Annotated in this window: 106 protein-coding genes (2 of these 106 only partly in view); 41 read left to right on the top strand and 65 right to left on the bottom strand. The window is 61.7% G+C overall.

Annotated elements, in window-relative coordinates; translation table 11 throughout:
* Together RWJ89_RS20400 and RWJ89_RS20395 are read right to left on the bottom strand one after the other, a co-directional pair.
* Positions 1-236, bottom strand: the beginning of a protein-coding gene (locus RWJ89_RS20400; RefSeq protein ID WP_077976567.1) for a crotonase/enoyl-CoA hydratase family protein. Its footprint begins 520 nt before the window's first position; 236 of the gene's 756 nt are visible here — the first part of the coding sequence; its start codon is at positions 234-236; its stop codon lies off the left edge, out of view.
* Positions 237-245: 9 nt separating this feature from the next.
* Positions 246-2,024, bottom strand: a complete 1,779-nt coding sequence (locus RWJ89_RS20395) for an acyl-CoA dehydrogenase (protein WP_316031342.1) — start codon at positions 2,022-2,024, stop codon at positions 246-248.
* Between the two features lie 209 nt (positions 2,025-2,233).
* On the opposite strand from RWJ89_RS20395, the gene RWJ89_RS20390 reads away from it, so the two are divergent.
* Positions 2,234-3,229, top strand: coding sequence for a transporter (locus tag RWJ89_RS20390; protein WP_017959220.1), 996 nt, complete (start codon positions 2,234-2,236; stop codon positions 3,227-3,229).
* 285 nt (positions 3,230-3,514) lie between these two features.
* On the opposite strand, the gene RWJ89_RS20385 is transcribed toward RWJ89_RS20390, so the two are convergent.
* Positions 3,515-3,994: a BA14K family protein gene (locus tag RWJ89_RS20385; protein ID WP_168284047.1), complete on the bottom strand. Its 480-nt coding sequence runs from the start codon at positions 3,992-3,994 to the stop codon at positions 3,515-3,517.
* 147 nt (positions 3,995-4,141) lie between these two features.
* Entirely contained in the window at positions 4,142-5,386 is a 1,245-nt protein-coding gene (locus RWJ89_RS20380) for an aromatic ring-hydroxylating oxygenase subunit alpha (RefSeq protein ID WP_077976694.1), read from the bottom strand.
* A 414-nt stretch (positions 5,387-5,800) separates the two neighbouring features.
* On the opposite strand from RWJ89_RS20380, the gene RWJ89_RS20375 reads away from it, so the two are divergent.
* From RWJ89_RS20375 to RWJ89_RS20365, 3 genes are read left to right on the top strand one after another with little or no spacing between them, the layout of a single operon-like run.
* Complete coding sequence (locus RWJ89_RS20375; protein ID WP_131642439.1) at positions 5,801-6,409, top strand: DUF6656 family protein; 609 nt, start codon at positions 5,801-5,803, stop codon at positions 6,407-6,409.
* 58 nt (positions 6,410-6,467) lie between these two features.
* Positions 6,468-7,442 carry an L-threonylcarbamoyladenylate synthase gene (locus RWJ89_RS20370; RefSeq protein WP_316029437.1) on the top strand — a complete coding sequence of 325 codons (975 nt, stop codon included), beginning with the start codon at positions 6,468-6,470 and terminating at the stop codon, positions 7,440-7,442.
* A 32-nt stretch (positions 7,443-7,474) separates the two neighbouring features.
* Positions 7,475-8,911 carry an FAD-binding oxidoreductase gene (locus tag RWJ89_RS20365; protein ID WP_316029436.1) on the top strand — a complete coding sequence of 479 codons (1,437 nt, stop codon included), beginning with the start codon at positions 7,475-7,477 and terminating at the stop codon, positions 8,909-8,911.
* 316 nt (positions 8,912-9,227) lie between these two features.
* Here the strand turns inward: RWJ89_RS20365 and RWJ89_RS20360 are convergent, their stop codons facing one another.
* On the bottom strand, positions 9,228-12,557 hold the full coding sequence (locus RWJ89_RS20360) for a DUF1217 domain-containing protein (RefSeq protein ID WP_316031341.1): 3,330 nt from the start codon (positions 12,555-12,557) through the stop codon (positions 9,228-9,230).
* A 300-nt stretch (positions 12,558-12,857) separates the two neighbouring features.
* Between RWJ89_RS20360 and RWJ89_RS20355 the strand changes: the two genes are divergently transcribed.
* Positions 12,858-13,424 (top strand): DUF6101 family protein, encoded by a 567-nt coding sequence (locus RWJ89_RS20355; protein ID WP_027666623.1) that lies wholly within the window; start codon positions 12,858-12,860, stop codon positions 13,422-13,424.
* An 85-nt stretch (positions 13,425-13,509) separates the two neighbouring features.
* Here RWJ89_RS20355 and ubiA read toward each other — a convergent pair whose 3' ends face one another.
* The 5 genes from ubiA to RWJ89_RS20330 form a co-directional block, all read right to left on the bottom strand.
* On the bottom strand, positions 13,510-14,469 hold the full coding sequence (gene ubiA / locus RWJ89_RS20350) for a 4-hydroxybenzoate octaprenyltransferase (protein ID WP_170268267.1): 960 nt from the start codon (positions 14,467-14,469) through the stop codon (positions 13,510-13,512).
* Between the two features lie 160 nt (positions 14,470-14,629).
* Positions 14,630-15,442: a MipA/OmpV family protein gene (locus tag RWJ89_RS20345; protein WP_017959210.1), complete on the bottom strand. Its 813-nt coding sequence runs from the start codon at positions 15,440-15,442 to the stop codon at positions 14,630-14,632.
* A gap of 127 nt (positions 15,443-15,569) precedes the next feature.
* Positions 15,570-16,151, bottom strand: coding sequence for a histidine phosphatase family protein (locus RWJ89_RS20340; protein WP_077976573.1), 582 nt, complete (start codon positions 16,149-16,151; stop codon positions 15,570-15,572).
* Positions 16,152-16,218: 67 nt separating this feature from the next.
* Positions 16,219-17,478, bottom strand: a complete 1,260-nt coding sequence (locus RWJ89_RS20335) for a cyclopropane-fatty-acyl-phospholipid synthase family protein (RefSeq protein ID WP_316031340.1) — start codon at positions 17,476-17,478, stop codon at positions 16,219-16,221.
* A 133-nt stretch (positions 17,479-17,611) separates the two neighbouring features.
* Entirely contained in the window at positions 17,612-19,921 is a 2,310-nt protein-coding gene (locus RWJ89_RS20330; protein WP_168287448.1) for a Tex family protein, read from the bottom strand.
* Between the two features lie 219 nt (positions 19,922-20,140).
* Here RWJ89_RS20330 and glyS point away from each other — a divergent pair, with 219 nt between their 5' ends.
* Positions 20,141-22,255 carry a glycine--tRNA ligase subunit beta gene (gene glyS, locus RWJ89_RS20325; protein ID WP_316031339.1) on the top strand — a complete coding sequence of 705 codons (2,115 nt, stop codon included), beginning with the start codon at positions 20,141-20,143 and terminating at the stop codon, positions 22,253-22,255.
* Between the two features lie 299 nt (positions 22,256-22,554).
* A complete protein-coding gene (locus RWJ89_RS20320) occupies positions 22,555-23,043 on the top strand; it encodes a DUF523 domain-containing protein (protein ID WP_168257660.1) in 489 nt (162 codons plus the stop codon).
* An 80-nt stretch (positions 23,044-23,123) separates the two neighbouring features.
* On the opposite strand, the gene RWJ89_RS20315 is transcribed toward RWJ89_RS20320, so the two are convergent.
* From RWJ89_RS20315 to RWJ89_RS20280, 8 genes are all read right to left on the bottom strand, one after another.
* Positions 23,124-24,947, bottom strand: coding sequence for a methyl-accepting chemotaxis protein (locus RWJ89_RS20315; protein ID WP_221952009.1), 1,824 nt, complete (start codon positions 24,945-24,947; stop codon positions 23,124-23,126).
* 372 nt (positions 24,948-25,319) lie between these two features.
* Positions 25,320-25,781 (bottom strand): plant virulence effector HPE1-like domain-containing protein, encoded by a 462-nt coding sequence (locus tag RWJ89_RS20310; RefSeq protein ID WP_168341436.1) that lies wholly within the window; start codon positions 25,779-25,781, stop codon positions 25,320-25,322.
* Between the two features lie 99 nt (positions 25,782-25,880).
* Complete coding sequence (purD, locus tag RWJ89_RS20305; protein ID WP_316031338.1) at positions 25,881-27,158, bottom strand: phosphoribosylamine--glycine ligase; 1,278 nt, start codon at positions 27,156-27,158, stop codon at positions 25,881-25,883.
* A gap of 65 nt (positions 27,159-27,223) precedes the next feature.
* The gene (locus tag RWJ89_RS20300; protein WP_316031337.1) at positions 27,224-29,158 is read right to left on the bottom strand and encodes a DUF2207 domain-containing protein; all 1,935 of its coding nucleotides are present in this window, start codon (positions 29,156-29,158) and stop codon (positions 27,224-27,226) included.
* 38 nt (positions 29,159-29,196) lie between these two features.
* Positions 29,197-30,459 carry a 3-phosphoshikimate 1-carboxyvinyltransferase gene (gene aroA / locus RWJ89_RS20295; RefSeq protein WP_316031336.1) on the bottom strand — a complete coding sequence of 421 codons (1,263 nt, stop codon included), beginning with the start codon at positions 30,457-30,459 and terminating at the stop codon, positions 29,197-29,199.
* 173 nt (positions 30,460-30,632) lie between these two features.
* Positions 30,633-31,184 (bottom strand): LemA family protein, encoded by a 552-nt coding sequence (locus tag RWJ89_RS20290; RefSeq protein WP_025393391.1) that lies wholly within the window; start codon positions 31,182-31,184, stop codon positions 30,633-30,635.
* 113 nt (positions 31,185-31,297) lie between these two features.
* A complete protein-coding gene (locus RWJ89_RS20285) occupies positions 31,298-33,121 on the bottom strand; it encodes a DUF2207 family protein (protein WP_410056112.1) in 1,824 nt (607 codons plus the stop codon).
* Positions 33,122-33,203: 82 nt separating this feature from the next.
* A complete protein-coding gene (locus tag RWJ89_RS20280; RefSeq protein ID WP_017959197.1) occupies positions 33,204-34,160 on the bottom strand; it encodes a glycine--tRNA ligase subunit alpha in 957 nt (318 codons plus the stop codon).
* 383 nt (positions 34,161-34,543) lie between these two features.
* On the opposite strand from RWJ89_RS20280, the gene RWJ89_RS20275 reads away from it, so the two are divergent.
* The 3 genes from RWJ89_RS20275 to RWJ89_RS20265 are packed head-to-tail and all read left to right on the top strand — an operon-like array spanning position 34,544 to position 36,089.
* Positions 34,544-35,152: a TetR/AcrR family transcriptional regulator gene (locus RWJ89_RS20275; RefSeq protein ID WP_316031335.1), complete on the top strand. Its 609-nt coding sequence runs from the start codon at positions 34,544-34,546 to the stop codon at positions 35,150-35,152.
* Positions 35,153-35,164: 12 nt separating this feature from the next.
* The gene (locus tag RWJ89_RS20270) at positions 35,165-35,452 is read left to right on the top strand and encodes a YciI family protein (protein WP_131666216.1); all 288 of its coding nucleotides are present in this window, start codon (positions 35,165-35,167) and stop codon (positions 35,450-35,452) included.
* A 4-nt stretch (positions 35,453-35,456) separates the two neighbouring features.
* Positions 35,457-36,089 carry a DNA-3-methyladenine glycosylase I gene (locus RWJ89_RS20265; RefSeq protein WP_316031334.1) on the top strand — a complete coding sequence of 211 codons (633 nt, stop codon included), beginning with the start codon at positions 35,457-35,459 and terminating at the stop codon, positions 36,087-36,089.
* A 36-nt stretch (positions 36,090-36,125) separates the two neighbouring features.
* Here RWJ89_RS20265 and RWJ89_RS20260 read toward each other — a convergent pair whose 3' ends face one another.
* Positions 36,126-36,662, bottom strand: coding sequence for a peroxiredoxin-like family protein (locus tag RWJ89_RS20260; RefSeq protein ID WP_316031333.1), 537 nt, complete (start codon positions 36,660-36,662; stop codon positions 36,126-36,128).
* Between the two features lie 47 nt (positions 36,663-36,709).
* Between RWJ89_RS20260 and RWJ89_RS20255 the strand changes: the two genes are divergently transcribed.
* Entirely contained in the window at positions 36,710-37,543 is an 834-nt protein-coding gene (locus RWJ89_RS20255; protein WP_316031373.1) for an AraC family transcriptional regulator, read from the top strand.
* Positions 37,544-37,910: 367 nt separating this feature from the next.
* Here the strand turns inward: RWJ89_RS20255 and RWJ89_RS20250 are convergent, their stop codons facing one another.
* Both RWJ89_RS20250 and RWJ89_RS20245 read right to left on the bottom strand, forming a co-directional pair.
* Entirely contained in the window at positions 37,911-38,102 is a 192-nt protein-coding gene (locus tag RWJ89_RS20250) for a membrane protein (protein WP_020048688.1), read from the bottom strand.
* 18 nt (positions 38,103-38,120) lie between these two features.
* Entirely contained in the window at positions 38,121-38,981 is an 861-nt protein-coding gene (locus tag RWJ89_RS20245; RefSeq protein WP_316031332.1) for a S49 family peptidase, read from the bottom strand.
* 185 nt (positions 38,982-39,166) lie between these two features.
* Between RWJ89_RS20245 and RWJ89_RS20240 the strand changes: the two genes are divergently transcribed.
* Complete coding sequence (locus RWJ89_RS20240) at positions 39,167-40,507, top strand: Nramp family divalent metal transporter (protein ID WP_316031331.1); 1,341 nt, start codon at positions 39,167-39,169, stop codon at positions 40,505-40,507.
* A gap of 29 nt (positions 40,508-40,536) precedes the next feature.
* Here RWJ89_RS20240 and RWJ89_RS20235 read toward each other — a convergent pair whose 3' ends face one another.
* Complete coding sequence (locus tag RWJ89_RS20235; RefSeq protein ID WP_316031330.1) at positions 40,537-41,307, bottom strand: tRNA1(Val) (adenine(37)-N6)-methyltransferase; 771 nt, start codon at positions 41,305-41,307, stop codon at positions 40,537-40,539.
* A gap of 6 nt (positions 41,308-41,313) precedes the next feature.
* Positions 41,314-41,541, bottom strand: coding sequence for a putative signal transducing protein (locus RWJ89_RS20230; RefSeq protein ID WP_003545870.1), 228 nt, complete (start codon positions 41,539-41,541; stop codon positions 41,314-41,316).
* A gap of 107 nt (positions 41,542-41,648) precedes the next feature.
* On the opposite strand from RWJ89_RS20230, the gene RWJ89_RS20225 reads away from it, so the two are divergent.
* The 4 genes from RWJ89_RS20225 to moaB all read left to right on the top strand — a co-directional run bounded on the left by RWJ89_RS20225 (position 41,649) and on the right by moaB (position 46,151).
* Positions 41,649-42,665, top strand: a complete 1,017-nt coding sequence (locus RWJ89_RS20225) for a polyprenyl synthetase family protein (RefSeq protein WP_168271490.1) — start codon at positions 41,649-41,651, stop codon at positions 42,663-42,665.
* A 134-nt stretch (positions 42,666-42,799) separates the two neighbouring features.
* Positions 42,800-44,632, top strand: a complete 1,833-nt coding sequence (locus RWJ89_RS20220) for a tetratricopeptide repeat protein (protein WP_131642886.1) — start codon at positions 42,800-42,802, stop codon at positions 44,630-44,632.
* A gap of 56 nt (positions 44,633-44,688) precedes the next feature.
* Positions 44,689-45,600, top strand: coding sequence for a 4-(cytidine 5'-diphospho)-2-C-methyl-D-erythritol kinase (locus RWJ89_RS20215; RefSeq protein WP_168286904.1), 912 nt, complete (start codon positions 44,689-44,691; stop codon positions 45,598-45,600).
* Entirely contained in the window at positions 45,600-46,151 is a 552-nt protein-coding gene (moaB, locus tag RWJ89_RS20210; protein ID WP_131642884.1) for a molybdenum cofactor biosynthesis protein B, read from the top strand. The genes RWJ89_RS20215 and moaB overlap by 1 nt, the downstream gene beginning before the upstream one ends.
* Positions 46,152-46,166: 15 nt before the next feature.
* On the opposite strand, the gene RWJ89_RS20205 is transcribed toward moaB, so the two are convergent.
* Both RWJ89_RS20205 and RWJ89_RS20200 read right to left on the bottom strand, forming a co-directional pair.
* Positions 46,167-46,502 (bottom strand): hypothetical protein, encoded by a 336-nt coding sequence (locus tag RWJ89_RS20205; RefSeq protein WP_077976594.1) that lies wholly within the window; start codon positions 46,500-46,502, stop codon positions 46,167-46,169.
* Between the two features lie 181 nt (positions 46,503-46,683).
* Positions 46,684-47,202 carry a glycosyltransferase family 2 protein gene (locus RWJ89_RS20200; protein WP_017959187.1) on the bottom strand — a complete coding sequence of 173 codons (519 nt, stop codon included), beginning with the start codon at positions 47,200-47,202 and terminating at the stop codon, positions 46,684-46,686.
* 139 nt (positions 47,203-47,341) lie between these two features.
* Between RWJ89_RS20200 and RWJ89_RS20195 the strand changes: the two genes are divergently transcribed.
* Positions 47,342-48,499: a PA0069 family radical SAM protein gene (locus tag RWJ89_RS20195; RefSeq protein ID WP_077976595.1), complete on the top strand. Its 1,158-nt coding sequence runs from the start codon at positions 47,342-47,344 to the stop codon at positions 48,497-48,499.
* Positions 48,500-48,666: 167 nt separating this feature from the next.
* The gene (locus RWJ89_RS20190; protein WP_316031329.1) at positions 48,667-49,356 is read left to right on the top strand and encodes a ribonuclease HII; all 690 of its coding nucleotides are present in this window, start codon (positions 48,667-48,669) and stop codon (positions 49,354-49,356) included.
* 90 nt (positions 49,357-49,446) lie between these two features.
* Here the strand turns inward: RWJ89_RS20190 and RWJ89_RS20185 are convergent, their stop codons facing one another.
* The 12 genes from RWJ89_RS20185 to RWJ89_RS20130 form a co-directional block, all read right to left on the bottom strand.
* Positions 49,447-49,938, bottom strand: coding sequence for a F0F1 ATP synthase subunit B (locus RWJ89_RS20185; RefSeq protein ID WP_012756242.1), 492 nt, complete (start codon positions 49,936-49,938; stop codon positions 49,447-49,449).
* Positions 49,939-49,941: 3 nt separating this feature from the next.
* A complete protein-coding gene (locus tag RWJ89_RS20180; protein ID WP_077976597.1) occupies positions 49,942-50,565 on the bottom strand; it encodes a F0F1 ATP synthase subunit B in 624 nt (207 codons plus the stop codon).
* 77 nt (positions 50,566-50,642) lie between these two features.
* Positions 50,643-50,870: a F0F1 ATP synthase subunit C gene (locus RWJ89_RS20175; protein WP_003545854.1), complete on the bottom strand. Its 228-nt coding sequence runs from the start codon at positions 50,868-50,870 to the stop codon at positions 50,643-50,645.
* A gap of 67 nt (positions 50,871-50,937) precedes the next feature.
* Positions 50,938-51,690: a F0F1 ATP synthase subunit A gene (locus RWJ89_RS20170; RefSeq protein WP_077976598.1), complete on the bottom strand. Its 753-nt coding sequence runs from the start codon at positions 51,688-51,690 to the stop codon at positions 50,938-50,940.
* A 62-nt stretch (positions 51,691-51,752) separates the two neighbouring features.
* Positions 51,753-52,091, bottom strand: a complete 339-nt coding sequence (locus RWJ89_RS20165; protein WP_077976599.1) for an AtpZ/AtpI family protein — start codon at positions 52,089-52,091, stop codon at positions 51,753-51,755.
* Between the two features lie 271 nt (positions 52,092-52,362).
* On the bottom strand, positions 52,363-53,556 hold the full coding sequence (locus tag RWJ89_RS20160; protein ID WP_077976600.1) for a cell wall hydrolase: 1,194 nt from the start codon (positions 53,554-53,556) through the stop codon (positions 52,363-52,365).
* A gap of 432 nt (positions 53,557-53,988) precedes the next feature.
* Positions 53,989-55,887, bottom strand: a complete 1,899-nt coding sequence (locus RWJ89_RS20155; protein WP_131666226.1) for a potassium transporter Kup — start codon at positions 55,885-55,887, stop codon at positions 53,989-53,991.
* A gap of 18 nt (positions 55,888-55,905) precedes the next feature.
* Complete coding sequence (locus RWJ89_RS20150) at positions 55,906-56,883, bottom strand: magnesium transporter CorA family protein (RefSeq protein WP_072639508.1); 978 nt, start codon at positions 56,881-56,883, stop codon at positions 55,906-55,908.
* Between the two features lie 386 nt (positions 56,884-57,269).
* Positions 57,270-58,448: an Mrp/NBP35 family ATP-binding protein gene (locus tag RWJ89_RS20145; RefSeq protein ID WP_131666227.1), complete on the bottom strand. Its 1,179-nt coding sequence runs from the start codon at positions 58,446-58,448 to the stop codon at positions 57,270-57,272.
* A 541-nt stretch (positions 58,449-58,989) separates the two neighbouring features.
* Complete coding sequence (locus RWJ89_RS20140) at positions 58,990-59,724, bottom strand: helix-turn-helix transcriptional regulator (RefSeq protein ID WP_032999143.1); 735 nt, start codon at positions 59,722-59,724, stop codon at positions 58,990-58,992.
* Positions 59,724-59,981, bottom strand: a complete 258-nt coding sequence (locus RWJ89_RS20135; protein ID WP_020048669.1) for a hypothetical protein — start codon at positions 59,979-59,981, stop codon at positions 59,724-59,726. Before RWJ89_RS20135 ends, RWJ89_RS20140 begins: the two co-directional genes overlap by 1 nt.
* Positions 59,978-60,775 carry an IclR family transcriptional regulator gene (locus RWJ89_RS20130; protein ID WP_222062561.1) on the bottom strand — a complete coding sequence of 266 codons (798 nt, stop codon included), beginning with the start codon at positions 60,773-60,775 and terminating at the stop codon, positions 59,978-59,980. Before RWJ89_RS20130 ends, RWJ89_RS20135 begins: the two co-directional genes overlap by 4 nt.
* Before the next feature lie 106 nt (positions 60,776-60,881).
* Between RWJ89_RS20130 and RWJ89_RS20125 the strand changes: the two genes are divergently transcribed.
* The 5 genes from RWJ89_RS20125 to RWJ89_RS20105 all read left to right on the top strand — a co-directional run bounded on the left by RWJ89_RS20125 (position 60,882) and on the right by RWJ89_RS20105 (position 64,934).
* The gene (locus RWJ89_RS20125) at positions 60,882-61,646 is read left to right on the top strand and encodes an SDR family NAD(P)-dependent oxidoreductase (protein ID WP_376774619.1); all 765 of its coding nucleotides are present in this window, start codon (positions 60,882-60,884) and stop codon (positions 61,644-61,646) included.
* Positions 61,646-62,563 carry a 2-dehydro-3-deoxygalactonokinase gene (locus tag RWJ89_RS20120; RefSeq protein ID WP_132613321.1) on the top strand — a complete coding sequence of 306 codons (918 nt, stop codon included), beginning with the start codon at positions 61,646-61,648 and terminating at the stop codon, positions 62,561-62,563. Before RWJ89_RS20125 ends, RWJ89_RS20120 begins: the two co-directional genes overlap by 1 nt.
* Before the next feature lie 13 nt (positions 62,564-62,576).
* Positions 62,577-63,218: a 2-dehydro-3-deoxy-6-phosphogalactonate aldolase gene (locus tag RWJ89_RS20115; RefSeq protein WP_131642876.1), complete on the top strand. Its 642-nt coding sequence runs from the start codon at positions 62,577-62,579 to the stop codon at positions 63,216-63,218.
* Positions 63,215-64,102, top strand: coding sequence for an SMP-30/gluconolactonase/LRE family protein (locus RWJ89_RS20110; protein WP_168341468.1), 888 nt, complete (start codon positions 63,215-63,217; stop codon positions 64,100-64,102). The genes RWJ89_RS20115 and RWJ89_RS20110 overlap by 4 nt, the downstream gene beginning before the upstream one ends.
* A 220-nt stretch (positions 64,103-64,322) precedes the next feature.
* Positions 64,323-64,934 (top strand): PRC-barrel domain-containing protein, encoded by a 612-nt coding sequence (locus tag RWJ89_RS20105; protein ID WP_077976608.1) that lies wholly within the window; start codon positions 64,323-64,325, stop codon positions 64,932-64,934.
* Between the two features lie 53 nt (positions 64,935-64,987).
* Here the strand turns inward: RWJ89_RS20105 and RWJ89_RS20100 are convergent, their stop codons facing one another.
* Together RWJ89_RS20100 and RWJ89_RS20095 are read right to left on the bottom strand one after the other, a co-directional pair.
* Positions 64,988-66,352: a putative bifunctional diguanylate cyclase/phosphodiesterase gene (locus tag RWJ89_RS20100; RefSeq protein WP_072639516.1), complete on the bottom strand. Its 1,365-nt coding sequence runs from the start codon at positions 66,350-66,352 to the stop codon at positions 64,988-64,990.
* A gap of 155 nt (positions 66,353-66,507) precedes the next feature.
* Positions 66,508-68,226, bottom strand: a complete 1,719-nt coding sequence (locus RWJ89_RS20095) for a response regulator (RefSeq protein WP_132613325.1) — start codon at positions 68,224-68,226, stop codon at positions 66,508-66,510.
* Positions 68,227-68,409: 183 nt separating this feature from the next.
* Here RWJ89_RS20095 and mutL point away from each other — a divergent pair, with 183 nt between their 5' ends.
* Positions 68,410-70,212 (top strand): DNA mismatch repair endonuclease MutL, encoded by a 1,803-nt coding sequence (gene mutL, locus RWJ89_RS20090; protein ID WP_316031328.1) that lies wholly within the window; start codon positions 68,410-68,412, stop codon positions 70,210-70,212.
* Between the two features lie 171 nt (positions 70,213-70,383).
* Positions 70,384-70,614, top strand: a complete 231-nt coding sequence (locus RWJ89_RS20085; RefSeq protein WP_003545832.1) for a DUF2093 domain-containing protein — start codon at positions 70,384-70,386, stop codon at positions 70,612-70,614.
* 132 nt (positions 70,615-70,746) lie between these two features.
* Here RWJ89_RS20085 and RWJ89_RS20080 read toward each other — a convergent pair whose 3' ends face one another.
* The 3 genes from RWJ89_RS20080 to RWJ89_RS20070 form a co-directional block, all read right to left on the bottom strand.
* On the bottom strand, positions 70,747-71,664 hold the full coding sequence (locus tag RWJ89_RS20080; protein ID WP_316031327.1) for a sugar ABC transporter substrate-binding protein: 918 nt from the start codon (positions 71,662-71,664) through the stop codon (positions 70,747-70,749).
* A gap of 78 nt (positions 71,665-71,742) precedes the next feature.
* Positions 71,743-72,507 carry an ATP-binding cassette domain-containing protein gene (locus tag RWJ89_RS20075; protein WP_316031326.1) on the bottom strand — a complete coding sequence of 255 codons (765 nt, stop codon included), beginning with the start codon at positions 72,505-72,507 and terminating at the stop codon, positions 71,743-71,745.
* Positions 72,504-73,562: an ABC transporter permease gene (locus RWJ89_RS20070; RefSeq protein WP_206105934.1), complete on the bottom strand. Its 1,059-nt coding sequence runs from the start codon at positions 73,560-73,562 to the stop codon at positions 72,504-72,506. The genes RWJ89_RS20075 and RWJ89_RS20070 overlap by 4 nt, the downstream gene beginning before the upstream one ends.
* 99 nt (positions 73,563-73,661) lie before the next feature.
* On the opposite strand from RWJ89_RS20070, the gene RWJ89_RS20065 reads away from it, so the two are divergent.
* On the top strand, positions 73,662-74,546 hold the full coding sequence (locus tag RWJ89_RS20065; protein WP_316031325.1) for a GntR family transcriptional regulator: 885 nt from the start codon (positions 73,662-73,664) through the stop codon (positions 74,544-74,546).
* Between the two features lie 55 nt (positions 74,547-74,601).
* Here RWJ89_RS20065 and lpxK read toward each other — a convergent pair whose 3' ends face one another.
* The 6 genes from lpxK to RWJ89_RS20035 all read right to left on the bottom strand — a co-directional run bounded on the left by lpxK (position 74,602) and on the right by RWJ89_RS20035 (position 80,569).
* Complete coding sequence (gene lpxK / locus RWJ89_RS20060; RefSeq protein WP_168256738.1) at positions 74,602-75,675, bottom strand: tetraacyldisaccharide 4'-kinase; 1,074 nt, start codon at positions 75,673-75,675, stop codon at positions 74,602-74,604.
* A 184-nt stretch (positions 75,676-75,859) separates the two neighbouring features.
* Positions 75,860-76,582, bottom strand: coding sequence for an HAD family hydrolase (locus RWJ89_RS20055; protein WP_170268250.1), 723 nt, complete (start codon positions 76,580-76,582; stop codon positions 75,860-75,862).
* Positions 76,583-76,591: 9 nt separating this feature from the next.
* Entirely contained in the window at positions 76,592-77,911 is a 1,320-nt protein-coding gene (waaA, locus tag RWJ89_RS20050) for a lipid IV(A) 3-deoxy-D-manno-octulosonic acid transferase (protein ID WP_316031324.1), read from the bottom strand.
* A gap of 173 nt (positions 77,912-78,084) precedes the next feature.
* On the bottom strand, positions 78,085-78,333 hold the full coding sequence (locus tag RWJ89_RS20045; protein ID WP_020048652.1) for a DUF4170 domain-containing protein: 249 nt from the start codon (positions 78,331-78,333) through the stop codon (positions 78,085-78,087).
* A gap of 62 nt (positions 78,334-78,395) precedes the next feature.
* On the bottom strand, positions 78,396-79,205 hold the full coding sequence (locus RWJ89_RS20040; RefSeq protein WP_131666241.1) for a 3'(2'),5'-bisphosphate nucleotidase CysQ: 810 nt from the start codon (positions 79,203-79,205) through the stop codon (positions 78,396-78,398).
* Between the two features lie 17 nt (positions 79,206-79,222).
* Positions 79,223-80,569 carry a TldD/PmbA family protein gene (locus RWJ89_RS20035; protein ID WP_168306395.1) on the bottom strand — a complete coding sequence of 449 codons (1,347 nt, stop codon included), beginning with the start codon at positions 80,567-80,569 and terminating at the stop codon, positions 79,223-79,225.
* 119 nt (positions 80,570-80,688) lie between these two features.
* Here RWJ89_RS20035 and RWJ89_RS20030 point away from each other — a divergent pair, with 119 nt between their 5' ends.
* From RWJ89_RS20030 to RWJ89_RS20015, 4 genes are all read left to right on the top strand, one after another.
* Positions 80,689-82,503, top strand: coding sequence for a monovalent cation:proton antiporter-2 (CPA2) family protein (locus tag RWJ89_RS20030; protein ID WP_131666243.1), 1,815 nt, complete (start codon positions 80,689-80,691; stop codon positions 82,501-82,503).
* Between the two features lie 91 nt (positions 82,504-82,594).
* Complete coding sequence (locus tag RWJ89_RS20025; RefSeq protein ID WP_221946972.1) at positions 82,595-83,002, top strand: hypothetical protein; 408 nt, start codon at positions 82,595-82,597, stop codon at positions 83,000-83,002.
* An 89-nt stretch (positions 83,003-83,091) separates the two neighbouring features.
* Positions 83,092-84,465: a PepSY-associated TM helix domain-containing protein gene (locus RWJ89_RS20020; RefSeq protein ID WP_316031323.1), complete on the top strand. Its 1,374-nt coding sequence runs from the start codon at positions 83,092-83,094 to the stop codon at positions 84,463-84,465.
* Positions 84,466-84,478: 13 nt separating this feature from the next.
* Positions 84,479-84,949 carry a copper uptake system-associated protein gene (locus RWJ89_RS20015; RefSeq protein ID WP_131666246.1) on the top strand — a complete coding sequence of 157 codons (471 nt, stop codon included), beginning with the start codon at positions 84,479-84,481 and terminating at the stop codon, positions 84,947-84,949.
* On the opposite strand, the gene RWJ89_RS20010 is transcribed toward RWJ89_RS20015, so the two are convergent.
* The 3 genes from RWJ89_RS20010 to RWJ89_RS20000 are packed head-to-tail and all read right to left on the bottom strand — an operon-like array spanning position 84,946 to position 88,489.
* Complete coding sequence (locus tag RWJ89_RS20010) at positions 84,946-85,827, bottom strand: patatin-like phospholipase family protein (RefSeq protein ID WP_003556842.1); 882 nt, start codon at positions 85,825-85,827, stop codon at positions 84,946-84,948. The genes RWJ89_RS20015 and RWJ89_RS20010 overlap by 4 nt on opposite strands.
* A 12-nt stretch (positions 85,828-85,839) precedes the next feature.
* Complete coding sequence (rsmD, locus tag RWJ89_RS20005) at positions 85,840-86,400, bottom strand: 16S rRNA (guanine(966)-N(2))-methyltransferase RsmD (RefSeq protein ID WP_131666247.1); 561 nt, start codon at positions 86,398-86,400, stop codon at positions 85,840-85,842.
* On the bottom strand, positions 86,381-88,489 hold the full coding sequence (locus RWJ89_RS20000; RefSeq protein ID WP_316031322.1) for a pseudouridine synthase: 2,109 nt from the start codon (positions 88,487-88,489) through the stop codon (positions 86,381-86,383). The genes rsmD and RWJ89_RS20000 overlap by 20 nt, the downstream gene beginning before the upstream one ends.
* A 90-nt stretch (positions 88,490-88,579) precedes the next feature.
* Here RWJ89_RS20000 and RWJ89_RS19995 point away from each other — a divergent pair, with 90 nt between their 5' ends.
* Entirely contained in the window at positions 88,580-89,017 is a 438-nt protein-coding gene (locus RWJ89_RS19995) for a nucleoside deaminase (protein WP_032999138.1), read from the top strand.
* A gap of 51 nt (positions 89,018-89,068) precedes the next feature.
* Here the strand turns inward: RWJ89_RS19995 and RWJ89_RS19990 are convergent, their stop codons facing one another.
* The 4 genes from RWJ89_RS19990 to RWJ89_RS19975 form a co-directional block, all read right to left on the bottom strand.
* The gene (locus RWJ89_RS19990) at positions 89,069-89,698 is read right to left on the bottom strand and encodes a hypothetical protein (RefSeq protein ID WP_316029410.1); all 630 of its coding nucleotides are present in this window, start codon (positions 89,696-89,698) and stop codon (positions 89,069-89,071) included.
* A 133-nt stretch (positions 89,699-89,831) separates the two neighbouring features.
* Positions 89,832-92,780: an isoleucine--tRNA ligase gene (gene ileS, locus RWJ89_RS19985; protein WP_316031321.1), complete on the bottom strand. Its 2,949-nt coding sequence runs from the start codon at positions 92,778-92,780 to the stop codon at positions 89,832-89,834.
* A gap of 287 nt (positions 92,781-93,067) precedes the next feature.
* Positions 93,068-94,051 (bottom strand): bifunctional riboflavin kinase/FAD synthetase, encoded by a 984-nt coding sequence (locus RWJ89_RS19980; RefSeq protein WP_316031372.1) that lies wholly within the window; start codon positions 94,049-94,051, stop codon positions 93,068-93,070.
* Positions 94,052-94,082: 31 nt separating this feature from the next.
* Complete coding sequence (locus RWJ89_RS19975) at positions 94,083-94,931, bottom strand: TIGR01459 family HAD-type hydrolase (protein WP_316031320.1); 849 nt, start codon at positions 94,929-94,931, stop codon at positions 94,083-94,085.
* Here RWJ89_RS19975 and RWJ89_RS19970 point away from each other — a divergent pair.
* From RWJ89_RS19970 to RWJ89_RS19955, 4 genes are all read left to right on the top strand, one after another.
* Positions 94,924-95,220 (top strand): hypothetical protein, encoded by a 297-nt coding sequence (locus RWJ89_RS19970; protein WP_316031319.1) that lies wholly within the window; start codon positions 94,924-94,926, stop codon positions 95,218-95,220. The two genes, RWJ89_RS19975 and RWJ89_RS19970, sit on opposite strands and share 8 nt — an antisense overlap.
* Positions 95,221-95,315: 95 nt before the next feature.
* On the top strand, positions 95,316-95,612 hold the full coding sequence (gene groES, locus RWJ89_RS19965; protein ID WP_003545797.1) for a co-chaperone GroES: 297 nt from the start codon (positions 95,316-95,318) through the stop codon (positions 95,610-95,612).
* 72 nt (positions 95,613-95,684) lie between these two features.
* Complete coding sequence (gene groL / locus RWJ89_RS19960) at positions 95,685-97,328, top strand: chaperonin GroEL (protein ID WP_003545786.1); 1,644 nt, start codon at positions 95,685-95,687, stop codon at positions 97,326-97,328.
* 635 nt (positions 97,329-97,963) lie between these two features.
* A complete protein-coding gene (locus RWJ89_RS19955) occupies positions 97,964-98,410 on the top strand; it encodes a hypothetical protein (protein ID WP_316031318.1) in 447 nt (148 codons plus the stop codon).
* Between the two features lie 176 nt (positions 98,411-98,586).
* On the opposite strand, the gene RWJ89_RS19950 is transcribed toward RWJ89_RS19955, so the two are convergent.
* Entirely contained in the window at positions 98,587-99,297 is a 711-nt protein-coding gene (locus tag RWJ89_RS19950) for a glutathione binding-like protein (RefSeq protein ID WP_168284082.1), read from the bottom strand.
* A gap of 213 nt (positions 99,298-99,510) precedes the next feature.
* On the opposite strand from RWJ89_RS19950, the gene RWJ89_RS19945 reads away from it, so the two are divergent.
* Entirely contained in the window at positions 99,511-99,927 is a 417-nt protein-coding gene (locus RWJ89_RS19945) for a DoxX family protein (protein WP_131642848.1), read from the top strand.
* A gap of 78 nt (positions 99,928-100,005) precedes the next feature.
* Here the strand turns inward: RWJ89_RS19945 and hisG are convergent, their stop codons facing one another.
* The 3 genes from hisG to hisS form a co-directional block, all read right to left on the bottom strand.
* The gene (hisG, locus tag RWJ89_RS19940; RefSeq protein WP_020048629.1) at positions 100,006-100,701 is read right to left on the bottom strand and encodes an ATP phosphoribosyltransferase; all 696 of its coding nucleotides are present in this window, start codon (positions 100,699-100,701) and stop codon (positions 100,006-100,008) included.
* Complete coding sequence (locus RWJ89_RS19935) at positions 100,698-101,819, bottom strand: ATP phosphoribosyltransferase regulatory subunit (protein ID WP_131666254.1); 1,122 nt, start codon at positions 101,817-101,819, stop codon at positions 100,698-100,700. Before RWJ89_RS19935 ends, hisG begins: the two co-directional genes overlap by 4 nt.
* Positions 101,820-101,996: 177 nt before the next feature.
* Positions 101,997-103,517, bottom strand: a complete 1,521-nt coding sequence (hisS, locus tag RWJ89_RS19930) for a histidine--tRNA ligase (protein ID WP_316031317.1) — start codon at positions 103,515-103,517, stop codon at positions 101,997-101,999.
* A gap of 130 nt (positions 103,518-103,647) precedes the next feature.
* On the opposite strand from hisS, the gene RWJ89_RS19925 reads away from it, so the two are divergent.
* Complete coding sequence (locus RWJ89_RS19925) at positions 103,648-104,409, top strand: hypothetical protein (protein ID WP_316031316.1); 762 nt, start codon at positions 103,648-103,650, stop codon at positions 104,407-104,409.
* Between the two features lie 161 nt (positions 104,410-104,570).
* Here the strand turns inward: RWJ89_RS19925 and RWJ89_RS19920 are convergent, their stop codons facing one another.
* A complete protein-coding gene (locus tag RWJ89_RS19920; protein WP_168285257.1) occupies positions 104,571-105,620 on the bottom strand; it encodes an aldo/keto reductase in 1,050 nt (349 codons plus the stop codon).
* Between the two features lie 236 nt (positions 105,621-105,856).
* Between RWJ89_RS19920 and RWJ89_RS19915 the strand changes: the two genes are divergently transcribed.
* Entirely contained in the window at positions 105,857-106,561 is a 705-nt protein-coding gene (locus RWJ89_RS19915; RefSeq protein ID WP_025393321.1) for an HAD family hydrolase, read from the top strand.
* 19 nt (positions 106,562-106,580) lie between these two features.
* On the opposite strand, the gene RWJ89_RS19910 is transcribed toward RWJ89_RS19915, so the two are convergent.
* Positions 106,581-107,084, bottom strand: a complete 504-nt coding sequence (locus RWJ89_RS19910) for a hypothetical protein (RefSeq protein ID WP_131666259.1) — start codon at positions 107,082-107,084, stop codon at positions 106,581-106,583.
* On the bottom strand, positions 107,081-107,710 hold the full coding sequence (locus tag RWJ89_RS19905; RefSeq protein ID WP_168285258.1) for a DNA-3-methyladenine glycosylase I: 630 nt from the start codon (positions 107,708-107,710) through the stop codon (positions 107,081-107,083). The genes RWJ89_RS19910 and RWJ89_RS19905 overlap by 4 nt, the downstream gene beginning before the upstream one ends.
* A gap of 249 nt (positions 107,711-107,959) precedes the next feature.
* On the opposite strand from RWJ89_RS19905, the gene RWJ89_RS19900 reads away from it, so the two are divergent.
* The 3 genes from RWJ89_RS19900 to RWJ89_RS19890 all read left to right on the top strand — a co-directional run bounded on the left by RWJ89_RS19900 (position 107,960) and on the right by RWJ89_RS19890 (position 110,437).
* A complete protein-coding gene (locus RWJ89_RS19900; protein ID WP_025393318.1) occupies positions 107,960-108,709 on the top strand; it encodes a L,D-transpeptidase in 750 nt (249 codons plus the stop codon).
* Positions 108,710-108,949: 240 nt separating this feature from the next.
* Positions 108,950-109,642 (top strand): L,D-transpeptidase, encoded by a 693-nt coding sequence (locus tag RWJ89_RS19895; RefSeq protein ID WP_017959135.1) that lies wholly within the window; start codon positions 108,950-108,952, stop codon positions 109,640-109,642.
* A gap of 120 nt (positions 109,643-109,762) precedes the next feature.
* The gene (locus RWJ89_RS19890; RefSeq protein ID WP_316031315.1) at positions 109,763-110,437 is read left to right on the top strand and encodes an outer membrane protein; all 675 of its coding nucleotides are present in this window, start codon (positions 109,763-109,765) and stop codon (positions 110,435-110,437) included.
* A gap of 140 nt (positions 110,438-110,577) precedes the next feature.
* Here RWJ89_RS19890 and RWJ89_RS19885 read toward each other — a convergent pair whose 3' ends face one another.
* The 3 genes from RWJ89_RS19885 to glcE form a co-directional block, all read right to left on the bottom strand.
* Entirely contained in the window at positions 110,578-111,018 is a 441-nt protein-coding gene (locus RWJ89_RS19885; RefSeq protein ID WP_131666261.1) for a hypothetical protein, read from the bottom strand.
* Positions 111,019-111,082: 64 nt separating this feature from the next.
* Positions 111,083-112,393, bottom strand: a complete 1,311-nt coding sequence (gene glcF, locus RWJ89_RS19880; RefSeq protein WP_131666262.1) for a glycolate oxidase subunit GlcF — start codon at positions 112,391-112,393, stop codon at positions 111,083-111,085.
* A gap of 251 nt (positions 112,394-112,644) precedes the next feature.
* Positions 112,645-113,200: the 3' portion of a glycolate oxidase subunit GlcE gene (gene glcE, locus RWJ89_RS19875; RefSeq protein ID WP_316031314.1), read on the bottom strand. Its footprint extends 644 nt past the window's final position; 556 of the gene's 1,200 nt are visible here — the last part of the coding sequence; the start codon falls outside the window, past its right edge; its stop codon occupies positions 112,645-112,647.

The raw sequence follows: 113,200 nt of genomic DNA, 5'->3' as shown, positions 1-113,200 counted from the left end.
CCGCCCATTGCGGCAGCGAGAAAATCGTTGAGGTCGTTGCCGGCCGAGAAGCAGCCTTCGGTGCCGAGGAAGGCGGTTGCGCGGATGCCAGGATTCGTGTTGGCCGCATTCAGCGCATCGGCCATTGTCCGGTACATGGCGCGGTTGATGGCGTTCTTCTTCTCCGGCCGATTGAAGCGGATCAACTGGACGCCGGGATGGGCGGAAGGCTGCTCGACGATGATGTGATCGGTCATAAGGTCTCCTCAGGCAAGCAGGATACGGGCGGCTGCAAGGCTTGCCGCCCCATTGACGACCCGGTCGCGAAGGGCTGCGGTCTCGGCAAGCAGGTTTTCGGCGGCGAAGCGGCAGAGCGCGATGCGGTTTTCGGCCGCACCATCGGCACTCTCGGCGAGACCGCCCTTGGCAAGATAACAGCCGGTGAGCACCAGCCCGAACAGGCGCTGATAGGGCGTAGCACCCGAGAGCGCCTCGGCGGTCTGGTCATCGGCAAGCGTCTTTATCAGCCAGGCGGTCGCCTGCTCGAGGTCGGCGATCGCCGCGTCGAGCCTCACAGCGGTCTCGCCGAAACCATTAAGATTGGAGCGGCGGACGTCGTCGGCGATCTCTCTAAGCTCGGCGATGAAGCCCTTCACCTGATCGCCGCCGGAGAGCGGCAGCTTGCGGGTGACGAGGTCGATCGCCTGGATGCCATTGGTGCCCTCGTAGATCGGGGCGATGCGGGCATCGCGGAGATAACGCGCCGCACCCGTCTCCTCGATGAAGCCCATGCCGCCATGCACCTGAATGCCGAGCGAGGCGACGTCGACGCCGGCATCGGTTGAAAAGGATTTGGCGACCGGCGTCAGCAGGGCGGCGCGTTCCTGCCAGTGACGGCTGGTGTCAGCTGCCCGGTGCGACATGTCGATCGCGTGGGCGCAGGCATAGGAGATGGCGCGCGCGCCTTGGGTCAGAGCCTTCATGGTGAGCAGCATGCGGGCGACGTCGGGATGGTCGACGATCGGGCTCATGCCGACGCCGGTCCAGCCCGGCGCCCTGCCCTGGGTGCGCTCCCGGGCATAGGCGAGCGCCTTCTGGGTGGCGGCCTCGGCGATCGCCACGCCCTGCATGCCGACGGCAAGGCGGGCATTGTTCATCATCGTGAACATGCAGGCGAGCCCCTTGTTCTCCTCGCCGAGCAGCCAGCCCACAGCGCCCTTTTCATCGCCGAATTTGCCGTCGCCGTAGATCATCGTGCAGGTCGGCGAACCATGGATGCCGAGCTTGTGCTCCAGCGAGTGACAGAACAGATCGTTGCGGGCGCCAAGCGAGCCATCGTCGTTCACCAGAAATTTCGGCACCAGGAAGAGCGAGATGCCGCGTGTGCCGGCCGGCGCATCCGGCAGACGGGCCAGCACCAGATGAATGATGTTGTCGGCCGCGTCATGTTCGCCCCAGGTGATGAAGATCTTCTGGCCGAAGAGGCGGTAGCTGCCGTCGTCGCGGCGCTCGGCGCGGGCTTTCAGCACGCCGAGATCGGAGCCGGCATGCGGCTCAGTCAGGTTCATGGTGCCGGTCCATTCGCCGGAGACCATCTTTTTCAGATATTTGTCTTTCAGCGCAGCACTGCCATGGGTGCTGACCGCCTCGATGGCGCCCATCGTCAGCGTCGGAGCGAGCGCGAAGGCCATGGAACCGGAATTCCACATTTCGAGGGCTGCGACATTCAGCATATGCGGCAAGGCCTGGCCACCGAAAGTCTCGGGCGCCGTCAGTCCGTTCCAGCCGCCGGCAATCCAATGGCGGTAGAGATCGCGCCAGCCATCCGGCAGCCGGACCTCGCCACCCTCCAGACGAGCGCCCTGGCGATCGCCGATTTCGGCAAGCGGGGCCACTTCCTCTGTGGCAAAACGCCCCGCCTCGGCGAGGATGGCGTCGACGAGATCCTCGCCGAGATCGCCGAGAAGCCCCTTTGAGATCGCCTCGCCCATGCCGGCGACATGCTTCAGCGTGAATGCGATTTCCTCGACGGGCGCCTTGTACATGGTTTTTCCTCCGCAGACCGGCCTCGCGCACGGCAAAGCCCCTCCGAGGCAAGGGCTAATTGATTTTTACGTAAACGTCAATTTCGATTTCTTTAGTGGTCATGCGATAGTTTGGCTGAAATGACGCTTTGCGCTTGCACCGTCGGCCAAATGGACGTCATGAACAAACTCTAAGGAAAGACATCGCCTTCGCAAAGGACCGGCGAACAGTGGACACATTGCCCGTCAACATACCCGGTTTTGTCTGGGCCTATCGCTTCTCGCCGGATGAAAAGGCCGCGGTGCGGCTGAACAACAGTGCGACGGTGGCGGAACTGACCGCGGATAACTGTTTCTACTGGCTGCACCTCAACCTTGTCGACGCCCGCGTGCCGGCCTTGCTCGATACGCTGGAGGGGCTGACGGAGGACGCGAAGTCGGCGCTGACGACGCGGGATACGCATGCGGCCATCACCGTCGACGAGCAGATGCTCTATGGCACGCTCGTCGACTGTCAGCGCGAGTTCGCCGAGGATACCAACAATCTGGGCTGGCTGCATTTCGCCATGTCCGACCGCTTCATCATCACCACAAGGCTGCAGCCGCTGCGCAGCGTCGAACGGGCGCGGGCGCTGATCGATAAGAATCCGGGCAAATTCTCGCGGCCGGTCGATCTGTTCGAACTGCTGGTGACCGAATTCCAGCGGACGCTGATTGCGATCGTCATCGAACTCACCGAAGAGCTGAACCAGATCGAGGATATCGTCTACGACAGTGCGCAACGCGACGAGCGCCGGCGCCTGGCGCCGGTGCGGCGAACCGTGGTCAGGCTGCATCGGCATCTGCGCACGGTGCTGGCGCTGATGCGCCGGGCGGCGGCAGCCGACGAGGACGAGATGCCCTTCGGCTTCGACGATGTAGCGCGGCGGCTGACCGGCCGACTGGAAACGGTCGACCACGATATCTATGCGCTGCAGGATCGGGCACGCCTGCTGCACGAAGAAATCGATTCGAAACAATCCTCCGAGACCAACCGTCACCTCTATCTGCTGTCGATCATGACGGCCTTCCTGCTGCCGCCGACCCTGGTGACGGGCTTCTTCGGCATGAACACGGCAAACCTGCCCTTCTCCGTCGGCGACTACGGCACGGAATACGCCGTCGTCCTCATCCTCGCCTCCGTTGCCCTTGCCTGGTGGTTGCTGAGGCGGGTGGATATTCTTTGAGGGGAGACGTGCAGGCGTGACTGTCGGAGAGGCGCATTCCCCACACGTCGCGGTACTTTCCAGAAGCTCTCCCCACTCTCCGTCATCCTCCGGCCTGACCCGAGGATCCTGTTGGCCTCCATCACCACGGGCATGGATCCTCGGCTCAAGGCCGAGGATGACGGAGGGTGGGGTTACGTTCCGGCCGAACTCACCGCCGACGCAACGAATGACGGCGCTGCGCCTATGGCATCACGCTGCGTTGACACTTAGCGATTGGAAGCGCAGCGCGCTTCCTACGCCTTATCAATACGGCGAATAGCACTGCTGGCGCGGGCCGTTATAGGGTTGGAACGTGTTGTCGTAGGCGCGATAGGACCGGTAGCGGTTGGCGCACCAGGCGACGTGGCTCGAACCCATGCGCGGAGCTGGCGCGACGTAACGCGGCTGCGCGGCAATGGCGCCGCCGATGACCGCGCCGGCGCCGAAGGCGGCGAGCGGATACCAGTAGCCGTTATACCGGCGATATCCCGGGCGATAATAGGAATAGCCGCGATAGCCACCGTAATAGCCGGGCCGGTAGTAGGCGCCGGGACGATATCCCGGCCGGTAGCCCGGACGGTAACCGGGGCGATAGTAGCGGCGGTACTGGACGTTTTCGACGTCGGAGGATTTTTCCACCTGCGGGGCGGTGGGCATCTGGATTGCCTTCGACGGTACAAAACCCGTCAGCACCACGGCCGCAGCCAGAACTGCAGTCGCGATCTTATTTCTCAGCCCGATCATTGCTCATCTCCCATTCGACAGCTATCACCGCCTGCCAAGCAACGCCTTCGCGCCCGAATGGTTCCGAAGCGGCCAGGGCCGGCTGCTTCCCTTTTAACGAGTCTGAACTGAACCGGAGATTAACCGCCCGGCTCAGACAGTCTCAGATCAGGCCACGGCGGAAATTTTCGCCTGGTCACCCTGCAGACGGTTCACCATGAAGTTCGAATACCATTCGAGGAACTGCATGACGCCGCCTTCATGCAGGGAAGAATAGGGGCCCGGCTCATAGGCGGGCGAGTGAATGCCGAAGGCGTTTTCCTCGACGATGCGGCGATCCTGATCGTTGGTTTCGGTCCAGACGTGGGTCAGTTCCTCGAGATTATAATCCACGCCTTCGACGGCGTCCTTGTGGACGAGCCACTTGGTCGTCACCGCCGTCTCATTGGCGCTGAGCGGCAGCACCCGGAAGGAGATGGCGTGGTCGCCGAGCAGATGGTTCCACGTCGTCGGGTAATGGAAGAGCAGCATGGTGCCGATGTGGCTGATCGAGATATCGTCGGAGAGCGGGCGCTTGACGGCACTCTTGCCCGACATGGTGTAGCTCTCGGCATCTTCGATCAGCGGCATGCGGGCGGTGCGGAACTGACCGTCCGGCGAAATCTGGAACTTGCTCGGCAGGCCAGCGGCCTCGCAACGCGCCCAATGGCCGGCGATCTCCGGATCGTCGGCACCGCCATCCGTGCCGGTGACACTCGGGGCTTCGGGATAGGTGCGGCAGAGCTCGGGGTGATTGGCGGCGCAGTGATAGCACTCGCGGTTGTTTTCCCAGACAAGCTTCCAGTTGCCCTTCTCGATGATCGTGCTCTGGAAGGCGACCTTGCTCTCGCTGATCCGGTGCGGCGCGACATAGGGTTCGATCTTGTCGCGCACCGGCTGGAAATCGGGGGCAGTGTTGGCAAGGCAAATGAACACATAGCCTGCGACGATTTCGCAATGGACGGGCTTCAGATTGAACCCGGTCTTGTCGAAATCATCGCCCATGTGGCGGGCGAAGGCGAGCTTGCCTTCGAGATCATAGGTCCACTGATGGTAGGGGCAGACGAGACGCACGGAGGAGCCATGCTCCTTGGTGCAGACGCGCGAGCCGCGATGACGACAGCTATTGTGGAAGGCGCGGATGACATTGTCGCGGCCGCGGACGATGACGACGGGATAGCTGCCGATCTGAACTGTGAAATAGGCCCCCGGCTTCGGCAGTTCGCAATCATGGCCGATGAACAGCCAGTCGCGATAATAGATCATCTCCATGTCGAGCTGGAAATAATCCTCGTCGATATAGAACGGCTGCTCGAGGCTGAAGCCCTCACGGCGGCTCTTGAGCTGACGCAAAACGTTGCTGCGAATATCCATCTTCATGTCCTCGTGCACCCGGCTGCCGCCTTCCGGCAAGAAGGCCGGCGAAAGCGCGCCCGCTTCCTTCTCCTTCGGGAGAGTTGTTCATGCATTTAATCACCGAGCTTGCCTGCCGCTTGGTTGTAATGCGACATCGGCTTCGAAATTGACGACAGGATGCGGCAAGCCGCAAGCTGCCGATCCCAGTCGATGACATCGCCCGACTCTCCGGGCAATTATCGTCAATTGCGACATGGCGTAAAGACCCGCTCCGCAAAGAGGTCTGCTGCCGAGATCGACCGCCGTCTCGTTTGCGACATCTGCCGGAATTTGCCCTTCCGCCGGCCGGCTGCGAGACTATTTTTTTAACATCGCCTTAAGCATACGGTCCTATCCTCCTGGTGATCACCGACCGACCGAAGAACGCGAACCATGGCCAAACTCCGTTATTTCGACGCGAAAGATGCGAGCAGATCGCAAGAGCCGCAGCTGATTGCCGCTCATTCCGAATTCTTGCGCACCGGCCGCATTCCCCGCGAGCGGCGGCATTGGCTGGCAGAGGAAAAGCGGTATTTCACCCATGACGAGGTCGCCGCAAAGACCGGCCGCAAGCTGCAGGTGGCCGGCGAAAAAACGCATCAGAACATCAACGGTTTCCACCATTCGATCCAGTTTCCGAAGATGATCTTCCACCGGACGCTGCAGGATAGCCCGCATCTCGGCTATTGCCACGTCACCGCCGCACGGACGAAGTTCGCCCGCTACGAGGAGGTGAGCTGGGCTTTCTATATCGCCAATTTCTACTCCGACATCGGCGACAACGACAATTTCTTCGAGCGCATCGACGTCGGTTATTCCCGCATGTATTTCGCCGTCGCCATAAAGCCAGGCGAAGAGTCCGCGGAAAAGATGACCATCGACCGGTCGGTGCGCGGCAACGGCCTGCTTTTCCGCACCCACGATCCGCAGGCGGCGATCCGCAACATCCTGCTGCTCGGCGCCCGCAACGAACAGCTGCGCGAAATCATCCGGCAGCTTTAAGCGATTGATCGCGGGCGGCGGAAAGCCTAATGACTGCCGGGAGGAACACGGGCAGGACATGGCACGCACGATCGATATCACGGCAGACAGGCAGGCAGCGCTGGAGGCGGCCTCAGCCGCTCTTGCCGACGGCTTTGCCATCGCCATCCCGACGGAGACCGTCTACGGCCTTGCCGCCGACGCCACCAATCCTTTGGCCATTGCCCGCATCTACGAGACAAAGGGACGGCCGCGCTTCAACCCGCTGATCTGTCATATGGCCGACCTCGCAATGGCTCAAGAACATGCCGAGTTCGACCCGGTCTCGCGAGCGCTCGCTGAAGCCTTCTGGCCCGGCCCGCTCACCCTCGTGCTGCCGCTAAAGCCTCAGAGCTCGATCCATTCGCTGGCGACCGCGGGGCTCGACAGCGTCGGCATCCGCGTGCCGAAGGGGTTCGCTGGCGCTTTGATCGGCGCCTTCGGACGGCCGCTCGCGGCCCCCAGTGCCAATACCTCAGGCGGGGTCAGCGCCACGAGTGCTGCCCATGTCGAAGCCGATCTCGGAGCGAAAATCCCGTTGATCCTCGATGCCGGTTCAAGTGCTGTCGGCGTCGAATCGACGATCGTCAAGGCAGAGGGCGGCCAACTCAGGCTGCTTCGGCCGGGTGGACTGGCGGCGCGCGAGATCGAGCGTGTTGCAGGCCAACCGCTGCTGCGGGCGAAGACGGCATCGGCGGCCATCGAGGCACCGGGCATGCTTGCCTCGCATTACGCGCCGGGTGCTTCCGTGCGCCTCAATGCAACGGCAGTCGAACCCGGCGAAGCGCTGATCGCCTTCGGCAGCGCTGCGGTCTCCGGCGCGGACAGTGCGCGGATCGTCCTCGATCTCAGCCCGCGAGGCGACCTGGCAGAGGCTGCCGCCAATCTTTTCGACTATATGAAGCGGGCCGATGCCAGCGGCGCTCAGAGCATCGCCTTTTCGCCGATTCCCAAGGAGGGGCTCGGCGAGGCGATCAACGACCGCCTGCAGCGGGCAGCCGCGCCCCGCGACTGAAGGACCGGAAACAGGATGGAGAATCGAGCCCGATGAGCAGCATTTCCAACGAGGATCTCGACCGCTTCGTGGCGATCGTCGGCGAAAAATACGCGCTTCGCAGCGAGGCCGATCTTGCGCCGCATCTGATCGAAAACCGCGGGCTCTATCACGGCTCCTCCCCTCTCCTCTTGAAACCCGGCTCGGTTGAGGAAGTCTCGGATATCATGAAGCTTGCAACGGAGACCGGAACGGCGATCGTGCCGCAGACCGGCAATACCGGCCTCGTCGGCGGCCAGACACCGCGTCAGGGCAAGTCCGATATCATCCTGTCGCTCGAACGCATGAACAGAATTCGCGATGTTGATCCGGTGGCGAATGTGCTGGTGGCCGATGGCGGCGCTATCCTGGCCGAGGTGCAGAAGGCAGCTGAGGCGCATGGGCGGCTGTTTCCGCTGTCTCTCGGCTCGGAGGGCTCCTGCCGCATCGGCGGCAACCTTTCCACCAATGCCGGCGGCACGGCCGTGCTTGCCTATGGCAATATACGTCAGCTCTGCCTCGGCCTTGAAGTGGTGCTGCCGACCGGGGAGATCTGGGACGGTTTACGCCGCCTGAAGAAGGACAATACCGGCTACGACCTGCGCGATCTCTTCATCGGCGCCGAAGGCACGCTCGGCATCATCACCGGCGCGGTGCTGAAGCTCTTTCCCCAGCCGCTCGGCCACCAAGTGGCCTTCGCCGGCCTGAATTCGGTGACGGACGCCCTTGCCCTCTTCAACCTCGCCTCCAGCCTCTGCGGCGCCTCGCTCACCGGTTTCGAGCTGATGCCGCGTTTCGGCGTCGAGATCACCACGCGCCATATCGACGGCGTGCGCGATCCGCTCGAGGCCGCCTATCCCTGGTATGTGCTGATCGACATTTCGACGTCGGATTCGGCCGAGACGGCGGAACGGATGATGAGTGGCGTGCTGGAACAGGGCTTCGAGGCCGGGCTGGTGCTCGACGCCGCAATCGCCTCATCGGTAGCCCAGCAGAAGGCGCTCTGGCACATGCGCGAGAGCATGTCGGACGCGCAGAAGCCGGAAGGCGGATCGATCAAGCACGATGTTTCCGTGCCCGTGTCGAAGATCCCGCATTTCATGGCCGAGGCCGAAGAAGCGGTGATGGCGGCGATGCCCGGCGCCCGCATCTGCGCCTTCGGCCATATGGGCGACGGCAACATCCATTACAATATTTCCCAGCCGCTCGGCGCCGACAAGGACGCCTTCATTGCCCGCTGGCATGAGATGAACCAAATCGTGCATGGACTGGTGCTTGCGCATGGCGGCTCGATTTCGGCCGAGCACGGCATCGGTCAGCTGAAGCGCGACGAACTGGCGGCGATCCGGCCAGCGATCGAAATCGAGCTGATGCGCCGCATCAAGCGCGCCTTCGACCCAGCCGATATCATGAACCCGGGAAAGGTTGTCAGCCTCGATCCGCGAGGTTAACGATCAGGGCATTTCCCCATGGTTGAGAGCGCGAGTTCAATGTCATCTCCTGCTACTCGGCCCAAGAGATCGCCGATGCCGGCCCCTCATCCGGCTGCCGCCACCTTCTCCCCGTAAACGGGGCGAAGGGGATATGCCGCAACCTCTCCGTCCCCCGCTCACCTCTCGCAGGGCACGTCCCCTCGCCCCGTTTTTACGGGGAGAGGGTTAGGGTGAGGGGCAGTCATTGACGCCAACCGGACAGCTGTAGCTCAAGCCTGGGACGACGAAGCGCGGGGGAAACCCGCTGCGTACTTTGCCGGGAATCGCCTTAGGCCTACTGCGTGCCGCCGTTGGTCAGGATCATCAGCGCCGGCGACTGCTGGGTGGCGTTCTGGACGTCGTACATCGCGGTGAACCGCCGCAGCAGCTTATCGACCTTCTTCGGATCCTGGAGATCCTCGAGCTTGACGAAGCGGTTGATGAGATCGGCCTGCTTGGCGACATCCATGCCGGAGATCTGCGACGGCAGGCTGTAGGCTGTGGTGATGACCTGATAAAGCGCCCTGTCGCCGAGGATCCCATAGATCGAGGTGATGCTCGAGGCCTTGCGGCTGAAATAGAGCGCCAGGCGGACGCCGTCGTTGCTTTCGCCCTCCTGGTTCTCCATCGTTTGCTGAACGTAGAGCTCCTGGGTGTGTTCCTCGGCCGCCTTGTTCTGGATGGTGCCGATCTTGGCACGGGTCAGGTTGCCGTCCTTGTCGAAATTGAAGGCGGCGACGATGTCCTTGAATCGCGCGTCGGCGGTGGCGTTGAGATAGCTCTTCTTGTCGTCGGGATCGGAGGTGAAGATCTTCTTCAGCGTTGCCTTGTCGTAATCCTCGGGGTCAAGGTTATTCGCCTTCAGCACCAGGTCGGTCAGCCGACTGTCGTCGAGGAAATCGTCGAGCGACTTTACCTTTGCCATGCCCTTGGCGAAATAATCGACTTCGGCCGTCGCGTCTTTCGCCGCCTTGTCCTTTACCGGACCGTCCTTCATCAGCATGGTGATATGCGATCTATAATCGGTGGCGTATTTGGCCATGGTCGCGTCTGGCAGCGCCTGGAAGGGTGATGCCGCCTTGCCGTCGGGGCCGAAGTTGAAGGCGCGCGCAAGGTTGGTGATGCGTTCATCCTTGAGCGAAGCGACATAGCCGTTCGGATCATAGGCATCGCTGGTCAGGATCTTGCGCATCATCGAACGCGATACGTCCTGGTCGGTCAGGCCGAAAGCCTGCAGCGCCACATGGAAGAGATCCGGTAGATTGTCGTTGCTCTTGCTGAAATCGGCCGCCGAATTGCTGCGCAGGAAATCATTGACGCTGTTGACGTCGGAGAAATTCAGCAGGCTACTGCTGTCGGCCATAAGCTTCTGGTAGTTGGATGCGACCTCGTCGATCGCCTCGTCGCGCTCGTCGTCATAGCGCGCCGCGTAATTGTCGTTGGTGGTCTGTGCCTGATCGGCAGTCTGGACCGAGCTGACGACAGGAAGCGATCCATCGGCGGCGAAGTTGAAGTCGGCATTGAGATCGGCGTGACCGGCTGCGGCAGCCGCCGTCGCATCGGTCAGGATGCTCTTCAGGTCGGCATCCGAGATATCGAACGGCAGATTGTAAGTGCTCTTCAGGAAATTGGTGATGGCGTCATCGGCGATGAGATCATCGACATTGGCGATCGCCCCCATCCGTGCGGAATAGTCGTTGGTCCGCGCTGTCGCACTAATTTTCGTATTGCTGATCTGGGCGGCCGTCTGCGCCTGCATACCATCTTCAAGCGTGCCGTCCGCCTTGAAGTTGAAGGCAGCAGCAACGTCGGCATAAGTGCCGGTGCCGCTCTGGTCGGTCAGGATATTCCTGAGATCGAGATCACTGACCGTCGACGGGATGCCGAAGGCGTTGCGGACGAAATTGTTCAGTTTCTGGTCCGCCAGCAACTGATCGACGTCCGAGATGCCGGCGATGGTCGCCTGATAGTAGACGGCCGCATCATTGGCCTTGCTGGTGGTGCTCGCGCTCTGCGAGGCACTTTGCGAGGCGTAAAGGGTGGCGACAGAACCATCCGTCTTGAAATTGAAAAGATCGTGGACGTCGCTATAGCCCTGGGCGCTGGCAGCCGTGGGATCGACCAGGAAGGTCCTCAAGGTCGCATCTGAGACGCTGTCTGCGATCTGCATGCTGTTTCTGATGTAGCTGACGGCAACGGCATCGGACATGATGTCATCGACATTGGTGACATTGCCGATCATGCCGTTGAAATGCGCGGCGTTCGCCGCCGACTTATCGGTGGTCGACTTTCGTTGCGCTTCCGTCTGAATTACCGAACCGTTGATCGAACCGTCCGCCTGGAAATTGAAGTCGGCATTGATGTCGGCATGGCCCTGAGCCGCGGCATAGGCCGGATCCGTCAGAATGCTCTTGAGGTCGGCATTGCTGAAATTCGTGCCGAGACCATAGGCATCCTTGATATAGCGCGCCAGCACGTCATCGGCGAGCAGGTCGTCGACATTGGTGATGCTGCTCGATTGCGAGGACAAGGTATAATAACTGCCGGTGTTCGACGCAGCCGACTGCAGGTTGTTCGCCTGGGCGATAGACTGGGCGCGCGCCGTGCTCGACGTCGAACCGTCCGCCTTGAAATTGAAAGCATTGTAGACATTCGTAAAGCCCATCAGCTGGGCATAGCCGGGGTCGGTCAGCACGGTACGCAGCGCTGCGGCGGTAAAGTCGGCACCCATGCTGTAGGCTGTCTTGATATACGAGGTCAGCCGGTTGTCGGCGACCAGGTCATCGACATTGGTGATCGTGCCGATCTTGGCGGTGTAATAGGCCTTGTTGTATTCGGCCGCCGTCTTGCCGACGTAATAGACGTCGGAGCCGACCGAATTGTCGATGATGACCGATTGGGAATTCAGTGTGTAGGACTCGATGACCGAGGCCTTTTGCGCGGCGGTCTGGGCCGTGCCGGTGACGGTGCCGTCGGCGTTGAAGCTGAACTGGGCGACAAGCGCTTTATACTTGTCGCCGCCCTGCGTATTGACGACGCTCGTGGGGTCGCTGAGATCGCTGGTCAGCACCTGCCGCAGAAAATCCTTCGACGCATAGGTGGGATCGATCTTGAAGGTCTTCAGCACATAGGTGCGCAACCGGGTGTTGTTGACCAGATCGTCGACGCTCTGCACGCTATCGATATTGTTGCTGTAATAGGTGCTCTCGGCGTTCGCGGCCTTTTCGGCGTCGGCGAAGGATTGCTTGTAAAGGCCGATGAGCTCGTCCTCCTGCGCATCCGTCTGCACGTCCTTCTCCGGCGCGTTGAAATTGAAGGCGGCGGCGAATTCGCGGTAGCGCGTATCGGAGAGCTTGTTGGCGTAGCTGTCGGGATCGGTGAGATCGCTTTCCAGCACCTTCTTCATGAAGGCCTTGGCGTAGGTCATGTCCTCGAGGCCATAGGCCTTCATCGCATAGCTGTAGAGCTTGTAGTCGCCGAGGAAGTCGTCGACATTGGTGACCTTGTTGATATGGTCGGCGTAATATTGGGCATCCTTCTTGACCGTCGTCTGCGACGCGACCCTGTTGAGGCTCGACGTCATGTCCCGCGACAGGATCGTGTAAGCGAGGGAAGCCGTGATCATGGAAAGCGCCCTTTTCGGCAAAATCTCTAAAAGAACGACGAAATGCTGGTGAGCACATTTTGCCATGGAAAGCTTACCTGAGGCTTACCTCCGGATGCGTCATTCCAGGACACCACATCGTTCACCTTCCGGAAACCCTGCCGGATTCGGTTTTGATAACCATCAGAGGAGGCAAAGTTTTCTTAACCGCAATTTTTAAGCTGTACGGAACGGCGGCTGCCTATTGTCGGCCATAGAGGACGAAAAGTCCCAAGGAGAAGACCGGAAATCGGCTCTCAGGTAAGACAAGGGTAGAATGAAATGAACAATCCCGTTATGAAGCCCGCCTGGGCTGGCACGACGTTACGCCTCGATCCGTCCCGCTTTCCCCAGCAGGTCAGCTACGCCATCCACGATTGTTCGGATGACGTCAATATCACGATAGACGAACGCGGTGCGGTCCTGCGCAAGGTCCTCCCCTCCAGCGGCCTGCCGCTCTCGATTGCGCTGCCGAAGCGCGTTTTCAAGGGCGTCGCCGCCCGCGCCATCGACCATGGCGACGGCGATGTCACTGTCACTCTCGAACTCCATCACACCGATCCGGAGCTCTGCATTCCGCTGCTCGTCGCCCATGATCTCAGCGACATCGCCGCCGACTGGCGCAGTTGGTCCGAAGCCTTCCGCATTCCGATGCTGATGGTCGAGGCCGACGGCGTCGCCCGGCCGCTCGAAGATCACATCGGCGCCTTGCGCACCAGCGACCTCAAGCCGCGCCGCCGCCATTCCTACTTCGCCAACCGCCGTCCGCGCTTCCTGGTGCGACGCACCACCGGCCGGCTGGGCGTCGCCATGAAGATCGAAGGTAAGGAAATCATCGCCCGGACTTAAGCGAAAACCGCGAAAGTCCCGATTTGGCAATAGCATTTTGAACCCGGCGCCGGCGCCGGGTTTATCGTTTCATTCATCGTCCCAATCAGGGAATGGCAAACAGCAGCGAAACGAAGAGGCCGAAGAAGATGATCAGGCCGACGCGGTTGTTCGATTTGAAAAGCGCCAGGCACTGGTCGGGATCGTTGATATCGAGCCGGACGATCTGCCAGGCGAACATGCCGGCGGCGCCGAGCAGGGCCAGGAAAGCGATGAGATTGGCGCCGGCAAGAGCGAAAGCGATGAACATCAGCACCAGCGTCAGCCCATAAAGGCCGATCAGCCATAACCGTGTCCTGTCGCCGAACAAGCGCGCGGTGGAGCGGACGCCGATCAGCTCGTCATCCTCCTTGTCCTGATGCGCATAGATCGTATCATAACCGATCGTCCAGGCGACGGAGGCGGCGTAGAGCAGGATAGCGGCGAAGGAGAGGCCGCCCATAATCCCGGCCCAGCCCATCAGCGCGCCCCAGGAGAAGGCAAGTCCGAGGTAGAATTGCGGCCAGTCGGTGAAACGTTTGGCATAGGGATAGAACGCCACGATCCCGAGCGAGAGCACGCCGAGGAAGACGTTGAGCCAGTTGAACTGCAACAGCACGATGAGGCCGACCAGCGCCTGCAGGCCGATGAAGATTTTCGCGTGGGCGCGCGTGACGCGGCCGGAGGGCAGCGGACGCGACCGCGTGCGCGCCACTTCCATGTCAATCTCGTGGTCGACGAGATCATTATAGGTGCAGCCGGCGCCGCGCATGGCGACCGCGCCGATGAAATAAAGGAACAAATGAGACACCAGCAAGCTGCCGGAATAGATCCCCTCGCCGATCGCCGCATTGGCCGCAAGTGTCGCCGACCAGAAGCACGGCCACATCAAGAGCTGCCAGCCGATGGGGCGGTCCCAGCGTGCGAGCTGTGCATAAGGCCAAAGCCATGGCGGCAGGATCCGGTAGACCCAGTTATCGGAAGGTGCGTCGGAGACGCGATCGTTGAAGTCGCCGGTATCGTGCATGCCGCTCATCTAGCGGCGGGCCGTCGATGCGGTCAAGAAGCGATCATTGCACTGCCATTTGCATCACCGTTGGATCGATTCTGATCCAACGGTGAAATTATAGGGCAATTCAAAGCATTACAGCGCTGCGCATCTGAGATGGGATGCGCAGCCGCGTCAATCACTGCAGTGAGAAATTGAACTTGTAGGTCGCCGAGACGCCGATCAGGACCTGGTTCTTCGAGCCGCGGTCACGCACGAGGCTGCTGTCGGCGGCAGGGCCTGCCAGCCGCTTATATTCGAGGAAGGAACTTGCCGAGAGGTTTTCCGTCGCCTTCCAGGTCAGCGCCGCGCCTGCGCCATAGGATTGGATGCCAGACGACGGCTTATAGGGATCAAGGCCGCTTGCCGCCGCCTGCTTGGCGTTGACGCCATAATAGGCGTCGTAATAGCCGCTGGTGGCGAAGGTCGCACGCGGGCCGCCTGATAGCTGGAGGTCGGGGGCGATATCGGTGAAGGCATCGACCGCGAGATCGGCGACGATGCCGTCATGCGAGCGGATGCCCTGGCGGACTTCGGCGCGGGCACGAAGGAAATCTGTCGGGTAGACCTCGACGAAACCGCCGGCTTCCGCCCCCCATTTGACCTTCTTCAAGCCCTTCAGCTCGCTGCCGTCGCCGTCATCGCGCGACGGCACGAACCTGCCGACGATGCCGGCGCGGAAAGCGCCCTTGTCGATGAGGGCGAAGGACGGATTGTCGTTGCGCGAGGAAAAACGCGGGCCGGCGCCTTGGCGACCGACCGAGATCAACGGGCTGAACTTGAATTCATTGTGCGACGAGCCCTCGAATTTCGGGGCGGAGAAGCCAGCGACGCCGACGCTCAAATACCAGTCGCCGGACCAGAAGTGCTGGCCGCTTTCCTGGGCGGCCGCCGAGCCAGCAGATAAAAGGGCAATAGCCAAAGAGATCGATACGACTGATCGATGAGACACGTCCACACTCCAGAAAACGCAAAAACAAAGCCGCGGAGGGCGGCGCTCGCTACATCTATCCCGATGTCGTTACCCCAATGTTAACCACGGCGGCGAGATTGAGCAGGCAGACGACTGCGTCTGGTTTTTACCGCTGGTTCCAGCGGCGGATGACCGGCTCGGTCAGATCGTGCTCGTAGCCGAGCACGCTGATGCTGGCCGTATCGAGTACGAAACGGGAGCCGTCTTCCGGCGGCAGGCCGAGCCAGCGGGCGGCGAGGACGCGCAGGAAATGCGAGCTCGAAAAGACCAGGATGGTGCCGGCCGTTTGACGAAGTCCGCTAATCACGGCGTCGGCGCGATCGCCGACATCGGCGGCGAATTCGCCCTTCGGGCAGCCGTCGCGAAAGAGCTGCCAGCCGGGGCGGTTGGCAAGGATCGCCTTGGTGGTGATGCCTTCATAAGAGCCGTAGTCCCATTCGGCGAGATCGTCCTTGATCACCGCGCCCGATCCGAACCCGGCGAGCGCGCAGGTCTTGCGGGCCCGCTCGGACGGGCTCGACCAGACGGCGGAGAAGCTAAGGCCCGCCAGCCGGTCGGCGAGTTTGCGGGCGGCGGCCTCGCCGTTCGCCGTCAAGGGAATATCGCTGCGTCCGGTATGCCGCCCCGACAGGCTCCATTCGGTTTCACCGTGGCGGACCAGGTAGATCTCGGGAAACGCACTGCTCATCGGCACAACCTTTCATGAGAATTGGCTCCTCGGCAAAATCGCCAGCGGAAGCGGCATTTCCGGGGGATCAGAATGTCACCTTTTCGAGCGGGGCGCGCCTCGCCTCGAATTCCTTCAACTTCGCTTCATTCCGCGCAATGTAACTGCGATTGTCGGGAACGGCGAACTGGTTCTTGGCGATCTGGATCTGCAGGATGAAAAGCTCGTCCCAGCGGAAGCCCATTTCGGAACCCGCCAGATAGAATTCCCACATGCGGAAGAACTGCTCGTCGTAAAGTGCCACCGCTTCGGCCTTGCGCGCCACGAAACGCTCGCGCCAATGACGCAGCGTATAGGCATAATGCAGCGGCAGGATTTCGATATCCTTGACCAGCAGCCCGGCCTTTTCAAGCGGCGGCACGACCTCGCCGACGGAAGGGATGTAGCCGCCCGGGAAAATGTATTTCTCGATGAAGGCATTGGTGCCGAAGCTCGGCTTGGGGCGGCCGATCGAATGCAGCACCATGACGCCGTTGTCGTCGAGCAGATCCGATACCTTGCGGAAGAAATTGCCGTAGTGGCCGATGCCGACATGTTCGAACATGCCGACCGAGACGATACGGTCGAACTTCCTGCCCGTCATGGTGCGGTAGTCCTGCAGTTCGAAACGCACACGGTCGGCAAGGCCGCGCTTTTCGGCACGCGCACGCGAGACCTTGAGCTGCTCCTCGCTCAGCGTGATGCCGGTGAACTCGGCACCTTCCGTCGCCTCCGTCAGGTACATGCCCATGCCGCCCCAGCCGGAGCCGATCTCCAGGATGCGCTGGTTCGGCTCGAGCAGAAGCTTGGCGGCGATATGGCGCTTCTTGGCGAGCTGCGCCTCGTCGAGACCAATGCCCGGCGGCTCGAAATAGGCGCAGGAATATTGCCAGTCCTCGTCGAGGAAAAGATCGAAGAGCTTGGCCGACAGGTCGTAATGATGGGCGACATTGTGCTTGTTGCGATTGACCGGCACGCGGCTCTTCAGCTGCTGCCAGGCAATGCGGCCGAGGAGCAGTGCCGCCATCTTGAAATCGAAGATCTCGTTGGTGGTGTTCTGCTTCACCAGCGACAGGAAATCATAGATGTTGCCCTGTTCGAGAATGAACCGGCCTTGCATGTACATTTCGCCGAGCTTCAAGGTCGGGTCGCGCCGGATGGCGTCCTCGGCCTCCTGATCGGCAAGGCGGGCGACAACGGTTTCACCGGTGCCGTCGCCGATAATGTGGGTTTCGCCATTGGCAAGGGTAAGTTTCAACGAACCCTTGCGGACGATTTGCTGGACGATCGATAAGAATGCCGACGCCATGGACGCCTCGCAAATGTGACAGGATGGTCACATCAACTTAATCGCTCTCTTTCGCCTTACAAGCGCCGGATTTAGCACTCCGCTCAGAACGCTGCCAAACTGTTGCATTTTTGCCGAAATTCCGGCTAAACCCTTATTTTCGCTTCATGGCTTCGGCAAGTGCTGCACCGAATGCACCCTGGTTTTCGGCTTTCTGCGCCGCCGGCCGGCGCTCGTTCTGCGGCCGGGAACCCTGACTTCCGCGAGAATCACCACGCGGCGGCGGCGCTGAAGAGCCGTCATCACGTTTCATCGAGAGAGCGATGCGCTTGCGCTTGGCATCGACTTCAACAACACGCACCTTGACGACATCGCCGGCCTTGACGACCTCGTGAGGGTCCTTGACGAAACGATCGGCAAGCTGGGACACGTGCACCAGACCATCCTGGTGCACGCCGATATCGACGAAGGCGCCGAAGGCGGCGACGTTGGTCACCGTGCCTTCCAGCACCATGCCGGGCTTCAGGTCGGAAATTTCGTTGACTCCCTCGGCAAAGGTCGCGGTCTTGAAGCTCGGACGCGGGTCGCGGCCGGGCTTTTCCAGCTCTGCGATAATGTCCCTGACCGTCGGCAGACCGAATTTCTCGTCGATAAACTGGCGCGGATCGACCGATTTCAACACGGCGCTATCGCCCATCAGCGCGCGCAGATCACGGCCGCAGGCGGCAACGATCTTCTTGGCGACGCCATAGGCCTCCGGGTGGACCGAGGAGGAGTCGAGCGGCTCCTTGCCGTTGGGGATGCGCAGGAAGCCGGCGCATTGCTCGAAGGTGCGGCCGCCGAGGCGTGCGACCTTCAGCAGATCCTTTCGCGTCTCGAAACGGCCCTCGCTGTCGCGATGGCGGACGATGGCATCGGCGATCGACGGGCCGAGGCCGGAGACGCGCGAGAGCAACGGCGCTGACGCCGTGTTGAGATCGACACCGACGGCATTCACCGCATCTTCCACCACGGCATCGAGCGAACGCGACAGCTTCTGCTGGTCGACGTCATGCTGATACTGGCCGACGCCGATCGACTTCGGCTCGATCTTGACCAGTTCGGCCAGCGGGTCCTGCAGGCGCCGCGCGATGGAGACGGCGCCGCGCAGCGACACGTCGAGATCGGGAAACTCAGCCGCTGCCGTCGCCGAGGCGGAATAGACCGAGGCGCCGGCTTCCGAGACGATGACCTTGGTCGGCTTCGGCGCCGGCAACTCGGCCAGCATGTCGGCCACCAGCTTTTCGGTTTCGCGGCTGCCGGTGCCGTTGCCGATCGAGATCAGCTCGACATTATGCTTGCGGATCAGCGATGCGAGTTCGACCTGGGCGCCACGCACGTCGTTCCTCGGCTGGAAGGGATAGACGGTCGATGTCGCCACCACCTTACCGGTGCCGTCGACGACGGCGACCTTGACGCCGGTGCGGATGCCGGGATCGAGACCCATCGTCGCGCGCGAGCCGGCGGGCGCTGCCAAAAGCAGGTCCTTGAGATTGCGGGCGAAGACATGGATCGCCTCCTCTTCTGCCCTTTCGCGCAGTTCCCGCATCAGGTCGAGCGAGAGCGACATGGAAAGCTTGACGCGCCAGGTCCAGCTTGCGACCTCCATCAGCCAGCGGTCGCCGGGACGGCTCGTACCGATCTCGTAGGCCGCCACGATCATGCGTTCGACCGGCTTGTTCGGAGAAGTCGTCTCGGCGTCGGCCTCGATCGTCAGCGTCAGCACCTCCTCGTTCCAGCCGCGCAGCATGGCGAGCGCGCGGTGGCCGGGGGCGGTCGCCCAGCGTTCGGAATGGTCGAAATAGTCGGAAAACTTCTCGCCCGTCGCCTGCTTGCCGTCGACGACTTTCGCCTTCAGCAGCGAGGCCTGGCGCATATGGGCGCGCAGCTTGCCGAGCAGGTCGGCATTTTCGGCAATGCCTTCGGCGATGATGTCGCGCGCGCCCTCGAGCGCCGTCTTCACATCGGGCACATCCGCTGTGATGAAGCCTTCGGCCAGGACGGCGGGTTCCCTGGCTCTGTCGGCAAGGATCGTCTCGGCGAGCGGGCCGAGGCCGCGTTCGCGGGCGATTTCCGCCCGTGTGCGGCGCTTCGGCTTGTAGGGCAGATAGAGATCTTCCAGCTCGGCCTTGGTTTCGGCGCCTGCGACCTTCACCATCAGCTCCTCGGTCATCTTGCCCTGGCCGGTGATCGATTCGACGATCGCGTCGCGCCGGGCTTCGAGTTCGCGCAGATACACCAGCCGCTCGGCGAGATTGCGCAGCTGCGTATCGTCCAGCCCACCCGTCACTTCCTTGCGGTAACGGGCGATGAAGGGCACGGTTGCGCCCTCGTCGAGCAGCTCGATGGCGGCTTTGGCCTGTTCGGGCCGGGCGTTGATTTCGGCGGAGATGCGGGCTGCGAGAAAACGGAGGTCTGCGGCCATGAGATTTCCTGTTTCGTCAGAGGTGGCGGGACCATAGCGGCGAAAAGCGGCAAGGCAATGTTGGAGTTTACGGCCGAGCGCCGATCCACAGGATAAGCAGGCCGGAAAGACGGCGATTTTGCGGTTGTGCAGATGCGCCATTCTTTGCTAGCAGAAGCAACGTTTTGACCCGGCGCCTATGCCATCCCTCCCCTGTCGCGGGAGGCAAGGAAATTCGACATGCCAAACCTTCTTCTCGAACTCCGCTCCGAAGAGATTCCGGCCCGCATGCAGCGCAAGGCTGCCGGCGACCTGAAGAAGCTCGTCACCGATGCGCTTGTCGAAGCGGGTCTGTCCTACGAGGGCGCACGCGAATACTGGACGCCGCGGCGGCTTGCGCTCGACATCCATGGCCTGACGGCACGCTCCGCCGATGTGCGCGAGGAACGCAAGGGACCGCGCACCGACGCCAACGAGAAGGCGATTGAAGGCTTTTTGCGCGGCGCCGGGCTTTCCTCGGTTTCCGAGGCGCAGGTGGTGAGCGATCCGAAGAAGGGCGATTTCTACGTCGCGGTCATCTCCAAGCCCGGCCGCGCGACGGAAGAGATTGTCAGCGATATTATGCCCGGCATCATCCGCGATTTTCCCTGGCCGAAATCGATGCGCTGGGGCAAGGCCTCGTCGAAGCCCGGCGCCCTGCGCTGGGTGCGGCCGCTGCAGTCGATCGTCTGTACCTTCGGCCCGGAGCATGAAGAGACTACCGTCATCCCCTTCGAGATCGACGGCATCACCGCTTCCAACATCACCTACGGCCATCGCTTCCATGCGCCCGAGGCGATCACCGTGCGGCGCTTCGACGATTACGCGGCGAACCTGGAAAAGGCGAAGGTCATCCTCGACGCCGAGCGACGCAAGGACATCATCCTGCACGATGCCCGCGACATCGCCTTTGCCAACGGGCTGGAGCTGGTGGAAGACGAAGGTCTGCTGGAAGAAGTCTCCGGCCTCGTCGAATTGCCGCAGGTGCTGATGGGCAGTTTCGAGGAGGATTATCTCTCGATCCCCTCCGAAATCATCCGGCTGACGATCAAGACCAACCAGAAATGTTTCGTGACGCGCGCGAGCGGCAGCGAGACGCTGTCGAACAAGTTCATCCTCGTCTCCAACATCCAGGCAAGCGACGGCGGCAAGGAAATCGTCCACGGCAACGGCAAGGTGGTGCGGGCAAGGCTTTCCGATGCGCTGCATTTCTGGAAGCGCGACCAGGGCAATCTGCCGGATCTCGATACGCTCACGGCTTCGGCGGCAAAGTTCGGCCTCGACATCAACAAGCCGCTCGACCAGCGGATGGCCAAGCTCGATGCGCTCAATGTGACCTTCCATGCCAAGCTCGGCACGCAGGGCGCACGCGTCGCCCGCATCCGCACGCTGGCCAAGGAATTGGCTGATATCACCGGCGCCGACGCGGCTCTCATCGATCGCGCCGCCGTGCTCGCCAAGGCCGATCTGCGCACCGAGGCCGTCGGGGAATTTCCGGAACTGCAGGGATTAATGGGTCGCAAATATGCGGTGCTGCAGGGCGAGAATGCGTCCGTTGCCGCAGCGATCGAGGATCACTACAAGCCGCAGGGTCCGTCGGACCGCGTGCCGGAGGATAGAGTGGCGATCACGATCGCCCTTGCCGACAAGCTCGATACGCTGATCGGTTTCTGGGCGATCGACGAAAAGCCGACCGGGTCGAAGGATCCGTTTGCGCTGCGGCGTGCGGCCCTCGGTGTCGTCAGGATCCTGCTGGAGCGAAGGATCCGCCTGCCGCTGCTGGCAACGACCGGGGATGGCGACCTGCTCTCCTTCTTCCACGACCGTCTCAAGGTCTATCTGCGCGACCAGGGCGCCCGCCACGATCTGATCGACGCCGTGCTGACGCCTGATGCCGACGACCTGTTGATGGTGGCGCGCCGCGTCGAAGCGCTGACGGCCTTCATCACCTCGGAAGACGGCAAGAACCTGCTTGCCGGCACCAAACGCGCGACGCAGCTGCTCGCCGCCGAGGAAAAGAAGGGCACCGTGATCGCCGACGGCGTTTCGCAAGCGCTTCTGAAGCTCGATGCCGAGAAGGAGCTCTTCACCGCAATCTCCAGCGCCTCGAAGGATGCCTCGGACGCCGTTGCGGGCGAGGATTTCCGCTCGGCGATGGAAGCGCTCTCCAAGCTGCGCGGCCCGGTCGACCGCTTCTTCGAAGAGGTACTCGTCAACGACGAGGACGCCGCCATCCGCGCCAACCGTCTCGCCCTGCTGCGACTGATCCGCGAGGCGACGGGAACGGTTGCGGACTTCTCGAAGATTTCGGGGTGATGTTGCCAGTACGCACGCGGCGCTTGCCACGTGGGTGCTGGGATTAAATACGTTTGGCGCCGATGTTGCGCCATCTCAAAAACATCTGCCCCTCACCCTAACCCTCTCCCCGTAAACGGGGCGAGGGGACGTGCCCTACGAGAGGTGGGCGAGGAACGGAGAGGTTGCGGCTGTCCCCTTCGCCCCGCGAGCGGGGAGAAGGTGCCGGCAGGCGGATGAGGGGCTGGTGCAGTCGTTACCCCTTGAAGAACGGCTATCCAACGCTGGCATTGCCGCCGCCGCGGCGCTATTCAAGAGACATGCAGAGCAAGATTCTCGTCAGCGCCTGTCTCATGGGCCACGCCGTTCGGTATGACGGGCGAGCGAAGCCGTTGCTTCATCCGGCGATCGAGACATGGCGGGCCGAGGGCCGGCTGGTGACGATCTGTCCGGAGATGTCGGCGGGCATGACGGTGCCGCGGCCGCCGGCGGAGATCGCAGAGGCGGCAAGCGGCGAAGAGGTGCTGGCCGGCAAGGCGCGGGTTGTCGAGCTGACGGGCGCCGACGTAACGGAAGAGTTCCTGCGGGCAGCAAAGAATGCCGTGGCGCTCGCGAGGCAGACCGGCTGCCACTATGCGCTGCTCATCGACGGCAGCCCGTCCTGCGGATCCGGTTTCATTTATGACGGCACGTTTTCCGGCCGCAAGCAGGCCGGTAATGGCGTGACGGCGGCGGCGCTGAAAGCAGCCGGTGTCGAAGTGTTTTCCGATCGCGAAATCGAACTGTTGATCGAACGTATCGCGCAATGAGCTTCAAAATGGCACGGCCGCCGGAGAACCGACGGCCGCTAAGAATTTGGTGATAAAATTTCTTATTGTTCCCGCGCCGTTTATGCGGCGCGGCGACCCTGATGTGCAGCGGTAGCTGTGTTGGCCCCACTGACGCGGAAGCCGCGGATGAGGTCGATCAACTCGTCGGTATCGCTGGCGAGTGTTTCGGCCGATGCCGTGGTCTCCTCGGCCATGGCGGCATTCTGCTGGGTGGCGGCATCGAGCTGGTTCATCGACGAGGAGATCGAGCGCAGCGTCGTATCCTGTTCGGAGGCGCTGTGGGCGATCTTGGCGACGATCTCATTGGCGGCTTTGATCTGGTCGGAGATGCGCTTCAGCGCCTCGCCTGCCTCGCCGACCAGACGGACGCCGTGGTCGACCTGGCTGGAGGAGCGGGCGATCTGATCCTTGATCTCCTTGGCCGCAGCGGCGGAGCGCTGGGCAAGCTCACGGACTTCCTGGGCGACAACCGCAAAACCCTTGCCGCTTTCACCGGCGCGCGCTGCCTCGACGCCGGCATTCAGCGCCAGCAGATTGGTCTGGAAGGCGATCTCGTCGATGACGCCGATGATCTTGGTGATCTCCGACGACGACTTCTCGATGCCGCTCATCGCCTCGATCGCCTGGGTGACGATCGCATCGCTGTGGGTCGCCTCGGTGCTGACCGAGTGGACGCGTTTGCTGGCTTCATGGGCGCCATCGGCGGTCTGGCGGACGGCGACGGTCAGTTCATCGAGTGCGGCTGAGGTTTCTTCCAGGCTGGCGGCCTGGCGCTCGGTGCGCTGCGACAGCTCGTTGGAAGCGCGGCGGATCTCTTCCTTGCTGGTGCCGATATCGGTGCCCTTGGCGCTGACCTTGGCCATGGCGGCTTCGAGATGCGACAGCGCATCGTTGAAGTTATCGCGAAGGGCGGCGTATTTCTGGCCGAGATCGGCGCAGCGGACGGTGAGATCGCCGCGGGCGATCATCTCCAGCGCCTGGCCGATCGTCGTCACCACCCGCGCCTGCAGCGTAGCTTCGTCCTGCTGCCGGCGCAGATTGTTTTCGCGCTCGCTTTCCAGCGCCAGCTGTTGGGCCGCCTCGCGATCGGACATCGCATGGCGTTCCCTGATCTTTTCCTGCAGCGACTGCGTCGCCTTGGCCATCATGCCCACTTCATTGTTCATGCCGATATGCGGGATGGCGATCGAAACATCCTCTTCGGCGACAGCCTTCAGGGCGGCATGGACGTTGTTGAGAGGTCCCGATATGCCGCGGATGACGAAGTAGGCGGCGGCCATGGCAAGGAAGAACAGGACGATGCTGCCGGACAGTGCAGTCAGGATCGTGCTGTTTATCTGCGCATCGAGATCGTCCATATAGACGCCGGTGATGACGACGACCTTCCAGGGTTCGAAGGCCTGCCCATAGGCCGTCTTGCGGTAATCGCCGGCCGGCTGGCCCGGCTTGCTGGTGGAATAATATTCGACGAGACCACCGCCCTGCTGCCCGAGCTTAACCAGTTCTTCGCGATAGAGCTTGCCCTTGCTGTCCGGCTGCGCCTTCAGGTTCTGCCCGACTTTCGCAGCGTCGTAGTGGAACATCATCTGGACGTCGTAGCTATAGCCGAAGAAATAGCCGTCCGGATCGTATTTCATCCCGTTGACGGTGGTGTAGGCCTGCTTCTGGGCATCCTCCAGCGTCATTTCGCCTGATGTGACCTTGGCCTGGTAAAGCTTGAGAACGGAGACCGCCGACTGAACCTCGGCGCGCAGCATGTCGTAACGCTCCTTGTAGATCGCATCGACCGAGGAGCGGATCTGCAGGGAGGTGGCGATCGCAAAGGCGATCATCAGGCCGACGACCAGCAATATGAGCTGCTTCGATATCTTCAAATTTTTCATGACGCCTCGCAACGGGAATGGATGGCTGCATTCCGGTGCGGTTTTCTACCGCCTGTGCGAGCGCGCCAAAAAGAGGACGCGTCTACCGCTGCTAAAACAAACATGCTGCGACCGGGTAAGGAACAATTGATGCTCACCCTATAAAAAAGCTTTAACTTTATTGTTCGCGGCGCGAGTTTCCCTAAAAATCGAGGGGTAATTTACAAGGCAAAACCGCCGGATCTCAGCATATCAAAACAAGAATGCACCCTCGCTGCTCATCGAGGGTGCATTCGGTCCACCGGTGGTGGAACCCCAATCGATCGAAACCTTGATCAGGCAGGGGCAGGGAATTTTGGTTTTAAAGCGCCGCGCACTTTTGCGCGACATGCTTTAGAAACGCAGCTTGAATTCAGAAACGTTAAGGGCTGCCGGTTGTTCCGCCATGCCGGCGGCAACGGGCTTGGCGTCGCCGCCGATGACGGCCGCCGTCGTCGCATTCATGTCGATGCCGTCGACAGGCGGGGCGGAAGGCGCCGCGGCAAGCATCGCTTCCGGGGTCGCCTTGCTGACGAAGACGACGGGCGAGCCGCCCATCCAGCCTTCGGTACGATAGATCTTCTTTTCGCCGCCGACATCTCGGATTTCACTCGCCTGGAGGACGCCAGGCTTCAGCTCCGGCACCGTATAGTCCCTCTTGGTCAGCTCGGCCTGGAGTGGCGGGCAATGGGTGCAGCTTTCGGTGACGATGCTGCCTTCAGCGGACGGCGCGGTCTTGCCGACCACCTCTATCGAGGACGCCATTGCTGAGCCTGCCATCAGCAGGATTGCAGCACCGAGGAAAATCTGACGCATCAAAGTTACTCCGTCTCACCTTCGGAGCAAATTAGCGCAGCTTTGTTTCCATCCCGTCAGGGGAAAGGGTAAAAATTTAAAGAACGCGGCGGTTTATACTCATTCCAAGCCGCTTTCGCGCTCGATCGCCCGCCAACCGATGTCGCGCCGGCAGAAGCCGTTTTCCCATCTCACCTTGTCAAGCAGCGTGTAGGCGCGGTCCTTGGCCTCGGCGACCGTGCCGCCTGACGCGGTGACGTTCAGCACGCGGCCGCCGGTCGCAACCAGCGCGCCGTCCTTCAGACCCGTGCCGGCATGAAACACCTTCTCGCCCTCGCCTGCATCCGGCAGGGAGAGGATCGGCGTGTTCTTGTCGTAGGCGCCGGGATAATCCTTCGAGGCCATGACCACCGTCAGTGCCGGATCGTCGCTCCATTCGGCCTTGACTTGATCGAGCGTGCCGTTGGCGGTGGCGAGCAGCAGCGGCAGGAGATCGCTCTTCAACCGCATCATCAGCACCTGGCATTCGGGGTCGCCGAAGCGGACATTGTATTCGATCAGCTCTGGCCCCTTCCTGGTGATCATCAGCCCGGCGAAAAAGACGCCGGAGAAGGGATGTCCGCTCTCGGCCATGCCGCGGATCGTCGGTTCGATGATCTCTTTCATGGTGCGCTCGACCATCTCGGCAGTCATCACAGGCGCCGGCGAATAGGCGCCCATGCCGCCGGTATTGACGCCGGTATCGCCCTCGCCCACCCGCTTGTGATCCTGGGCGGTTGCGAGCGGCAGCGCATGTTTGCCATCGCAGAGACAGAAGAAGCTCGCTTCCTCGCCATCGAGATAGGCTTCGACGACGACTTCAGCGCCAGCAGTGCCAAACGCGCCCTCGAAGCAGTCGTCGACCGCAGCCAAGGCTTCATCGAGCGTCATCGCAACCGTCACGCCCTTGCCGGCAGCAAGACCATCGGCCTTGACGACGATCGGCACGCCCTGGGCACGGATATAGGCTTTCGCCTTCGGTCCATTGTTGAAGCGCTGGTAGGCGCCTGTCGGAATATCGTAGCGGGCGCAGATATCCTTGGTGAAGCCTTTGGAACCCTCGAGCTGGGCTGCGGCAGCGGAGGGGCCAAAAACCGCCAGGCCATCGGCACGCAGCCGGTCGGCGAGGCCGGCAACCAGCGGCGCCTCCGGGCCGACGACGACGAAATCGATCGCCTTGTCCTTGCAGAAGGCCGCGACTGCGTCGTGATTCTCGATATTTAAGGGCACGAGGATGGCATGTTCGGCAATGCCGGGATTGCCGGGTGCGGCGTAGAGTTCCGTCATCAACGGCGATTGCGCCAGCTTCCAGGCGAGTGCGTGCTCGCGTCCGCCCGATCCGATCAACAGAACCTTCATGCGCCACCCTTTCCTTTTCTGTCTGGCGGTTAAGGGCCAGGGGCCGAAAGGTCAAGCAGGAAAGCTTACCAGCCCCCGCCCCCACCGCCTCCACCACCGCCGCCGGACGAGCCGCCGCCGGAAAAACCGGAGGATGAGCTCGACGGCGGTGGCGCGGGAATTGTCGACGCGATGGTCGAGGCCATCGAAGAGGAAAAGCCGCCTATGCGATCGGAGAAGCTGCCACTGTTGAAGTTGCCGGAATACCAGGCGGGCGCATAGGCGGCAGCCGCGCCGGCAGCAGCTGCCGCAAGCCAGGTTTCGAAGGTGCGCGACCAGGGCTTTTCGACGCCGAGCGCCACCGCATAGGGCAGCAGGGTCTCGAAATGCCGCGGCGACATTTCCGGGGCGCCAGCCGTGTTCATCCGGTCTTTTTCGGCAAGCGTCAGATATTGGCGCAGGCCGTCTATGCCGTCCATCATCTTGGCGCCGAGCGGGGTCGGCGCGCCCATGATGAAAAAATAGAGGATGTTCAAAAGCACGATGCCGCCGACAGCAAAGAGCATCGGCGTTTCGTGCAGTTCCACCAAGGAGGAGGCAAGCGCCAGCCCCATGGTCGCCAGGATGCTGATGCCGACGAAGACGCCGATCGCGGCGGAGATGATGGCGATGATCTTGCCGAACAGCGACTTGCCGCGATGCAGCGACCTGACGAGGCCGGCGACGAAGACCGAAACGAAGACCGAGATGACGATCGGGATCAGCATCACCGCGATGGTGTCGGGCTCCAGCGAACCGAAGACGAACAGGATCACCAGGGCCGCGGCACTGAGCGCGATGCCGCCTGCGGTATAGATCAGGTTGGAATTGTAATATTTGCCGCGATGCTCCTTCTCGATCGCCGAGCGGAATGCCTGGCCGACGGACTTCACCCGCTCGCCATTGGCCTTGTCGATCGTCAGGGACGAGCCGGCACCGCCGGCAACCTTCAGCAATTCGATCTCGCCGGCCTGGAACTTCTCCTTGCCGAGCGGCTTGCCGGTGCCTTGGATGACGATCGAATTCTTCAGGTCTTCGAGTTTGACGTAACCGCGGACGGCAAGATTGAGCGCGGTGGCGGACAGCGCCGTCCAGCCCTCGCCGGAGAAGCCCTTATTGTCGATGTAGTTGACCAGCGCCGGCGAGATGCCGTCAGGCGCGTCCCAGCGCGGCACGACGACACCACGGGCGGGATCACGGCCGACCTTCAGCCAGGAGCGGGTGTAGTAAGCGAAAACGAGGATCAGGCCGCCGAAGCCGATGAAATAATTGCGGTTGTCCTTCAACCACCATGTGCTTTCCATGTCCGCGCTCGGCGGATCGATCGACCCTTTCGGCATGCGGATTGCAAAGGTCAGGCCTTCGTTGGGGCCAAGGGGCATGGTGGTGGAAAAGACCAGCCCGGCGCCGGTCTCGCTGGCGCGGGCATTCTTTCCCGTCGCGCCCTCGGGGCCGGTGAAGAAGATCGTCTCCGTCGCGCCGACGCCGGGCGGCAGCTTCACCGCCGCGGTGGCCAAGCGGATCGGGAAGATCCAGCCATTGCCGGTGACGTTCCAATAGAGTTCGTCATGATCGTCGAAATAACGGATCTGGCGATTGGTCCTGTAAGTGAAGACATATCGATGACGGCCCGGCGTTACCGTCACATCGGCAGAACCGGCATAGATGCGGATACCGCCTGATATCGATTCGGTGTGCCAGGGCTCGTCCTCGCCATCGCGCTGGACCGAGACCATATCGAAATCGACGCTGCGGCGACGGCCCGCGGCATCGCTGAAATAGAGCGGGAAGTCACGGAAGATGCCGTGGTTGATCTGATTTCCCTCGGCATTGACGGTGATCGTCTCCGTCACCGACATCGCGCCGTTCTTGTCGAGCGTGATATCGGAGGCGAAACTGTCGATCACCTCGGCGGCAAAGGCCGCGGGGGCGGCAAGCATCAACAGGAGTGCAAAGCAAAATCCGAAAAACCGACGCCCCATCCCTGTCTCCCCGCCGGCAGCCTCGGCTGCGTGTTTCGTCAATCTTGGTCCTGATAGGTCACGCCAAGTGCTGCCAGTGTCCGCCAGTAGGCGGGGAAGGTCTTGCCGACGCAGTCGGGATCGAGAATGGTGATGCCGTCGATCTTCAGCGCGGCGAGTGCGAAACTCATGGCGATGCGGTGATCGGCGAAGCTGTCGATCTCCGCCGGCAGCGTCTGACCGGCGAGAGCAGGATCGGAATGGACGATCAGATCGTCGCCGTCCTCGACGGCCAGGCCTCCGCGGATATTGTTGAGCCCCGTGGACAGGGCGCGGATGCGGTCGCATTCCTTAACTCGCAGATTGGCGATGCCAACGAAGCGGACCGGCGTCTCATTGAAAGCGGCAAGCACCGCGATCGTCGGAACCGCATCCTGCATCTGCGAGCCGTCGATTTTAGCCGGCAGATGCGGGAATTTGGCGATCGCCTCGTAGGCCTTGGCATCCGGCTGGGTGAAGGCATCGTTCGGCACGCCGAGATCGATCTTGCCACCACTCAGCACTTCGGCCGCCCAGAGATAGGTCGCGGCGGATGCATCCGGCTCGACGATGAAATCGGCGGCCCGGTAGCCGGTCGGCTCGACGCGCCAGATGACGGGACTGGTCTTTTCGACCTTGGCGCCGAAGGCCTTCATCGCCGCCGTCGTGAGATCGATATAGCCAAGCGCGCCGATATCCTCACCGACGAGTTCGATATCGACAGGACGGTCGCCGCCGGCCGCCATCATCAGCAGCGCCGAAACATATTGGCTGGACAGGCCGCCATCGATCAGGATTCGGTCGGCCTCAAAGCGGCCGGTGCCCCTGACGGTGACCGGCGGGCAGCCAGTCTCGGCGGTGACGTCGATGCCGAGCGTGCGCATCGCCTCGACCAGCGGGCCGATCGGGCGCTTGCGCATATGCTCGTCGCCATCGACGATGACGGTGCCGTCGACCAAAGCCGCAGCCGCCGTCAGGAAGCGGGTCGCCGTGCCGGCATTGCCGAGGAAGAGCGGCGCTTTCGGCGCCAGCAGCCTGCCGCTGCCGGTGACGACGAAGCTGGTATCGTCAGGCTCGTCGATCGCAACACCCATGGCGCGCAGCGCTTCGGCCATATAACAAGTATCGTCGCTCTTCAGCGCCCCGGTCAGCCGGCTCGTTCCCTTTGCAAGACCGGCGAGCAGAAGCGCGCGATTGGTAATCGACTTGGAGCCCGGCGGCATGGCGCGGCCCGAAAGCGGCCTGCCCGGCGGGATGATCGTGAGTTTGGCTGTGCGTGTCATGCTGTTCTTCCGTCCATAGGGCGACCCTAAAGCGCTTGCCGCGCTTTAGGTCTTTGGTTTTGCGCATTGTCGTTATCGCAAAACCGCTGCACACTTTTGCGCGACATGCTCTAGCCGGCCGCGATCTGCCCTTGCTCTTAATCGCTTTCTCGCAAAGGCAAAATGCCGGATCGTCAGAATTTCACGGTGGGAACGGCGCGGTCGGCCTCGTTGGTGATTTCGAAATATTCCCGCTTGGCAAAACCGAACTGACCGGCAACGAGATTGGACGGGAAGCTTTCGACCTTGACGTTCAGGTCGCGGGCAGCACCGTTGTAATAACGCCGTGCCATCTGCAGCTCGCCTTCCATGGTTTCCAGCGAGGCCTGCAGCTCGGCAAAGTTCTCGTTGGCCTTGAGATCGGGATAGGCTTCGGCAAGCGCGATGACGCGGCCAAGCGCCTGGCCGAGCAGCCCTTCCGCCTGCGCCCTGCCCGCAACATCGCCTGATGGCACGGCCTGCGCCTTGTTGCGGAGCTCAACCACCTCCTCGAGCGTCGACTTTTCATGGGCGGCATAACCCTTGACCGTCTCGATCAGGTTCGGGATCAGATCGGCGCGGCGCTTCAACTGCACATCGATGCCCGACCAGGCCTCCTCCGCCATCTGCCGCGCGCGAACCAGGCCGTTGTAGATGAAGACGAGATAGAGCGCGATGACAGCGATAATAGCGAGTGTCACAAACATGCAGATGGGCTCCCCGATTTGATGATCGCACGTTAGTGATTCGGTATTACAAAGTCATCTTGGCGCAGTCATTCTTTGACTGATTTCGATCAGACTTTGAAAATACCGCTCGTCTAAGAACTTATTCGCCAATCCGGAGCATAGGCATCCATCTTCTCGCTCTCTCGCCAGAGATTGAAACGTTCGGTCCAGCGTTGCTCGACACCAAGCGCGACGGCGAAGGGCAGATGGTGCTCGTAGCATTCGATCGACATTGGCGGGCCATCGATCTCGCCGTGGAAATAAGGGTGCAAACTGAGGATGTTATTGCGCATCTGCCGCTGCTTCGACGTTGGCATGCGCAGCATCGCCAAAACACCGATAATGCCGACGACGTGCAGCAAGATCGCCACCAGATATGGCTGCTGTTCGCCGATCACCTCAGTCATGCCGATATAGCCAAGTGCAACAATCAGTATCGCCGGAAGACCCACAAACAAACTAATCGCCTGTTTGAACTGCTCGGAGGTGCCGGTGGCCACGGGAAACCGCTCTGGATGGCGGAACATTGTTACCACCAGAAAAACAATGAACAATATCCCGCAGATGGCCGCGGAAAAGATCAAGAGGCCCGACAAATAGGCAGTGGCAATGCCAAGAACTAGAATTGCAGCTGAAGTCTTCAACGCTGCTCGGTCTGCGCCGCCTCTAACTTTCCGATATTCCTCGGCGACTATCTGGTGCAAGTCACGTTCGAAACCATACAGAGCATGTACGACCGTGCGCCGATCACCAGTAGGCGGTTCTCCTTCAATCCGACCAAACACCGAACGCGTCACAGCTGGAAGACCGTACCATCTGGCCCGCGCCACCTTGCCTTTCTTGCGCACCTGCCTGGCAGACAAATCCGAAGCTTCAGCATTCTCTCCAAGGCCAGAAATGCGAAGCAGTCTCTTCGTTGCGAGATGGCAGACAGACGCCATGAAGGCTGCCTTTGCAGCATCCGGTTTCCAGTTCCAAAACACATAGGCGGCTAAAGCAGGCGAAATGCTCTCCGTCTTCTCACTGTCGACAGCAATTGAAGGTGCAGGCAATCGCCAGCTCTGCCCCAATCTAATGAGGACAAACAGACTGGCGATGAGCGGTCCCAAAATGCTTATGGACGGGAGAAGGTGATCGGAGAGCCACCACCGCACCCGATCGCCGTTCGTTACGATCATAAAGGTCCCTGCGGGATATTCGATCTCGATGTCCGGCAGCTTTCGATCCGCTTTACCTACTGGAATAGATACCAAGATCTCATTCGTTGCGCTCCGCGTAATGTCATAGGCGGCCGCCCGATCCTGTTGCGAGGGGCGTACCGTTCCGCCCGGCGGCAGTTTTAGAGCAAGCGTTTTTTTCGCTCCCTGGCCGTGCACGCGGCCCATATAGGCCGGCAGGAAGAGAACCTCGCGATCCCCTTCCTGACGAACCAGGCGTCCGAGCCAATAAGCGATCTGGATCTTTGTAACACCGGTGAGCAGATCTGCAGAACAGCCTTTGCAGTGCTCCGTTCCTATGTAAACCGAATAGCCCGGCACATTGTTTTCTATGAAATAATATTCGTCGATTCCGTCGCGCCGGGCTGCGGCCAGTTCGAAATCTCGCCAGTGAACACCACCTGACGCATCCGTGAAACGTTGAGGGATATCAACGTAGACGCCGCCGTAATTTTCCGCCTTTTTGACCAAAATGTCGAAGTGTTCCGACACAAACGCACTGCCGTCGGTATAGACTTCGATCGTAGTGTTTGCCGAATAGACCGTGAATTCTTTGTCGAAATTGCTGCACGAAGTCAGGACGAACAGCATGCCGCATAAGATGGGCCATGCTAAAAGGCGCAACATCCTGGGGGCGGAATTTTCATCCAAAAGTTTGAAGCAAAGAATACCGCTCTTCAAAAGGGATACCGAAGCCATACGTGATCGCAACACCCACAAGACAATGTGGGGGCGGTTTGCGCAATACAAAAGAAGCGAAGCGACGGAAATTAGACGGCTTTTACGCCGCCTCTTTGGAGAGGTTGACGCCGCCGGCGTCGGTCAGCAGGAAGGCTTCGCCACAGGCCTTGGCGAGGGTGCGCACGCGCAGGATGTAGCTCTGGCGCTCGGTGACCGAGATGACGCCGCGGGCGTCCAGCAGGTTGAAGACGTGGCTGGCCTTGATGCACTGGTCATAGGCCGGGAAGACGCATTTGTGCAGGCGCTGATTGGCGTTGTCGCCGGGGGCGCCGGCGTCGAGCAGCGCCCGGCATTCCTTCTCGGCATCGACGAAATGGCGATGCAGCATCTCGGTGTTGGCGAATTCGAAATTATGGCGCGAATATTCCTGTTCGGCCTGCAGGAAGACATCGCCATAGCTGATCTTCTCGTCGCCGTCGCGGCCGTTGAAGTTCAGATCATAGACATTGTCGACGCCCTGGACATACATGGCGAGGCGTTCGAGTCCATAGGTCAGTTCGCCTGATACCGGCGAGCATTCGATGCCGCAGACCTGCTGGAAATAGGTGAACTGCGAGACTTCCATGCCGTCGCACCAGCACTCCCAGCCGAGGCCCCAGGCGCCGAGCGTCGGGCTTTCCCAGTCGTCCTCGACGAAGCGGATGTCGTGCAGCAGCGGATCGAGACCGATCGCCGCCAGCGAGCCGAGATAAAGCTCCTGCAGGTTGGGCGGGTTCGGCTTCAGGATGACCTGGTACTGGTAATAATGCTGCAGCCGGTTAGGGTTTTCGCCATAGCGGCCGTCGGACGGGCGCCGCGACGGCTGGACATAGGCCGCCTTCCACGGTTTCGGGCCGAGGGCGCGCAGCGTGGTGGCCGGGTGGAAGGTGCCAGCGCCGACTTCCATGTCATAGGGCTGCAGCACCGCGCAACCCTTGTCCGCCCAGTAGTTATGCAGGGTCAGGATCAGCGCCTGGAAGGAGCGCTTCGGGTTCATATGGTCTGGGATAGCTGACATCGAACGGCACCGATTGCTTGGGATTTATCGGCGCGACAGGTGCCATGGAGGGCGGCGGGGGTCAAGACGTTTGCGGCGGACAGCCGGCGAAAGCCGATATGGAAGAGGACTTAGCCGCCCCTCCCCTAACCCTTGTGGCGGCGTGCAGCGGGGAATACCCCGGAATTATGCAGCAAATGCCACCAACGACCGCTTTCGGCCTGGCCCCTAGCGGTCGCTTCTCTCGATAGTCGAGCGTCTACATTGGGGGATAGCAGTCACTTGCTGAATCCCGTCACCTTCACGTCCACCCTTGACGTCTTTAGGACGATTGTCCTAAAGAGCTTTGTAGGGCAATTACCCTACGCGGTGAGCGATGGCGATGGCGATGGAGAACCGGGCACTTGGGGGCAGCGACCACACGACTGCAGATTGTTGAGGCTGCAGACAGGCTTTTTTATGAGCGGGGATTCGAGGCGACGTCCTTCGCCGACATTGCGGCAGTCGTCGGACTTTCGCGAGGCAATTTCTACTATCACTTCAAGACGAAAGACGAGATTCTCGATGCGGTGATCGCCCATCGTTTTTCAAAGACCAAGGCGATGCTAGATGCGTGGGAGGCTGGGGCTGAAGCCCCCGGCGAACGGATCAGAAGCTTCATTCACATGCTCATCATGAATCAGACAAAGATCATGGCCTTTGGCTGCCCAGTCGGCACGCTTTGCAACGAACTCGCCAAACTCGACCACACTGCCAAGGACGAGGCGACCAAGCTTTTCACTCTGTTTCGCGATTGGCTTTCGCGCCAGTTTGCCGCACTTGGCCGTGAGACCGATGCCGACGCGCTTGCCATGCACATCCTGATGCGAAGCCAGGGCGTCGCCGCACTCGCGACCGCCTTCCGCGACGAAGCCTTCGTCCGCCGTGAAGTCGACGATATGTGCCTATGGTTGGCAGTGCAGCGACCCAATCTATCCGATCATCCCGAATCCGTTTCCATCCAGAATTCCTGAAGGAGGCCCTGCATGTTCGTCGTTACACTTAAATTCTCCGCCAACAAGGCCCGAGCCTCCGCCCTTATGGAAGGGCACAATGCCTGGATCAAACAAGGCTTTGACGATGGCATCTTCCTCCTTACCGGAAGCCTTCAGCAAAGTGCGGGCGGAGCGGTTCTCGCCCACAACACATCCCGCGCCGATCTCGAAATGCGGCTCCAGCAAGATCCTTTCGTTGTGGGCGGTGTCGTAAGCGCAGACATTCTTGAAATTGCACCGGGCCGCACCGACGACCGCTTGGCCTTTCTTAGGGCGTGAGAAAGTGAGCGCGACGATCTTCGGCCCGGATGGGCAGCCGCGTTGCCGCTGGTGCGCAGCCGCTCCGGAGTTCATGCCCTATCACGACACCGAGTGGGGCTTCCCGGTAGATGATGATCACCGTTTATTTGAGAAGCTCTGCCTCGAAGGCTTCCAGTCAGGTTTGAGCTGGCGCACTATCCTGTCCAAGCGCGAGAATTTTCGGGCTGCCTTTCTCGGTTTCGACTTTGACCGCATCGCGCAATTCACGGAGGCCGACATTATGCGCCTGCTCCGGGACGATGGCATCGTGCGCCATCGCGGTAAGATCGCGGCGGTCATAAACAACGCGCAGCGTGCCCAGGAACTGATGAAGCAGGAGGGATCGCTCGCCGCCTATGTCTGGCGCTTCGAACCGAAGGCGACAGAGCTTGCTGCTCCGCAGACTGCATCCACCTCAGCCGCGTTCATCGCCATGTCGAAAGACCTGAAGAAGCGCGGCTGGTCATTTGTCGGCCCCACCACAGTCTATGCTTTCATGCAGGCAATGGGACTGATCAATGATCACGCCGAAGGCTGCGTATTCCGAGACAGGGCCGAGGCGGCTAGAACAGGATGTCGTCCGAAAACCGCTCACACTTTTCGGCATCATGCTTAGAGCTGCATTCCAGCGTTCCAGGGCCGCCAACCGGACTTAAACCTCGCCAGTATATTCACCTCGTGCCGGGTAGTCGTTTTTGATGACGAAATCCAAAGCTTGCACCATCTCGACGAAATTTGGTCGTGCGAATGGCATGGATTGCACCGAGAGCCAATAGACCGTTTGATCCGGCTTGATCAGGAAGACCCCCGGCTCGGAAAACAGTTCGGGCTCCTCGATGCCGATTGAGGTCTTTCCGCGCGAGGATGAAATGTAGAGGCCCCATTGCCGTGCCACGCTTAAAGGCAGACCGAAGCCGATACGCAAGTGCTCAGCACCAATCTTATCGGCCATTTGCCGGGCGCGGTCTTCCCCGTCAGAGCTTATGGCGATTGTACTGACTCCGCGCTCGTCGAAGGATAGCGTCATCCGCTCCAACTCCTTGAGATAGATTCCGCAGACCGGGCAGTGAAGACCACGGTAAAAGCACACGAGCGTCATAAGCGATGGCTTTTCGCGGGTGAGATCGAACTCTCCGTGCTGGAGGGTTTTGACGGTCAAATAAGGGGCCAGTGTTCTCGGGACTAACATCGATCAACTCCGCTTGTATGACGCTTCCGACGCCCGAGTTGACGTTGGTGTTTCAATATTCCATAGTCAGGGCCGTCAATGGTCCTGAAAGTATGATCAAGAATCCGAAAATCCTTCCGAAAGTGGATCGCCTCTCAGCCTTCTTCGACACGTTCGAGCTGAAAGCCTCGCTAGAACCGGCGCGGGCCAGCGACAGACAAGCGAGGCTATTTGTAATCGGCGAACCGGGGGGACGTGCGGAAAAGATCATCCTTTGCCTGCGCGGCGACACGATCCCTGAACCGCCAGCTTCGGTAACAGCAACGGTCGATTTCGAGGGGGTACACAACCCGCTCTTGAACGCGCTGCCGGATCAAGTTCTGGTCGAAGTCAACGACATTCCAACCCTTCGGGACACGACAGCCGCTTTCCTGGCGGAGGCCTTGGAATCCCGTTGCGGGCGCAGCGCGGCCCTCAACCGCCTTTGCGAAGTGATGGTTTTGCTTATTCTGCGGACAGCGATCGACCGCGGTGCAACCGGACCTGGCTTACTGGCAGGCCTGTCCCACCCCTCATTACACCGGACATTGGTCGCTATGCATGATGCTCCGACTCGCGCTTGGAACATCGAAGACCTTGCTGCGGAGGCCGGGATGTCACGAAGCCATTTCATGGCTCTTTTTCGCGACGTGGTTGGCACAACGCCCCAGGCTTACCTGACGGGATGGCGCTTGGTCATTGGCCGACGGAAGCTGTCCAAAGGGGCGACGGTGAAGACGGTGGCACGGCAAGTCGGCTTCGGCAGTGCCGCTGCATTCTCCCGCGCCTACTTTCGGAAATTTGGGGACTGGCCATCTCTCGGGAGGCAGGTTTCGATGCAGGCCACAGAACATGGATCGTAGCCTCCTCGAGCGACTGCTTCGGGTCATTCCAGCCGCTGATCGGAAATCTTCAACCGTCCGCTTCTGGGGCGCAAAGCTGCCAACACCGCATCGTTATCGGTTGGTGGCATCTGCCCCATAATTCCGGAATACCCCTCTGCCCTGCCGGGCATCTCCCCCATAGATGGGGAGATCGGCAAGTGGCTAGGGTTTCCCCAAATAACGAAGCGACTGCGCGGAGCAGTCCTGAAAGCCGAGACATTTCCCCATGCCGATCTCCCCCTAGTGGGGGAGATGTCCGGCAGGACAGAGGGGGGTTCCAAGCCCGCCCTACGCTGCGCACTGCGGAGCGGCAGCCGGATGAGAGGCAGATGAGTTACGAGGCCTCTTATTCTCCCTCGCGCTTCAGCCGGTATTCCCCCGTCTCCGGGTCCTTGACCAGCGTGCCGATCGCGCCGGTCTGGCGCTCCTTTTCAGCGCGGCGCGACTTTTCGGCGAGCTTGCGGGCATCGGAGACAAAGCGGCGGTAGAGCCACCAGGCTGAGAAAACCAGGACCAGGATCGTAATAAGCTGTGCCATGCCCCTCTCTTGCTCCTCTCAAAGCCCGAACCGGCTCCACAATGCTCTCTCTTCCGCCGCTTCGACAAGCCCCGTGGCGAGACCGGATGCAGCACCTTCGAGCGAGACCGGCGATACACCGGGGATCCTGCGGCCGAACAGACCACGGCCGGCGGTGACGAGCTCCAGCTTGGTCTTCTGACCGTAGCGCCGCTTCAGTTCCTGGCGCATGTCGCCGAGGCCGTCGATCAGGCCGAGTTCGAGGCCACGCGTGCCACTCCAGAACAGGCCGGAAAACACCGCCGCATCGTCCCTCAGCTTGCCGGCGCGCCGCTCGCGCACCATGGATATGAAGACCTGGTGGATTTCGAGCTGCAGGCTCTTCAGGTACTCGATGTCCTTTTCCTTTTCCGGCTGAAAAGGATCGAGGATCACCTTGTTTTCGCCCGCCGTATAGACCCGGCGTTCGACGCCGATCTTCTTCAAGAGCTCGGGAAAGCCGAAACCGCCGGAGACGACGCCGATCGAGCCGACGATAGAGGTGGCGTCGGCGATGATCTCGTCGCCGGCGAGCGCGATCATGTAACCGCCCGAGGCGGCGACATCCTCGACGAAGACCAGAACCTTCTTCTGCTTCTCGCGGGCGAGCTCGCGAATGCGGGTGAAGATCAGGCGCGACTGCACGGGCGAGCCGCCCGGCGAATTGATGGAGATGGCGACTGCCGGTGCGTCCTTCATGGCGAAGGCTTTTTCCAGAACCGGAGAGACATTGGCGAGGTTGAGGATCGGCCGGAACTGGCCCCCGCCACTGATGATCGCCCCCTGCAGGCGAACGACCGGAATGGTGATGCCGTCCTTGCGGAACCGTTTCGGCATCAGTTTTCTCAAGAGTCCGGCCATTTCCCATCCTTCGCTTCGGGTCGCACGATCGTCACCCATGTATGCGCTGGAACGGCAAACGCAATGGCTGCGTTCTTGAAAACATTGGGCCTGAAAACATCGGGTTTGAATTTGTTGTTGCGAATGACTTGCATTATCATTCTAACTCGTCATAGTGCGTGCACGATAAAACAGGTGGAAATCGCATGGACGTGCTCAATCCGAATACAAAGAGCGGCTGGCGGCACGAACGCGGAGAAGCGTCGCTGTCGGATGTCTACCGCACCGTCGGAACCGGGCGTCACAGCTCGATGTGGCGAAGGGCGGCGGCCTTCGCCGGGCCGGGCTACATGGTCGCCGTCGGCTACATGGACCCCGGCAACTGGGCGACATCGCTCGCCGGCGGCTCGAAATTCGGCTATGCGCTGCTCACGGTCGCGCTGCTTTCCAACCTGATGGCGATCGTGCTGCAATCGCTCTGCGCGCGCCTCGCGATCGCCTCCGGCCGCGACCTCGCGCAGGCCTGCCGCGACGCCTTTCCGAAATATGTCTCGCTGCCGCTCTGGGCCTTTGCGGAAATCGCCATCATCGCCACCGATATCGCCGAGGTGATCGGCACGGCGATCGGCCTCAACCTGTTGATGGGCATCCCGCTCGAACTCGGCGTGCTGATCACCGCGCTCGACGTCTTCGTGATCCTCTTTTTGCAGAAGCTCGGCTTCCGCTGGGTGGAAGCCTTCATCATCGCGCTGCTCGGCGTCATCGCGGTCTGCTTCGGCGTGCAGATCCTGCTGGCCGACCCGCAATGGGGCGCGGTTCTCACCGGCTTCTTCCCGACGACCGAGATTGTCACCAATCCCGAGATGCTCTACCTGGCGCTCGGCATTCTCGGCGCGACCGTCATGCCGCACAATCTCTACCTCCACTCTGGCATCGTGCAGACGCGGGCCTACGGCCATACGGTTCCCGAAAAGAGGGAGGCGCTGACCTTTGCGACGATCGACTCGACGGTCGCGCTCTGTTTCGCGCTGCTGATCAATGCCTCGATCCTGATCCTGGCGGCCGCCGCCTTCAATGCGCATGGCAGGACCGACGTCGTCGAACTCGGCGATGCCTATTCGCTGCTGTCGCCGCTGCTCGGTCTCGCCATCGCGCCGACGCTGTTCGGCATCGCGCTTCTGTGCTGCGGTCTCAACTCGACGGTAACGGCAACGCTTGCCGGCCAAATCGTCATGGAAGGCTTCCTCAAGATCCGGCTGAAGCCATGGGTGCGCCGGCTGATCACCCGGGCCATCGCCATCGTGCCGGCAGCGATCGTCACCATCTGGTATGGCGACCAGGGCACGGCGGAGCTGTTGATCCTGACCCAGGTGGTGCTCAGCCTGCAGCTGTCCTTCGCCGTCTTCCCGCTTGTCATGTTTACCGCCAACAAGGCCAAGATGGGCGAACTCGTGGCGCCGCGCTGGCTGAGTGGGGTTGCCTATCTGATCGCGGTCGTGATCGCCGGACTGAACGTCAAGCTGCTCCTCGACTTCGTCACCGGCTGAAGCACTTTCAGGAAAAGTGTGAAGCCAGCCTAAAGCCTGGCATAGGCCGCCCGGCCATTGTTGAAATCATCGACGAGAGGGGAGAACTTGTGGCTCCCCTCTTCGTGCATGATGAGGGCCGCCCGCAGCGACAGCCGCGCCCGCGATCCCTTGATCGCTGTCACCAGGATCCGCACGGCATTTTCGCCCGGACGCGGATGGATGGCGGTGATCTCGATGCCGCCGAAGCGCCGGCCGCAGGCAGTGATGATCTCGGCGATCGACTGGGCCCTGGCGATCAGCGACAATTGCCCGCCTGGGATCATGATGGCGCCGGCGGTGCGGATCCAGCTTTCGAACAGGCCGTCGGTCATCGCATGGGCTTCGGCCTTCAGCGCATCCGGCGTGCGCCGGTCGCCGGCGTCGTTGAAGGGCGGGTTCATGATGACGTGGTGGAAACTCTCATCGGTGAGCCCCGCATCGTTGCGTGCCTTGGCGGTCAGCGTCACATCGGCCTCGATGACGCTGACGCGGCCCGCGATATGGGCATTGTCGGGCAAGAGGATGCTGCGGCGGGCATAATCGGCCATCTCGGCCGAGCGTTCGAACAGCACCACTTCTGCATCGGCAAGGCGCGAGGCGACGGCAAGGCCGGCAGCGCCCGCGCCGGCGCCGAGATCGGCAACCCTGACCGGACGATCGTCGGCGACCAGAGCCGCAAGCAGCATCGCATCCATGCCGGAGCGATGACCCCTGCCCTTCGGCTGCACCACATGGAAGCCGCCGCGATGAAAGGCATCGACAGTGTCAGTGGCGGTCATCGGAGCTCACTTCCGCTCGCGCAGCTCGCCGCCGAGACCGGCATCGGTGAGGATGCGGCGCGCCTGATCGGCCATCTCCTCATCCACAAGCAGGCGGCGCGACAGCATGCCGAGCGAGCCCTCCAGCACGCTCATGCCCTGATCGGCGATGAAGCAGTGAATCCCGGCATCCTTCATCAAACTCTCGGCATAGGAGAGAAGAACGGGGTCGTTGGCGCGGATAAGCTCATGCATTGCCGTCGTTTTCCTTCCAATTTCGCTCAGCGCGACAATTCACCCCTTGCCGCGTCCATCGCCCCTTTCTATTGTCAGGTGCAATGAATGAATAGGAGTCCGGGTCGTTGGGCGTGGTCATACCGCTTGAAGAAAGCAAAAACAAACTGGCATCCATAAAGCCGCTGGTCGATCTCACCAGGGCGGATATGGAGCGAGTAAACCAGCTCATTCTCTCCAAGGCCGGCTCCGACGTGCAGATGATCCCCGAAGTGGCGAACCATCTGATCTCGTCCGGCGGCAAGCGGCTGCGGCCGATGCTGACGCTGGCTTCCGCCTCGCTGTTTGACTACAGGGGTGAAAACCACGTCAAGCTCGCCACATCGGTAGAGTTCATGCATACGGCAACGCTGCTGCATGACGACGTCGTCGACGAAAGCGATCTACGCCGCGGCAAATCGACGGCGCGAATGATCTGGGGCAACCAGGCAAGCGTGCTGGTCGGCGATTTCCTGCTCGGCCAGGCCTTCCGCATGATGGTCGATGTCGGCTCGCTCGATGCGCTGGACGTCTTGTCTGCCGCCGCCTGCGTGATCGCCGAAGGCGAGGTGCTGCAGCTTTCCGTCGCCAAGAACATGGAGACGACGGAGGACGATTATCTCTCGGTCATCCGCGCCAAGACGGCCGCTCTCTTTGCCGCCGCCGCCGAAGTCGGGCCGATCGTCGCCGAGGCCGGCCGGTCCGGCCGCAATGCGCTGAAATCCTACGGCATGAATCTCGGGCTCGCCTTCCAGCTGGTCGACGACGCGCTCGACTACGGCGGCAAGGCCGCCGATCTTGGCAAGAATGTCGGCGACGATTTCCGCGAGGGCAAGATCACCCTGCCGGTCATTCTCGCCTATCGCCGCGGCACTGAGGATGAGCGCGCCTTCTGGCGCGATGCAATCGAGGCCGGCAACAGCACCGACGCCAATCTCGAAAAAGCGCTGGGACTGATCACCAAATACGGCACGCTCGGCGACACGATCGGCCGCGCGATCCATTACGGCACGATCGCGCGCGATGCGCTTGCGCCCCTTCCCGATACGGTCTGGAAATCCGCCCTGATGGAAGTGATCGACTTCTGCATCGAGCGCGTCAATTGATCAAACGTCCTTGATCGCAGGCTGATTTTCTTGCAGCGCCGCTTCAAAAAAGCCATCCTGTTATGAATCAGTGATCGCAACTGGTTTTGCGGCCGGCGGCATTTGTCGGGACGCTGTCGAAGAAAGGTTTCCTAATGCGGCAGAGAATTGCCATCCGTCTTCTTACGAGCGCAGCGCTGGCCGCTGTCCTTTCGCTCAGCGGTGTCGGCGGCGCGAACGCCGAGGATGCGGCCAAGACAGACGATTCCGGCACGGCCGTTCACTTCGATGCGGACAGCGTCACCACTTTCTCCGGCGCCTTTCTCGCCGCGCGCACCGCCGATGTCGATCATGACTATGAAACGGCGATCGAACTCTACAAGAAGGCGCTGCAGATCGAGCCCGGCAATCCAGAGATTCGCCAGCGGCTGATGATCTCGCTGCTCCTCAATGGCGATATCAAGGACGGCGTCAAATATGCCAATGACCTGAAGGGCGATCCTTCCGTCGAGCGTATCACCACGATCGTGCGCGGCATGGATGCCGTGCGCCGCGACGACTACAAGTCCGCCGAGGCCATCCTGAAATATAAGGGGCCAAACGATCTCGACCGGATGATGAACGACCTGCTGCTCGCATGGGCCCGCGTCGGCGCCGGCCGCGGCAAGGAAGCGCTCACGATGGTCGAGAAGATGAAGGGGCCGGACTGGTTCCGCATCTTCCAGAATTACAATGCCGGCGCGATCGCCATCGCCATCGGCGACGTGAAATCCGCCCGAAAGCATCTGAACGATGCCGTGCTCGACAAGGAGGGAGGCGCAACGGCGCCCGACACCTTCATGCGCGCCGTGATGGCGCTTGCACGCCTCGAAGCAACACAAGGCAATAAACAGAAGGCGCTCGACGCCGTTTCCGTCGGCGACAACCTATTGCCGAACTATGCGCCGCTGAACGCGCTGCGCGACAGTATCGAAAAGAACGAGAAGCAGGAGCAGCAGGTCAAGACGGCCGAAGAAGGTGCCGCCGGCGTGCTCTTCTCGGTCGGCGGCGCGCTAAACCGCGACGGCGCCGAGGACATCGTCTCGCTTTACCTGCAGACGGCCAAGGCCCTCGACCCGAACAGCGCCGATACGCTGGTGCTACTCGGCGGCATTGCCGAGAAGCAGAACCAGATGGACCGCGCCATCACGCTCTACAAGAAAGTGCCGGAGAATTCGCCGATGCGGCGTATCTCCGAGCTGCAGCTCGGCCTGGCCCTTGCCCAAGGCGGTAAGGTCGACGAGGCCCGCAAGCACCTGCAGGCGCTGATCGCCTCCGATCCGAAGGACATCCGCAGTTACCTGGCCTATGGCAGCGTGCTCTCCGACGCCAAGGACTACCAGGCGATGGCCGCCAATTATGACAAGGCCGTCGAAGTCATCGGCCCCATCCCCGGCCGGGCCAACTGGAGCGTCTTCTTCCAGCGCGGCATTGCCTATGAGCGGCTGAAGAAGTGGGACCAGGCGGAACCGAACTTCCGCAAGGCGCTGGAGCTCAATCCCGACCAGCCGCAGGTGTTGAACTATCTCGGCTATTCCTGGATCGACATGAACCGGAACCTCGACGAAGGTCTCGGCATGATCAAGAAGGCCGTCGATCTTCGCCCTGACGACGGCTACATCATCGATTCGCTTGGCTGGGCCTATTTCCGCCTCAACCGCTTCGAAGATGCCGTCGACGAGTTGGAGCGGGCGGCACAGATCAAGGCCGGCGACGCAACGATCAACGACCATCTCGGCGATGCCTACTGGCGCGTCGGGCGTAAGCTCGAGGCCGTCTACCAGTGGAACCGGGCGCTCGCCTCCGAGCCCGAAGCTGCCGAGATCCCGAAGATCAAGGACAAGGTCGCCAACGGCCTGCCTCCCGTCAGCGACGATGCCAAGGCAGCCGACAAGAAGCAGCCGGATCCGGCGCCCGTCATCCCGCCGCCGGTCGACAAAAAATCCTGACGGGCAGGAGGCATGCCTGAAAGGACTTGGCCGGATACAGGTCAAAGAAATAGAGCATGATGTCGTCCGAAAACCGCTCACACTTTTCGGCATCATGCACTAGCGTTTCCGAGGAGGCGCGCGCGAAAATCAACCTGGCCCTGCATGTGACGGGCCAGCGGCCGGACGGCTATCATCTGCTCGATATGCTGGTGACCTTCGCAGATCATGGCGACCGGCTGGACTTCATGCGGTCGCCGGCCGATGCATTCACCCTGTCGGGCCGTTTCGGCGAGATACTTGCCGGCGACAGCGGCACCAACCTGGTGCTGAAGGCCCGCGACCTCCTGCGCGAGGCGATCGGTCCCCTCGCCTTTCCCGTCCGCATTCATCTCGAAAAGAACCTGCCGGTTGCCTCCGGCATCGGCGGCGGCTCGGCCGATGCCGCCGCGACGCTGCGCGGGCTGATGCGGCTCTGGGGCACGACATTATCGGCGGAGACGCTTGCCGCGCTGGCGCTGAAGCTCGGCGCCGACGTGCCGATGTGCCTGGAGAGCCGGCCGCTGATTGCCCGCGGCATCGGCGAAAAGATCGAAGCTGTGCCTGATCTGCCGGCCTTTGCCATGGTGCTCGCCAATCCGCTGAAGGGCGTCTCGACGCCTGAGGTTTTCCGCCGGCTGGCGACAAAGAACAATCCGGCCCTGAGCCTGGCACCGAGCCCGCCTCAGACTGCCGACTGGCTCGCGGCGATTGCTGCTGCCCGCAACGACCTGGAGCCGCCGGCGCGCGAACTCGTGCCCGAGATTTCGGAGATCTCGGCGATGCTGCAAGCTCACGGCGCCCTTTTGACCCGCATGTCCGGTTCCGGCGCCACCTGTTTCGGCATCTTTGCGAGCATGACTGTTGCCGAAGATGCGGCGGCAGCTCTTCACGACGAGCGCCCTGGCTGGTATTTCCAGGCGACGGAAACGGGTTCGGGAGGCGCATGATGGCAGGTCTGGACGAAAAGCGGCCCTTCATCGCGGTCGGCATTGCGGTTCTCACGATCTCGGATACCCGCACGCCGGAGACGGACAAGTCAGGCGACACGCTGGCGGCGCGGATCACCGAGGCAGGTCACAGGCTGGTCGACCGGGGGATCGTGCCCGATGATCGCCAAAAGATTGCCGCACGGGTGAAGGCCTGGACTGAGAGAGAAGACATAGACGTCGTCATCACCACGGGCGGCACCGGCTTTACCGGTCGCGATGTGACGCCCGAAGCGCTGGAACCTTTGTTCGAAAAGCGGATGGACGGCTTTTCCGCCATCTTCCACCGGATCTCCTACGAGAAGATCGGCACGGCGACGATCCAGTCGCGCGCCACGGCAGGTGTTGCCAACGCCACCTTCATCTTCGTGCTGCCGGGTTCGCCCGGCGCCTGCCGGGATGCCTGGGACGGCATTTTGAAAGGACAGCTCGACTATCGCAGCGTGCCGTGCAATTTCGTCGAGATCATGCCGCGTCTGGACGAGCACCTGAAACGCGGCGCGACCAAATAGACCGATGTGCCTGCGCTATGTCGCAAGGCCTGGCAGGACGGGCATCGTGTCCCAGCTGTCACCCGACAGCAGGACGCAGCTTATGCCGTGAACATCCGTGACGATGAGTGTCCAGGTGCCGCTTTCGGCGGCATAGACCTCAAGAACGGCGTTCTGGTTGATCAGTCCGACTGCCGTGAGCTTTTCGGCGAAATTCTTGTCCAGGAAATTGACGATTTCGGGTCGGCCTGCGCAACTGCGCATCATCTGCGATGCTGCCGAATGCGGATGCGCGATCACCAATGTCGGCAATATGACGGCCATGAGGCCGTAGATCATACCGCGTACGCCGTAGATCCTACCGCGCGCCATGACGCACCTCCTTTCGCCGGGAACCCGGCAGAAGAGGAGATTGTCGCTGACCTGTTCTGCCGTTCACCGGCATTCCATGGCCATTCCGTTGCGAAGCGAGGCGCTTCGACGGCGCCATGTTTGAATTATAGCGCGAAATCCTATTGGGCGCCATCTTTTGCTCATCGAGAGGGTTGCGGCCCTATCGCGCAGCGCGGGCGACCCAGGACGGAATCAGTTCGCTCGCGAGCTTGCGCGGCTTCTGCCCCTTGACGAATTCGGTCAGCCGCATGCCGCTTTTGGCAATGGCGAGTGCCTGCTTCTTCGGCAGGAGAAAGCCCAGTTCCAGCGGCGGCACGGCTCGGCCGACACGCTGGAAAAACGGGCGCCGGTAGCCGCGCGACGCGGTGAAGCGCGCCGGCAGCTTGTTCAGCGCGACATATTCGGCGATCTCATCGATCCAGCCGGCCTGGGGTCTGGCGCCCGGCTCGACGAAGAGCAGCCATTCGCCGCGCGCTGCGCGGACGATGTCCTTGATATCCCATTGCGAATGGAAGCGGCAGCCGGCGGCGTCGGCCACCCGCGAGGTGCCGTCGCGCGAGCCGTGATCGAGCACGACCACATCGCTCACCAGCCCCTCCACCGCGCCTGCCACCAGTACCGATAAAGTCTGTGCCAGTTCAGATTCCTGATCCTGACATTCGAGAACAACCGTCAACATTGACTATTTATAATGCGCCGCACAAATTTTTGCCAGCGCCGTTTTCCTCATTTTGTTCTTGCATTGTTCTCATTTTGCGGATAGGAATTTAATCAGCAAAACGGGCGAAGGCGATGGCTTTCCGCCGCGGGAGAATCCGATGAGAGAGCAGTCCCTGGCAGGGCAGGCCGCATTCGCGCCTGCCAATACGGCAGATATTGCCGATGCGATGATCGTGTCCTCCGGCCTGAGAGTCGAGGTCGACCGGCGGCGTGGACGTGGGGCGGGACTGAACCCGACAGGTCGGTTCGAGCCATTGCAGCGGGAGACCGTCGACGATGGCTGGCAGACCTGGGAAGAGCTGCCGCCATTCAAGACGGAAGTGCAGGTCGAGAAGCCGCGCACGGCCATCACCCGCAACGAATCGCCGGATCTTTCCTTCGACCGCTCGATCAATCCCTATCGCGGCTGCGAGCACGGATGCATCTATTGTTTCGCCCGGCCGACACACGCCTATATGGGGCTTTCCGCAGGGCTCGATTTCGAGACGAAGCTCTTTGCCAAGCCCGATGCGGTAAAACTGCTGGAGCGGGAGCTCGCCAAGCCGGGCTACAAGGTGCGGGTGATCGCAATCGGCACCAATACCGATCCCTATCAGCCGATCGAGAAGGAATGGCGCATCATGCGCGGCATTCTGGAGGTGTTGAACAAGGCGAACCATCCGGTATCGATCGTCACCAAGTCGGCGATGATCCTGCGTGATCTCGACATTCTGCAGGAGATGGCAGCTAAGAACCTGGTGCGCGTCGGCATCTCGGTGACCACGCTGGATCGCAAGCTTGCCCGGACGATGGAGCCGCGTGCCGCCACACCGCCGCGGCGGCTGGAGACGATCCGCACCCTTGCCGAAGCAGGCATCCAGACGGCAGTCATGGCCGCCCCGCTCATCCCGGCGCTGAACGACCACGAGCTGGAGCGCATCCTCGAATCGGCAAAGGCTGCGGGCGCTGCCGAGGCGAGTTATGTCATCCTCAGACTGCCGCTCGAGGTCAGCCCGCTGTTTCGAGACTGGCTGCTGCAGCATTATCCCGATCGCTACCGGCATGTGATGTCGCTGGTACGCTCGATGCGCGGCGGCAAGGATTACGATGCCGAATTCGGCAAGCGCATGAAGGGCGCCGGTCCCTATGCCTGGCAGATCGCCCGGCGCTTTGAAATGGCCGCCAGACGTTTCGAGCTGACGCGACGTAGTGTGCCGCTGCGCGATGACCTGTTCGTACCGCCTGATGGCAGCGGCGTGCAATTGTCGCTTCTTTGATTTTTAAGCTTGCGTTTCGGCATCTCGACAAAACCGCCCTGTTTTCGAGCACCGAGCGCAATTCCCGCGGATGGCCCTGACCGCCACCATCCGCCGGACCGGTCCCCGGCCGCCGCCCTGATCCGGGGACTTGCGGGAAATCGGGTTGGCGTGCGAGGTTCAGCCGCATGAAACCTCGCACGCCACCCGATTCTCCCCTGCTTTTCGACACGGCTCCACTCGTGCCGGATTTCCGACTGGAACTCAAAGCCCGCAAGGCCGGCCACTGGCCGGTCGCCGGTGCCGACGAGGCTGGCCGCGGCCCGCTGGCGGGACCCGTCGTGGCGGCCGCCGTCATTCTCGATCCGAAGCGCATCCCTGAGGGGCTGAACGATTCCAAGCAGCTTTCGGCGCAACGGCGCGAGGAACTGTTCGTGCAGATTCTGGCGACTGCGACCGTCTCCATCGCCTCCTCCAGTTCGACGCGCATCGACGAGACGGATATCCGCAAGGCAAGCCTCGACGCCATGCGCCGGGCCATCTGCAGCCTCGCCATTCCGGCCAGCTACGTGCTGACCGACGGGCTCGACGTGCCGCCCGGTCTCGACTGCCCCGGACAGGCGGTGGTCAAGGGCGATGCCCGCTCGGTCTCGATCGCCGCAGCCTCGATCGTCGCCAAGGTGACGCGCGACCGGATGATGGCGCGGGCACATCATGTGTTTCCGGATTACGGTTTTGCCGCGCATGTGGGCTACGGCACGGCGCAACACCGCGCCGGCATCGAAAGGCACGGCCCCTGTTCGCTGCACCGGATGAGCTTCAGGCCGTTGCGCAAGACCGAGGACGGTCCCGAGATGGACGAGCTGCTTTCCGAATAAGTCATTCAAAAGAAAAGCCGGGCAAAAAGACTGCCAAAAGAAAAGGCCGGGACATGCCCGGCCTTTTCTCTCAAACTTTTTCGAAGCTGCTCAGTTCAGCCGCGTCTTGACCTGGCCGACGGCATTGCCGAAGAGCTCGGACTGGATTTTGGTGTCGGCCCGCTTGGCAAGCACGGTTTCAGCGGCCGCGATTGCGAGATCGACGGCAGCGGAACGCACCGCCTTCATCGCCTCAACCTCGGCCTGCTTGATCTTCTGCTCGGACAGCGCCGTGCGGTTGGCGACGAATTCTTCCGTCTTCTTCTTCGCTTCAGCGGTCAGCATTTCGGCTTCGCGCTCGGCGGCGGCAACGATGTGGGCCGCTTCGGCTTCTGCTTCCTTGCGCTTGCGCTGGTATTCGGCGAGCAGGTGTTGGGCCTCCTCGCGCAGACGCTTGGCTTCAGCCAACTCGTTGCGGATCTGGTCGGCGCGGTCGTCGAGCGACCGTGCCATCATGCCCGGAACCTTCAGGTAGACGACCAGCGCCAGGAACAGGACGAGGCCGACAAAGGCGAAGAAAGTCGCGTCAAAGGCAAATTCCATCGATCAAGCCTCCTTCTTGGCAGCCGCGACGGCGGCGGCGACATCGGCCTTGGCGACGGTGCCGCCGATCAGCTGATCGACCACGGCAGCCGCCGTTTCCTCGGCAATGGTGCCGACGTCGGCGAAGGCCTTGGCCTTGATCTCGCCGATACGGAGCTCGGCAGCCTTGATCTTTTCCGAAAGGCTCGCCTCGACAGCGCGGCGTTCCTCTTCGGCCTTGGCCTTGGCGGCATCGCGTGCGGCGGAGCCGATCGCGTTGGATTTGGCGCGGGCGGCGGCCAGTTCACCTTCATAGGTCTGGACGGCGGCGTCGGCTTCGGCCTTCAGGCGGCCGGCCTCTTCCAGATCCTGGGAAATGCGCGTGTGACGCTGATCGAGGATGGCCCCGATGCGCGGCGCGATGACCTTTTGCATGAGCAAATAGAAGACGCCGAACGTGATCACCAGCCAAAGCAGCTGGGACGCGTAGGTCGTTGAATCGAAAGGCGGGAAAGGGCCGCGGGCGTGTTCGCCTTCGGCAACACCAGTCTCGGTATGGACCTCGCCTGCGGCCGGAGCGGCATGCGCATCCGTACCCGTCGCTGCCGCCGGTGCTTCCTCAGCGTAAGCCGGGGTCACAAAAAACATGCTCACCTCCAGGTGGACTGCAAATGCAAAGGATCACGGCTTGCGGTCGCAGGCCGTGATCCATCTATTCGCCGATATCAGACGGCGAAGAGGAGGAGGAGAGCGACGAGCAGCGAGAAGATGCCCAGAGCTTCCGTAACGGCGAAGCCGAATACCAGACGGCCGAACTGGCTGTCAGCGGCAGACGGATTGCGCAGTGCGCCGGAGAGGTAGCTGCCGAAAATATTGCCGAGGCCGAGAGCCGTACCGGCCATACCAAAGCAAGCCAGGCCTGCACCGATGTACTTTGCTGCTTCCGCTTCCATGTTGAACTCCTTTGAAATGGTTGTTGCGGCGAATGACTGACGCCCTTTGACGTCGATGTCGTTATCCTTAGTGCCCGCCCGGATGGATTGCATCGTTGAGGTACATGCAAGTCAGCACCGCAAAGACGTAAGCCTGAAGGAAGGCGACGAGGAACTCGAGACCGGTCAGGGCGACGGTCATGATGAGGGGAAGAACGGCGCCGCCGATACCCAGAGCACCCATGGTTCCGAGCGAGGCGACGAAGCCTGCGAACACTTTGAGCGTGATGTGACCGGCGAGCATGTTGGCGAAAAGACGAACCGAGAGCGAAATCGGTCGCGACAGGAAGGAGATGATTTCGATCGTGACGACCAGCGGCAGCAGAATGCCCGGCACGCCCGAAGGCACGAAGACATTCAGGAAGTGGAAGCCGTGCTTATAGAAACCGTAGACGAGAACCGTACCGATAACCAGAATCGCGAGCGCGAAGGTGACGATGATCTGGCTCGTCACCGTGAAGAAATACGGGAACATGCCAAGCAGGTTGGCCGTCAGGACGAACATGAAGAGCGAAAAGACCAGCGGGAAGAACTTCATTCCCTGCTTGCCGGCGCCTTCCTTCAGCATGTTGGCGATGAACTCATAGGACATTTCGGCGACCGACTGCGAACGGCCCGGCACGATGGCGCGGTTCGAGGTCGAGAAATAGAGGAAGCCTGCGGCAGCAGCAGCTGAAACGGCCATGAAGAGCGATGCATTGGTAAACGAAAAATCAACTCCGCCGATTTCGATCGGCACAATCTTCTGGATCAGGAACTGATGAGTCGGATCGTTAGACACCGCTTGTTCTCTCTCTTTGGCCCGCAGGACGCGGGGTCATTGCACTGGACCGGAACCGGTCCTTATTTCTTGTCGTCCTTGTCGTCCAGGGGATGGGCCACCACCCCCGCAGAACGCAGCACGTTCAGAACGCCGGCACAAAATCCGAGAAGCAGAAGAACAATCAAACCCCAAGGCGCCGTGCCAACAAAACGGTCGAGGAGATAGCCAAGGAGAGCACCGACGACGATTGCGGAAATGAACTCGCTGGAAAGCTTCATCGCCTGGGCATAACCTTTGCGGCTTACCTCGGCGCGGGCTTCCCTAGCCTCGTCCTGTCCCGTCTCGACACGCTTGGTCGCGAGTTTCGCTCCCAATTGCGCACGGCGCTTTTCAAGACTTTCCTCGCGGTCATCCGCCATGGATCTCTCCTCACCTGTCCGTCGCCCGCACTCCCGCTACCCCGGTCATTCGGACCCCGGACGCGAAGGTTGAGACCCTTCCGGCCCGTTCTGAAGTCGCGCGCAACATAGTTTTAGGGATTAGCATAGTCAAGGCGTAGACAGCTTCTGTCCAGCGAGAAAATAATTCCATCAAATCAAAGAGATAAATCGACTCCGGGTCGATCGCGCAAATTCGACGGAAAGAATCCGCTTTTGCGGGCCGGAAATCGGCTTGCCCCAGCGATTTATCTCAGCTCCAGCCGCCGCCATAGGTGCGATAGAAGACGTGAAGACCGATGCGGCCGACCTTTTCCATGGTCCTTGCCCATTTTGGTCTGACATAGACGGCATGGTAATGCGTCGCCGAACCCACCTGCGGCAGCCAGATCTTGCCTGATGTCACAGCCATCGCTACGTCGCGGGCGACTCGCCAGTGATATTCCGAGTTCACCCTGTCCTTGATGCTGTCGCAGGCGAAGGAAAACTGGCAGCGGTTGCGCCAATCCTCGTTCTGATAGACGACGCCGCAGATGGTCTTCGGATAGGAAGGGTTGCGGACGCGGTTGAGGATGACCTGGGCGACGGCCGCCTGTCCCTTCACCGATTCTCCACGCGCCTCGAAATAGATGCCGGAGGCAAGGCACTGCTGTTCTCGGGCGGAAAAGACGCTCGGCGCCAGCACGCTTGCGGCCCAGGCGTGATCGCGCGGGCCGATCTCCGGAACGAAGCGGCCGCTGTCCTGTTCGGTCAGGATGGAATCGAAGGGCGATTGGCGGGCATAGTCGGGTGTGGCCGGTGCATAGGCGGTGGCCAGAACATCGGCCTTGTTGCTGGTGACGAGGCCTGCGAGCATTGCCGGCACGCCATTATCGGTCACCGCAGGCTGCGTCTTATAGAAAGATGTGGCGATCTCGATTTCCTTGCCCTGGATCTTCGGCTTGACGAAAGCCGACCGGTCCTTGAGATCGAAGCTCGGGGTGAAGAGCATCTTGGTGCGCTCGAGGATCGAGCCGGCGGAAAAATCCTTCGGCGGCTGCATCTTCTCCACGGCGACGACGCGGCCTTTCTTGCTGCCACGGTTGACGCGATCCTCGTCCGGCGTGTCCTCGTGGCCCCTATCCTTGGCAGTGCCCTTGTCCTTGGTATTGAAGGCGACCTTGCGGCCATCGGGCAGCACCATGCCGGCACCGGCGGAGATCGCACCGGTCACCATCGGCTCGGCGAAGGCGAGTTCGGCCTGGTGGATGGAGCCGGCTGGCGAATTGGTCAGCACCATGCGCCAGTTCTCCCCCTCATGATCGAGGCCGGCGAGCATGGCGGCGAGATCGGCATGAGATGCGGCGCTCGGGAAAATCAGCCAGCCGGCGAGACCGAAGATTACGGGCGACACCCAATTCTCGGGAATGAGACGCAGCTTGCTACGGGAAGGGCTCTTTCGACGCAACACGGACTCCGGGCATGGAACGCGGGAACATTCCGTTGAAAGTCTCGCATTAACCTTGATGTCCGGTTAACAGGCCGTGCCGAAATGTGACCGTGAGAAGTTTTGGATGTTCTAATGTGAGGGGTAATCTCGTGTGTTTGGGAACAGCAGTGCAGCACCTCCGGCCTCGATCCCAAGGGATGTCAATGATGAAGCAACAGCAACTTGGTCCAATCTCTCTTGCTCCGGCTACGGAGAAAAGGGACCAAGGCGCCACGACCGTCCTCTTCTCCCCAGCGGGGAGAAGTGCCGGAGCGATAGCGAGGCGATGAGGGGGTGAGCGGCAAAGCCGCGAATGCGCTGAGCGCAAGCGAAGGGCAATGAATGGTGTACCGTGTGGCCCCTCATCCGACCCTGCGGGCCACCTTCTCCCCGCTGGGGAGAAGAGGGAGCTCAAATAATAACGTGCGAGCCCAGTTCAACCACACGGTTTGCCGGCAAGCGGAAGTAATCCGAGGGGTTGGCGGCGGCGTTGGCGAGAGCGATGTAAAGCCGGTCCTGCCAGTAGGGCATGCCCGACTTGGCGTCCGGCACCAGCTTGCGTCGACCGAGATAGAAGGAGGTCGACATGATGTCGAACTTCAGTCCGGTCTTGCGCAGTGTCGCCAAGGCCTGCGAGACGTTTTGCGATTCCATGAAGCCGAACAGCAGTTCGACGCGGGAGAAACGCTCGGAAATCTGCTCGACCCTGTAACGGTCATGGCTTGGAACGCGCGGTTTGTTGACCGTGCGGATCGTCAGGATGACGTTGCGGTCGTGAAGCACGTGGTTATGCTTGAGATTGTGCAGCAAGGCGGCGGGGGCGGATTCCGGATCGCTGGTCAGGAAGATCGCGGTGCCCGGAACCTGGGCCGGCGAATGTTCGCTCTTGCGCTCGATCGAGCTGACGAAGGAGGCGAGCGGAATATCGGTATGGCGGGTCTTTTCCATCAGGATCGCGGTGCCGCGACGCCAGGTCCACATAACGACGGTAAAGGCCGTAGCGATCAGAATCGGGATATAGCCGCCGTCGTGGATCTTCAAAAGGTTGGCGCCGAGGAAGATCAATTCGAGCACGACCAGCGGCACGAGCGCGATCACCGCAGCTGGCAGCGACCAGTTCCAGCGGGCGCGGACGAATTCGAAGGCCATGATCGAGGTGACGACCATGGCGCCGGTGACGGAGATGCCGTAGGCGGTCGCCAGTGCGTCCGATGTCTTGAAACTCAGAACCAGGAAGATGACGCCGATGAACAGCACGGCATTGACCGAAGGCACGAAGATCTGCCCGGTATTGGTTTCCGAGGTGAAAAGGATTTCCATGCGCGGCAGGAAGCCGAGGTTGATGCCCTGGCGCACCATCGAGAAGGCGCCGGTGATGACCGCCTGGCTGGCGATGATCGTCGCTGCGGTCGCCAGGATGACGACCGGCAGCAGCGCCCATTTCGGATACATCAGATAGAAGGGATCGGACATCGTCGCCGGATTGCCGAGAACGAGAGCGCCCTGCCCGAGATAGTTCAGCGTCAGCGCCGGGAAAACCAACAGGAACCAGGCCCACTGGATCGGGCGGCGGCCGAAATGGCCGAGATCGGCATAGAGCGCCTCAGCGCCCGTCACCGTCAGGAAGACGGCGCCGAGCACGACGACGCCGTAAAAGCCCTCATGCAGCAGGAAACTGACGGCGTAATAGGGATTGAATGCGGCTAGGATGCCGTAATCGTCGGAGATATGGGAAATGCCGGCGGCCGCCATGACGAGGAACCAGACGGCGGTGATCGGGCCGAAAAACCTCGCGACGGCGCCGGTGCCGCGCGACTGCACCACAAAGAGCAGCGCCAAGATCACCACCGAGATCGGCACTATGTAATCCGCGAGGCGGGGTGTGACGAGCTTCAGGCCCTCGACGGCCGACAACACGGATAGAGCCGGCGTGATCATCGCATCGCCGAGGAAGAGGGCCGCACCCATCAGGCCAAGCAACATCAGCATGGCGGTATGGCCGTTAGCGGTCTTCATCAGAAGGGCAAGCAGCGACAGCGTGCCGCCCTCGCCGTCGTTGTCGGCGCGCAGCAGGAAGAGCACATATTTAATGGTGACGATAATCGTCAGCGCCCAGATCATCAGCGAGATCAGGCTGATGACTTCGAAACGGGTGAGGCCGTCATGGGCCACCGGTTTCAGCGCTTCGCGAAAGGCGTAGAGCGGGCTGGTACCGATATCGCCGTAGACGACACCGACGGAACCCAGCCCGAGATAGAACAGCTTTTTCGGCGTCATATGGCGTTCGTTCGGATGGCTATCTTCGGACATGAAGGTTTAACAGGCTCCTCAGAGCCAGCCTTTCCAGCGGAAAAAGAAAAAGGGGATGACGGCGGAGATCACCATCAAGGCCAGCGAATAGGGATAACCCGCGGCCCAGGTCAGCTCCGGCATGACCTGAAAGTTCATACCATAGACGGAAGCGACCAACGTCGGCGGCAAGAACACCACCGAGGCAATCGAGAAAATCTTGATGATCGAGTTCTGCTCGATGTTGATCAGCCCGAGCGAAGCATCGAGCAGGAAAGTGATGTTGGCGGCGACGAAGGAAGCATGCTCCGACAACGACTGGATATCGCGGGAAACGGTGCGGCAGAGCTCCTTCGCCTCGCGGTCCTGCTGGATCGCCGGGATGGTGTGAAAGAATGTCAGCAGGCGGGACAGCGAACCGAGACTGTCACGCACCTTGCTGATCATCCGGTGATGGCCGGCGATATCCCTGAGCTTCTCCTCAAGATAGTTCGAGGGCTTGCGCACCTTTTTTGCCCGGTCGCCGAAGACATGCGTCGACAAGATGTCGATGCGCGAGACGGAGATCTCGAGGATCTCGGCGGTGCGGTCGACGATCGTCTCCAAGAGCTTGGCGAGAAGGGCAGCGCCGCTGCGCCAGTTTTCCGGCAAACGGTGGAGGGCGGCGATAAACAGTGCAAAGGACTTGGGATGGGCGTAGCGAATGGTGACCAGGCGGTTTCCAGCCAGAATGAAGGCCACATCGGTCAGCGTCGGCACGTCGGTGTCAGCCTTCCAGAGCAGCGAGGCGGTCATGAAAACGGCGTCGTTTTCGACATAGAGACGGGCGGAGGGCTCTATATCCTTGAGGTCGTCGCGGGTCGGGACCTCTATGCCGAGAATCTTCTCGACATAGAGTTCCTCATCGCGGGTCGGCTCGATCATGTCGATCCAGACGACATCCTCGGGAAAGGACGCGGCATGCGACAGATCGCGGATCTCGACCGACCTGCAATTGGAACAGTAGGCGGTAATCACCGGTCGTCTCTCCGGCTGCATCCAACCTTAAAGGCCGGCATGCGCGTTGTGCTCAACCGCATCGCAGTTCCCAATCCTTCGATCGACAAGACAACTCCGAACTTGCAGGCGGGCCGGCCTCTTCGAAACGAAGACCGCCGTCACTGAGCATCTGCAGCAAAACGCCATCATGGCGCCGCGGCATATGAAGCAAAGCCGCGAAATAATCAAGACACCTTCCGTGAAGCGCGGCTTTTCACCACGTTTCCCCCACAATTTGGGGTATCCGCTGCGGTGATTCGGGCCTGTTAGCGCCTGGCAGCGTACGTGATTCATACGGCGGGCTTAGCCCTTTGTTCCAAGCATGCCGTTATCCCGGAACCGCTTCACACGCCGGGCGGCATGCATTATTCGAAGACGATCGCCGGCGCCGGGCGCTGGGACTGGCCCGCGACCTGCTCCCAGACCTTGGCGGCGATACCGCGATAGATGCCGGCGACGATGCCGTTCGGCTCGGAGGCGACGAGCGGCGTGCCGGCGTCGGAGGTTTCGCGAATATTCATCGTCAGCGGCACTTCGCCGAGGAAGGGCACGCCAAGGCGCTCGGCCTCCTTGCGGGCGCCGCCATGGCCGAAGATGTCGTAGCGGGTGCCGGTATCCGGGGCGATGAAATAGCTCATGTTCTCGACAATGCCGAGCACCGGCACCTCGACCTTGCGGAACATGTTGAGGCCCTTGCGGGCATCGATCAGAGCGAGATCCTGCGGCGTCGAGACGATGACGGCGCCGGCAAGCGGCACCTGCTGGGCCATGGTCAATTGGGCGTCGCCGGTACCGGGCGGCATGTCGACGACGAGGACGTCCAGTTCGCCCCAGGCGACTTCGCGCAGCATCTGCAGCAGCGCCGACTGGACCATCGGCCCGCGCCAGATCATCGCAGTCTCCTCGTCGACGAGGAAGCCCATCGACATGACCTTGAGGCCATAATTCTCCATCGGATTGATGATGCGGCCGTCGATCTGCGTCGGGCGGCCCGATATCTTCAGCAGCCGCGGCATCGAGGGACCATAGATATCGGCATCGAGAATGCCGACGCGAAGACCGTTGGCGAGCAGGCCGAGTGCGAGATTGACGGCGGTGGTCGACTTGCCGACCCCACCCTTGCCCGAGGCGACGGCGATGATGGCGCCGATGCCGGGCACACCGATCTTGCCGGCGCGTGAAGGCTGTTGAGGAGCGTGGGCGTGGCCCGCATGATCATGTTGGTGATCGTGGCCGGCATGGCCGTGAGGCGGGTTCGGCGCAGAGCGGGCAGCCGGAGCGGCGGCGGCGGCCTTCTTGTCCGCTGTCAGTGTGACGAGGGCACCTTTGACGCCTGGCATTTCCTTGATGACGCGCTCGGCGGCGAGCCGCATCGGCTCCAGCTCCCTGGCGCGATCGGCTGGGACGGTGATGGAGAAATAAACCTTGCCGTCAGAGATGAAGACATCGGAGACCATGCCGAGCTCGACGATATCGTGCTCGAGATCCGGTCCACGCACGGTCTTCAGCGTTTCGAGAACCTGTTCCTTGGTGACGTCGGCCATTCCACCCTCACTGCTTCTTCTTGCAGATCACAAATAGTGGAGACGGAAGCCTTCGCCAAACAAAATCATCGGGAGGGAAATCGATTGCCGGCGCGCAAAAAGGCGCCGGGGAGAATTGGCAGTCCGTTGCGGCCATCAAGTCCGCCGGGCTTTCGCCCTGATGGCCGCAACGGTCTCCCCGAGAACCGGCGCAATCCGGGGCGAACTAGAGCAAGCCGAAAAAAAGACCAGCGAAAAGTGAACGAGGAAGGGAAAAACGCAGGCAGCCGGGAAAGAAGCGGTGCCAAAACGCAACAACCGCCGCCGACACCGAAGGGCCGGGAGAAAAGCGGCATCGGCGTCGGGCAGCGGTGTGTCGGCCGCGCCATTTGCTGGCGCTGGCCTCAAAGTCCCCTCTGGACCTCTCGCAAAAGAGATGCAGAAAGCGTGCCAGATGGAAAATCAGGAAAAAGAGCGTAAAAGCGCTTGCGGCAGCCCCTCAGCAGGAAAGGTATGCCTACGCGCTGTGCGGCTTCGAAAGCAGTCGGTTGTTTTTTGCAACTTATTTGATCAGGCCGATGCGCAGCGCCTTGGCGACGGCCTGGGTGCGGTTGACCGTGTCGAGCTTCTTGGTGGCGCGGTTGAGGTAGTGATTGACCGTGTGCTCGGACAGGGTGAGGATTTCGGCGATTTCAGCACTGGTCTTGCCGGCCGCCGTCCAGTTGAGGCAATCGATCTCGCGGTCGGTCAGCGTGTCCGTCATGCGCGTATCGAGGTTGCGGATCTCGGCAAGCCTGTCGAAGACGTGGATGGCAATGTAGGAGAGTTCGCGCATCTCTGCCGCGCTGAAGGGTTCGCGGTCGCCGGCAAAAGAGACGGCGCCGCGCAGGCCGGAGGGGTCATGTGTCGGGAAGTAGGCGCAGCGCATCATCTTAAAACGTTCGAACAGGGAGGCGACGAGATTGGACTTGCCGTCGTCCCGCGACAGGTTATGTCGTGACATGTCGTAGAAGAAGGGTCGCGCGGATGTTCTGAGCCGCCGGAGAACCGGGCTGTTCACCATCAGGCCCTCCTGGTCGTAGAGGGCCAGAAGCTCGGCCGGCCAGCTGGTGATGACAGTGCTGCCCTGAAGATCGAAAGAGGTGATCGGCGGCAGGTTGAGAACCATGAAGGCACGGCTGCGATAGGCTTCCGTCACCCGTTTCATGAAACGGAAAATATCGAACTGGGTTTTCAGGCCCGCTATTTCCTGAACATAATCGTCTTCTTCCGTGGATGTTTGCGACAAGGGTGCCATCACATTTCTTCATTTTCGGCACAGCGGCCGGCAAACCGTTTGCGAAACCTGCCCGCTATGGGTGTTTCGATTGCATCGGGGAACGACGATCGCTGGTTGGAATCGGCTTCGGCGTTGAGCGTTTCGGCCGGTGAATGGTTGTAGATTTCGCGGACCGTTCTAGTTGTGGTGATTCGCCGGAAAATCTCAATATCGCGCTTATCATAAGCATGCTCTGCGATGACGTCCAGCAGTGGCCGACGGCGATCTTCTGTCAACGGCGCGGACCGAGACGGACGCGCATGCCTTCCATGATACTCGCAGCCGCCAGTTGCACCGGAACGGACCATTGGTGCAGAAGTTCCATCGACAAGCGATAGGCCGGGCCGGTAATCGAAATGCCACCCATAAAGGTCCGATCCTCCGACCAGATGGGTGCGGCAACGCAGCGGATGCCGGCCTCATGCTCTTCGCGGTCGAAGGCATAACCCCGATCGGCAATCTCGCGGATTTCGGCAAGCAGCGTTTCGGCAGAGACATGCGTCGAGGCGGTAAAGCTGGTGAAGCTCAGGCCGGCAAGCAGATCGACGAGGCTTTCGGCCGGCAGCAGCGAAAGGGCGGCCTTGCCGACGCCGGTGCAATAACAGGGAGAGGCATTGCCGATCTGCGAATACATGCGTACCGGCTGACGACCTTCGACCTTATCGAGATAGATGATCGACTGCCCTCTCAGAACGCCGAGATGCACCGTCTCGCCGGTCGCCTGCTGCAGATCTCTAAGGTGCGGTTCGGCAATCAGGCGGAACTCGTTGCGCGCCCAGCTGCGCGCGGCGAAATCGAGCAGGCGCAGGCCAGGCGTATAACGGCCGTCGCCATCGAGCTCGAGCAGCCCCTCCTCGACCAGATGGGTGAGCTGGCGATGCAGCGTGCCGCGCGGCTGGCCGGCAAGCGCCAGGATATCGGTGAAACGCAGCGGCGCATCGGCATGGGTGACGAGATCGAGCAGAACCATCAATTTGCCGAGCGTGCCGGTCTCGCGTGTCTGTGCCGCGCTTTCGCCGTTTGAATTCATCACCTTGTCCGCCCTTGACAGAAAGGGCAGTGTAATTCGATAATTCCATATAGTCAAATTAAGTTCCAAATAATGGAACAGCAGACGTTGGGAGGCGACGGTGACCATGATGGCAGCACAATTTCCCGAATTCAAAGACCGAGCCGTGCTGGTGACCGGCGGCGGATCGGGCATCGGTGCTGCGATCGTCGAAGGTTTCGCGCGCCAGGGCGCCAAGGTCTCGTTCATCGATATCGCCGAGATCGCGGGCCGCGAGCTTGCCGAAAGGCTGTCGCGGGAGACTGCGCATCCGGTCTCCTTTCACCATGCCGACCTGCGCGACATCGAGGCGATCCGGCGCACGGTCGATACCGTCATTGCCGATTCAGGGCCGATCCGCGTGCTGGTCAACAATGCCGCCTGGGACGACCGCCATGAATTCGACGCGGTGACCGAGGCCTATTGGGACAACAACCAGGCGGTCAACCTCAAGCATGTGTTCTTCACGTCGCAGGCAGCCGTGCCGTCGATGCGGGTGGCTGGCGGCGGGGCGATCATCAATATGTCGTCGATCGCCTTCAAGCTGAACATGGGCGGTTTTCCCGCCTACGCGGCGGCCAAGGCGGCGGTCGTCGGGCTGACGAAGAGCCTGGCGGGCAGGCTCGGGCCGGAGAACATCCGGGTCAACTGCATCCTGCCCGGCATGGTGGTCACCGAGCGGCAGATGCAGCACTGGCTCACCGAGGAAAGCATTGCGCGCTCGGTCGAGGATCAGTGCCTGAAGGTTGCGCTCAAACCCGATGCGATCGTCGGTCCCTGCCTGTTTCTTGCATCCGACTGTGCGGCGGCGATGACCGCCCAGTCCCTGATTGTCGATGGAGGCGTTCTGTAATGACAAATCCCGCTTATGTCGCGGTGGACTGGGGCACCAGCAGTTTCCGGCTCTGGCTGATCGGCAGGGACGGCACCGTGCTTGCCGAACGCCGCAGCGGCGAAGGCATGACGAGCGCGGCAAAGACCGGCTTTTCCGCGGTGCTTGCCGGCCATCTCGCCGCCATCGAGGCGCCGGAAAACCTGCCGGTGATCGTCTGCGGCATGGCCGGCGCTAGGCAGGGCTGGGTCGAGGCCGGTTATATCGATGTGCCGGCGCCGCTCGCCTCGATCCTGACCGGGGCGGTCTCCGTGCCCGGCGAAAGCCGCGACATCCGCATCCTGCCGGGCCTTGCCCAGCGGGACATGGCGAGGCCCGACGTCATGCGTGGCGAGGAAACCCAGCTTCTCGGTGCGCTCGGCCGCGCAAGCTCAGGCGCGCAGGCGGTCTGCATGCCCGGCACGCATTCGAAATGGGTGCATGTGACGGACAGCAAGGTGACCGGCTTTTCGACCTTCATGACCGGCGAGCTTTTCGACGTCATCAGCAAACACACGATCCTTTCGCATGCCGTGGCCGGTGCGGAAGAGCAGCCGGCGGATGCGGCGGCTTTCGAGGCCGCGGTCTCGGCCGCTTTCGCACGCCCGGCCCTTGCCTCCAACCTGCTCTTTGCCGCCCGTTCCGGCCAGCTCCTGCACGGGATTTCTGCCGCTGCCGCACAAGCCCGGCTTTCCGGTACGCTGATCGGCCTCGAAATCGCCGGGGCGCTGCAGGATACGGCAAACGGCACCACCATCACCCTCGTCGCATCCGGGCGCCTGCAGGCGCTTTACGAACAGGCCTTCAGAACCCTCTCCCTTGCCTTCACCGCCATCGACGCCGACGCTGCCGTGCGCCGCGGGCTTTCGGCTGCCGCCGAAGCCATCTGGCCGAACTGAGAAAGCTGACACGATGAACCGCATTCCCTTCCCCGACATGAAGCGCCCGCTGATCGCCATCCTTCGCGGCATCCGGCCCGACGAGACCGAAAGCGTCGTCGGTGCTCTGATCGAAAATGGCCTGACGGCGATCGAGATCCCGCTCAACTCGCCGGAACCGTTCAAATCCATCGAGCTCGCCGCGAAGATGGCGCCGGCCGAAGTGCTGATCGGCGCCGGCACGGTGCTGACCGTCGAGGCAGTCGACGGCCTGCATGCGGCCGGCGGCAAGCTGCTGGTCACCCCGAATGTCGAACCCGAGGTGATCATCCGGGCGCGCGAATACGGCATGGTGACGATGCCGGGCGTCTTTACGCCGACCGAGGCGCTGGCAGCTGCGCGCGCCGGCGCCACCGGTCTCAAATTCTTTCCGGCCAGCGTGCTTGGCCCTTCCGGCATTACGGCGATCCGGGCAATCCTGCCGCCGGAGCTGACGATTGCCGCCGTCGGCGGTGTGTCGGACAAGAATTTCGGCGATTACACCAAGGCTGGCATCTTCGCCTTCGGCCTCGGCACCAGCATTTACAAGCCGGGAATGACCGCATCAGAGGTTGCCGAGCGCGCCAAGGCGACCATTTACGCCTATGATGCAGCCATTGGGAGCGTGAACGTATGACCGATATTTATGAGTTCGAGGGCAAAACACTTTGCAATACCAATTCCGTCCTCGGCGAAGGTCCGACCTATGATCCGGACAGCAACACCGTCTGGTGGTTCAACATTCTCGGCAAGGAACTGCACGAGCTCAATCTTTCGACGAGCGAGAAAAAGGTGCACCCGCTGCCTGTGATGGCGAGCGTGCTGGCCCGCATCGACGCCGGACGTCAGCTGATCGCGACGGAGGAGGGACTCTTCGTGCGCGAAGTGGCAAACGGCAACCTCACCTTCTACGCCGCGCTTGAAAACGACAGGCCGGAAAACCGTTCGAACGACGGCCGCACCCATCCTTCCGGTGCGCTCTGGATCGGCACGATGAGCAAACGGGCGGAAAACCAGGCCGGCGCTATCTATCATGTCGCCAGCGGCAAGGTGACGAAGATCTTCAATGGCATCAGCATTCCGAATTCGATCTGCTTTTCGCCTGACGGCACGGTCGGCTATTATACGGATTCCCGCATCAACCGGCTGATGCGCGTCATGGTCGATCCGTTGACCGGCCTCCCCTCGGGCGAGCCGATCGTGCTGGTCGACAGCATGGACGAGCCCGGCAGCATCGACGGCTCTGTGGTCGATGCCGACGGCTATCTGTGGAATGCGCGCTGGGGCGCCGGCGTCGTCGACCGCTATAGTCCGGACGGTCTGCGCATCTCGCGCTATATGGTTCCTGCCGTCCAGCCCTCCTGCCCCGCCTTCATCGGCGTCAATGCCGACCGCCTGGCGGTAACGACCGCCTGGGAAGGGCTCGACGAGGATGCCCGTTCGGCGCAGCCGAGCGCCGGCGCGCTGCTGGAACTCGGTATTGACGTCAAGGGCGTGTTCGATCCGGTCTATGTGATCTGAACACGGGATGTCCGAGGCCATCTGAGGCGCTCCCCGACCGGGCGCCTTTTCTGGTTTTGGTGGCAGCTCTTCGATAAATGTTCCGTGAGAATCGAGAAATTTTCCGTGTTTTCAACCGGAACCAATCGGCCCACCACTCATTTTCCTTTCGAACCGGCGCGGCAATCAAACAGGCGTTGCCGGGTCAGCGATTACTCCAGGAAATGAAAGTAGGTTCGAAATGACACGCAAACTCTTGACGACCGTTGCCGCTGGCGCACTGTTTGCCACGGCTTTCGCACCGGCGGCATTTTCGCAGACGGCGCCGCAGCCGGCGGATCCCGCCGCTCCGGCCCAGACGGCTCCCGCCGATCCGGCAGCACCGAAGCCGATGACGCCTGATGTCACCAAACCCGCAGGCGATGCCGCACAGGCTCCGGCCCCGGCACCGACGGCAGATACGGCTCAGGCCGCCTATCTGACGGAGCAGGCTCCGGACCAGATCAGCGCCAACACCTATATCGGCCAGTCGGTCTATAACGGCAACAATGAAAGCATCGGCAGCGTCAACGACCTGATCCTCAAGAAGGATGGCGGCATGGTTGCCGCAATCGTTGGCGTCGGCGGCTTCCTCGGGATCGGCGAAAAGAACGTCGCCGTGCCGATGGAAAAGATCACCGTCGCGCAGAATACCCAGGACGGCAGCGTCAAGCTGACGACCAGCGAAACGGCTGAATCGCTGAAGGCCGCACCTGAGTTCAAGACGCTGGCAATGCTGGCGGCCGAAAAGGCTCCGGCTCCGGCTGCGACCGGTACCGATACCACGGCGACTGGCTCGACCACGCCTAAGTAATCCGCGCGCGGTAGTATAGCGTAGGCGATGGCGCTCCCAGGGGCGCCATCGTCTTATGCGCTGACACGCTCCGCCATGGTTGGATCGTAATAGTTTTCGTGCAGGAAGCGCAGCGTGGCGATACCGTCGGCCGGACGGCCGAAGTGATAGCCCTGGCCCATGCCGCAGCCGAGTGCGCGCAATTTCACCGCCTCGGCATAATCCTCGATGCCTTCCGCTACGACTTCCAGCTCCAGGCCCTCGCACATGGTCAGGATCGCCTTGATGATGTGTTCGGAGGCGCGATCGGAATTGATCCGCGAGACGAAGGCGCGGTCGATCTTGATCTTGTCGAAGATGAAGTCGCGCAGGCGCCCGAGGCTCGATTGGCCGGTGCCGAAATCGTCGAGCGAGATGCGTACACCGGCGGCGCGCAGATCGGCGATGATGCGGTGAGCGGTATCGGCCGAACTCATCACCGCCGTCTCGGTGATCTCCAGCTCCAGGCGATGCGGATCGAAGCCGACGCGCCCGAGGATCGACAGGACGCTGCTGCTCGTGCCCGGATCCATCAGCTGAGCCGAGGAAAGATTGAACGACAGGAAGAGTTCGCGGGGCCAAGAGAGCGCTGCCTCGGCGGCTTTGCGCAGCAGCGCCTCCGACAGCGCGTCGATGAAGCCGCGCTCCTCGGCGAGCGGCACGAAGACGCCGGGCGAGACGAAGCCGAGATCGGGATCGTTCCAGCGGGCGAGCGCCTCGAAGCCGACGACCTGATTGTTGGACAGCGAGACGATCGGCTGGAAATGCACGTCGATCGCGTCGGAGATGATGGCGTTTCTAAGCGCCTGCTCCAGCTGTGTCGCGCGCTTCATCTCCTGGGCGATCTCGCGCGAATAGACGGTGATCTGGCCGCGGCCGCGGCGCTTGGAACGGTAGAGGGCGGTTTCGGCGCTCTTCAGCAGCTCCTCGCAATCCTCTCCGGCAAAGGGATAGATGGAAAAGCCGAGGGAGGCGGAAAGACGGACGTTGCGGTCGCCGAGGTCATAAGGCGCCGACAACACCTCGCGGATCATCTGGCCGAATTTCTCGGCACTCGCCCGCTCGAAGATCAACGGCAGCACGAAGGCGAATTCATCGCCATCGTGGCGGGTGACCAGCGCGCCATCAGGAATGCAGGCTCTGAGACGATGGGCGACCTGGCAGAGGATTTCATCGCCGGCTGTCGAGCCGAACAGATCGTTGATCGGCTTGAAACTGTCGAGGTTGACGATGCCGATGGTGAAGGGGGCCGGATCGCTGGCGCGCTCAGCGGAGATCTGCAAGACCTTGTCCCGCATGCGATTGCGGTTGCCCAATCCGGTCAGCGGATCGGTATAGGCCATCGCCTGAAGCTCATTCTGACCGACGGTCAAGAAAGCTATGTCCGCCGATTTCATCATCCAAACCCGAGCTTTCCTCCGGAGCCATGCAGAAGAATGACCGGCAGGTCTTAACAATTCGATAGTAAATCAGCGGCATAACCACTTGAACCCGCCCAAAATCTGGGGAGTTGACGGGTATTTTGGCGCCTGCACACTTTTACCGAGAACATGGTTCAGTTTCGGGCTTGCATGGCCTCGTTCATTAGATATTTCTGAAATACGGTTTCCAGCATGTCAGGGCTGACGGGTTTCATGATGACGTCGTCCATGCCTGATTTGACGCATTCGGCGCGATCACGCTCGAATGCCTGGGTGAGCACGCCGATGATCGGGGTACGGGTGCCGCCGGTTTCCTCCATCTGCCGGATGAGCCGCGCGGCCTCGAAGCCGTTGAAGCCCGGCAGGGAAATATCCATCAGCACGATCTGCGGCCGGTGCTCGGCCCAGAGGCGCACGGCCTCGTCGCCGGTCGCCGCAAGCATGTGGCGATAGCCGAGACCTTCGAGGATCTGTGAAAAGACGATCTGGTTGATATCATTGTCTTCGGCGACGAGAACCTGCAGACCGACCGGATCGTCGGAAATGGTGATTTCCCAATCAGCATCCGAACCGGCGGCGCTGCGGCTGCTGCGATTGAAATGGCGGGCAATCTGGAAGGTGAGTTCGTTGGCGATCTGGAAACCGTCCATGACGAGCGCCGGGATGCCGTATTGCTCGGCAAGCTCGAGGCAGCGCATGCCCATCTGGTTGTCGATGATCAGAAGATCGAGCGAGATGCCGGAGGAGGTGGCGATTTCCAGGAACCGCTCCTCTTCGTCCTCGCCGCGGACTGAGCAGGATTCGAAGCCGTATTTCGTCAGCGTCCGCAGCGCGGCGGTCTCGGCGGCGAGGTCGGCCGTGACGACGAGGACCTTGCGGCCGGAGAAATTCTCCGGAACGATCGCTTCCATCGCCGCCGGTTCGCGCCGTGCGATGCCGGTTGGTACCGGCACATAGGCCCGTCGATAGCTTTGATTGCTGGAGGCGGTAATCGCGGACGCTTGGCCGAACTCGTCGAGATCGGCGCCGTCGCGCGGCAGATCCTGCATGGTCGACACCAGGAAATAGCGGCCGGGCTTGCCGATGCGGTGCTTGCGGCTGACGATATCGCGCTCGATGCCGTCGCGGGAGATCTGCCGCTGGCGGGAGACGGACATCTCGCCGGTCTCCAGCACATGGCGGTCGCTTTCTTCGAAGCGCTTGGCGATCTCTTCTGAAAAAAGATCGCCGCTCTTGCGCCCAAGCACCTCGTCGGCGCTTGTTTGATATTTCTCGCAGAAGGCGAGGTTGACCGCGACATAGGTGAGGTTGCGATCCTTGACGAAGAGCGGGAACGGCAGATTGTCGAGAATGTCCTCGGTGAGCTGCACCCGCTCTAGGTCGGAGCGCCATTGCTCTTCGCGCTTCTTGTTCTCGGAAATGTCGGAGATGATGGTGACGCCGTAACCGCCGGGCAGCCTGCGCTTGACGAAGCGGACCCAGCTATCGGCACCGCGGCGCTCGACGGCGTCGAAGCGCTCGCGCCAATGCGAGGCGATTTTCTGCGACAGCCAGTCTTCGCGGCTCAGCGAGCCACCCTGCCTGACATCATACTGCTGGCGAATGCCGGTGTCGTACATCGCGCCGAGGAAATCGCGAAGCCGCGTGCCCGGCTTCAGCATCTCGGCGGGCAGCGGAAAGAACTCGAGAGTCTGGCGGCTTGCAAAGATCAGATGATCGTTCTTGTCGTAGATGATGAAAGCTGCGGAAAGGCTGTCGCACACCACATCGAAAAGCGCCGTCTGCAGATCGGTCTCAGCGGGAGCCCCATCGATTTCTGATGATGTGTCCGCCTTTTCGAAGCCGGCACTCATTCTGTTGCGTCCCACATCTGTTCGATTTCGCAGCTTCCGGAGGTATGTGATTAGAAATGCCATTTTTATGTTAAAACCGGCTTAACATTACCTATTCCCAAATTTGGGGGAGCCCCGGATCACGTTTCGGGAAAGCCTGTCGAAACCTCTTCCCTCCGGCCCGCGAATCCCCGAAAATAGCCCATGGCCATCAGACAGCTTTCCGAAACGCTCATCAACCAGATCGCCGCCGGCGAAGTCATCGAACGGCCGGCGAGCGCTGCCAAGGAACTGATCGAAAACGCGCTCGACGCGGGCGCGACGCGCATCGAAATCGCCACGTCAGGCGGCGGCAAGGCGCTACTGCGCGTCAGCGACAACGGCTCGGGAATGGACGCGGCCGATCTGGAACTGGCGGTCAGGCGCCACTGCACCTCGAAGATCTCAGAGACGCTCGAGGATATCCGCACGCTCGGCTTCCGTGGTGAGGCGCTGCCCTCGATCGGCTCGGTCGCCAGGCTCAGCATCGCAAGCCGCAGACGCGACAGCGCCGGCGGCCACGAGATCGCCGTTGCCGGCGGCAAGATCGTGCATCTGCGCCCAGCCGCCGCCAATCCCGGCACGATCGTCGAAGTGCGCGACCTGTTCTTCGCCACACCCGCCCGGCTCAAATTCCTGAAGACGGAGAAGGCCGAGGCCGGTGCCATCACCGAGATCGTCAAGCGCATGGCGATCGCCTTTCCTGCGGTACGCTTCGTGCTGTCGGGCTCGGACCGCACGACGCTGGAATTTCCGGCAACCGGTGACGACCATCTGGCGCGCATGGCGCAGGTGCTCGGCAAGGAGTTCCGCGACAACGCCATTGCGCTCGACGCCGTGCGCGAAGAGATCGCGCTGACCGGCTTTGCCGGCGTGCCGACCTTCAATCGCGGCAACTCCGCCCATCAATACGCCTTCGTCAACGGCCGGCCGGTGCAGGACAAGCTGATCCTCTCGGCGATCCGCGGCGCCTATGCCGAGACGATTCCTTCCGGGCGCCATCCGGTGGCGGTGCTGTCGATCACACTCGATCCCGCTCTCGTCGACGTCAACGTGCATCCGGCAAAATCCGACGTGCGGTTCCGCGACCCGGGCCTGGTGCGCGGCCTGATCGTCGGCGCCATCCGCGAGGCCTTGGCGCGCGACGGCAGCCGGGCGGCAACGACCGGGGCGAGCGACATGCTGCGCTCCTTCCGCCCCGGCTTCCAGCCGAATAACCAGCGGCCGCAAACGGCATGGTCGGCCGAAACGTCGCCCTCCCGGCCGTATCAGCCAATAACGGGTTTCGGCGAGCGGCCCCAGGCATCCTTCGACGGACTTTCGATGCCGACGGCGCGAGCCGAGCCGCAGTTTTCGCCGCAGCCGGCAGCGCCCGAACCAATCGCGCGCTATCCGCTCGGCGCAGCGCGGGCGCAGATCCACGCAAACTACATCGTCGCCCAGACCGAGGACGGGCTCGTCATCGTCGACCAGCATGCCGCACATGAGCGGCTGGTCTTCGAAGCGATGCGCAAGGCGCTGCATTCGAAGCGGCTGGCCTCGCAAGTCCTGCTCATCCCCGAGATCATCGATATTCCGGAGGAGGATTGCGACCGGCTGATGCAGCATGCCGCCGAACTTTCCGAACTCGGCCTGGCGATCGAGCGTTTCGGCCCCGGCGCGATCGCCGTGCGCGAGACGCCGGCGATGCTCGGCGAGGTCGATGCGCATGGGCTGATCCGTCAGCTTGCCGACGAGATCGCCGAATGGGACACGGCGTCAGGCCTGTCGGCCAAGCTCGAATATGTGGCGGCGACCATGGCCTGCCACGGGTCGGTGCGCTCAGGACGACGGCTGCGGCCGGAGGAAATGAACGCGCTGCTCCGGGAGATGGAAGTGACGCCCGGCTCCGGCCAATGCAATCACGGCCGGCCGACCTATATCGAATTGAAACTCAGCGATATCGAACGGCTTTTCGGCAGAAGCTAAAAAAGCTGGAAAAGCAGCCCTTGCGGGAGTATGGCAGACTAAAGCGTGTCGTGATCTTTCAGATTCACTTGCCACGCTTTAGGTCTTTGGTGTTCCGCATGTCGTGATCGCAAAACCGCGGCACAGTTTTGCGCGACATGCTCTAATGACAGACGGCAGGGAACGGAGCGCATGAATTTGTTCGAAGGGCACGGAAACCGCGAGGCGAAGATCCGGTATCTCGATGGCGATTTCCAGATTCTCTCGCCCGGCTCCTATGTCGTCTGCGCGATGACGGGGAAACAGATCCCGCTCGACGAATTGCGCTACTGGAGCGTCGCCCGGCAGGAGCCCTATGCCGATGTGATCTCGGCCATCGATGCCGACAAACGCGCCGGCGTGCTGCCAAACCAGCGCCGCTAGAACCGGATGATTTTAGGCCGGGTCGGCCGTCCTGATGAAGATTGAAATCTGGGCACAACGAGAGGTCACACGTCCGACCCGCCCACGAAGGACGGGCCGTTTGCGTGATCCGATCCCCACAGGGGCAACGGTTCACTTGAATTTCGCCATATTCTCTGGCGTCACGAGCGCAGCGCCGGAATCGATCAAAGACTCAACCGCCTCTCCGCGAATCGATTTTACCAGCGCATCCACACCGAGTTCGGCCATCTTGGTGGGGAACTGCGCCACCGACGCATCCTCGACGCCACTCTTCAGCGCCTCCTCTTCGCCGCAACAGAAGTCGAAACCGACCAGCACGATCTTGTCATCGGCAGTGCCAGCGTTCTTGATTGCGCGCGCCGCGCCAGCAGCGGGCGGGCCGCAAGCGGCATAAATGGCCTTGAGGTCCGGGTTCTTCGTCAGCAGATCCTCGGCGACACTGATCCCGAGCTCCTCGGTGCAGTTTGTTGCACCTTTCCCGACGATCTTGACGTCAAGTCCCTTCAGCCCTTCAAGCATTCCCGTCACACGGTCATCGAGCGCTGGCACCCCGGGCACGCCCTCAAGAATCCCAAGCGTATCGCCGGCTTTAAGAACAGTTTTGAGATACTCGCCGGCGATTTTGCCCGCGGCGAAGTTATCGGTTGTGGCAAGCGCCGTCCTGCCTTTCCAATCCGGAATATTGTTATCCATCAGCACGACCTTGATACCGGCCGCCACCGCCTTGTCCAGGGCAGTGGACACGGTGGGATCGACGGGTGTGATGGCAATACCCTGCACGCCTCGTGTCACCATCGACTCGATCTGTGCAATCTGGCCCTCGATGTCGGTTGCGGACGTACCCTGCCCGTAGATGATCTCGACGCCGGGATTTCTCTTTGCATAATCTTTAGCGGCGTTCTCCATTGTTGCGAAGAAAGGTACTGGGAATTTGGTTATAAAGCCGAGCTTCACCGGCTCCTGCGCCAAGGACGGGACTACAGCGACGGCCAGGAGCGCAAGGGCTCCCAGCAGGGATTGCAGTTTCATGATACACCTCCCATGTTTCGACCGCCCTCCTCTAGAGCGATCTCGTTGTCCGCTGCCCCAAAGAAGCAGCGATCTCCCTTAAGCCTCGGCGCCGACAATCATCGCGACAAGGTCCTGCTTGTTGGCTTGCGTTGGCTTCAGTTCACCCACCTTGCGCCCCTGCCGCAGCACAACCGCCCGATCGGCGATTTCGACGACATGCTCCATATTGTGCGTGATGATGATCACGGCATTGCCGTCGGCTTTGAGCTGATGGATAAGGTCAAGAACCTGGCGGGACTCGCGAAGACCGAGGGCGGCCGTTGGTTCGTCAAGAATCACCAGTTTGCGCGCAAAAACAACGGCGCGCGCGACCGCGATCGCCTGTCGCTGCCCCCCGGACATCAGCGCGACCGGCGCATCGAATCTCGGCAGCTTAACCTTCAGGCGATCGATGACACTCGCCGCTTCCCGCTTCATCGCGCCCGTGTTGAGGAAGCGGAGCGGACGCGGCAGCCAGGAGGGGAAAGAGATTTCTCGTCCGCAATAGAAATTCTGTACCGGGGTCAGGTTGTCGAAAAGCGCCAGATCCTGATAGACGGTTTCAATACCGGCGCGGCGGGCGGCCGCCGTTGAATGGAGCGATACGGGCGCACCATCCACGAGGATCTCTCCTTCGTCGAGACTATGAAGCCCGCTGATGCATTTGACGAGCGTCGACTTGCCGGCGCCGTTGTCACCCAAGAGAGCGGTTACCTCACCTCCGTAGGCATCAAGGCTTACATTTTTCAGGGCATGGATGGCGCCAAAGCGCTTCTGGGCATTTCGAACCGAAAGTGCCGGTGTGGTAGATGCTGGGTTCATTGCACTCTCGCCGATTGAAGCACGCGTGCGCGCGCCTCGAGATGGTTGCGAAGCACGTCGGCCTCTACGGCGATGACGATGACGAGCCCGATCGCGATCATTTGAAAGAACACGTCGACCCCGAGAAGGTTAAGGGCGTTGCGGATGACGCCGATCAGCACGGCGCCGATCAGGGCGTGGCCGAGATGGCCTCGTCCGCCAAGGAAGCTGGCGCCTCCTATAATCACCGCAGCAATCGTGTCGAGCTCCAAAAGATTGCCGTAGATTGGCGAGGCGGCGGCGGTCCGTCCTGCGAGCAGCACCGCGCCGACACCTGCACAAAAGCCGCAAATAATGTAGGTTGCGAGCAGAACGCCCTTTACCGGTATACCCATGCTTTTGGCGGCATTCGGCGCGCCGCCGACGGCATAGATCCATCGGCCAAAGACCATCGACTTCGTCAGGATCAGAAAAAGAAGCCCGAACATCGCAACGGCAAAGAAGGAATTGGGCACACCAAGCGTCGTACCGCCGCCGATCGCGGTCACTGCGTCGGGCATCCCGCGCATGGTGGTGTGGCCGGGCGCCAATGCAAGTGCCAGACCGCGGCAGATACTCAAGGTCGCAAGTGTAATGATAAAGGGGTGTGGCAGCCGGCCATAGACAAAGACCAGGCCGTTGACCGCACCGATAGCAGCGCCGGCAAGCAGCATGGCCATAATGACGACGATCGAGGAATCAATCTGCTGGTAGACAAGTCCGCCGATGACTGTTGCCAGCGCAAGATTCGAGCCGACAGACAGGTCGATGCCGCGCGTCAGGATAACGAGTTGCTGCCCCATTGCCACAACAGCAATCACTGCTGTCTGCGCCAGGATGTTCCCCAGGTTAACGGGCTTTAGAAAAGCCGGCGTGATCAAACTGACGACGGCGATGAGCATAATCAGGATCAATAGAGGGCCAAGGCTCAATAGCTTCAGCCCGAATGTGATGCCAGATTGTCTCGGCTGGAAGGTTGCATCTTGCGAACCATCAGGCCGGGACGAATTCTGAGGCAGAATCCCGGAGTCTTCCAAAATCCCCTAGCCTCCCCCGTTTTTTATACATAAGAAACATATGATACACGTGCGTCAAATTGTTTTTTATGGATATCTAATCATACCTGGAGTTGCGCCATGAGAACGGATACGACTTTCAAGCGGGCATTCAATGATATGATCGATATCATTCGGACGCTCGATCTTGGGGCGGAATTGCCGTCCGAAAATGCACTGCGCACCCAGCTTGGCGTGAGCAGAACAACGGTGCGGAAGGTGCTGGCGGGGATGTCCGCACGTGGGATCATCATATCTGAAGCGCACAGGCGGATCATAGGTGAGCGGCCGCGGCAGAAAGAGCGCTATCCGAAGGAAGAGACCTTGGCAATTTCGGAACAGGTCGAGACGAGCTTCATGGAATGGATGCTGCGCGGTGATGCCTGTCCGGGCACAGAAATCAATGAGACGGAGTTAGCTCGGAAATTCGGCGTCGCGACAACGATTGTCCGTGAATTTCTCAATCGATTTCAGAAATATGGGCTGATCGAGAAGCGCCAGAATGCAGGCTGGGTTTTTAAAGGGTTCACAGCCAGTTTCGCACTCGAACTGTTTGAGATCAGAGAGATGTTCGAAATGCGCTCCGCACGGCTTTTCGCGGCCCTGCCCGACGGGTCGCCCGTCTGGAAACAGATCCAATCTATGCGGGCGGCACATTTGGAACTGCTCGCGGATATCGACGCTCGGTTTCAGGATTTCTCGGAGCTGGACAGCCGTTTCCACCGGCTGATTACCGCAGTCGCGCCAAACCGCTTTATCGAAAGCTTCCAAGACGTGATAACCATGGTCTTCCACTATCACTATCAGTGGAACAAGCGTGATGAACGCGCGCGGAATGAGGTCGCCATCAGGGAACATCTCGCCCTGATCGAAGCCCTCGAAAGCCGCAATATCGCATCGATCGATCGCGCATGCCGGTTGCATCTGACTTCCGCCCGCGAGACTTTGCTTCGCTCGATCGCGTGATAGCGTTGCATGTGGAGATGTACGCAGGACGAGACGTTTTGCAGCAGCCTGCAAGCTAGAGCGGTTCAGCCTTTGCTGGAATCGCTTTAACCCCGGCCTTCATCTCCCGCAGCCGCCGCTCGCGGCAAGCGACGATCGCCCGGTCGATGATGAGGTTGGGGGCGAGGTGATCCTCGAAGACCATGTCGACCTCGATCACCCGGCTCTTTTCGACGAGCCGCGCCGCCTTGCCGTGATGGCCGGAAAGGCGGACGAAATCTTTGGAGGTGGTGACGATCAGGAGACCTTGACGCTCGGCGGTCGTCAGGATGTCGTCGATCTCCTCCTCCGTCAGGTGCTCGTGATCGCCGAAGGATTTGGCGACGACGATCTCGGCGCCGCGGGATTCAACGGTGCGGAAGAATTTGGCGGGATCGGCAATGCCGGCAAAGGCGAGCACCTTCGTGCCGGCCAGCGTATTGTCGCCGCGGACTTTCAGCGATGCGGTGAAATAGGGCTTTGCCGCGCGCGCCGCCATGCGGACGATCCTGTCGGCGGCATTGCCGCCACCGACCTTCAGCAAAGCGGTTGCGGACCGCAGCTGCTGGCGGATCGGCGCGCGGACCGGGCCACCCGGCACGATATGGCCGTTGCCGAGGCCGCGCGTCGCGTCGATGACGAGCAAGGCATAGTCGATCGCCAGCCGGGCACTCTGGAAACCGTCATCCATGATGATGAGATCGGCGCCCTCCGCCACCAGGCGCTGAGCACCTTCGACGCGCCGGCGCGAAATCACCGTCAGCGCTTCCTGGGCAAGCAGCAACGGCTCGTCACCGACGGCGATCGCCCGGTGATGATCGGGGTCGACGACGGTGGTCACATCGAGCGAGCCGCCGTAACCCCTGCTGAGAAAGCCGGGCTTCAGCCCCTTCGCCTTGGCGGCGCGGGCAATCGTCAGCGCCGTCGGCGTCTTGCCGGCGCCGCCGACGGTGAAATTGCCGACGCAGATAACCGGAACCGGAACCGAGGCGCGGCGCGCATGGGCCATGCGGTGGCCGGCGATACGGCCATAGAGAAAAGAAAGCGGCAGCAGCAGCCAGGCCCGCCAATCGGCTTTCCTCCACCAGAACGGTGGCGCTTCGGATATCATCTTGCCGTCCCGCTCCCCTGTCCGGCCTGTTCTCACGCAATCCCTTGGGAAAGTCGCTGCGCGCTTTTCCCGGCAAAACCGCTGTGCACTTTTGCTGGAATTGCTTTAGCCACAGCCAGTCCCCTGCTTTTCGACCGGCCCGGATTGAGAAGCCAAAACCTGAAAAAATGCAAGCCCTTACCCGTCAGGCCGGCTGCAGATCCGGCAGCAGGGTCTCGATGGCGGTGATATCGTCGAGCACATGATCGGCCGCGGCGGCAAGCGTCTCCCGCGAACCGGTGCCGGTCAGCACCGCGATCCTCAGGCCGGTGCCGGCATTCAGACCCATGTGCAGATCGTGATTGTTGTCGCCGACCATGGCGACCTCTTCAGGCGAAAGACCGGTCGCAGCGCAGAAGCCGAGCACCATGCCCGGCTCTGGCTTAACGCCGAAACCGCTGTCATAGCCGGCGATGTAATCGATATAGCGGGCGAAACCGAAACGTTCCGCCGTCTGGCGGATCGACCGCTCATTGTCGCTGGAGGCGACACCGAGCTTGAAGCCGCGTCGATGCAGCCGAGCGAAGAAGCCGGCGAGGTCGGTCACCGGCACGGAAAATTCGGCGGCGTTGGAAAAAAGGGCGTCGAGGCGGATCGTCAGTTCGCCGACATCGACCATCGAGCCCGCCGCAACGAGGCCCTCGGCGATCTGGCGGGTATTGCCGGCGGCAAGCAGGCTGTCGGGAACGATGTGGCCGGTCAGCGGATCCATGCCGCAGGCCGAAAGCAGCCGGTTGGCGAGAAGCTCATCCCCTCTGGCGGCGATGCGGGCAAGCTCGCGGTTTACCGGCAGCCAGCTCTCGTCATAATCGAGCAGCGTGCCGTCCTTGTCGAAGAGGATGCCTTTGATAGGGGACGCTGCCGACATCTTCGCTCCTCAGACCTGGGCCACGGCCTTGGGCAGCAGCCGCGCCTTGACCGTCAGCGGATTGATATAGGGTTCCAGCCCCTTTACCGTCGCCGTCAGCGCGCCGCGCATCTCGTGCACGGCGGTGATGCCGGCCTCGATCATGTTGCGGCGGGCGTCGTCGTTGATCAGCAGATAATGCACGCCCTTGGCCAGCATTTCAGTATCGCGCACCATGCGGGCGCTGCCGCTGCGGGCAAGCTTCTGATAGGCATCGCGGAAATTCTGCACATGGCCGCCGGAGAGAATGGCGCAGCCGAGCATGGCGGGCTCCAGCGGGTTCTGGCCGCCTTCGGCAAAGAGCGAACGGCCGACGAAGGCGATTTCCGTCAGGCGAAGATAGAGGCCCATTTCACCGATCGTGTCGCCGAGGAAGACATCGACATCGGCGGACAAGACATCGTCGCGGGTGCGGCGGGCGACCTTCAGCCCCTGCTTGACGAGCGCTGCCTCGATCTCGTCGCTGCGCTCGGGATGGCGCGGCACGATGATGGTCAATTGATGGTCGCGCTCCCTGAGCGCCCGGTGAACGATGGCGGCGGCATTCTCCTCGCCGTCGAAGGTCGAGATCGCCGCCCAGGTCTTGCGCTCGCCGATCTGCTTCTTATAGCGAGCGAAGACAGCGCTGTCGTAAGGCGGTGCGTCGGTATCGACCTTCAGATTGCCCGAGGTGATGACGGGGACGGCGCCCAGATCGCGGAAACGTTCGGCATCAACATCCGACTGGGCAATGACGAGGGCAAGATTCTCGAACAAGGCTTCGGCGATCGCCGGGCGGCGGCGCCAGCGGGCAAAGGAGCGGTCCGACATGCGGGCATTGATCAGGATCTGCGGAATGCGGCGTCGGCCGAGCTCCAGAACCGTTGCCGGCCAGATCTCGGATTCGGCGATGATGGCGCAATCGGGCTGCCAATAATCGAGGAAGCGGCTGACGGAGGGCTTCAGGTCGAGCGGCACATATTGATGGATCGCTTCCTGGCCGAGGCGCTCGGCGGCGAGCTTGGCCGAGGTGATGGTGCCGGTCGTCAGGATGACATGGATGTCACGGCGGCGGATTTCACGGATCAGCGGGATGACGGCGTTGGTTTCACCGACGCTTGCGGCGTGAAACCAGATGAGCGGGCCCTGCGGCCGGTTGGCGCTCGGATAGCCGAAGCGCTCCAGGCGGCGGGCCCGGTCTTCCTTGCCCTTGGCCGTGCGGTAGGTGATATAGAGGCCGACGACAGGAGAGGCCACGGTTCCCGCCAGACGGTATGCGCTCAGACCGAACCGCGCCATCCGGGAACTCATCGCGCCAGCCTCCGATCAAAACCGATCGACATCAAACCCATTCCCTAATTATCGTTGCGGCCGCAATGGCCGATTAATTTGTTCAGAATGCGTCAAACAATCCGGATCGACGGGCGCGCCCGATGCAGCAAAGCCCGCTCGACGAGCGGCCGGCCGGCGGCACATGCTAGGGATCAGTTGCCCCTGGCCTTTTCCTGCGGATCGAGCAAACGATGCATGTGGACGATGAAGTAGCGCATATGCGCATTGTCGACCGTCTGCTGCGCCTTAGACTTCCAGGCCGTCAGCGCCGTGGCATAATCCGGGAAAATGCCGACGATATCGAGACCCTGCAGGTCACGGAACTGGACGTCATCGAGGCTTTCCAGTTCGCCGCCAAAAACGAGATGCAGAAGCTGCTTCTTGTCACCGGAGTCAGTCATTTTTTTCTTCTCTTTCTGCCTATTCTCCTCCGCCACCCATCTGCGGGATTTTGACGGAAACGTCAACTGTCTCGTCGTCCCGCAAAGGCGGTGAGGAATTCCTCGAGGCGGGGCGTTGGCGCCGCGCAGAGGACCTTGTGGGTGACCTCAGTGCGATTGTAGACGATCGGCCGGCCTTCGATGTCAACGAGGCCGCCACCGGCGCAGACAAGGATCAGATCGGCAGCGGCAAGGTCCCAATCATGTGAATTGCCCTTGACGAAGGTGCCTTCGAGACGACCGTCCGCCACCATGGCGATGCGATAGGCGAGCGAGGGAATGTATTTCTCGCGCGTCACCCGGTCGCGGAACTCCGGTGGAAAGGTCTTCAGCAGGTCGTCACCGATCGCAAGGCGGCTCATCTCTTCCGGTCCGGCCGCCGAGACGGTGAAGGGGACGCCGTTCTTCAGGGCCACGCCGCCCTCGACCGCCTCATAGAGCTCTTCGAGCGCCGGGGCATAGAGCACGCCGGCGACCGGCCGGCCGCGATGAACCACCGCGACGCTGACGCACCAGACCTTCTGCCCGCCGAGGAAGGCTCGCGTGCCGTCGATCGGATCGATGATGAACAGCGTCTCGCGTGAGAGACGGTCGGCATCGTCGTCGGTCTCTTCCGACAGCCAGCCATAATCCGGCCGGGCCTTGCGCAGGATGGTCTCGAGCGTCTTGTTGGCGGCGAAATCGGCGGCGCTGACGGGAGACCGGTCCTCGTTCTTCCACCAGACCTCGGGAGACTGGTTGAAGAAGCCGAAAGCGACGGCGCCCGCCTCTCTCGCAGCATCGGCGATCAGCGTGAGATCGCTCTGCCAGCGGGCTTTCTCCATGTCGCTCATCCCCGTCAATCCGTTTCTCAGCGCCCTGCGAGTGTCATGCCTTCGATGGCGAAGGTCGGGGCCGCGACGCCGAACTTGCGATCGATGTCGTTTGCCGGCGTCAGACGCATGAACATCTCCTTGAGGTTCGAGGCGATCGTCACCTCGGAGACCGGGAAGGTGAGCTCACCATTCTCGATCCAGAAGCCGGTGGCGCCGCGGCTGTATTCGCCGGTGATCATGTTGACGCCGTGGCCGATCAATTCGGTGACATAAAAACCGTTGCCGACGCTGCGGATCAAATCCTCCGGCGAGATATCGCCGGGTTCCAGGGCAAGGTTGGTGGAGGAAGGCGAGACGGCGGTGCCGCCGCGCACGCCGCGGCCGTTGGTTTCGAGGCCGAGTTCGCGTGCCGTCGAGGTCGAGAGGAACCAGTGCTTCAAAACACCATCCTCGATCATCACCAGCCGCTCGCCGGACACGCCTTCGCCATCGAAGGGCCGCGAGGAAGGGCCGCGCACGATCAGCGGATCATCGGTGATCGACAGGCCTGACTTCAGGATCTGCTGGCCCATCTTGTCACGCAGGAAGCTGGACTTGCGGGCGACGGCAGCACCATTGATCGCACCGGCGATATGGCCGACGAAGCCACGGGCGACACGCGGGTCGAAAATGACGGTGACATCCTTGCCGGTCGGCACCTGGCGCGGATTGACGCGCTTGATCACCCGTTCGCCGGCGCGACGGCCGATTTCAGCGGGATCGTCGAGCTCGGCATAATAGAGGCGGCTGTCGAAATCATAGTCGCGCTCCATGCCTGTGCCTTCGCCTGATATGACGCTGACGGAATGGCCGAAACGCGAGGCCATGTAACTGCCTTCGAAACCGTGCGAGGTGGCAAGAACGAGGCCGCCCATGCCGGCAGAGGCGCCGGCGCCGGAGGAATTGGTGACACCCTTGACCGCAAGCGCGGCTGCTTCAGCGGCAAGAGCCGCCTCGCGCAGCATCTCGGAGGAAACCTCGGTGGTATCGAGCAATTGCAGGTCGGGATAGGCTCTCGAAAGGCTCGCCTCATCCGCTAGGCAGGCGAAGGGGTCTTCCGGGGAAACCTTGGCCATGGCGACGGCGCGTTCGGCCAGCGCCTGAAGATCGAAGCCCGGATTGGCCGAAACGCTGGCGACACGCTGGCCGATGAAGACGCGCAGGGAAAAATCGTCATTTTCGGAGGATTCCGTTCCCTCGACCTTGCCGAGGCGGACGCTGACCGATTGCGAGCGCGACCGGACGACGACGGCGTCGGCGGCATCGGCCCCTGCCTTCCTTGCCAGATCAATCAATTGACTTGCGCGGGAAAGAAGTGTCGAGGAATCAATTTCAGAGGACATGATTTGGCCTTTCCTTCGGCTTCCATTTATTGTGCACTCTCCCAAGCATCAAGGCCGCCGTCACCGATTCTTTATCGGGGCTGCCTGCTTGCTCCCCGCCGTCGAAAGAAATTGTCAGCATGTCAGCGTCCAATGCCTTTTTTTCCGAAACGATCCTGCTGCTTGGCGGGGCGGTGGTCGCCGCTCCGATCTTCAAGAAACTCGGGCTCGGCACGGTGCTCGGCTACCTCGCTGCCGGCATCGTCATCGGCCCGGTCTTCCACGGCATCACCGATGGCGAACAGATCCTCGCCGTCGCCGAACTCGGCGTCGTCTTCCTGCTGTTCATCATCGGACTGGAGTTGAAACCCACCCGCCTCTGGCAGATGCGGCGCGACATCTTCGGCCTCGGCACGGCGCAGGTGGTGCTGACGGGGCTGGCGCTGACCGCGCTTGCCTGGTTTTTCCAGGTGCTCGATTGGCGCGGCAGCATCGTTGCCGGATTTGGCCTGGCGCTGTCTTCGACCGCCTTCGCCATGCAGATCCTCGAGGGCGACGGCGACGTCAATACGCGATACGGACAGCGCTCCTTTTCGATGCTGCTGTTCCAGGACCTGGCGATCGTGCCGCTGCTGGCGCTGATCACCATCCTCGACGGCGGCGACAAGAGCAGCAACGCGCCGCTGTTGGATTTCGCCATCGCCGTCGGCGCGGTTGCGGCGATGATCGTCATGGGACGCTATCTGCTGACGCCGCTCTTCCAGATCATCGCCCGGACCGGCGCGCGCGAAGCAATGATCGCGGCTGCCCTCTTCGTCGTCATGGGATCGGCGAGCCTGATGCAGCTTGCCGGGCTTTCGATGGCGATGGGCGCCTTCCTATCCGGTGTGATGCTTGCCGAATCCTCCTACCGGCACGAGCTGGAGGCGGATATCGAACCGTTCCGCGGCGTACTGCTCGCTATCTTCTTCATCGCCGTCGGCCTGTCGCTGGAGCTCGACGTTCTTGCCGACAATGCGCTCTTCGTCATCGTCGCCGTGCCGATCGTCATGGCCGTCAAGGCGATCGTCATCTATGGGCTCTGCCGGATCTCCGGCTCTCCGCACAACGATGCGATCCGCATCGCCTTCCTGCTGCCGCAGGGCGGTGAATTCGGCTTCGTGCTGTTCACCACCGCGGGGGCGGCCGGGCTGATGTCGACGAGCACGGCCTCGCTGCTGGTCGCGGTCGTCACGCTATCCATGGCGCTGACGCCGATCGGGTCGGCCCTTTCGAAGCGGCTGCTGAACGGCGATGAGCAGGAGGAGCTGGACGAGGATTTCGAGGGAGCCGGCGCCGACGTGCTGATGGTCGGCTTTTCGCGTTTCGGCCAGATCGCCGCCCAGATCCTGCTTGCCGGCGGGCGCAGCGTCACCGTCATCGATTTTTCGGCCGACCGCATCCGCCAGGCTTCCTCCTTCGGCTTCCGCATCTATTTCGGCGACGGCGCCCGCAAGGATGTGCTGCGCTCGGCCGGCATCGACCGGGCGAAGATCGTGCTCGTCTGCACGCAGAAGAAGGAAATCACCGACAAGGTGGTGGAGCTGGTGCAGGCCGACTATCCGCACACAAGGCTCTACGTGCGTTCCTACGACCGCATCCATTCGATTGAGCTGCGCAACAAGGGCGTCGACTACGAGCTGCGCGAAACGCTGGAATCGGGCCTGCTCTTCGGACGACGAACGCTGGAGGCGCTCGGCGTTTCCGAGGTCGACGCCTATGAAATCGGCGAGGATATCCGCAAGCGCGACGAGGCGCGCCTGGTGCTGCAGGTATCCGAAGGGCTGCAGGCCGGGCGCGACATGCTGTTTTCCCACCCTGTCCGCCCCGAACCGCTGGTCAAGCCGAAGCGCGCCGCCGATCCTTTCGAGGACGATCCGCTGGCCGGAACCGCGGATGCGACGGCGGACGCCTGATCGGCCCTGACCGGCTTGCGAAATTGACGCATTGAATATCAAGGGGGCGGCGCTTATCAAACGCGCGATCGGAGCGATCCAAGAGGGAAACTTGATCAAACGGGCGACACAGATCGAACAATGGGCGCTGCGCATCCTCTGCGCGGTCGCATTGGTGTTCGTCGGCTTCGCCCATCAGCTGCCTGCCGCAGCGGCTGGCGAATTCGATCCGGCCGAACTCGCTCAATATGTGCTTCCGGACGGGACGCTGCCGACGCTTTGCGTCACCACAACGGACAAATCCGGTCAGGACCAACACGACAAGGCGCATTCGCATGGTTGCGAAGCCTGCCGGATCAGCGCCTCCATCCTCCTGCCGGCGCCAACGGACATCGCCGGTGCTGCCATACCCTTTGCGGCTGCGGTTGAACTGCCGATCCGGACCGAGGCCTTCCATCGCCAGCTTTTCCCGCCCAATACCGGTCCTCGGGCTCCTCCTTCCGATCCGATCCCTGCCTGAACTTCGCGTTGCGGCAGGCGCCGTGATGCGCCTTTCAACGCCGGCCGACCTGCATGCGTGCCGTCGGTCGTGGATACGGATCCATTCTCATGTCGACTATTACTGCTGCCGAACCGGCGGAGGACGCCGCAAACGGCGTTTCGCTCTACCGTGCCATCTGGCGCTGGCATTTCTTTGCCGGGCTTCTCGTCATACCCTTCCTGCTCAATCTGGCCGTTACCGGATCGCTCTATCTCTTCAAGGACGAGATCAACAACACCTTCTTCGGCTACCGCTACAGTGTCCAGTCTACCGGCGAAGCGCTGTCGGCGGAGCGGATCGCAGAGATCGCCGCCTCCGCCGTGCCAGGCTCAACCGCAACATCCTACAAAGACCCGGTCCTGCCCGAGCGATCAGCCATCGTCACCCTCTCCAGCGATGCCGGCTCGATGCTGGCCTTCGTCAACCCCTATGACGGCAAGGTGCTCGATGTGGTCGGATCGACCGACGAGTTCAATTATGTCGTCAAGCGCATCCACAGCCTCGCCTATTTCGGCACCATAACGAACCGGCTGATCGAAATTGCCGGCGGCTTTGCCATGGTGCTCGTCGTCACCGGCATCTATCTCTGGTGGCCGCGACGCCAGACGGGCGGCGTCGTCAGCGTGCGGGGAACGCCCGGCCGCCGCGTTTTCTGGCGCGACCTGCATGCCGTGACCGGTGCCTTCGCCGGTGTCCTGATCTTCTTCCTTGCGATGTCAGGCATGCCATGGTCGGCCTATTGGGGGGCGAACGCCAATGCGTGGCTGACCGAACACGGCCTCGGCTATCCGGTCCAGCTCTGGGACCAAGTGCCGAAGTCGCGAAAAGTCACCGAGGATATCCTTCCGAACAGCGGCTGGATCGTCGAGAAGGCGCCCGTTCCGCTTTCCGATATCGCCGCAGCGCAATCAGCCAGGCGAATCGGCCTCGACAAAGCCGTGGAGATCGCCAAACGGCTGGGCATGGCGCCGGGCTTCGACGTGGCGATCCCCTCCGACGAGACGGGCGTCTATACCGCCTCGCTCTTTCCGGACGACCTTACCGACGAACGCACGCTCCATATCGACCAGTATTCCGGCAAACCACTGATCGACATCGGCTTCGATCAATATCCTTTTCTCGGCAAAGCGATCGAGTGGGGCATCAATGTCCACCAAGGGCAGGAATGGGGGCGCTTCAACCAGTTGGTGATGCTCGCAACATGCCTTGCAATTGTGCTCAGCTGCGTGACCGCCGTCGTCATGTGGTGGAAACGGCGCCCGATCGGCCGCCTCGGCGTGCCACCCATGCCGCCAAAGCCTTCGATCTATTACGGCCTGTGGGTGATTGTCGGGATCTTCGCGGTCACCTTCCCTATGAGCGGGCTCGCGATTCTCGCCATGATCGCCTTCGACCAGATCGTCGTGCGGTTCGTACCGTTGCTGAAACGCGTTCTCGCCTGAGGGAGGCCATCAGATGAAGAAGATCATCGCTATTCTTGCCGGCGTGATGCTTGCATCCATGGCATCTGCGGACGACGACCCGCAACAGGCGATCCCGGCAAGGCTGAAAGTGATGTTCGAAAGGCCACACAAGCCGCTCGATATCGCCCCGGTCGTCGTTCAGGCCGATTGGGCGATCGTCGGTTGGCGGCAGGACGGACGCGGCGGACGGGCCTTGATGAAGAAGACGCATCATGGCTGGAGCATCTATCTCTGCAGCGGCGACAGCCTGAAGGATGCCGCGACGCTGGAGACGATCGGGCTTTCCGCACATGACGCCGCCGGGCTGGCTGCGAATCTGAAGGATGCCGAGGCCGGCCTCGATTCTTCGGCGCTTGCGCTGTTCTCAAGCTTCGAGGGCACGGTGATGATGAATGAGGCTGCAAACGGTGCGGGTCATGCCGGCCATGAGAGGTCATGCTCAGTGAAGCGAAGAGCGCGCTAGCGCTTCAGCCGAGCCTCGATTTCCCGGTCAAGGGCGAACTTCAGGTCGTCCTTGACGCCGACGGACATGGCAAGGACTTCGCGGGCCTTGAGGAAATCCATGACGCCGGTGCGGCCGACCGTCGGGCGCAGGAAGATATGCGGCGGGCGAAGCTTCAGCTTCAGCGAGATCGCCGTCTGCATCATCAGCTGGCCGGAACCGAAGATGCTCTCCATGCGGTTCGGAATATGGGTGCCGTCGCCTTCCGGCGCGCCGACGACATCGATGCCGACGACGATATCGGCAAGATCCATCAGGCATTCATAGGGCACCGGATTGCTGATGCCGCCATCGATCATCACGCGGTCGCGCAGGCGCACCGGCATGAAGACGGCGGGGATGGCGGAAGAGGCCGCAAGTGCGGGAAACAGCTCGCCCTGTTCGATAATAACTTCGCACTGCCCGTAATAATCGGTGGTGATCACCTTCATCGGGACCAGCAGATCCTCGAAGCGGGCCGGCAGCTCGGACGGCAGGAAGGCTTTCAGGATCCGCTCCAGATTGAACTGGCCGATGCGGATACCCTTGGCCACCGCATCGCGCACCGTCGCCGGCCTCAGGCCCCAGATGCGGGCGACGACGGCCGTCTTGTTGCCGACGGTCGTCAGCGCATGTTCGCGGATTTCGGCGCCTGACATGCCGGCCGCCATGCCGGCCGCCATGATCGCGCCGATCGACGAGCCTGATACCGCCACCGGGCGGATGCCGAGTTCATCGAGCGTCTCGATGACATGGATATGGGCAAGTCCGCGCGCACCGCCGCCGCCAAAAGCGACGGCGACCGTCGGCACATCGCTGATCGCAGGCAATTTCGGGCTGATGATCTCTGCCTGCTGCACGCCCGCCCCCGCTTATTGCGGCTGATATCGGAAGAAATGCACCCTCGTATCGCCAAAGATGCGGCTTTCGAGGAAGACATAGGAAGGATGGACGGAAACGACAATATCGGCGCGTTCCTCGAGCACCGCGATTGCGTCAGGCCGCAGCCAGCCGCCCTCGGCCGCCGCCGCCATCGCCTTTTCGCCGAGACCCTTGCCATAGGGCGGGTCGGCAAAGAGCACGTCGAAGGGTTCGAGATTGCCGACGCTGCCGAGATCGGTCGCATCCCGGCGCAGGATGCGCGTGCGGCCATGCAGACCGAGCGCATCGATGTTCTCCCAGAGCAGCGCCCTGCCCTCGACGCTGTTTTCGACGAACAGCGCATGGCGACAGCCGCGTGAAACGGCTTCGAGGCCGACGGCGCCGGTGCCGGCAAAGAGGTCGAGAATCCGGGTGCCATCGACGCATTCCGGATAGGCATGGCTCAATATATTGAACAGGCTCTCGCGCGTCCGGTCGGCAGTCGGCCGGATCTCGTTGGATTTTGGCACGGCGAGAGGCCGTCCGCGAAACTCACCGCCGACGATCCGCACCGCGCGTCATTCCTTTTCCTTTAGCACCACCTCTGGACGGCCCGCCCGCAGGCCTATCGCCGCCCGGCCTGTCACCGCCCGGCTTGGCGCCTTTCGGCTTGCCGGAGAAATTCTTGGCCCCACCAGGTTTGGCCCCACCGGGCTTGGCCGCAAAGCCCTTGCCACGCGGCCTGTCACCAGAAGGCTTGCCACCGGAAGGCTTGTCGCCGAACGATCTTTCGCCGCGCGGACGCTCGGAGCGGCCCTCGCCGGCAAAGCTTCTGGCTGCCCGTGGACGTTCGTCACCGTCCTCGCGCGGCCTGCGATCGCCACGCGGCTTGTCGCCGAAGGGCCGGTCTCCACGCGGGGGACGATCACCGAACGGACGGTCGCCGCGCGGACGCTCCGAACGGCCCTCGCCGGCGGAGCTTCTCGCAGCCCGAGGACGCTCGTCACCGTCCGTACGCGGCTTGCGATCACCACGCGGCTTGTCACCGAAGGGACGATCCCCGCGCGGGGGGCGATCACCGAACGGCCGGTCGCCGCGCGGACGCTCCGAACGGCCCTCGCCGGCAGAGGCTCTCGCGGCCCGAGGACGCTCGTCACCGTCCGTACGCGGCTTGCGATCACCGCGCGGCTTGTCGCCGAAGAGCCGATCCCCACGCGAGGGACGATCACTGAACGGTCGGTCGCCGCGCGCCGGGCGGTCGCCAGAACCGCGGTCTTCGCGGGCGGGGCGATCACCAAAGCCGCGCTTGCGGCCGAAGCCCTCGCCCTCATCCTTGCGGCGGGGCTCTTCGCTCGAGCGGATCCACTCGCCATCCTCTTCGCGCACGCGGTTCACCTGGGTGCGCGGGCGATCTTCGATGCGATCGAAACCAGGGCCTTTTGCCGGCGACTGCTCGCCGCGCTTGCGTGCGGTCTGCGCATTCTTGGCAGCTTTCGCCGCAGCCTTTTCGCCGAGCGGCCGGGCGCCCGGCGCCATCCAGACATTGGCGCTGCGGCGCTGGCCGAGCGGCTGGGGACGCTTCGGCTTCTCGTCGTCCCTGCGGCCGCCGTCACGGCGATCATCATCTCTGCGCGCCCCACCGTGGCGATCGTCGCGCTTGGTGTCGAGGCGGCTCAACGCCCGTTCGCGCTTGTCCTCGTCACGGCGCGGACGCTCGCGCTTTTCAGGTGCTGCGGGTTCTGCCTCTTCCTCGGCAGCGACCGCCGCCGCATTGTAGATCGGCGCGTCGAAATTCGCCTTGGCTTCCTCGATGAGGCGCGGGCCGAGCTGGTCGCGCAGCGTGCGGCCGCGCACTTCGACGACATGGCCTTCCGGCAGGTCGCCGAGCTGGAACGGGCCATAGGAAATGCGGATCAGGCGATTGACGTCGAGGCCGAGCGCGCCGAGCACGTTCTTGATTTCGCGGTTCTTGCCTTCGCGAAGACCCATGGTGATCCAGACGTTCGAGCCTTGCGTGCGGTCGAGCGTCGCCTCGATCGAGCCATAGAGCACGCCGTCGACGGCGATGCCGTCCTTCAGCTTGTCGAGCGCGTCCTGATCGATTTCGCCATGGGCGCGGACGCGGTAGCGCCGCAGCCAGCCGGTCGCCGGCAGCTCGAGTGCGCGGGCGAGACCGCCGTCATTGGTCAAGAGCAGCAGGCCTTCGGTGTTGATGTCGAGGCGGCCGATCGACATGACGCGCGGCAGTTCTTCCGGCAGGTTGTCGAAGACAGTCGGCCGGCCTTCCGGATCGGCATTGGTGGTCACCAGACCGGTCGGCTTATGATAAAGCCACAGCCTGGTGCGTTCGATGCCGCGGATCGGCACGCCGTCGACCTCGATGCGGTCGGCGAGCGTGACGTTGACGACGGGGGTTTCGAGAACCCTGCCGTTCAGCGTCACACGGCCTTCCATGATCATGCGTTCGATGTCGCGGCGGGAGGCGACGCCGGCGCGCGCCATCACCTTGGAAATGCGTTCGGCCTTGGCCTCGCCTTCGGTTTCGGCGGCGATCGGACGCGCGGCTGCAGCCTTTGCCGGCTTCGCATCGCCCGGCTTCTGCCCGGTGCCCCGTGAAAAGGGCTTTGCGCCCGGGCGTTTTGGCTTGTCTTTGGGTGTCATTTGTTGTTTGCCTGCCTTTTGGGCCTGTCTATCAGGTCACGCATCTGCGGTTAAGTGGAAATTCTTGCGATCGTGAAGACAAATCGTTTCATGGAGATGGCGCTCGAAGAAGCGCGTGCCGCCGGAGAACGCGGCGAGGTGCCGATCGGCGCCGTCGTCGTTGTCGACGATATTGCCGTTTCACGCTCGGGAAACCGCACGCGCGAGCTCAAAGACGTGACCGCGCATGCCGAAATCGCCGCGATCCGGCTCGCCTGCGAAGCACTCGGACAGGAACGTCTTGCCGGTGCCGATCTCTACGTGACGCTCGAGCCTTGCACCATGTGCGCGGCAGCCATCTCGTTTGCGCGTATCCGCAGGCTCTATTATGGCGCCGAGGACCCAAAGGGCGGCGCCGTCGACAATGGCGTGAGATTCTATGCGCAACCGACCTGCCACCACGCCCCGGAGGTCTATTCTGGCTTCAACGAGGTCCAGTCGGCCGATCTGCTGCGAAGGTTCTTTTCGCAAAGGAGAGAGGCGCCGTAATCCCGGCGCCTGGGCGCGGCGGGCGTCATTTTTGCCGGCGCGCCGAAAAAGCTATTGCAGGAAGTTCCACCACTGCTTGCCGGTGTTGGCGACCGCTGCTTCCTTCTTGCGCTTCTTCTGCTTCTTGAGTTCGGGCTCGCCGACATCATCGAGCTTTGCCGGATCGTCGACGGTGCGGTAACCGGGCGGCGGGTCGGAGATATAGCGGCGCTGATCGATATAGGAGCCCTTCTGCAAAGCGCGGGCCTCGCGATAGGCCTTGGTCTGGGCTTCCGTCGTGCGCCGGCCGCCTTCGATCGCAGAACTGGCGAGCGGCGAGCGGTAATTCGGATTGTCCGAATTCGCGTCAGCTTCCGAAACGAGACGAGCACGCGTCTCCTCCGGCGATTCAAGCCATTGCGGATTGTCCTTGTTGGCGACCGTCTGCTGCGGCGCAACCAGGGTCTCTTTCTGCGCCTGCGCCGGCAGCACCAGCGTCGGGCGTGGCGTGTACTTGACGCCCTTGTTCTTCGGGTCCGGACCGGTCAACGACACGGACTGGCCGAGATCGTCGGTCAACTGTTCCATAGCGGTCTTGTCGGTGCCGTAGGTCGGGCTGCTGGCGCAACCGGACACCAGGGAACATCCCGCCACTACAACAGACAGGCAGGCGCCCATACGGAACCAATGCGTTGCTAACATGAAAACCCTTCCAGCCCTGCCGGTGCAATCGTCGCCCAACCGGACAACCGTCCCCCTGACGCAAAAATCCGGCCATTTTCAGGCAGCTTTTACCGGATGAACCGCGAAAACGCAATTCATCCGGCAATATTCTTCACTTAAGCGCCGCAAGTTCGCGAAGGGCAGCGGCGTCGCGGGCCGAAACATCTGGATATTCCGGATCGGAACCGACATCCCTGGTGATGCGCCAGGAGCGGGCGCATTTCTCGCCCTCTGCAAGCTTCGGGACGACGCTGACCTCCGGCACCTCGGCAAGGCGGAATGCATCCATCGGTCCTTCGCCGGCCTTGATCTCGATTGCCGAGGTGATGCAGACTTCGGTGAAGTCCTGGCCTTCCAGCGCCTTCAGCAGTTCCGGATCGGCGATATGAACGACAGGAGCCGCTTCCAGCGAGGAGCCGATGCGCTTGTCCTTGCGCTCGATTTCCAGGGCGCCGGTCACGACCGAACGCACGGTACGAATCTTCTTCCACTTCTCGGCCAGGACGTCGTTGCGCCATTCCTTTGCGACCGGAGCAAACTGCTCCAGATGCACGGAAACGGCGGACGGGTTGCGCGACAGCCAGGCCTCCTCGGTGGTGAAGGGCAACATCGGGGCGAGCCAGGTCACCATGCAATCGAAGATCTGACGGATGACATGCAGGCTGGCGCGCCGGCGCAGACTCGACGGCGCGTCGCAATAGAGCGCATCCTTGCGGACATCGAAATAGAAGGCCGAAAGTTCGACATTGGCGAAATCGATCAGCGCGCGGGCGATCTTCTTGAAGTCGAAGGCATCGTAGTTCTCGCGCACCAGCTCGTCGAGTTCGGCCAGCCGGTGCAGCATCAACTGCTCCAACTCCGGCAGGTCGGCAAGCGCGATCTCCTCGCCCTTGTCGTGGGCAAGCGTGCCGAGCATCCAGCGGATGGTGTTGCGCAGCTTGCGATAGGCATCGACATTAGTCTGGATGATCGTCTTGCCGACGCGCAGGTCGTCGGCATAATCGGAGGTCATCACCCAGAGGCGCAGGATATCGGCGCCGGCATCCTTCATCACTTCCTGAGGTGCTGTGACGTTGCCCTTCGACTTCGACATCTTCTCGCCCTTCTCGTCCATGGTGAACCCATGGGTGAGGACGGCGTTGTAAGGCGCGCGGCCGCGGGTTGCCGCCGATTCCAGCAGCGACGAATGGAACCAGCCGCGATGCTGGTCGGAACCTTCAAGATAAAGGTCGGCCGGCCACTTCAGGTCCGGGCGGTCTTCGAGCGTGAAGGTGTGCGTCGAGCCAGAGTCGAACCAGACGTCGAGGATATCCATGACCTGGGTCCAGCGGGAATGGTCGTGGTCATTGCCGAGGAAGCGCTCCTTGGCGCCTTCGGCAAACCAGGCGTCGGCGCCCTCATGTTCGAAGGCTTCGAGGATGCGGCCGTTGACGGCTTCGTCGACCAGGACCTCGCCCTCATCGTCGGCAAAGACGGCGATCGGCACGCCCCAGGCGCGCTGACGCGAGAGCACCCAGTCCGGACGGCCCTCGATCATGGCGCGCAGGCGGTTCTGGCCGGCGGCCGGCACAAAGCGGGTATCATCGATTGCACCCAGCGCGCGCGAACGCAACGTCGTGCCGTCAGCAAGGGTCTTGTCCATATAGACGAACCATTGCGGCGTGTTGCGGAAGATGACCGGCTTCTTCGAGCGCCAGGAATGCGGATACTGGTGCTTCAGCCGGCCGCGGGCAAAGAGCGCGCCGCGGGCGATCAGCTCCCTGATGACACGGTCGTTGGCATCGCCCTTCTTGCCGTTGTCGTCGATGACGCGGGCGCCCTCGAAGCCGGGGGCGTCGGCGGTGTAGAAGCCGCCGTCGTCGACCGGGAACGGGATCTTGGTCTCGATGCCGCGGGCCTCAAGCGTGCGGACAGCCGACATCCAGGCATCGAAGTCTTCGCGACCGTGGCTTGGCGCGGTGTGGACGAAGCCGGTGCCGGCGTCATCGGTGACGTGATCGCCATCGAGCAGCGGGACATCGAACGTATAGCCATTATCCAAATTTCTGAGTGGATGAGCGCAAACAACGTTAGCCAGTTCGTCGTCACTTACGTCCCGCACAAAACGCAAGGTTACTTTGGCTTTCGAAGCACAATCCTCAGCCAAGCGCTTGGCGAAAACCAATTTCTCGCCTGGCTGCGGGCCGAAATCATTCGTAGCGCTTTCGACCTCGTACAGGCCATATTCAAGGCGAGCAGAAAATGCGATCGCGCGATTTCCCGGGATCGTCCAAGGTGTTGTTGTCCAGATTACGATGAACGCATCTTCATTGACCAACGGCGGGTTGACCTCATCCGCTGTAGGCGATGTTCCATCACGGCGATAATCGGCGGTCACTCCTCTAACGATCGGGAATTTCACCCAGATCGTGTCGCTCTCATAATCCTGGTATTCGACCTCGGCCTCGGCCAGCGCCGTGCGCTCGACCACCGACCACATGATCGGCTTGGAGCCGCGATAAAGCTGACCGCTCGCGGCGATCTTCAGGAGTTCACCGGCGATGCGCGATTCCGCGTGGAAGTTCATCGTCGTATAGGGATTGTCGAAGTCGCCCTCGATGCCGAGGCGCTTGAACTCTTCCGCCTGGACCTTGATCCAGCCGGCGGCGAATTCACGGCATTCCCGGCGGAATTCGTTGACCGGGACCTCGTCCTTGTTCTTGCCCTTCTCGCGGTACTTCTCTTCAATCTTCCATTCGATCGGCAGGCCGTGGCAATCCCAGCCGGGCACGTAATTGGCGTCGTAGCCGCGCATCTGGAACGAACGGTTGATGACGTCCTTGAGGATCTTGTTCAGCGCGTGGCCGATGTGGATGTTGCCGTTGGCATAGGGCGGACCGTCGTGGAGGACGAATTTCTCGCGGCCGGCGGCGGAAGCGCGCAGTTTCTTGTAGAGACCCATCTCCTGCCAGCGCTTGACGAGTTCCGGTTCCTTCTGCGGCAGGCCGGCGCGCATGGGAAAATCGGTCTCGGGCAAATAGAGGGTCTTCGAATAGTCGATCTTTTCGGCTGTGTCGGTCATGTCTGACAATCGTTTTCTGGCGGCCCAGGAAGGGGCGCAACGGGCGTGAAATAGCTGGTGACGGAAGCGCTCGTATCCAAGCGCCAAAAACCCGGACCTTCCGGCCGCTTAGCGCGCGCGGAAGGCCGGGCCGATAATTCGCATCATCATTGCCAGCCGATATTTCTTCATCGCGCCGGTTCATAGGCGTTTTTGCCGGGAAAAGGAAGAGGAGAATTCGCGGTTGGCAATCGGCTATATCGGCTTAAATTGTCAGCATCTCAGCGACAGCCGCACTCAAGGCGACCTCAGGAAAAGCAGAGTTTCTGATCAAGAGCGCCGAGCGGCTTAACACCTGCAAGCAGCGCCCTCGCCTCTTCCTCATCGCGCTTGATCTGGGCGACGAGCGGATCGAGGCCGTCGAATTTCAGCTCCGGGCGGAGATAGCCGAAGAAGGAGACGGAGCAGCGCTGGCCATAGAGATCGCCGCTGAAATCGAAAAGATAGGTTTCGAGCAGCGGCGCGCCGTTTTCCGTCACCGTCGGGCGGCGGCCATAGCTTGCGACGGCATCGTGGAGCGTGCCGTCCTGTCGGCGGAAGCGGACGGCGTAGATGCCGGCGGCAAGATCGACCTCAGGCGGCAGGCGCATGTTGGCTGTCGGGAAACCAAGCTGCCGGCCGAGTTTTTCGCCATCGATCACCTCAGCTTCCACCGTATAGCGGTAACCGAGCATGCCGGCGACTTCGCTGACATTGCCCTCCTTCAGCAGCGCGCGGATATGGCTCGAAGAGACGACATCGGCGTTTTCGTCGCGAAAGGCATCGATCAGGGTGACGCCGAAGCCGTAGGTATGGCCGGCATTCATCAGGAAGGCGGGACCGCCCTCGCGGCCGCGGCCAAAATGGAAATCGAAGCCGGTGACGACTTCGGAGGCGCCGAGCCAATCCTTCAGGATCGAATGGATGAAATCATCGGCCGAGCGCTGCGAGAATTCGTAATCGAAGGGATATTCGATGACGGCGCTGAAACCCAGCATTTCCAGAATGCGGGCCTTCATCGGCGCCGGCGTCAGGCGGAAGACCGGCGCCTGCGGCCGGAAGACCGTGCGCGGATGCGGCTCGAAGGTCAGCACCAAAGCGGGGATACCGCGCGCCTTGGAGATCTCCAGCGCCCGGCTCAGCACCGACTGATGGCCACGGTGCACACCATCGAAATTGCCGATGGCAATGACGCCGCCCTTCAGATGGGCTGGCAAGGGTTCCCGGGTTTCATTGCGGTGGAAGACGGTCATCGGCTGGCTTCTCTTCATGCAAGGCGTGTCTTCATGCAAGGCGGGGCATCCACCACTTCGGCGCGGCGTTTTCCCGTTCGAGATAGGCGTTGAGGATCGCCTCGTCGGTCTCGCCGTTGAGAGTATATTCCTTAGCGTGGATACCACCGCTGATGTAGAGGAGGTCGAGGCCATAATTCAAGGCGCCCCGCACATCGGTCGGCATGCCGTCGCCGATCGCCAGCACGCGGTCGACCGGGAAATCGCCGCGAAGCTCGCGGGCAGCCGCTAGCGTCGCCTCGTAGATCGGCCGGTGCGGCTTGCCGGCGATGCGGGTTTTGCCGCCGAGCTGCTCGTAATAGGCGGCCATGGCGCCGGCGCAGGGGATGATGCGATGGCCGCGCTCGACAACGAGGTCGGGATTGGCGCAGATCATCGGCACGTCGCGGGCTTTGAAATCGAGAAGCATATCGGTGTAATCCTCCGGCTTCTCCGTCTCGTCGTCGAAAAAGCCGGTGCAGACCAGCGATTGCGCTTCGCCCGCCGGCCGGCGCTCGACGCCAATGCCTTCGAGAAGCGCCTTGTCGCGCTCCGGGCCGAGCAGAAAGACGGTCTTCGGCCCTTCGGCGATCAGGCCGCGCGTGACGTCGCCAGAGGTGACGATCCTGTCATAGGCGCTGTCGGGAACGCCGATCTGGCGCAACTGCTCGACCACTTGCCAGGAAAGGCGCGGCGAATTTGTGATGAGGATGACGGCGAGGCCGCTTTCGCGTGCCGCTTCAAGGGCTGCGGCCGCCTTCGGGAACGGATCGACGCCGTTGTGAACGACGCCCCAGACATCGCAGAGCACCACATCGTAGTGACCTGATATCTCCGAGAAGTTTTCTATCCGCTTGGCCATTCCGATTTCCCGATTTGCTTCAGTCACCGGTGACATTGCAAAGGCGCAAGGCGATGGCAAGGCATTTTCTTCGCTGCCGGGCCAATGCGAAGAGCTCGAACGGCGGTCCGGCAGAGCGGAAGGGCAATGGGTTTTGACGACGATTATCGCGAAGCAGATCGCCGAGTGCGGACGAGTTCGGCTGCGCCCGGGTTTCGGCCGCAATCTCCGACTATTCTCCGGCCTCTTCACAATTCCGGCACAAAAATTCGTGATTGGTCTCATTGACTCCTCTCGGAGCCATCCCTAAATGCTCGTTGCTAGCACTCGCCGCAAGGGAGTGCTAACATCTATCCATGTGGGCCACTCCGGTCCGCGAATGTCATTCGATCGAGGGATTAGACAATGGCAAGCACCAACTTCCGCCCCCTTCACGACCGCGTCGTTGTTCGCCGCGTTGAGTCCGAAGCCAAGACCAAGGGCGGCATCATCATTCCCGATACCGCCAAGGAAAAGCCGCAGGAAGGCGAAATCGTCGCCGTCGGCTCCGGCGCGCGCGATGAGTCCGGCAAGGTCGTCGCACTCGACGTCAAGGCTGGCGACCGCATCCTGTTCGGCAAGTGGTCCGGCACCGAAGTCAAGATCGACGGCGAAGACCTTCTGATCATGAAGGAAGCCGACATCATGGGCATCATCGGCTGATCGGCCGACCTGCTTTCCCGAAATGGCTGACGGGCCTTTTGCCCGAACAACTCGAATTCAGGAGTTAAGAATATGGCATCTAAAGAAATCAAGTTTGGCCGCACCGCGCGCGAAAAGATGCTGCGCGGCGTCGACATTCTCGCCGATGCAGTGAAGGTCACGCTCGGCCCGAAGGGCCGTAACGTCATCATCGACAAGTCCTTCGGCGCGCCGCGCATCACCAAGGACGGCGTTTCCGTCGCCAAGGAAATCGAACTCGAAGACAAGTTCGAAAACATGGGCGCCCAGATGGTCCGCGAAGTTGCTTCGAAGACCAACGACATCGCCGGCGACGGCACCACGACGGCTACCGTTCTTGCCCAGGCGATCGTTCGCGAAGGCAACAAGGCCGTTGCAGCCGGCATGAACCCGATGGACCTGAAGCGCGGCATCGACCTTGCTGTCGCCGACGTCGTGAAGGATCTCCAGGCCAAGGCCAAGAAGATCTCGACTTCGGAAGAAGTTGCACAGGTCGGCACGATCTCCGCAAATGGCGACAAGCAGGTCGGTCTCGACATTGCTGAAGCCATGCAGAAGGTCGGCAACGAAGGCGTCATCACGGTTGAAGAAGCCAAGACCGCCGAAACCGAACTCGAAGTCGTCGAAGGCATGCAGTTCGACCGTGGCTACCTCAGCCCCTACTTCGTGACCAACCCGGAAAAGATGATCGCCGACCTCGAAGACGTCTTCATTCTCCTTCACGAGAAGAAGCTCTCGAACCTGCAGTCGATGCTCCCGGTTCTCGAAGCCGTCGTTCAGACCGGCAAGCCGCTCCTCATCGTCGCTGAAGACGTCGAAGGCGAAGCCCTTGCAACGCTCGTCGTCAACAAGCTGCGCGGCGGCCTGAAGATTGCTGCCGTCAAGGCGCCTGGCTTCGGCGACCGCCGCAAGGCCATGCTCGAAGACATCGCCATCCTGACGGGCGGCACTGTCATCTCCGAAGACCTCGGCATCAAGCTCGAATCCGTCACGCTCGACATGCTCGGCCGTGCCAAGAAGGTTTCGATCTCCAAGGAAAACACCACGATCGTCGACGGTTCGGGCGCCAAGACCGACATCGAAGGCCGTGTAGCCCAGATCAAGGCCCAGATCGAAGAAACCACCTCCGACTACGACCGCGAGAAGCTGCAGGAACGTCTTGCCAAGCTCGCTGGCGGCGTTGCCGTCATCCGCGTCGGCGGCTCGACGGAAGTCGAAGTGAAGGAAAAGAAGGACCGCATCGACGACGCGCTCAACGCGACCCGTGCTGCCGTTCAGGAAGGCATCGTCCCCGGCGGCGGTATCGCTCTGCTCCGCTCCTCCACGAAGATCACCGTCAAGGGTGCAAACGACGACCAGGAAGCCGGCATCAACATCGTTCGCCGTGCCCTGCAGTCGCTCGTTCGTCAGATCGCTGAAAACGCAGGCGACGAAGCCTCGATCGTTGTCGGCAAGGTCCTCGACAAGAACGAAGACAACTTCGGCTACAACGCCCAGACGTCCGAATATGGCGACATGATCGCCATGGGTATCGTCGACCCGCTCAAGGTCGTTCGCACGGCGCTGCAGAACGCTGCTTCTGTCGCATCGCTGCTGATCACCACCGAAGCCATGATCGCCGAACTGCCGAAGAAAGAATCGGCTGGCGGCGGCATGCCGGGCGGCATGGGCGGAATGGGCGGAATGGACATGATGTGATAGGCGAAAGCCATCACTGACCACCATTCCGGCATCCGGAACAGGAAGGGCGGCCCCTCGGGTCGCCCTTTTCTTTTGCCCAAAGCGATTCGACGCGCGGCACAGTGATTTGCATAGCCGACGAACGCCTGCGCAGTTCTCTCTTGCAGGCCCCGGGCACGAAGCTTGCGCCAAACTTGCGCTGCCTGCGTATTTGTCAGCCTGCCGACATGCGAGAGATCGCAGTGCTGCTGCAGTATTTCCGGCCTGACGTGGAGTGAAAACGTTTGCAAAGCTTTCAAAGCTGATCCTCCCATGCCAATTCTGGCGAAATAGGCCGAAGATGCGGGCATCTCCCGAAATGAGGCCGATCCGAATACCCCTTAAAAAGCCGTTGCCGTTTGTCCAAAAGCTCCTATAAATCCGCGCTGAATTAATGCGCGCCCGGCGATAATTTTTCGCCAATGGACGAGGCCGGAGCGCGGAAGGCGATACGTGAACGTTCGGCTTTGAGGAGCTCCGGTTACGGAGGCCAGATGGCCGTGGCAATAATCGCCGGAGGTAAGCGCGGGCATCATGCCCGCTGCTGCGTGATCCTGTTTCTTTGTGTTTGCCGAGCGTGCGGCCGAGGAGCCGCATCCGAACGGGGGAACGCCTTGTTTAACATCGCCAGAGCCAATGCAGCCGTACCTTTGACACCCAGCACGCTTGATGACGCCAATCAAAATCATAAGATGTTGGCGCAGTTTTCCGTTTCCGAAGCCTGGACTGGAGATTTTTCGAGCGGCATGCTCCGTCTCGGCGAATGGAGCGCGATGCTGCACGGCCTCGCCGCACAGGAATGCGGACTGCTCAGCCTGATCCGCTGCTATGATGCCAAGGACCGCAGCCACATATTGGAGCTGTTCGAGCAGGCGGCGGCGCGCTGCTCCTCCTTCTGTTTTTCGACGACGATCATCATGCCGAACGGCTTTCGCCAGCCGCTCTTCTGCATGGGCGAGTCCAACGGTCTGGAAGAAAAATTCAGCGGCAGCCTGGTCGGCGTCTTCGTCTTTCCGCGCTTCAAGCTGGAAGGCGCAAAGCAGATCACAAGCCGACGATAGGCCGGAATGGCTGCCCCTCACCCTAACCCTCTCCCCGCTCGCGAGGCGAGGGGACCTGCCCTGCGGTAGGTAGGCGGGGAACGGAAAGGTCGCGGATTGTCCCTTCGCCCCGTTTACGGGGAGAAGGTGGCGGCAGCCAGATGAGGGGCGGGATCGGCGATCTCTTGGGTCGTTCGTTACTCCGGCTTGACCGGTATGTTGAGGCCTCTGGCACTTGCCGGACGAGCGATGCAGCGCTCCAGCCAATCCGAGATGGCGGGGAATTTCGCGTATTCGAGCACCTCGCGGCCGCCATAGAAAATATCGGCACCGCGAACCCAGGTGAAGGTGGTGATGTCGGCGATCGTGTACTGATCGCCCATGATCCACTGACGGCCCTTCAACCGGTCTTCAAGCACCCCGAGCAGGCGCTTGGATTCATCGCGATAACGTTCCACCGGGTAGGCGTTGTTGGCGACCTTGTCGGCGGCGAATTTGTAGAAATGGCCGAACTGGCCGAACATCGGACCGATGCCCGCCATCTGGAAAAACACCCACTGGATGGTTTCATATCGGCCGGCGGCATCGGCAGGGATGAGCTTGCCGGTTTTCTCCGCGAGATAAAGCAGAATGGCGCCGGATTCGAAAAGGCCGATCGGCTTCCCATCCGGCCCGTTCGGATCGATGATCGCAGGAATGCGGCCGTTCGGATTGAGGGATTCGAATTCCGGCGATTTCTGCTCGTTGGCGGCGAAGGAAATATAATGCGGCTCATAGGCAAGGCCGAGCTCTTCGAGGGCGACTGAGACCTTCACCCCATTCGGCGTCTGCAGGGAATAAAGCTGGATGATGTCGGGATTTTTCGCCGGCCAGCGCGTCGTGATCGGAAATGCGGAAAGATCTGCCATCGGATTCTCCATGTTGGGTGCTGACCATAAAAACCGGGCTTGGCAAAGGCAAGCGGGGAGACCTCAAGAGAGATCGTTCCATATTAGTGAACGAACTGTCCCCTTTCGTTTATCTTTCCACAACGCAAGAAAAGAGCGACATAGAGGCATCCGAGGTCGAACCGGTGCCGGGGCACCAAGATCTCCAAAGTCCTTGAAACGGAGACAACGTCCATGTCGAACAACGTCATCATCCTGATTGCCCGTATTCTTCTTTCCTTCATGTTCATCCTTTCCGGCTTCATGAAGCTCACCGATCCTGCCGGTACTGCGGGCATGATCGCCGGTGCCGGCCTGCCGGCAGCAACCCTGCTGGCCTATGTCGCAGGCCTTTTCGAACTGCTGGCCGGCCTTGCGGTTCTCACAGGCTTCCAGGTCCGCATCGCCGGCTGGCTGCTCGCCGCCTTCTGTGTCTTCACGGGTGTTGCCTTCCACCTGCCCTACGCAAGCGGCACGGAACTCGTGAATATTCTCAACCAGATCATGGTCATGAAGAACGTCACGCTGGCCGGTGCGTACATCCTGCTCGCCACCGTTGGTGCCGGTGCCTATTCGATCGACGCACGCCGCGGCGCCTACGTGGCCGCCTGATACCAGCAGACATCCTCCCGCAAATACGAAACCCGCCGTCATCCGACGGCGGGTTTTCTCGTGCCTGAATGGCCGGGATCAGAGGGCCGCGCGCACCGCCTCGATGATCGCCTGCACGGCGGGCTCGCCGGCGTGGCTTTCCTTTCGGGCCCGCACCAGGCAGGCCTGCGAATGCAGGATGACACCGTCCTGGAGCACCTTCAGGTGGTTGGCCCGCAGCGTCGAGCCGGTGGAGGTGATATCGACGATGATATCGGCCGAGCCCGCGGCGGGAGCGCCCTCGGTGGCGCCCAGGCTTTCGACGATGCGATAAAGCTGGATGCCGTGCTGGCTCGAAAAGAACTGCTGGGTCAGCCGCCAGTATTTGGTGGCGATGGCAAGGCGTCGGCCGTGGCGAGCGCGAAAATCGGCGGCGACATCGACGAGATCGGCCATGGTCTCGACATCGAGCCAGATCTCCGGCACAGCAACGACGACATCGGCATGGCCGAAGCCGAGGCGGGCGCAGAATTCGACGCGCTTGTCGACTTCGGCAAAACCTTCCCGCATCAGATCCTCGCCGGTGACGCCGAAATCGACGGTGCCGTTGCCGATTTCACGGGAGATTTCGGAAGCCGAGAGGAAGGCGATTTCCACATCGTCCCAGCCTTCGACGCGGCCGCGATAGGAGCGATCGTTACCGACCGCCGAGATCGTCATGCCGGCACGCTCGAAGATCGCCGAAGCGTCTTCCTTCATCCGGCCCTTGGAGGGAAGCGCGATGGTGATGGTCATGCGGCTGCCCTTTCGGTTTCGATGCGGTCGAGCCAGAAGGAGAAGCCGACGGCCGGGATGCGGTCCGTCGCACCGAGGAAAGTCAGGAGCCGGTCGAAACGGCCGCCGCCGGCCAGAACTGCGGTCGAGCCTTCGACTGTCACCTCGAAGACGAGGCCGGTGTAATAGTCGAGCGGCCGTCCGAAGGCGGCGCGGTAGTCGAGGCAGGAAAGATCGACGCCGGCATTGGAAAGTGCTGCGACGCGGCCATTGAAGCGGGCGAGCGCGTTGCCGAGTTTCAGGCCGGCGGCATCAGCGAAACCGGAAAGGGCTGCGGACGCATTGACGAGCGGCACGTCGAGCGACAGGAACTCTTCCAGCACATGGAAGGCGGCATCGTCGAGGCGCGTTTCGGACAGAATGAGCTTTTCCTTGAGCCGTCGGGCGATCTCGAGAGGCGAGCGGCCGGCATTCGTCGAATAGCCGGTCTTCTGCATTTCGCGCTCGAGATGGGCGACGAGCGCCTGCTCGTCGCCTGATGCGACAAGCCTGGCGATATCATCGTCCAGCCCGGTGACGAATTGCGGGCTGACCAGGCTAGCAAGTAGTGCCTCCAGCTGCGTCATATTGCCGAAGGCGTGGATCAGGCGCTTCTGCCAGCCGAGCGGCAGACCGAGCGCCTGGACGACGGCCTCAAACACCGCCTGGTCGCCTAATGTCACGGCTAAGCGCCGGCCCGGAAGCAGGCGGGCGAGAATGCCGGTGGCATCGCCGATGGCGCGGGCGTCGGCGTTTGATAGGTCGATATCGCCAAGATCCTCGATGCCGGCCTGATAGAATTCGTTGGCGCCGTCGCGACGCTGGCGGAAAACCTCGCCGAGATAGGCATAACGCTTCGGCGTGCCGGTCGCCGTCTCGATGTGGCGCAGACAGACGGGAATGGTGAATTCGGGACGCAGGCAGAGGCTGGCGCCGGTTTCGCTCTCCGTCATGAAGATGCGGCGGCGCAGATCCTCGCCGGCAATATCAAGGAAGGGTTCGGCCGGCTGAATGACAGGCGTGTCGATGCGCTCGGCGTTGCGCGCGTCGAATTCGGCAAGCAGGTCGTTGGCGAATTCGGGGAGATTGATCAGGGGCATAGTGACGCTCCTGGAAAAAGACCCCTCCCCAACCCCTCCCCACAGGGGGGAGGGACTAGCCCGCGGCGATCGCCGAAATAAATTGAGAGTTTCCTCGGTGAAGCAAACGCCGAGTTGGGCACAGCGGCGCCACTTGAAGCCCCTCCCCCCTGTGGGGAGGGGTTGGGGAGGGGTTTGCTACGCATTCGCCGCCCTTTTCCGATCCTCGGCCTGCGCAGCAAGGATCTCCTTCACCTTGGTGACAAGGTCGGCTACCGGCGCCGTTTCCTGTGCTACGCGCGCTTCGCGCCAGCTGGCATTGTCCTCGATCTCGCCGGAGAGCCGCTTGCCCTCGATCAGATCCTTGATCTGCACGACGCCTTCGGCGCGCTCGTCGCCGCCCTGGATGATGGCGACGGGGCAGCCGCGGCGATCGGCATATTTCAGCTGGTTGCCGAACTTCTTCCAGTTGCCCTGGAACATCTCGGCGCGGATGCCGGCGGCGCGCAGTTCCTGCGTCATCTTCTGATAACGGCCCATCGCCTCGACATCGCCGTCCATGACGGTCACCAGCACCGGCTCGATGACCTCGCTAGCGCCGAGCTTGCCGAGGTTCTTCAGCGCCGTCATCAGCCTGGAGACGCCGATCGAAAAGCCCGTCGCCGGAACCGGCTGGCCCATGAAGCGGGAGACGAGGCCGTCATAACGGCCGCCGCCGCCGACCGAACCGAAGACGACCTTCTCGCCCTTTTCATTGGTGACGTCGAAGGTCAGTTCGGCCTCATAGACCGGACCCGTATAATATTCGAGGCCGCGGACGACGGAGGGGTCGATCTTGATGCGGTCAGGGCCATAGCCGGCGCTGGTCACCAGCGCACCGATGAAATTCAGCTCGTCGACGCCTTCGCCACCTTTGGAGGTTCCCGCAACCAGCTCGGCGAGGCGTTGAGCGCTTTCGGCATAGTCCTTGATGCCGACGAAGAACAGTACCTTGTCGATCTGCGCCTGATCGAGCCCTGCGCCCTTGGTGAAGTCGCCGGATTCATCCTTACGGCCGGGACCGAGCAGCAGGGCCACGCCCTCCGGGCCAAACTTGTCGAGCTTGTCGATGGCGCGCAGCACGTTCAACCGTTGCCCCGCCTTGTCGTCGCCGCCGAGACCGATCGCCTCGAGCACGCCATCCAGAACCTTGCGGTTATTGACGCGGATGAGGTAATCGCCGCGCTTGATGCCGAGGGCTTCCAGCGTATCGGCCATCATCATGCACATTTCGGCATCGGCCTGAACACCAGGCGCGCCGACGGTATCGGCATCGAACTGCATGAACTGGCGGAACCGGCCTGGGCCTGGCTTCTCGTTGCGGAAGACGTAGCCGGCGCGATAGGTGCGATAGGGCAGCTGGATCTCGTTGAAATTCTCGGCGACATGACGGGCGAGCGGCGCCGTCAGGTCGTAGCGCAGCGACATCCATTGCTCGTCATCGTCCTGCAGCGAGAACACGCCCTCGTTCGGCCGGTCGCTATCGGGCAGAAACTTGCCAAGCGCATCGGTATATTCGAACAGCGGCGTTTCGAGCGGATCGAAACCATAATGCTCATAGACTTCCCGGATCTTTGCCGTCATCTCGTTGACGGCGCGGATATCGCCGGCCGTCCGGTCGACGAAGCCGCGCGGCAGGCGGGCCTTGAGCTTTTGCGGTTTCTTCTGCTTGTCGTTCATTTCCGGGGATTCCACTGACTGTGACAGTGGCGGTTTCCTAGCGGATTGGGCGGGGAGCGGCAAGGGCGAAGGGACTTGATCTCAAGACCGGAATCGATTGAACGAAGAGGCGTCCATCAGAAATGCGGATATGCTCATGATCACTGAGGCGCTTCTCTATGCCGCGACCTTGCCGCTGACCGGCAAGCCGTATCGAAAGTTCATCCGCTATTCCGTCAATCTCTGGTCGCGGGCCGGGCGCTGTTCGGCGGATTGGGCCGAACATGAGGAGATGAGCCGGAAGGCGATCCTGGCGGCTACGGCCGATCTCCGGCAGAAACGGACGGCCGTCGTGCTCGGCTCCGGCCTGTTGCGCGACGTGCCGATCGAAGTGCTGGCGCGGGATTTCGACACCGTCGTCCTAGTCGATCTCGTTCATCTCGCCTCGCTGCGCCTGTGGCTGTCGGCCAAATTCTATCGCAATGTTCGGCTGATCGAGCGCGATCTCTCCGGCTATGACGAGCTCGCCGCCGGCCGCGAGCCCGAACCGCTCGGCTTCCTGCGCGGCGTGCCCTATCTCGATTTCGTGGTTTCCGCCAACCTCTTGTCGCAGATCGGTCGGGGCGTGAAACGGCGCCACGAGGCCGAGGCCGACCGGATGCCTGCAGACACGATGGAAAGGTTAATCGCGGCACATCTGACCGGGCTCTCCGGGCTTCCCTGCCGCAGCTGTCTGGTAACCGACATCGCCTATGCAGTCATCGACCGCAACGGCAGGACGCATGAAGAGGCCGACCTGCTGCATGGCGTTTTGCCGCCGCCGGCAAAAGCCGCCTGGACCTGGCCCGTCGCGCCGCTCGGTGAAGAGAGCAAGGATTATAGGATCGAGCACAAGGTTATTGCCGGCTGGTAGTCAGGATGTGACCGCCGGCAGTATTTGGTTGCAGCCGGCATTCACAGTGAGCCGAAATCGCCGAGACGAACGCCTGGCTCAGGGCCCACGGCAAGTAGTCGATCGTTGAGGAAAAGGGGACGCCGGATGTCCGGCGTTCCACAAGACTAATAACGGCGATCTCAGTCCTCCGGGTCGAAATCGGCTGGACGACGCCCAGCGCCCTGTCGCGCCAGCATCCAGCCCGGATATTCGGGCGCAAGTGCGCTCACCTCGTCGAGCTTCTTCATATCGTCTTCATCAAGCTTCAGCTTGACGGCGGCAAGGTTCTGGTCGAGCTGGTCGACACGTTTGGCGCCGATGATGACCGTCGTGACGAAAGGTTTGGCGAGGATATAGGCGAGCGCCACGGTGGCGACGCTGACGCCGTGTTTTTCGGCGATTTCGCGCATGACGGCGACGCAGGCCCAGGCCTTGTCCTTGTCGACGGGCGGGAAATCGAAACTGGCGCGGCGGCCTTCACCATTGCCGGGCGCGCCCGGACCATATTTACCGGAGAGCAGACCGCCGGCGAGCGGCGACCATACCATCAGGCCGAGCTTTTCCTCCTGCATCATCGGCACGATGTCGCGTTCGAGATCTCGGCCGGCGATGGAGTAATAGGCCTGCACGGTTTCGAAACGGGCAAAGCTCCGGCGTTCGGAGAGGCCCAACGCCTTGGAAATGCGCCAGGCCTGCCAGTTGGAGACGCCGATATAGCGCACGAGACCGCGGGAAACGAGATCGTCAAGAGCGCGCAACGTCTCCTCGATCGGCGTCACCGTATCGGTCCCGTGGATCTGATAGAGGTCGATATGATCGGTCTGCAGGCGCTCGAGGCTCGCCTCGACCGAATCCATGATGTGGCCGCGCGAGGCGCCGCGGTCGTTCGGCTTGTCGCCCATGACGCCGTAGACCTTGGTGGCGATGACGACGTCCTTGCGCGGGATGTCGAGGTTCTTCAGCGCCTGGCCGAGCAGCCGTTCGGACTCGCCGAATGAATAGACATCGGCCGTGTCGATGAAATTGACGCCTGATGCAAGCGAGCGCTCGACGATCCGGTCGGCGGCATTTTGGTCGACATCGGCGATGGCGCCCCAGGCGCTGCCTTGCTTGGCTTCACCGAAGGTCATCGTGCCGAGGCAGATTTCCGAGACGAAAAGTCCCGTATTTCCGAGTTGATTGTAACGCATGGTGGAAAAATTCCTTTGTGTCTGCCGCAAGAGGGCTTGCGAACTCAAGAACTTCATTTTTTGATTATTGGCCTGCATATGACAGGCACAGCCGTGGCTGGCTGCAAGGTGAGGCGATTTTCATGTAGTGCGGCGGCGGCGCTTTTCAACGCCGTAGCTTGGCTCTGCGGAGGCGATGCCCTTGTCTCGACACAGGCCGCCGATAGATTGCCAACCATATTTTAAGAGGTACGCATATGGCAACGCGACCACTGACCACGATCGGCTTCGATGCCGATGATACGCTCTGGCAGAACGAACAATATTACCGGCTGACGGAAGCGCATTTTACCAGGCTTCTTGCCGATTTCGCCGAAGGACCGAAGATTTCCGAACGGCTGCTGGAGGCCGAAAAACGCAACCTTCGCCATTACGGCTTCGGCATCAAGGGCTTCACGCTGTCGATGGTCGAAACCGCAATCGAGATCACCGAGGGCAAGGTGCCGGCGAGCGTGATCGCCAAGATCCTCGATACCGGCCGCGATCTTCTCAATCACCCGGTCGAGACGATGCCGCATGTGCGCGATACGCTGGAGGCGCTTGCCGGCAAATACCTGCTCGTCATGATCACCAAGGGCGATCTCTTCGATCAGGAGCGCAAGCTTGCCCAATCCGGGCTCGGCGACTTCTTCGATGCCGTCGAGATCGTCTCCGACAAGACGGCCGTCACCTATCGCCGCATCTTCGCCAAGGTCGGCGACGGGCCGGAGCGAGCGATGATGGTCGGCAATTCGCTGAAATCGGATATCGTGCCGGCAATCGCCGCCGGCAGCTACGGCGTCTTCGTGCCGCACGAACTGACCTGGGTGCTGGAACATGTGGACGAGCCAAAAGAGGCGCCGCGTTTCCGCAAGATCGACCACCTCGGCGAATTGCGCGACCTGATCGACCGGCTCGGCTAAGCCGGGCACACCCTCTGCCTCATTGCCGCTTCGGCGGGGCCTTCGGGAAGAGCGAGGGGCGCTCCGGCTCGGCCGGCGGTTTCGCTGGCGGGGCAGCCACCAGCGGCTCGATCAGGATGCTGAAGGGAGCGCCGAGGCCACGGCGCGGCGAGACCTTGGAATAATAGGGACGCAGCAGCCAGGTGGCGTTTTCCTTGATCGTCGTCTCGAAGCTCATGCCGTCCTCGTCGGTGCCGAAGAAGGCCTCGTCATCGGGTTTCGACAGGTCGAAAATCGCCAGGAAGGCAAATTTGCTCTTGGTGGAAAAACTGATCTTCAGGTGCTGGCCGGCGCGCACCGGCAGCGTATAAACATGGCCATTGCCGAACTTCGTCCAGCCCTTCAACTGCATGGTGACGGCCGGGAATTGCAGCTTCTCCAGCTTCTCGCCGGGATCGAGCTGCGGCGTCTGCGCCATGGCGGAGACGGTCAGGAGGAAAAGGGCAGCGGCTGCGATCAGTGTTCTCACGGAATGATCTTTCATGGGCGAACCAGAGCGGTGCGCATCGCCTCGACCTCGGGCCGGCAGAAGCAGCCTTCCAGATGATCGTTGACGAGACCCATCGCCTGCATGAAAGCATAAACTGTGGTCGGGCCGACAAAGGTCCAGCCGCGTTTCTTCAGATCCTTCGAAATGACCACCGATGTCGGCGTCGTCGGATTGGCGACGATATGCTCGCGGTCGACCACCGCCGGCCGCTCGTTATGGCCGGGCTCGTAACGCCAGAAATAATGGGCGAGCGAGCCGAATTCGTCCCGGAGTTCGATTGCGCGCTTGGCATTGTTGATGGTCGAGACGATCTTGCCGCGATGGCGGATGATGCCGGCATCGGCAAGACAGCGAGCGACATCCCCTTCGCCGAAGAGGGCGACCTTTTCGAAATCGAAACCTGAAAAGGCGGCGCGGAAATTCTCGCGTTTGCGCAGGATCGTCAGCCAGGAAAGACCGGACTGAAAGCCTTCGAGGCAGATCTTCTCGAAGAGGCGGGTATCATCGGTGACGGGGCGGCCCCATTCCTCGTCATGATACCGGAGATAATCGGGCAGGTTGGCGTGCCAGTGGCAGCGGCTCCTGCCGTCCTCGCCGATGATGATGCCAGTCGCGCTCATGATCCTTCATTCTGCGGGGGTCCGCTTCGTTCTCTGCTCATGATTCCGGCTTTACCATTTGCAAACCGTCTTTCCAAACCGAACGGTAACCCTGACGAAAAGTTTATCCCGTCGGTCGGCTTTTCATGAATCGATCTTTACCATTCGCTGGCGGATAGGGTGGCAGCGTCTTTCCCGGGCGGAACATCTCCGCCCGGGCGGACCTGTCCCGCCAGCCGCATTTTCGGTCATTTGTAGAGAGTTCGTCCGATGATGAAACAGCTTGTTCTTGCCGCAACCCTGTTCGGCATTTTCTCCACGGCCGCCATTGCAGACGACCGCTACGCCACCCGCCCGCCCGTCGTGCTCAGCCCCGATCTGACTGCGCCCTGGATCAACCAGCTGGGCGGCGGCAGGGTTCGTCCCGTCGTCTATCAGCGGCCGGTCATCCGCCAGCAGCAGCGCGGCCTTTTCCAGCGCCGCGTCCTGCGCCAGGCGCCGCAGGCCGCACCGCAGACCGTCTCGGCGATCAATCCCGGCATTCCGTCGATCCGCCGCCCGATCGAACCGCAATACCTGCCGCAAATGGTCGATTACGACACCACGGAAAAGCCCGGCACGATCGTCATCGATACCAACAACCGCTTCCTCTATCTGGTGATGCAAGGCGGCAAGGCGCGGCGTTATGGCGTCGGCGTCGGCAAGCCGGGCTTCGAATGGGCAGGCGCCCACAAGATCACCCGCAAGACCGAATGGCCGGACTGGACGCCGCCTTCCGAGATGGTCCGCCGCGAAGCCGCCAAGGGCCATTATCTACCGGCGCGCATGGATGGCGGGGCGGAAAACCCGCTCGGTGCGCGCGCCATGTATCTCGGCTCGACGCTTTACCGCATCCACGGCACCAACGCGCCCTGGTCAATCGGCAGCGCCGTTTCCTCCGGCTGCATCCGCCTGCGCAACGAAGACGTCGTCGACCTCTACGACCGCGTCAATGTCGGGACCCGCGTCATCGTCATGTAACGGCGGCGCAATACTTACAGCGCCGCGCGTCTTTTCTGATGCGCAACGGGCGCTCTAATTCTTTAAATTGCTGCATAATTTTTCCTTACGTCGATTCCGATTTGAGGATAAATTATGCAGTAGGAGCCGCAAGAACATCCGGCTCCCCTTCTCCAAAAAATGTTTTATCCGGCCACACCGATCTTGAATCGGGCAGAAGTTCATGTAGCTTCGAGCGGATTTGCTTGAGGGGAATCGATCATGATCAAACTAATGTCGGGTCTGGCTGCTGCCGGACTTGTCCTGTCCTTGATGTCCACATCCGCCTTTGCTGCACCCGCCGGCTCCGCGTCCGACAATGCACGGCGCCCGGCGCAGATCGTGCGCGTGGCGCAGATGCCGAAATATGTGAAGCCGCAGTTCAAGCGCAAGAAAGTGCGGCTGGTCACGACGGAGGCCGCCGGCACCGTCATCATCGATACCAACAACAAGTATCTCTATCTCGTCGAAGGCAACAATCGCGCCACCCGCTACGGCATTGGCGTCGGCCGCGACGGCTTCGGCTGGTCGGGGGTCGTCAAGATCGGCCGCAAGGCCGAATGGCCGAGCTGGACGCCGCCGGCCGAGATGCGCCGCCGCGAAGCCGCCAAGGGCCATATCATTCCCGCTTTCCAGGAAGGCGGCGAGGACAATCCGCTCGGCGCCCGCGCCATGTATCTCTACCAGGGCGGCCGCGACACGATCTTCCGCATCCACGGCACCAACCAGCCTTGGACGATCGGCCTCAACATGTCTTCCGGCTGCATCCGCATGATGAACGCCGACGTCATGCATCTTTACGATCGCGCCTCCGTCGGCACCAAGGTGATCGTCATCGGCCCCGGCAACAGGCAGGGCAAAGTGGCGTTCGAGGACAGGGGCATCGACGTGCTGCGCACGATGTTCGGCGGCTGAGCAACACTTACCAAAAAAACGAAAGGCGCAGTTTGACGCGCCTTTTGTTTTGCTTAGACTTTGCGGCCAAAAGCTGGCACACGTGCCTAAGAGTCGACATATTTGTTTCGGGGCTATTCAATGATATCTGCGCTGCGTTCCTCCGCTTCCTCGCTTGCGGGCATCGCGTTTTTTACCGTCTGTTCGGCAGTTTCCGCCTTGGCGGAAGACCTGCAATTCTCCATTTACGGCGGCTACCAGACCGCACCGCACAGCGGCGTCGACCTTTCGGACGGCACGAGTTTCACCGCCGGCTGGGAAGGCAAGTCCTTCGGCAGCCCGCCTTATTACGGTGCCCGCGTCACCTGGTGGCTCGAGGACTTCAACAAGCCGAACTGGGGCATCTCGCTCGATTTTACCCATGACAAGGTCTATGCCGACGACGATACGCTGGCCAAGGCCGGCTGGTCGCATTTCGAATTCACCGACGGCCTGAACCTCATCACGGTGAACGGTCTCTACCGCTTCCAGGATCCGGCCCGCCGCTGGACGCCCTATCTCGGCGCCGGTATCGGCGTGAACATTCCGCATGTCGAAGTGATTCGTCCCGAGGGCAAGACCTGGGCCTACGAATTCGGCGGCGTGACGCTGCAGGCCCAGGCCGGCGTCGACTTCAAGGTGACCGAGCGCTGGTCGACCTTCGTCGAATACAAGGGCACCTATTCGCGCATCGACGTTCCGATCGATAGCGGCGTGGACCTGAAGACCAATATCTTCACGAATGCCGTCAACGTCGGCGTTTCGTTCCACTGGTAACAAATTTCAGCTGCGGTGTTAGAGCGGTTCAGCGCATAGAAGCGCAGAACCGCTCTAACCTTTTATTGTTACGCAATTCCCGGCAAAACCGCTTCGCGCTTTGCCTGGGAAAACCGCTTCGCACTTTTCCTGAAATTGCTCTATTTGGTGCCGCAGCTGACCTTGCCCTCGACGGCATAGGGTTTTTCACCGCCTTCGATGGTCAGGGAATAGCTGCCGCTGAAATTTGCGGCCGGCTTGCCGCGCGCGCCGGCGACGACTACCAGATCCAGCGTTGCTCCACCGGTGTCATCTTCGCCGCCGTCGAAGACTTCCATGAGCAGTTCGCCGTCACGTGACCAATGGTTGGTCAGGTGCTGCGATTCGAAAACACGTTTTCCGAACACCGCCTCTTGGGCCGGATCCTTGACGATCAGCGCGCCGCGGAAATGGTTGAGCTTGTGGCCGGCAGCGCTTTCGAAACCGCTTTCGACCGTGAAGCGCGCTTCCTTGTCATCGGCGGAACAGAAAAAGCGACTGTCGGCATGGGCAGCACCTGCCGCACCGAGCAGTCCCGCAAATACGATCATTCCACGCCACATTGCCCAACCTCCAAGACAGCGTCGTTTGCGGCTCTCGAAAAGATGCGCGGCGCTGCAATAGGTCTCAGCCTAACGGCAAACCTGTTAATTTTTCCGGCACAGCGCCGCCATAGGCCCAATCGAGAAGCTCGACCGTATGCAGGATCGGCATGCCGGTGCCGGTGGCGATCTGGGTGATGCAGCCGATATTGCCGGTGGCGATGATATCGGCCTTGGTGGCCTCGATGTTCTTGACCTTGCGCGCCTTCAGCGCGGCCGAGATCTCCGGCTGCATGATGTTGTAGGTGCCGGCGGAGCCGCAGCAGAGATGACCTTCCGCCGGATCGCGCACCGTAAAGCCCGCCGCTTTCAGCAATTGCTTCGGCGCGAGCGTAATGCGCTGGCCGTGCTGCATGGAGCAGGCGGAATGATAGGCGACCGTGATGCCCTTCGGCGTGTGCGCCGGCAGGTCGAGGGTTGCCAGATATTCGGTGACGTCCTTGGCCAGCGCCGAGACCCTGGCCGCCTTTGCGGCATAGGCGGGATCCAGGCGCAGCATGTGGCCGTAATCCTTGATCGTCGTGCCGCAGCCCGAAGCGGTGATGATGATCGCGTCGAGGCCTTGCCCGTCGATCTCGCGTGTCCAGATATCAACATTGGCACGCGCGCTAGCAAGCGCCTGTTCGGCACGGCCCATGTGGTGGACCAGCGAGCCGCAGCAGACCTCGCCTTCCGGCATCACGACCTCGACGCCAAACCGCGTCAGCAGGCGGATCGCCGCCGCGTTGATGCCGGGATCGAGCACCGGCTGGGCGCAGCCGGAAAGCATCGCCACCCGGCCGCGCCGTTCCGTCTCGGGCCGATACGTGCCGGGCTTTGCAAAGTCCGAAGCGGCCGGGATTCGCCGTGGCGCAAGCGCCAGCATGGCGGCAAAGGGTTTCAGTGCGCCACCGCGCATCAGGCCGACGAAGGGCCGGCCGAGGCGGGCAAGATTGAGCGCCAGGCGGAAACGGCCGGGATAGGGCAGCACGGCGGCAAGGATGGCGCGCGTCAGCCGGTTCATCAACGGACGTTTATAGGTCTTTTCGATATGGGCGCGGGCGTGATCGACCAGATGCATGTAATCGACGCCGGAGGGACAGGTGGTGACGCAGGCAAGGCAGGAGAGGCAGCGGTCGATATGAGTGACGACCTCTGCATCGGCGGGCCGACCGTTTTCCAGCATGTCCTTGATCAGATAGATGCGGCCGCGCGGACTGTCGAGCTCGTTGCCGAGCGTCACATAGGTAGGACAGGTGGCGGTGCAGAAACCGCAATGAACACATTTGCGCAGGATCTGCTCGGATTCGGCGACATCGGGATCGAGGAGCTGGGTCGGGGTGAAGTTGGTTTGCATCTAGCGGAGCCTCCGCTTGGGGAGGATGTCGGGCGTTGTGCCTGGAATACCCCCCTCTGTCCTGCCGGACATCTCCCCCACAAGGGGGGAGATCGGCAAGAGGTTGGACCATCGCTTCCTATCTGCCGTGTCGGAGTCGCAGTGCCCGAATTGTTTGGGGAAGTCATAGCCCCCAGCCAATCTCCCCCCTTGTGGGGGAGATGTCCGGCAGGACAGAGGGGGGTATCTCAGACGCAGACCCATCTTCTCCCTCACCCCATCTTCCCCGGATTGAATATGCCGGCCGGATCGAATTTTTCCTTCACCCGCCGAGACAGCATCGCTACCGCCTCGGGCTCCGGATGGAAGACCGATGTAACCGCCCTCGCCTCACCCGATGCACGGATCAGCGTCGCGTGGCCGCCGCCGAGCGCTTTGATGTAGCGACGGACCAGTTCGGCTTCGGGGCCTGCTTCCATGCGCATCCAGACGAGGCCGCCCTGCCAGTCGTAGAAGGCGTCGACGCCGGCCTCAAGGCGGAGCGCTGCGACCAGCTGATGGCCGGTGCCGGGGGCGACCGAGACGCGCCAGACTGGTCGCGCGGTGCCATCGGCATAAGGCAGCACGTCGCGGATTTCCTGCCAGAGCCTGGAGCTTTCCGGCTGTTCCAGCCGCGTGACCGTGGCGAAGGCCGACATTGCCGCGGCAAGCTTTTCGATGCGCACGTCGACCGAGCCCGGCAGGCCTTCGATGCGCAGAACTGTCGCTTCGCCCTCGGGCAATTTGCCGGCGAGGAATTTCCACGTCACCGTCAGCGGCAGGTGGGCG

Origin of the sequence: Rhizobium sp. 10PS4 (assembly GCF_032464805.1) — a bacterium.
In the GTDB taxonomy this organism is placed as follows: Bacteria; Pseudomonadota; Alphaproteobacteria; order Rhizobiales; family Rhizobiaceae; genus Rhizobium; species Rhizobium laguerreae.
This window is presented reverse-complemented; position numbering and strand designations above follow the sequence as displayed.

Excerpts from the sequence above, each read along its gene's own strand:
- aroA (WP_316031336.1), bottom strand. The coding sequence starts at position 30,459 with ATGACACGCACAGCCAAACTCACGATCATCCCGCCGGGCAGGCCGCTT.
- RWJ89_RS19995 (WP_032999138.1), top strand. The coding sequence starts at position 88,580 with ATGGAGATGGCGCTCGAAGAAGCGCGTGCCGCCGGAGAACGCGGCGAG.
- RWJ89_RS20190 (WP_316031329.1), top strand. The coding sequence starts at position 48,667 with ATGAAACCTCGCACGCCACCCGATTCTCCCCTGCTTTTCGACACGGCT.
- RWJ89_RS19950 (WP_168284082.1), bottom strand. The coding sequence starts at position 99,297 with ATGGCAGATCTTTCCGCATTTCCGATCACGACGCGCTGGCCGGCGAAA.
- RWJ89_RS20085 (WP_003545832.1), top strand. The coding sequence starts at position 70,384 with ATGAATTTGTTCGAAGGGCACGGAAACCGCGAGGCGAAGATCCGGTAT.
- RWJ89_RS20280 (WP_017959197.1), bottom strand. The coding sequence starts at position 34,160 with ATGTCAGCTATCCCAGACCATATGAACCCGAAGCGCTCCTTCCAGGCG.
- moaB (WP_131642884.1), top strand. The coding sequence starts at position 45,600 with ATGGCAGGTCTGGACGAAAAGCGGCCCTTCATCGCGGTCGGCATTGCG.
- RWJ89_RS20340 (WP_077976573.1), bottom strand. The coding sequence starts at position 16,151 with ATGAGCAGTGCGTTTCCCGAGATCTACCTGGTCCGCCACGGTGAAACC.
- RWJ89_RS20205 (WP_077976594.1), bottom strand. The coding sequence starts at position 46,502 with ATGGCGCGCGGTAGGATCTACGGCGTACGCGGTATGATCTACGGCCTC.
- RWJ89_RS20045 (WP_020048652.1), bottom strand. The coding sequence starts at position 78,333 with ATGACTGACTCCGGTGACAAGAAGCAGCTTCTGCATCTCGTTTTTGGC.
- RWJ89_RS20015 (WP_131666246.1), top strand. The coding sequence starts at position 84,479 with ATGAAGAAGATCATCGCTATTCTTGCCGGCGTGATGCTTGCATCCATG.
- RWJ89_RS20320 (WP_168257660.1), top strand. The coding sequence starts at position 22,555 with ATGCAGAGCAAGATTCTCGTCAGCGCCTGTCTCATGGGCCACGCCGTT.
- ubiA (WP_170268267.1), bottom strand. The coding sequence starts at position 14,469 with ATGCACGATACCGGCGACTTCAACGATCGCGTCTCCGACGCACCTTCC.
- RWJ89_RS20260 (WP_316031333.1), bottom strand. The coding sequence starts at position 36,662 with ATGTTAGTCCCGAGAACACTGGCCCCTTATTTGACCGTCAAAACCCTC.
- RWJ89_RS20375 (WP_131642439.1), top strand. The coding sequence starts at position 5,801 with ATGGCCAAACTCCGTTATTTCGACGCGAAAGATGCGAGCAGATCGCAA.
- RWJ89_RS20235 (WP_316031330.1), bottom strand. The coding sequence starts at position 41,307 with ATGACCGCCACTGACACTGTCGATGCCTTTCATCGCGGCGGCTTCCAT.
- RWJ89_RS20220 (WP_131642886.1), top strand. The coding sequence starts at position 42,800 with ATGCGGCAGAGAATTGCCATCCGTCTTCTTACGAGCGCAGCGCTGGCC.
- RWJ89_RS20155 (WP_131666226.1), bottom strand. The coding sequence starts at position 55,887 with ATGTCCGAAGATAGCCATCCGAACGAACGCCATATGACGCCGAAAAAG.
- RWJ89_RS20180 (WP_077976597.1), bottom strand. The coding sequence starts at position 50,565 with ATGTTTTTTGTGACCCCGGCTTACGCTGAGGAAGCACCGGCGGCAGCG.
- RWJ89_RS20365 (WP_316029436.1), top strand. The coding sequence starts at position 7,475 with ATGAGCAGCATTTCCAACGAGGATCTCGACCGCTTCGTGGCGATCGTC.
- RWJ89_RS20105 (WP_077976608.1), top strand. The coding sequence starts at position 64,323 with ATGACACGCAAACTCTTGACGACCGTTGCCGCTGGCGCACTGTTTGCC.
- RWJ89_RS20370 (WP_316029437.1), top strand. The coding sequence starts at position 6,468 with ATGGCACGCACGATCGATATCACGGCAGACAGGCAGGCAGCGCTGGAG.
- RWJ89_RS20245 (WP_316031332.1), bottom strand. The coding sequence starts at position 38,981 with ATGGCCGGACTCTTGAGAAAACTGATGCCGAAACGGTTCCGCAAGGAC.
- RWJ89_RS19945 (WP_131642848.1), top strand. The coding sequence starts at position 99,511 with ATGTCGAACAACGTCATCATCCTGATTGCCCGTATTCTTCTTTCCTTC.
- RWJ89_RS20270 (WP_131666216.1), top strand. The coding sequence starts at position 35,165 with ATGTTCGTCGTTACACTTAAATTCTCCGCCAACAAGGCCCGAGCCTCC.
- RWJ89_RS20185 (WP_012756242.1), bottom strand. The coding sequence starts at position 49,938 with ATGGAATTTGCCTTTGACGCGACTTTCTTCGCCTTTGTCGGCCTCGTC.
- ileS (WP_316031321.1), bottom strand. The coding sequence starts at position 92,780 with ATGACCGACACAGCCGAAAAGATCGACTATTCGAAGACCCTCTATTTG.
- RWJ89_RS20310 (WP_168341436.1), bottom strand. The coding sequence starts at position 25,781 with ATGCGTCAGATTTTCCTCGGTGCTGCAATCCTGCTGATGGCAGGCTCA.
- RWJ89_RS20290 (WP_025393391.1), bottom strand. The coding sequence starts at position 31,184 with ATGTTTGTGACACTCGCTATTATCGCTGTCATCGCGCTCTATCTCGTC.
- RWJ89_RS19990 (WP_316029410.1), bottom strand. The coding sequence starts at position 89,698 with ATGTTAGCAACGCATTGGTTCCGTATGGGCGCCTGCCTGTCTGTTGTA.
- RWJ89_RS20195 (WP_077976595.1), top strand. The coding sequence starts at position 47,342 with ATGAGAGAGCAGTCCCTGGCAGGGCAGGCCGCATTCGCGCCTGCCAAT.
- groES (WP_003545797.1), top strand. The coding sequence starts at position 95,316 with ATGGCAAGCACCAACTTCCGCCCCCTTCACGACCGCGTCGTTGTTCGC.
- RWJ89_RS20075 (WP_316031326.1), bottom strand. The coding sequence starts at position 72,507 with ATGAACCCAGCATCTACCACACCGGCACTTTCGGTTCGAAATGCCCAG.
- lpxK (WP_168256738.1), bottom strand. The coding sequence starts at position 75,675 with ATGATATCCGAAGCGCCACCGTTCTGGTGGAGGAAAGCCGATTGGCGG.
- RWJ89_RS19920 (WP_168285257.1), bottom strand. The coding sequence starts at position 105,620 with ATGCGTTACAATCAACTCGGAAATACGGGACTTTTCGTCTCGGAAATC.
- RWJ89_RS20125 (WP_376774619.1), top strand. The coding sequence starts at position 60,882 with ATGATGGCAGCACAATTTCCCGAATTCAAAGACCGAGCCGTGCTGGTG.
- hisG (WP_020048629.1), bottom strand. The coding sequence starts at position 100,701 with ATGACCATCACCATCGCGCTTCCCTCCAAGGGCCGGATGAAGGAAGAC.
- RWJ89_RS20055 (WP_170268250.1), bottom strand. The coding sequence starts at position 76,582 with ATGTCGGCAGCGTCCCCTATCAAAGGCATCCTCTTCGACAAGGACGGC.
- RWJ89_RS20330 (WP_168287448.1), bottom strand. The coding sequence starts at position 19,921 with ATGGCCGCAGACCTCCGTTTTCTCGCAGCCCGCATCTCCGCCGAAATC.
- waaA (WP_316031324.1), bottom strand. The coding sequence starts at position 77,911 with ATGAGTTCCCGGATGGCGCGGTTCGGTCTGAGCGCATACCGTCTGGCG.
- purD (WP_316031338.1), bottom strand. The coding sequence starts at position 27,158 with ATGAAGGTTCTGTTGATCGGATCGGGCGGACGCGAGCACGCACTCGCC.
- RWJ89_RS20110 (WP_168341468.1), top strand. The coding sequence starts at position 63,215 with ATGACCGATATTTATGAGTTCGAGGGCAAAACACTTTGCAATACCAAT.
- RWJ89_RS20395 (WP_316031342.1), bottom strand. The coding sequence starts at position 2,024 with ATGTACAAGGCGCCCGTCGAGGAAATCGCATTCACGCTGAAGCATGTC.
- RWJ89_RS20385 (WP_168284047.1), bottom strand. The coding sequence starts at position 3,994 with ATGATCGGGCTGAGAAATAAGATCGCGACTGCAGTTCTGGCTGCGGCC.
- RWJ89_RS20120 (WP_132613321.1), top strand. The coding sequence starts at position 61,646 with ATGACAAATCCCGCTTATGTCGCGGTGGACTGGGGCACCAGCAGTTTC.
- RWJ89_RS20380 (WP_077976694.1), bottom strand. The coding sequence starts at position 5,386 with ATGGATATTCGCAGCAACGTTTTGCGTCAGCTCAAGAGCCGCCGTGAG.
- groL (WP_003545786.1), top strand. The coding sequence starts at position 95,685 with ATGGCATCTAAAGAAATCAAGTTTGGCCGCACCGCGCGCGAAAAGATG.
- RWJ89_RS20285 (WP_410056112.1), bottom strand. The coding sequence starts at position 33,121 with ATGGCTTCGGTATCCCTTTTGAAGAGCGGTATTCTTTGCTTCAAACTT.
- RWJ89_RS20095 (WP_132613325.1), bottom strand. The coding sequence starts at position 68,226 with ATGAGTGCCGGCTTCGAAAAGGCGGACACATCATCAGAAATCGATGGG.
- RWJ89_RS20130 (WP_222062561.1), bottom strand. The coding sequence starts at position 60,775 with ATGAATTCAAACGGCGAAAGCGCGGCACAGACACGCGAGACCGGCACG.
- RWJ89_RS20065 (WP_316031325.1), top strand. The coding sequence starts at position 73,662 with ATGAGAACGGATACGACTTTCAAGCGGGCATTCAATGATATGATCGAT.
- RWJ89_RS19975 (WP_316031320.1), bottom strand. The coding sequence starts at position 94,931 with ATGGCCAAGCGGATAGAAAACTTCTCGGAGATATCAGGTCACTACGAT.
- RWJ89_RS20165 (WP_077976599.1), bottom strand. The coding sequence starts at position 52,091 with ATGGCGGATGACCGCGAGGAAAGTCTTGAAAAGCGCCGTGCGCAATTG.
- RWJ89_RS19900 (WP_025393318.1), top strand. The coding sequence starts at position 107,960 with ATGATGAAACAGCTTGTTCTTGCCGCAACCCTGTTCGGCATTTTCTCC.
- RWJ89_RS20030 (WP_131666243.1), top strand. The coding sequence starts at position 80,689 with ATGTCAGCGTCCAATGCCTTTTTTTCCGAAACGATCCTGCTGCTTGGC.
- RWJ89_RS20020 (WP_316031323.1), top strand. The coding sequence starts at position 83,092 with ATGTCGACTATTACTGCTGCCGAACCGGCGGAGGACGCCGCAAACGGC.
- RWJ89_RS20250 (WP_020048688.1), bottom strand. The coding sequence starts at position 38,102 with ATGGCACAGCTTATTACGATCCTGGTCCTGGTTTTCTCAGCCTGGTGG.
- RWJ89_RS20355 (WP_027666623.1), top strand. The coding sequence starts at position 12,858 with ATGAACAATCCCGTTATGAAGCCCGCCTGGGCTGGCACGACGTTACGC.
- RWJ89_RS20230 (WP_003545870.1), bottom strand. The coding sequence starts at position 41,541 with ATGCATGAGCTTATCCGCGCCAACGACCCCGTTCTTCTCTCCTATGCC.
- glcF (WP_131666262.1), bottom strand. The coding sequence starts at position 112,393 with ATGCAAACCAACTTCACCCCGACCCAGCTCCTCGATCCCGATGTCGCC.
- RWJ89_RS19910 (WP_131666259.1), bottom strand. The coding sequence starts at position 107,084 with ATGAAAGATCATTCCGTGAGAACACTGATCGCAGCCGCTGCCCTTTTC.
- mutL (WP_316031328.1), top strand. The coding sequence starts at position 68,410 with ATGGCCATCAGACAGCTTTCCGAAACGCTCATCAACCAGATCGCCGCC.
- RWJ89_RS20040 (WP_131666241.1), bottom strand. The coding sequence starts at position 79,205 with ATGAGCGACATGGAGAAAGCCCGCTGGCAGAGCGATCTCACGCTGATC.
- RWJ89_RS20240 (WP_316031331.1), top strand. The coding sequence starts at position 39,167 with ATGGACGTGCTCAATCCGAATACAAAGAGCGGCTGGCGGCACGAACGC.
- RWJ89_RS20360 (WP_316031341.1), bottom strand. The coding sequence starts at position 12,557 with ATGATCACGGCTTCCCTCGCTTACACGATCCTGTCGCGGGACATGACG.
- RWJ89_RS19935 (WP_131666254.1), bottom strand. The coding sequence starts at position 101,819 with ATGCCCCTGATCAATCTCCCCGAATTCGCCAACGACCTGCTTGCCGAA.
- RWJ89_RS19885 (WP_131666261.1), bottom strand. The coding sequence starts at position 111,018 with ATGTGGCGTGGAATGATCGTATTTGCGGGACTGCTCGGTGCGGCAGGT.
- RWJ89_RS20200 (WP_017959187.1), bottom strand. The coding sequence starts at position 47,202 with ATGTTGACGGTTGTTCTCGAATGTCAGGATCAGGAATCTGAACTGGCA.
- RWJ89_RS20315 (WP_221952009.1), bottom strand. The coding sequence starts at position 24,947 with ATGAAAAATTTGAAGATATCGAAGCAGCTCATATTGCTGGTCGTCGGC.
- RWJ89_RS19890 (WP_316031315.1), top strand. The coding sequence starts at position 109,763 with ATGATATCTGCGCTGCGTTCCTCCGCTTCCTCGCTTGCGGGCATCGCG.
- RWJ89_RS20000 (WP_316031322.1), bottom strand. The coding sequence starts at position 88,489 with ATGACACCCAAAGACAAGCCAAAACGCCCGGGCGCAAAGCCCTTTTCA.
- RWJ89_RS19905 (WP_168285258.1), bottom strand. The coding sequence starts at position 107,710 with ATGAGCGCGACTGGCATCATCATCGGCGAGGACGGCAGGAGCCGCTGC.
- RWJ89_RS20175 (WP_003545854.1), bottom strand. The coding sequence starts at position 50,870 with ATGGAAGCGGAAGCAGCAAAGTACATCGGTGCAGGCCTGGCTTGCTTT.
- glyS (WP_316031339.1), top strand. The coding sequence starts at position 20,141 with ATGCCAAACCTTCTTCTCGAACTCCGCTCCGAAGAGATTCCGGCCCGC.
- RWJ89_RS20215 (WP_168286904.1), top strand. The coding sequence starts at position 44,689 with ATGATGTCGTCCGAAAACCGCTCACACTTTTCGGCATCATGCACTAGC.
- hisS (WP_316031317.1), bottom strand. The coding sequence starts at position 103,517 with ATGAACGACAAGCAGAAGAAACCGCAAAAGCTCAAGGCCCGCCTGCCG.
- RWJ89_RS20145 (WP_131666227.1), bottom strand. The coding sequence starts at position 58,448 with ATGGCCGACGTCACCAAGGAACAGGTTCTCGAAACGCTGAAGACCGTG.
- RWJ89_RS20300 (WP_316031337.1), bottom strand. The coding sequence starts at position 29,158 with ATGGGGCGTCGGTTTTTCGGATTTTGCTTTGCACTCCTGTTGATGCTT.
- RWJ89_RS20035 (WP_168306395.1), bottom strand. The coding sequence starts at position 80,569 with ATGTCCTCTGAAATTGATTCCTCGACACTTCTTTCCCGCGCAAGTCAA.
- RWJ89_RS19895 (WP_017959135.1), top strand. The coding sequence starts at position 108,950 with ATGATCAAACTAATGTCGGGTCTGGCTGCTGCCGGACTTGTCCTGTCC.
- RWJ89_RS20140 (WP_032999143.1), bottom strand. The coding sequence starts at position 59,724 with ATGGCACCCTTGTCGCAAACATCCACGGAAGAAGACGATTATGTTCAG.
- RWJ89_RS20080 (WP_316031327.1), bottom strand. The coding sequence starts at position 71,664 with ATGAAACTGCAATCCCTGCTGGGAGCCCTTGCGCTCCTGGCCGTCGCT.
- RWJ89_RS19980 (WP_316031372.1), bottom strand. The coding sequence starts at position 94,051 with ATGACCGTCTTCCACCGCAATGAAACCCGGGAACCCTTGCCAGCCCAT.
- RWJ89_RS20335 (WP_316031340.1), bottom strand. The coding sequence starts at position 17,478 with ATGGCGTCGGCATTCTTATCGATCGTCCAGCAAATCGTCCGCAAGGGT.
- RWJ89_RS20115 (WP_131642876.1), top strand. The coding sequence starts at position 62,577 with ATGAACCGCATTCCCTTCCCCGACATGAAGCGCCCGCTGATCGCCATC.
- RWJ89_RS19915 (WP_025393321.1), top strand. The coding sequence starts at position 105,857 with ATGGCAACGCGACCACTGACCACGATCGGCTTCGATGCCGATGATACG.
- RWJ89_RS19925 (WP_316031316.1), top strand. The coding sequence starts at position 103,648 with ATGCTCATGATCACTGAGGCGCTTCTCTATGCCGCGACCTTGCCGCTG.
- RWJ89_RS20100 (WP_072639516.1), bottom strand. The coding sequence starts at position 66,352 with ATGATGAAATCGGCGGACATAGCTTTCTTGACCGTCGGTCAGAATGAG.